The sequence below is a fragment of the Akkermansia muciniphila genome (genome assembly GCF_900184965.1).
GTDB lineage: Bacteria > Verrucomicrobiota > Verrucomicrobiia > Verrucomicrobiales > Akkermansiaceae > Akkermansia > Akkermansia muciniphila_A.
Window position 1 is genome coordinate 54,158 of sequence record NZ_FXYA01000003.1, and the last position, 109,805, is coordinate 163,962.

The following is a 109,805-nucleotide window of genomic DNA, read 5'->3' on the forward strand; positions in this document are numbered from 1 at the left end:
AGGACCAGAACAAGGACCAGAACAAGGACCAGAACAAGGACCAGAACAAGGACCAGAACAAGGACCAGAACAAGGACCAGAACAAGGACCAAGACAAGGACCAAGACAAGGACCAAGACAAGGACCAAGACAAGGACCAAGACAAGGACCAAGACAAGGACCAAGACAAGGACCAAGACAAGGACCAAGACAAGGACCAAGACAAGGACCAAGACAAGGACCAAGACAAGGATAACGCCGAAACCAAGGAAAGCAAGAAGGACGAAAATGAAATGAAAAACGCCCGTCTTCCCTCCTCCCCGGAAAAAGACAGGCTTCCTGAAACGCCCGGCATGGAAAAACCGCAGCCCCAGCCGGAAGGGGACAAGCCCGTTCCGGTAGCCGCGCAACAGGAAAGCAGGGAGGAAAAGGAACGCCGGGAGGCAAGAGCCATCCTGATGGAACGCAGGGACATTGAACCCGGTTGCCCCGTTCCCCAGCGTTCGCCGGAAATTCCTCCGGATAAGGATTATTAACACGTTCCTCCCGCATCCGCGATGCCACCCCTTTAACCATATCCCGCAATACAATGAAAAAACTGCTCGCCATTCTTTCGCTTTTCTTCTGCATGACTGTCACGCTGATGGCTCAGCAGGTGGTTACCACCTGGCTGTCCGACGCCGTTGTGCCGGGAGAACAAACCCGTCTCTTCATCATCCTGACGGACGGCAGCATCGCCCGTCAGGATCCGCTTCCCCGTGTAAAGGGCGCCAGCCTGCGCTGGGTCAGCCAGGGCAACTACATCCGCTGGCCGGGGGCCCCCAACCAATCCGCCTTCCTGATGGCCATTGAAGTGACGCCGGACGAAGTGGGCACCGTGGAAATCCCTTCCCTGACCCTGCAGGCCAACAATGGCCGCACCTATACCACGCTTCCCCAGACGCTGACTGTCTACCCGTACAGCGCCATCAAATGGAATACGCTGAACCTGAACGGTACAGCAGTTCCGTACGGCATGCTTTGGCATGTGGATAACCAGAAGCCCTATGTCCACCAGCCGGACCGCTGCGAACTGAAAATTTATGCTCCGGAATACATTCTGGAATACACGGCGCCCGCCATTACCACCTCCAACCTGGCTACCTGGCGCTTTGAACCCACGCTGGTGGAACTGCTCCGCGGCCAGCCTCGCGGCTCCGTACTTTATAAAGGCGTCAACTGGAATGTCATGACCTTCCAGAGCACCCTGTTCCCGCTGCGCGCCGGGGAAGTAACGGCATCCGGCGCTGTCACGGCACGCGCCGCCCTGCCGGAGGCGGATCCTCTCATCGCCAACTTCATCCGTTCGGAAGTGCTGGTGGAAATGGCTATTCCGGAAGTAAAAATCACGGCCCAGGAACTTCCACAGGGAGCTCCCGCTTCCTTCACCAATGCCGTAGGAAATTTCCGCATCTCCTCCACCACGGATGCGCGGGATCTCAGCGCCAATGAACCCATTACCGTGAAAATCAGGGTAACAGGAACAGGCAACATCCACAGCATCGCCTGCCCGGCCCTCACGGACGCCTCCAACTGGAAGCTCTACCCTCCCAACAAGCTGGACCCGGGCCAGAATACGCGCTCCATCCAGGGAACCGTGGAATTTCAGCAAATGATGCGCCCGGTCGCCCAGACGGATGCCATCCCACCCTTTGAACTCACTTTTTTTGACCCCAGCACGCAGCAGTACAAAACCGTAACGACTGCCCCCATTCCCCTGGAATGGAAGGCCTCGGTCATCACAGGAACGGCGGCCGGAGGCGCCGCTCCCGCCACGCCCCCCCCGGCTGGCGCCATTCCGGTAGCGGAAATGACGGATATTTACGGAATCATGCCCGCCGCCGTTATGAACGCCCTTACCGCTCCGGCTCACTGGGGATGGTATTTCCTGGCCTACATCCCCGCCGTCGTCCTGCTGGGAATGGCTCTGATCCGCTACATCCGGAAAATCCGGAAGGAAAGCTTCACGGCCAGGGAACGCATGAGAGCCTTCCGCAGGCTCGCCTCCGCTCCGCGCCAGGCAAGCTCCACGGAATTCCTGCGCTCCGCCGGCAACTTTATTGAATCCTATATTCCCCCTTCCAAGCAGAATGAACAAATGAAAAATATCCTTCAACTCCGGGACGACAGGGCATTCAAGCCTTCGGAATCCTCGGACGAACTGCCGCACGCGGAACGCCAGCGCATGCTCCAGGCTATTAAAAAAGCCATCGCCAAGCTTCCCGTTCTCATGGTGGCCGCCGTACTGGCCCTGTCTCTGGCCGGAACAGCCGGAAACGCGTCGGAAACGGAAAACCTGGGCGTAAAAGCCTATGAACAGGGAGAATACGCCAAAGCCATCGACTACTTCAGCAAGGAAAGCGGCAATACGGAGCTTTCCAGGTCAGAACGAGCCTACGCCTGCTTCGGCATCGGCAATTCCTATTACCGCATGAACAAGCCCGGGCTGGCAGCCCTCAATTACCGCCGCGCCCTGGAACTCTCCCCATACTTCACGGAAGCTGAATACAACCTGCAATTCATCGAACGCAAGGAGGGAGCCATCCTGCCCGCCAATACCACGGAAAACCAGTGGCTCACTTACATCAGCCATGATACGCTCGGCCCCATCGCCATCCTGTCCGGGGCCGTCATGCTCACCTTCCTGGCCCTGCTGACCGTTACCCGCAAACACGGGGCGCTGCTGACCATTCTGGCCACCCTGAGCGGACTGGTCACCGTAGCGGCTGTCATGAACTACATCATGTACCCGGAAACCCCGGAATCCATTCCGGCGGACCGGTTGCTGGTCGTTACCCAAAAAACGCCCGGCAGACACGCGGCGGACATGAACAGCCCGGCGCTCATCACCCTGCCGGAATCCACCCCGCTCATCCTGCGCGCGGAACGCGGCTCCTGGTACTACGCCAGCACCTTCCAGAATACGCCTGTCTGGATACCCAGGACGGATGCGCAGCCGCTGTAACGCTTTTGATCTTCCCGCCCCTTTTCTGGAGCCGCCTCTCCGGGAATGCCGTATTCCCCCGGAAGGGCGGCTTTCTCACAGCCGCATTCAGCCTTCTTTCCTGCTGAAGAATCTGGAACGGGAAAACAGCACATTCTTCTTTTCAAATAAAAAGATCCGGTCCCCCTTCCGGATATGCGTCAGCGGATTCCCCGGGCTTACGAACGGCAAAGCCAATGCCTCCCTCATATCGTACCCACAAGGATCATCAAGGCATGCGTATATGGAAATTATCCGCAGACGCCCTTTCATCCCGGTACAGATGAAGGGCTTAAAACCATTCTGATGCGTCAGGAAAATCCGCGCGACCCGTTTCACTCCAACTGTCGGCCGGCGTCACGGTTTACCAGGAATCCAGATGCACCTTGCTGACCGGGGGCGGAAAAGCCTCATCCAGCAAATCCCCATCAGCACCGGATTGCGGGAAAGCCGCCCTTCATCCGCAGGCGAATAGGCCATCACGGGAAGGTGACGCTCCCGGCACCACGGCAGCAAATCGTACTCCACGCCGCGATGGGCCAGATTATAAAGAATCTGGTTGGCGGCGCAGGAGGCTCCCCCCGGGACGGCATAAAACCGCTCCATTTCCGGAACGTCCATATTGCTCACGCCCCAGGCCTTTATCTTACCCTCCTGCTGCAGCTCAACCATGGAGGCAACCGTATCTTCAATGGGATGGGGACCGCCCCAGTGAAGCAGAAACAAATCCACATAGTCCGTCTTCAGCCTGTTCAGGCTCCGTTCGCAGGCCTCTTTGGTTCCAGTCCTGCTGGCGTTGCCGGGCAGCACCTTGGTAACCAGGAACACACGGTCGCGCAATCCGCGGATTGCCGCTCCCACCATTTCCTCGTTGCCATACATCTCCGCCGTATCCACTACGCTCATGCCCAGCTCAATGCCGGCGCGCAAAGCATCTATCTCATCGGCTTCCCTCAACGCTGATTTTCCCATTTTCCAGGTTCCCTGTCCCAGGGCGCAAACCTTCCGATGGTCCGGAAAAATTACTGAATGTTCCATCATTAATATCTTCTTTCTACCTGATCGCATCATTCCATGCCGTATAAACCTTTGACAGCAGATGAGAAAAAAAGCTCAAAAATCAGGACGTTTTTTCCGAACCGCCTCGTCCGTCATCTTCCTTTTCTGCTGGCAGGCCGTCAATAACTCTCATTAAAATTTCATTCAATATGCTTTTCGCGAACGTGTAAAAAACACTCATTTCCCGCCGGGCATACCCGCATCAAAAAACGACCAGCCTCCTGTCATACTGATTCCGAAACAATGGGCCTTCTTCCGGAAAAATCACTTTCGATATTGGCCATCCAAGCCCCCTTTCTCCGCTGCTATTTGGGAAATAAAAAGCCGTCCCGCTGTAAACGGGACGGCTCTGAAGATATTTTCCGGACTCAAACCGCTGAAAAAACATTAACGTATGCGGGCAATCAGCCAATGCAGCAGGTCGTTAATTGCAACACGTTCCTGTTTCATGGAGTCGCGGTGACGAATGGTCACCGTCCCCTTGAGAGAAGCATCGTTTTCTCCGAGCGTTTCAAAATCCACCGTAATGCAGAAAGGAGTACCCACTTCATCCTGGCGGCGGTAACGGCGGCCGACAGCTCCCGTTTCATCATAAAAGACGGACATCCACGGCTGAAGCGTCTTTTCAATTTCCCGGGCAATACGCACCTGTTCCCCGTTTTTCTTAAGCAGAGGGAAGATGGCCGCCTTGATCGGGGCCATGCGGGGCACGAAGCGGAGTACCGTGCGGACGTCTTTTTTACCTTTGTCGTCCACCAGCTCCTCTTCATCGTAAGCTTCGCAGATGATGGCCAGAATGGTGCGGTCACAACCGGCCGAAGGCTCCACCACATGGGGAATGAATTTCTCCCGCGTCTCTTCATCAAAGTATTCCAGCGGACGGCCAGAACCTTTCTGATGGCAGCTCAGGTCATAATCCGTCCGGTAGGCGATGCCTTCCAGTTCCTGGATGCCGAAGGGGAATTCATACTCCAGGTCATAGGTTTTCTTGGAGTAGAACGCGCGTTCGCCGTCCGGCACATCCAAAATATGAATGTGTTCGCGCGGAACCCCCACCTCGTCATAGAAGCAGAGGCGGTGTTCCAGCCATTCATCCACCAGGCGCAGCCCGTCTTCCGGCCGGCAGAAATATTCAATTTCCATTTGTTCGAATTCGCGGGAACGGAAAGTGAAGTTTCTCGGGTTGATTTCGTTGCGGAAAGATTTGCCGATCTGGGCGATCCCGAAAGGCAGTTTGACGCGGGAGCTGTCCAGAATGTTTTTATACTGGCAGAAAATGGACTGGGCCGTTTCCGGGCGCAGCCAGCCCGTAGCGTTGGGATCGTTTTCATCAGAGGTAGCTCCAATGGTTGTCTTGAACATGAGATTGAACTCACGGGCTTCCGTCAGCAGGGAACCGTTGGCAGGGTTGTACATGGTGGAATCCGTTACGATTTCCATGCACTCGCCCTTCAGTTCCATGTCCTTGTAAGAGACATCCTTGCCGGCCAGCTGGGCATAGTATTGAGCCGCGGTCTTACGGGCCTTGTCCGCCTGTTTTTCAGATTCCACCAGAACGGAGTACTTCTTTTCAATATTCCAGGAACCGTCTTTTTTGGCGGCTCCGGTATAGAAAAACCCCATGCCGCTCTGGGCCGGAACCTGGTCCGCACGCAGACGCTCCTTGGTCAACAGGCAATCGCACATCGGGTCGGAAAATCCGCCCACATGGCCGGAAGCCACCAGTACGGAGTTATGCGTCAGGATGGAGCCGTCCATGCCGACCACATCCTCGCGTTCCTGCACATTTTTACGCCACCAGTATTCCTTCAGATTGCGCTTGAGTTCCACCCCCATGGGACCATAGTCCCAGCAACCGTTCAGACCGCCGTAAATTTCAGCTGACTGGAAGATGAATCCCCTCCTTTTACAGAGGCTCACGATTTTTTCCATTCGGGCGGGGTCTGTGTTGGTTCTGTCTGCCATGATGAGTTATATAATTGGGTTGGCTATGCGGGTTGTATTGATGCCCGCAATCAGCGTTCAGTGAAAGCAAAAAGCGTGTCTTCTCAAGAATTCCAGGGGAGGGGAACCCCCTTGAGCAGCTGGGAGCCATAACCCGCTTCCACCAGCGTGCGGAATGCCGCCATCGCCTCCGGAGTCACAGGCTGTTCCGTGGAAAATCCCTGTTTAGGATATTCCAGTATCCTTTGAAAGTCCCCCACCATGGCGGAAACTACCAGTTCCTGCGGCAGTTCCCCGGTCAGGTATTCCCTGAACGTGAAGGGAGGGGAGCTGACCGCCACCCGCGCTTCCGGCCACTGGGCCTGGAGCGTAGCCAGCGTTCGCCGTTCCATATAGGGCTTTTGCAGGGCAATGAGGCTGGATGGTTCCGGAATGCCGGCTTTTTCCAGGACAGCGCGGGAAAAGCGGACATTTTCTCCCGTGTTGGTGGATTTGTTTTCAATGAGGATGCAATCCCCCGGCACGCCCTTCTTCATGGCCGCCTCTGCGAAAAGTTCCGCTTCCGGTACAGCCCATTCCCCCGTAAAACGCCCCATCCCGCCGGAAAAGAGCAACAGGGGAGCCAGCTTCCGGGCATAAAGTTCCGCCGCATATTCCGCCACCCTTATGTCATTGCTGCCAAGAATGAAAATGAGTTCCGCCGGATGCAGCACCTGCTTCACGTGATGGTAGTCCCACAAAATTTCTATGGCTTCCTCTGGAGTCATCGGCTTTTATGTACTCAAGAAATTCCTCCCTGTAAACGCCGGATTCACCATAATCCGTATTTGCCCCATGCCAGAGCAGCCCAGCCCAGCAGCGCATTCGCCGCCGCATGCATCACGATCACGGCGCACAGATTTTTCCGCCAGACGGCAAGCAGATACGCCAGGGAACCGTAAACGAACGCGCCGCAGTAGTCCACGGGCTGGTGCACCGCCATGAAACAGAGGGTAGTCACCCAGTATGCCTTCCAGCTATGAGCGCCGAATGGCACCTTCCAGGGATGGTCCGGATTCACCATCAAACGCATCAGATAGCCGCGCCAGAAAAGTTCCTCCACCAGAGCCACCACAACCACGGCACGGAAGAAACGCAGCACCAGGGCCGCCAGCCAGCTCCAGGAATCCATAAGGAAGACGATGCCCGGATCAAACCCCTCCGGACGCGCGTCAATTCCCAGCAGATACCGGTACCAGGGCCAGGAGGGATGGCCAAACCAGGCGTCCGCGCCTCCGGGCAGGCGGTCCGCTATCATGGTCGGGGCCAGCCAGCACAGGATACCCAGCACGCCGAACAGAATTCCCCAGGCGGCGGGCTTCCACCGCCAATCCCAATCAATGGCTTTTCTCCACCGGAAAACCAGGGCAAAACAAACGATCGCCTGAACGGGGTACAGCCATTGTTCCGGCGCCCTTCTCCACCAGGGCGCGGCCGGGTGGTCCCATTCCAGAAACGGGGCGCCAAACTGCCATACCAGGGTAAAGCCCATGAATACTGCAAACGGCGCCACATACGCCTTTGTTTTCAGCGCCTCCGTCACGGAGTTCATGAATACTGCCGGGTCAGGAAAGAGTTTTCACAAAATGCTCCATGCGGTTGCAGGCCTCCTTGATCTGGTCAAAGGCGGTCGCATAACAACAGCGCAGGAAACCTTCTCCGCTCGCGCCGAAGGCGGTCCCCGGCACGGCGGCCACCTGCTTCTCCATCAGCAGCCGGGTGGCAAACTCCTTGCTGGTCAGGCCAAATCTGGAAATGTCCGGGAAGACATAGAACGCGCCGCCGGGCAGGTGGCAGTCCATGCCGATTTCATTAAGGCACTTCACCAGGTAATCCCGGCGCTGGCGGTAGCTTTCCCGCATTTTCAACATGGCGGATGTCCCGTTTTCCAATGCTTCAATGGCCGCCTCCTGGGAAGTAATGGGGGCGCAGAGCATGGAATACTGATGAATTTTCATCATGGCGGAAATAAGCGGCTCCGGACCGCAGGCATAACCCAGGCGGAACCCCGTCATGGCGAATGCCTTGGAGAAGCCGTGCAGCAGAAGCGTGCGTTCCTTCATCCCCGGCAGAGAAGCTATGGAAACATGCGGCTTGCCGTCATAACGCAGTTCACTGTAAATTTCATCCGTCAGCACAATGAGGTCGTGCTTGATGCAGATGCGGGCGATTTCCTGAAGGGTTTCCACAGGGGCCACCGCTCCGGTCGGGTTCGTCGGGAAGTTGAGCATCAGCACCTTGGTTCGCGGTGTAATGGACGCTTCCAGCACCTCCGGGTTAAGGGCAAAAAGATCCCTCTTGCTCGTAGGAACGGCGGTAGCCACGCCATAGGCCATGTTGACGCTGGGGGCATAGGAAACATAACAGGGTTCGTGGTAAAGAACCTCGTCCCCCGGATTCAGAATGGCACGGAGAGCGAGATCTATGGCCTCGCTTACGCCTACGGTCACCAGCACTTCACGCAGGGGATCGTAGTTGACATGGAAAAATCCGTCCACGTATTTGACGATGGAACGGCGCAGGGATTCCAACCCGTAATTGGATGTATAGGAGGTATGACCCTTTTCCAGGGAGTAAATGGCCGCTTCCCGTATATTCCACGGCGTCACGAAGTCCGGCTCCCCTACGCCCAGGGAGATGATATCCGTGCGTCCCGTGACCAGGTCAAAAAATTCCCGGATGCCGGAACGGGGTATGGAGCTTACCTGCTCCGCTATTTTGTTCTGCCAATTCATGATCATTCCTTTCTTAACGGCAGAGAATTACGGAGCGACAGCCAGGCGTTCTGTCTGCACGGGAGCTTCAAACACACAACCGTTTTTCTTGTATGTTTTCAGATGGAAGTGTGTGGAAGTGGACAACACCCCTTCCAGCGTAGAAAGTTTTTCCGCCACAAACCGGGCAATCTCCCGCATGCTTTTTCCTTCCACAAGCACCAGCAGGTCAAACCCGCCGCTTGCCAGATAGCAGGAGGAGACTTCGTCGAACCGTGAGATGCGCATGGCCAGACGGTCAAAACCGCCGTCGCGTTCAGGCGTCATTTTCACTTCAATGAAGGCCGCCACCTTGCTGTCGTGCTCATATTCCTCATTCACCACGGCCTGGTATCCGAGGATGACGCCTTCCTTCTCCCACTGTTCCCGCTGGGCCCGCACGGCTTCTTCAGTCATGTCAAGACGTTCGGCCAATTCGCCATCGCTCAAGCGGGCTTGAGTCGCCAGTAACTGTAGAAGTGATGCAGAGGACATAAAATTTCAGGCATAAAAGACGCTTTTACGACGAACCTGTCAAGAATCATGTTACGCAAGACTGACATCTTTTCTTTCCAAGATGATAAAATATGTTCGTTTTCTTCAAAAATCGACCTTCTTCACATAAACATAACAATTTGTCATTCAACAATAAATACTTCACCACAAACAACCTCCGGAATTATTTTCAGAGAATAGTTGCTCTAATCCGCTTTTTGTGCCATAGTAAAGTGCATAGACCTGTGGCGTCCCCTGACTGGGAACGCTTGTTTCCAATTTTTATATGACAGTTTGATATTATGAGCATGGCACTTAACCCGGACAGGGCTACTCTGAACTTCCTCAATGCCTTTCCGGAAGAAATCCGGCTGCGCGGAGAGAAACTCCAGAAAGATGGCGCAGTCACGCAAATTTTCGGCAATCATTTATATATTCAGGGCCGCGTGGAAGACGCATACGGCGTGCACCGCGTAAATCTGCGCCTTCAGGGCAACAGGTGGTTCGGAGCATGCTCCACGGAAGACGAGGACCTCGCCGGAGCGGCCATGTATGCCGCCATGCTGGAGCGCATGTACCGCGGCCAGGATCTTCCGGAGTCCCCGAACGAACTGAATGATGTTCCCCTTCTGGATATTCTGGAAGAGAAACTGGGCCGCGAACTGGACGACAAGGAAGCGGACTACGTCAGCAAACTGGAGAAGCGCTACCGCCGTTTCGCCATTGAACAGGAGATTCACGACCATGATATGGTGCGCCTGAATCCCCGATGGGAAATCGTCAGCTATGACCCGCTGGAGTTGTGGCCCGTGCCTCCCACGAACATCCTCGAATTCTGGAATTACATTGCTTACGCTTTCAACAAGAAACGCCTGCCCTATCCGGAATTCATGGACTCCATTACGGATCTGGAAAAGGTACAGCGCAAGATTCATGAGTGGGAGCGCTCCCGTGAAGTCGGCACCTGGTACGACCGCATCCAATCCGTGAATGAACGCCCCCCGCAGCCGCCCCGCGGAGAACTGTTCATGAGGCTTGTTTCCACTATTAACGAGGGGCATTTCGAATACCGTCATTCCCTGAAGCAGGACTGGATTCCCGTCCGGGAAAAACAGGATCTGGAACATCTGGAAAATCTGCATGAACGGGCCGCCGTACGCATGGACGCCCAGACGGAAATCCTGCTCGTCTCCCTGTCCGACTACGCCCGTGCGGAAGACGCCCTGACGCTGGACCTGGACCAGGAAGCCGCATGCGCCCTGATGAACAAACTTTTCCACCAGCCCGCCCTGAAAGGCTACCTGGTGAACCTTGATGAAAACTATTTCAAAGTGGTGGACGAACCGCTCAAATGGATTTGCCAGGACGATCCCATTGAACCGGACTGCTACGCTCTTCAGCTCGCTACTTCCACCGGCATCAACGTCTCTCACTCCGTCCGGCAGCTTCCGGGCCAGCAGGAACTGTACCAGTCTGACGAAACTGTTTTCCCCGGACCTCCCCGCTGGCTGGAAAGCACGGAAGTGGAACCCCGCTACTCCATTCCCAAGCAGGTCATCGACAGCCTTGAAGGGGTGGAATTCCTCCGCAAAATAGGCGCTTCCCTGCCCCCCAGCATGGAAGACCGCGTGGTGGACATTGACCTGCGCGGCACCTTTGACATGAAAATCGTCCGCGGCCTCACCTCTGCGGAAACGGAACACGTGCTCTGCGAAGTAAGCGCCCGGGACGCTTCCGGCTACCGCACGGAAAAACTCGGCAAGGACGGCTGGGACGTATCCCATCAGGAGCCCATGAAGAACAAAGTTCTGCTGCGCTTCATCCGGGAGCACCTTTATCCCATTCCCGGCCTGCTGGAAGAAATGGGCTTTTCCTACGACCCCCAGGTGGGCGCGTTCAAGGCCCGAGTCACCCGCCAGTTCCCCGAAAAATTCGCGGAATGGGCCAAGCAGCTTCCGGAAGAGCTGACCGTCAATATGGATGACAAGCTCAAGACGCTGCTGGCGGATCCGGTGGCCGCCGCCGTGCGGTTTGAAGTAGTCAACCAGGAAATTGACTGGTTTGACCTTCGCATCGTCATTGATGTGGAAGGCGTCCAGCTCTCCAAAGAACAAATCCGCGCCCTGGTCGCCGCCAGAGGCGGTTACGTCCGCATGGACGACGGAGGATGGATGCGCCTGGAAATTAAGCTGGACAACGACCAGCGCGACGCCGTTACCCGCCTGGGCCTGGACCCCTTCGATCTTTCCGGAGAAACCCACCGCATGCACGCCATGCAGCTGGCGGACCCGAAAGCCGCGGAAGTGTTCGACCCGAAGGCATGGAAACGCATCAAGGACCGTACCGCGGAAATCCAGATCGACGTCAAGCCGGATGTTCCCTCCCAGCTCCAGGCAACCCTGCGCCCATATCAGGTGGAAGGGTTCCATTTCCTGGCTTACCTTGCCACGAACGGGTTCGGCGGCATTCTGGCGGACGACATGGGCCTGGGTAAAACAATCCAGTCCATCACTTATGTCCTCTGGCTGCGTGAAGAATTCGCCCGCAAAAACAAATCCAAGAAAAAAGCCGTCATTCCCCCGGTTCTTATTGTTTGCCCCAAATCCGTGCTGGACGTCTGGGCGGGAGAAACGGAAAAATTTGCGCCAGGCGTGCGCGTCCTCGTCATCCGCAGCAAGGACCAGGCCAATCTGGAAGACATCAAGAAGAACTACGACATGGTCGTGGTCAACTACGCCCAGCTCCGCGTCTGCGGGGAAACCCTGAACCAAATCAAATGGCTCACGGTCATTCTGGATGAAGGCCAGCAAATCAAAAACCCGGATTCCAAGGCAGCCAAGGCGGCGCGGGAAATCGTTTCCTACAACCGCCTCGTTCTTTCCGGCACACCCATTGAAAACCGCCTGCTGGACATGTGGTCTCTCATGGCTTTCTCCATGCCCGGCGTCCTCGGTTCCCGCTCCTACTTCAAGAAGCGCTTTGACAAGCGCAAGGACCCGCAAAGCCAGAACCGCCTGGCCGCGCGCCTGAAACCCTTCCTGCTGCGCCGCACCAAATCCCAGGTGGCAAAAGACCTGCCTCCCAGGACGGAAGAAGAAGTGTACGCCAAAATGGAAGGCATCCAGAGCCAATTGTACAAGGCGGAACTCCGCCGCATTCAGCAGGCCCTGCTCGGCCTGGATTCGGACGAATCCGTCAAAAAGAACAGTTTCGCCATTTTGCAGGGCCTGATGCGCCTGCGTCAGATCTGCTGCCACCCCGGTCTGGTAGATCCCAAATACGCCAAGGAAGACAGCGCCAAAATGACGGCCCTCTTCTATCTGCTGGACCAGCTCCGGGAAGAAGGGCACAAAGTGCTCGTCTTCTCCCAGTTCGTTTCCATGCTGGAAATCATCAAGAACAGGCTGGAAGCGGAAAACAGGCCGCTTAACTATCTTACCGGCCAGACCAAGGACCGCCGTGGAGAAATTGAAAAATTCCAGACGACCAAGGACCCTTCCGTCTTCCTGCTTTCCCTGAAAGCCGGCGGCGCCGGCCTCAACCTTACTTCCGCCTCCTATGTCGTTCTGTATGACCCGTGGTGGAACCCGGCCGTAGAAAGCCAGGCCATCGACCGTACGCACCGCATCGGCCAGAAAAACAAGGTGATCGCCTACCGCCTTCTGACGAAGGATTCCGTGGAAGAAAAAATCCGCATTCTCCAGCATCAGAAAAACCAGCTCGTCGCCAACGTGCTGGGTGACGAAGGATTTACCTCCAGCCTGGGCATTGACGACCTGAACTTCATCCTCAACCACGGAGATGATGAAGAAGGTTAGCCCGGAAGCAACAATTAGAGGGAGTAGGAATTAAGGAACAGTTTTATTAACTTATAGACTTTTATCCTCAGATTCTTCCTCTATCCCTTATCCAGAAAAAAGCCCTGCATGAATATTGCAGGGCTTTTTATTTCACCATTTAAGGCTGACGGGATCCGTATGATAAAGGATTCCCGCCTCGTCCCGGACAAGGAGAGTCAACTGGATGCGCGCCGGCAGCCGAAGCATCTGAAGGCCGTTGAACGCAAAAATCTGTCCCTGGCACAACAGGGGGCGTGAACCGAACAGTTCATCCCCTTCAATCACCTGCGTGCCGTCTTCATGGGAACGGACGGTCCACTTTTTGCCGATGATGCGCACGGCGCCGTCTCCCGCATTGTGGATGCTTACGTTGTAAGGAACGGGGATGCGGCCATCATCCCGAACCATCCGCTCCAGTTTTTCATTCCGCAAGTACAGGCTGCGGGGAGTAAGACGCACTTCCAGACTGGTCAAAAGGGGAAGAACCATAGATGTATGCCTGCCGGAGAGAGGAATTATGATTCCACAGGAGCCAGAGCCGCCTTGAGCAACTCCAGCGTCGTTTTGCGGATGGCTTCCACGCCCTCCTTGGCGGGCCTGGCGTCCGGAGCCAGCGTCATCTGCTCCTGCAAGATCGTCAGAAGGTTCATGATTTTGGCAATGTCGCGGCGTTCTTTCATTTCCGGCTCTACCCCGTCCAGAATATAGTGAAAATATTCCGGGACATCCGGCTGGAAGATGACCTTCGCCTTGTCCTCCGCAAATTTGTTATCCAGAGCCGCGGTAGCGGCATCCAAGGCGCGTATCCACCCCCCCAGGCCGATCAGGTTCGCCATATCGGAATCCCGCAGGGAGGCAAGCTCCTGCTCCACATCGGATTGAATAAGGGCCAAATTGTTTTTGAAACTGCTCAAATCCCCGTCTTCCGCATTTTTCAGCAGGCTGGCGGCGTGGCGGTTCACCCTTTCTCCAGCTCCAATGGCCTTTGCATAGCTGGAAAGATCCAGGGCAATGGGTTTCACCTCGTTCATCTTGCCGCACTGCACGATTACGAAGCCGTCCGCCATCATGCCGCCCAGCTGAAGAGCCAGGGAACAGCGGTCCATGGGAGGCCGCTCCGGACGTGCGCGCAGGGCCACCTTTTCCGGTATTTCAGGGAGCCCCTCCAAATCTTCAAAAATCTTGCGGATGGACGGCGCGGTAAATTCGTTAATGCCCAGCTCCTCATTCATGTGGGAGTCGTCCAGCAGGCGTTCCGGAACGGTCGGCTGGTCCTGCTTGCCGGGCGGCGGCGTTTGCGCATCCAGTACTGCCGCCTCCTTCTCCGGGGCCTCTTCTTTTGGAGCGGAAAACGCCATTCCCCCCGCGACGGATACAGCTGCGGCCAGCAGATACAATCTCTTCATAACAACACTCGAAAAGGTTAAGCAAAACGGAATATGTCTTGACTCTCGCCCTATGGTGTCCTATACGGGCGTCACGTCAAGGAAATCCCCCTGCCCTGACGCAAAAAGATACCAACCCCCTTTGTGCCCCCTGCATGTCTTTAAATTACAATTTTATCTGGCTTTTGTGCTATCTTCTGGTCCTCGTCGGCCTGGCGGGGTATGGCTTCCACCGCCTGAGCATCGTTTACCTGTACTGGAAAAACCGCAATAATAAGCCCCAGCCCAAAGCGCGCTTCCAGGAACTGCCCGTCGTGACGGTCCAGCTCCCCATGTTCAATGAGAAGTTCGTCGTGGACCGCCTCCTGGAATCCGTAGCCGCTCTGGATTATCCGCAGGACAGGCTGGAAATCCAGATTCTGGACGATTCCACAGACGACACCACGGAACAATGCTGCCGCAAGGTGGAGGAATTAAAGTCCCGCGGCTTTGACGCCGTCTGCATCCACCGCACGGACCGCACCGGCTTCAAGGCAGGCGCGCTGGAAGCGGCCACCAAAACAGCGAAGGGGGAATTCCTGCTGATTCTGGACGCAGACTTCGTTCCGGAACCGGATCTCCTGCAAAAAACCATCCATTTCTTCACGGATGAAAACGTGGGCCTCGTTCAAACCCGCTGGGGCCACATCAACCGTGAATACAATCTCCTCACCCGCATCCAGGGGATGTACCTGGACGGCCATTTTGCCATGGAACAGACGGCCCGCAACCGTTCCGGCCGCTTCTTCACCTTCAACGGCACTGCGGGCATATGGCGCAAATGCGTAATCGGCGACGCGGGCGGCTGGTCCCATGACACCCTGACGGAAGACATGGACCTTTCCTACCGTGTCCAGCTCAAGGGCTGGCGCTTCATCTACCTGAACGACGTCGTTACCCCGGCGGAACTTCCCGTGGACATGGACGGGTTCAAGTCCCAGCAGCACCGGTGGACCAAAGGTTCCATCCAGGTCTGCCAGAAAATCCTGCTGGACATCTGGCGCTCCAATGCCCCCCTTAAAGCCAAGGTAGAAGCCACCACCCACCTCACCTGCAATTATTCCTACCTGCTCCTGGCACTGCTCTGCTTCCTGGTGTACCCCATCTGCACGCAGCGCATTCCGGAAAATGAAACGGTCTTCATGTGGTTTGTGAATGTGGCCCTGTTCTTCATGACCAGCGTGGCCGTCTGCATCTTTTACATGAGCGCCCAAATCGTGGTGCGTCCCAAATCCTGGTGGAAGGAACTGCCGTACCTCCCCCTCCTTCTCACGCTGAGCGTGGGCATGGCGGTCAACAACGCCAAGGCTGTTCTGGAAGCCATCTTCGGCCATCAGTCCGCTTTCGTCCGCACGCCCAAATACGGCGTGGACCGGAAGGAAGACCGCCGGCACGTCTCCCAGCTCAAACGCAACGGATACCGGGCTATTAAATCCGTCGTCATCCCCGTTCTGGAAATCGCCTGCGGAACTTTCTTCCTGAACCTGATCATCATCATGATCCGCCAGGGCCATTACCTTTCCCCCATCCTGATGATTCCTTTCCTGGGTTTCTATTACACAGGATTCTGTTCCCTGGGCCGCATGATTTCCAACCTGCTGCCCGCCAAGCAAACTGCCAAAGCCAAGAACTGACGCCTTTCCCATGCCTGCGCCTCTCTCGCAAGCAGCACGCCTGATTCAACTCGCCGGCGCAGCTTTCGCTGTGTTCGGAGTGCTGGCATCCTGTTCCCGTCCGGATTATGAGCCCACCGCCATCGTGAAAGACGGCGCGGTCGTCAGCGTCAGGGACCAGAAAATGGCCGTCATGCGTCATGGCCGGGTAGTGAAAACCTACCCTGTCAGCACTTCCAAATTCGGTCTGGGAGACAAAAAGGGAAGTTGCCGCACTCCGCTGGGCGCCCATCGCATCGCTTCCAAAATCGGCAGCGGGCAGCCCAAGGGCATGGTGTTTAAAAGCCGCAAGCCCACCGGGGAATGCGTCGCGCCCAATTCTCCGGGCCGGGACCCCATCGTCACGCGCATCATGTGGCTGGAAGGTCTGGAACCCCGTAACCGGAACGCTCACTCGCGCCTGATTTATATTCACGGTACGGCGGAGGAACGCACCATCGGCACTCCCGCCTCCTACGGTTGCGTCCGGATGAAGAGCAATGACGTGTATGAAGCCTTCAACCTGCTCCGGACCGGAGACCCGGTCGTGATTGAACGCTGTTCCATTGACGCCTCCCTGAAAGCTCTGGCCCAGGCGGAAAAAATGCAGGATTCTTCCCTGCTGGTCATGGCTTCCGCTCCAGACCGCATGGAGAACGCCAATACGGCCTCCGTCATTTCCCACCGCCGCAGGGCTTCCCGTCCCCCCGCCGTCGCCCTTTCCCGCAGGCAGACGGCATCAGCCGGTAGGAAATCCGTTTCCTCCAGGAGGGCGGCCTCCCGCAAGACGGCCGGAAATTCCAGGGTTGCCGTCCGTTCCGCCAGGGGGACCCGCTATACACTCGGGTAAAAACTCATCTTCCCGCCTGTTTTTCCGGTATTCCGTTTTCGCCGCCTCCTGACATGGCCGTTTGAACGCATGGTTGCCTGCCTCCGTCACATTTGGTAACGTAGATTTATGGCCATGATGGAACATGAAGATATCAGCAATGAAAACCTGGCGGGACACCTTCTGATTTCCGCACCCTACCTGGATGGCGCCGGATTCCATCATTCCGTCATCTTCCTGAGCAGGGCGGAGAAGGAATTTGTCATCGGCCATATTTTGAATCATCCGGCCGGCATGAATGTGGGGGACGTAGCCCGCCATACGGAAATCCCGGAATCCCTTTACACTGTGCCTATCTTCAAGGGAGGGCCCGTAGAACGCAACCAGCTCATCTTCGCCGCTTTCATCCGCACGGAGGATAAACTGCGCGTCCAGTTTCATCTGCAAGAGGAACAGGCCCTGGAATACCTGGAAGATCCCCGCGCCATCCTGCGCGCCTACGTAGGCCATAGCGGGTGGACGCCGCCCCAGCTGCGCCGGGAACTGAATGACCGCGCCTGGTATGTTTCCCCCATGGTGCCGGACATCTGTCTGGAAACGGATTCTTCCAAGGTCTGGGCCATGGCCATGCGGAGGCTTTCGCCCCTGCACCATATCATGAGCCACGCGCCCGCGCAGCCATCTCTGAACTGAACCACCCATCATGAGCATTCAACAGAATCTGGAACATATTCTCTCCCGCATACGCGCAGCGGAACTCCGCGCCGGACGCCCGGCGGGTTCCGTCCGCCTCGTCGCCGTCAGTAAAACTTTTCCCGCAGAGGATGTGAAAGCGTGCCATGATGCGGGCCAGCGCGTTTTCGGCGAAAATAAGGTCCAGGAGGGACTGGGAAAAATCCCCTCCCTTCCTACGGATACGGAATGGCATCTCATTGGCCCCCTCCAGCGCAACAAGGTGCGCAAGGCCCTGGAATATTTCACGCTGATCCATGCCGTGGACTCCCTGCGCCTGGCCCGGTTCATAGATACCGTGGCCCAGGAAACGGGAAAACGGCCCCGCATTTTACTGGAAGTGAACGTCGGGGATGAAGACAGCAAATTCGGATTCTCCCCGGAACCCCTGGAAAGGGAATGGCCGGAGCTGTCCGCGCTGAATCACCTTGAAATCGCCGGTCTTATGTGCATTCCTCCCCCGGTGGAAAATCCGGAGGAGGCGCGGCCCTATTTCCGCCGTCTCCGGGAGCTGAAGGAAGCGCTGTCCGGCAGAGGGGGAGCCGCGCTGACGGAACTGTCCATGGGCATGAGCCATGACTTTGAAACGGCAATCGAGGAAGGAGCCACGCTCGTCCGCGTAGGGACGGCCATTTTCGGCGGCCGCTCATACGCTCCCGCTTCGTGATTTTAGTTGGACAGAAGGAAAAGCGGCGTGTAGGTTTGTTCCGCAAAACCGGAACAGCCCGGACGGAGACCTGATTTCATCACCCCATGCTGACAGGAGGAAAAAACGTGATTCCGCATGCGGTGCGGGACGTAGCGGATGCCGCCGCGGCGTTCTCCGCCCGCATTGGCCCCGACCGTCATTTCGGTTCCCAGGAAAAGGTGGAAGAAGCCCTGGCCGAATGCTGCTCTCCGCAGAATGTCACCGTCATCGGCATGACAGGGTCCGGCAAATCCTCTACGCTGGACGCCCTGGCCGGGGAACGGTTCTGTTCCCGCGTGTCCAGTGAAGCCACGCTGGTCCGCTGGCAGTACAGGCCTCATCCTGCTCCCCATACCCATGAATGGGTTCTGGACCTTTTTTACCCGTCGGACGCCCTGCTCAACCTGGAGTTCTGGGACACCATCGGCCTGGAGCAGGAGGATGCCCCCAGAAAGCTGAAGCACATCGTTCCCAAATCGGATGCCATCCTCGTGGTTATTTCCGCCAGCGGCGGCAGCCATTCCGCCCTGTGGGACTATCTCCGGACGCTGGAGGAACGGCTTCATTCCCGCATGGTTCTCGTCATCACTCATGCGGAGCTGCTCTCCTTTGAGCAGCTCCAATCCTTGAAAGAGGAACTTCGCGCCACCTCCCGGGAACGCCTGGGAGTGCAGCTGCCCCTGTACCCCGTCACGACCGCCGGAGAGCATGCAGGGGAAGGAGTGGAAGCCCTGACGGCATGCGTTCAGGAAGTGCTGAAACGCAGCCCGCTGACGGACAAGCGCGTGGAACGCCTCCTGCTGGCTACGGACAGCCTTCTGGCGGAACAGGGGAAGGTGCTCGATGAACTGAGCCGCCTTTCCAAGATGGATTCCGGCTTCCTGACGTCCATTGACCGGGAAATCGACCGCATCCAGCTCCAGATGGAGGATGAAATGCCGGCCCGCCTCAAGGCATACGCGCAATACGTGCAGGACTGCGTGCCGCGCCTGGGGAAAAAGTCGGCACGCCAGATGGGGCGTTTCCTCTCCATCCGGCGCACGATGATCCTGCACAAGCTTCCTCCCGTCATTGACGAATGGTTTTATGAGCTGGTCAAATCCGGCATTGAGGAACGGCACGCGTATTACAACAAGGAATTCCTGAACATCTGCCAGACGCACTGGAACCATGTGCGCCCACGCGTGAAAGAACAATGGGACTGCGACATAGGAGATTTTCCGGCCGCAAAGCTCCAGACGGATCTGGAAGTGTACAAGGAAAGGCTGGGGCGTTCCATTTACATGCCCCTGAAGGACTTCGGCATCAAGCCGTGCCTCAGCAAGCTGTTTCTGGACCAGGAGGACGTGATGAGAACGGAAATCAAGCTGATGCTCCTTCTGGTAATTCTGGGAGCCCTGCTGGGCTGTTTCGGAGAGCATGCAGCAGGGTTCGCCTGCGTGGGCGCGGCCCTGGTCATCTGGGTGGGCGGCAACCTGGGGCTGGCCTGGATGCAATTCCGCCTGTCCCGCCAGATTGTGGCCGCAGCGGCTGAAATGCACATTGCCGTGGAATGCGGATTGCGCACTCCCCTGTATGAAGCCATGATCAGCGGACTTTCCGACTACCGGAAACTGTATGCGGACATCCGCGGCCAGGTAGCCGGAGGGGTGGAATATCTCCAGCCCCTGCTTAACGCCCGCTACGACCTGTTCTATAAACTGACTGTGCAGAAACACCGTTTCCGCATCTAGCCTCTTTTCCTTTCTCCGGAGAGTCACTCCCCTTCTGGCGTAATCACCATATCCACACGCCTGTCATGGGCTTCCATGGGCAGGTCGTCCAGAAGCTGGCAGGGGAAACAGACTCCCGCCAGCGGCACCCCAGCAGCCGGACCGGCCAGCAGCGTATCATAAAATCCGCCGCCATACCCCAGCCGCTTGCCGTCTCCGGTAAACGCGGCCCCCGGCAGCACGATCAAATCCATTTCCCCCGCATGCAGTTCCGGGCAGTCCGGACCGGGTTCGCGTATGCCCCAGCTGCCCGCCACCAATTCCCCGTGATGGCATACACGGTGAAAACTCAGCTTTCTCCCTTCATGCACCAGCGGGAAGTACCATTCCCGGTCCGGAAGCAAATCCAGCAGGGAAAGCAAATCCACCTCCCCCGGCCTGGCGGCAAAAACAGCCACGCGCCGGAAATTCCTTTCCCGCACCAGCGCCGCCACGCGGCGGCAGATGGAACGGGACATGGCCTCCCGGGCGGCGGCATCCAATCCGCCCACCCTTTCACGTATCATGCGGCGCACTTCCCGTTTAGCGGCCGCCGAACCGCTTACGGTTCCGGATTGGGATGCTTTTCCTTCCATTCCAACAAACTTTTTAGAAATACGCTTTCCAGGGAGTTGCGCGGATGCCCGTCCTCCAGCCAGGAGGCACGGCCGTCTTCCTTCACCATATCCTTCAGCCGTTTCATCAGTTCCGGGGAAGCATGCTCCAGAAGTATTTCCTGCTTGTCGGAATCCCGCGTCAGCTCATTCACAGTCCCTTCCGCAATGAGCAGCCCTTTAAAGATGACGCCCACCCGGTCGCAGACCTCCTGCACCTGTTCCAGCAGGTGGGAGCACAGGAATACGGTCATTCCCTGCTCTTTCAGGTTGTCGATAATATTCCGGATATCCCGCGACCCCAGGGGATCCACGCCGGCGGTCGGTTCGTCCAGAACCAGCAGGCGGGGGGACTGGACCAGCGCCTGCGCCATGCCGATGCGCTGGAGCATCCCTTTGGAATAGCCGCCCAGCCGCCTGTCCGCCGCATCGGCCAATCCCACCAGCTCCAGCAGTTCCCGGACTTTCTCTTTCAGAGGTTTTCCGCTCAGGCCGCACAGTTTGCCGTAAAAGGAAACAGTTTCCGCTCCCGTCAGGAATTTGTAAAAGTAGGGGTTTTCCGGAAGAAAGCCCACTTCCTCCTTGCTGTCCGGAGCCAGGCTGGACCTGCCGAAAATGGAGCAGGAACCTTCCGTAGGCCTCACCAGCCCCAGCAGGGCCTTCATCAGGGTGGACTTGCCGGAGCCGTTCGGGCCAATGAGGCCATACACCTCCCCCTGCCGGATATTCATGTCTATCCCCCGCACGGCATGCACTACGGGCTTGCCAAGACCTGTTTTAAAGGTCTTGTGCAAATTGACTATTTCAGCGGCGGCAGGCTGGTCCATAAGAAAGGTCAATGCTTGATCTGCCCCAGGCGGCGCAGAAGAATCTGGCTCATGTCAATGCCCCTGGAGAACAAATCCACGGGAAAGTTTTCATTGGGGGAGTGGATATGGGCATCAGGAAGGCACATGCCCAGCATCAGGGCATCCGCTCCCAGCACACGCTTCATCTCCTCAATAATCGGAATGCTGCCTCCTTCCCTTACCAGCACGGGTTTGCGGCCAAAAGCCTCTTCCAGAGCCTGCTGGGCGGCAAGACCGAACTCGGAATTCGGATCGCACACGTAAGCATTCCCGCCGTGGCCACGCCTGAACTCCACCGTGACGCCCTTGGGGGAATGTCTCTTCACATGTTCTTCCAACAGGGTTTCAATCCTTTCAGGCTGTTGCCCCGGCACCAGCCGGCATGAAATTTTGGCAAAGGCATGGCTGGGGATAATCGTCTTGCTTCCCTCGCCCTGGTAACCTCCCCCAATACCGTTGATTTCCAGCGTCGGACGGGCAAAGATACATTCCGCTCCGGTAAACCCGACCTCCGTCACCACGGTTTCCACGCCCGTCAGCTGAGCCAGTTCCTCATTGCTCATGCCGGGCACCGTGGCCCACATGCTGCGTTCCCATGTGGCGATAGGTTCCACGCCGTCGTAAAACCCTCTCACGGCCACACGCCCCTCCTCATCATGGAAGGAAGCGATTATTTCCGCAAGAGCGGTGATGGGATTGGCCACCGCTCCTCCAAACACGCCGGAATGAAGATCCGCGGAAGGGCCTCTGACAATTATTTCCGCGCCGGCCAGGCCGCGCAGACCGTAGGAAAACGTAGGGGTGTCCGGAGCGGCCATTCCGGTATCGGAAACCACAATCACGTCGCAGGCCAGTTCTTCCCTGTGCTCCTTGATGAACTGGGAAAGACTGCCGCTGCCCACTTCCTCCTCCCCTTCCAGAAGGAAAATCACATTCACGGGAAGGTGGCCGCCGTTCTGGCGGAGCAATTCCTCCACGCCCAGGATATGGGCGAACAGCTGCCCCTTGTTGTCCGTAGCGCCGCGGGCGTAAATTCTCCCGTCCCTCACTTCCGGCTCAAACGGGTCGGATTCCCACAATTCCACAGGATCTACGGGCTGCACGTCGTAATGGCCGTAAATCAGCACGGTGGGCTTTCCTTCCTCCCGCGGGCTGCGGGCCAGCACGATGGGGTGGAGGGGCGTTTTGCAGGCCTTTGCTTCCAATCCCATGCCGGACAATTTGTCTACCAGCCAGTCCGCGCAATCACTCACGTCCCGGGCGTGCTCCTTCTGTGCGGAAATGCTGGGAAATCTCAACAAGGTGGCTAATTGATCCAGTCTGTTCATGCCTTCATCAGACCATGCCTGCGGCTTCAAATCAACCGGTAAAGTGTGGCATTCCATGCCGGAACGGGCCTTTTTTCAAAAAAGGCCCCCGCACACGGCCCCGGCAACAATATTTGATTGCTCTCACGTGTGTTTTGTTTCTTTATATAGGATTATGTTCAGCAAATCCAAAGTGAAGAAAGTGGATTTCGTCACCCTGTCCAAATTTTACGGCAAGTACAAGGAAGCCCTCCAACTGGAACTCATCAACAGCCCCGCCGGCCTCAGCCGCCACATCTGCGAACCCGCCCTCAACCGCCCCGGCCTGGCGATCGCCGGCTTCTACTCCTACTTTGCCAACAAACGCATCCAGGTTTTCGGCTCCGCGGAGCTGGCCTATCTTCAAAAGCTGCCGGAAGGCATGCGCAAATCGCGCATTCAGCGCATGTTCCGGTGCGAGGTACCGGGCATCGTCTTCTCCCGTGACAAGATCCCTCCACGGGAAATCGTGGAACTGGCGGATGAGGCCGGCGTCTGCGTCTTCCGCACAAGCCTGGTAACCATGAAATTCGTCAACTCCGCCACCATCATTCTGGAAAACGAATTCGCGGAAAGCGTCACCCTGCACGGCTGCATGGTGGACGTGCGCGGAGTGGGCGTCCTCATCCGCGGCAAGAGCGGCGTGGGGAAGAGTGAAACGGCCCTGGGCCTGATTGAACGCGGGGCGGCCCTCGTGGCGGATGACATGGTGTACGTGCGCAACGTGGGCGGAGAACTGGTGGCCAGCGCCCCGGAAATGAGCCGCGGCTTCATGGAGGTGCGCGGCCTGGGCATCGTCAACATCACCACCCTTTTCGGCCTGAAGTCCATCCGCCACAACAAGCGCCTGGACCTCATCGTCACCCTCATTCCCGCCAAGGACCAGGAAGAGCTGGACAGGCTGGGCCTGGAGCGGGAGGGGCTGGACGTCCTGGGGGAAAAAGTGCTCCATGTCCAGCTTTCCGTGGCTCCCGGCAGGGATATTGCCAGGCTGGTGGAAGTAGCCGCCATGGACTACCATCTCAAGGACATGGGCATCGACATGGCCGGGGAGTTCAACCGCCGCCTCATGTCAAACTTCCAATCCTCTGAAAAGTAGGACTGACAAAAAACTCTTGGAAAAAAACTTTAATTAGTGTACTTACCGTTGTAGCAACCGTTATCACCCCTTACTTCAAATTCCATGGTCACCAAGGAGCTCACCATCATCAACAAACTCGGCATTCACGCGCGTCCGGCTGCTCAATTCGTCAAACTGGCCAGCAAATTTGATGCAGACATTGTCGTGGAGAAGGATGGCGAGGAAGTTGACGGCAAGAGTATTCTGGGTTTGATGATGCTGGCGGTAGGCCACGGCTCCAAGATCACCATCATGGCGGAAGGGAAGGACGAACAGGAAGCGTTGAACGCGCTGGAAGACCTGATTTCCCGCAAGTTTGAAGAAGATTAAAACACTCCGGCTCACAGCCATATGAGACCGGGCCATCAAGCCCGCAGATGATTCAGGAACCCATTTCAACGGAAGAAACCTGGCTTCAGGGCATTCCCGTTTCCCCCGGTATTGCCCTGGGCAAGATTAAAATTCAGATCAGCGGTTCCAGGGAACCTGTAGCGTACGATATTTCCCCGGAAGAGGTGGATGCCGAGCTGGTGCGCTTCCACCGGGCGTTGCAAACAACCGCGGACCAGATCAGGACGCTGCGGGAACGCATGATCCAGATATCCGGAGAGAAGGATGCCTCCATCTTCGACGCCCACATCCTTCTCCTTCAGGACAAGGTTATCCTCCAGCAGGTTCAGACGGAACTGGTCAAGCGCCTCCAGAACGTGGAGCACATCTTTTATGTGGTCATGCAGAACTACATGGAAGTTCTGCGCCGCGTGGACGATCCCTACCTGCGCGCCAAAACCGCGGACATGGAGGATGTCATGCAGCGGGTCATTAACAACCTACGCAGCACGGAACCTCCTGAAGACGAGGAAGAAGCGGAAAAAGACCAGGTGCTGGTGGCTTATGACCTGACCCCTTCCGACACGGCCGCCATGGACGCCAGCCTGATTCACGGCTTTGCCACGGAAATGGGCTCCTCCGTCTCCCACACAGCCATTCTCGCCCGCTCCATGGGCATCCCCGCCGTCGTGGGGCTTGAGCAGGCCCTTCTGAGAGTGGAAAGCCACTCCCCCGCCATTCTGGACGGCTACAAGGGCGTGCTCATCCTGAAACCCACGAAGGAAACGGAGGAATACTACCACCGCCTCCAGGTGGAAAAGGAAAAGGCCTACAAGGCGCTGGAAGCGCTGCGCGGCCTGCCCACCATCACCCGGGACGGTCGCAACATCCGCCTGTCCGTCAACGTGGAGTTCCCCCATGAATACTCCGGCATCAAGGAGGTGGGAGCGGAAGGCGTAGGCCTGTTCCGCACGGAATTCTTTCTTCTGGGCAATCCATCCGGCATGCCGGATGAAGAAGAACAAACGCGCTACTACAGAAAACTGGCGGAAGGCTGTTCCCCCCACGGCGTCATCTTCCGCACCCTGGACTCCGGCGGCGACAAGCTGCCGTGCGAACAGCTCCGCGCCCCGGAACCGAATCCCTTCCTTGGCTGGCGAGGCATCCGCGTCTCCCTCAGCCGACCGGAACTGTTCAAGCAGCAGCTCCGGGCCATCCTCCGCGCCTGCGCGGACACGCCCGGTTGCGGCGTTATGTTCCCCATGATCTCCGGCTACACGGAAGTGGTCACGGCCAAGCACATCCTCCAGGAATGCCGGGAGGAACTGGAAAGGAAGAACATCCCCTATGCGCGGGATTTGAAAGTGGGCATCATGATTGAAGTGCCCAGCGCCGCCATTATGACGGACGTGCTGGCCCGCGAGGTGGACTTCTTTTCCATAGGCACGAATGACCTCACCCAGTACACTATTGCCGTGGACCGGGTCAACAACCGCGTCGCCAATATGTTCCGCCCCACGCATCCTGCCGTGATACGCATCATGGGCATGACGATCACCGCCGGAGAACGGGAAAACATTCCCACGGCCATCTGTGGGGAAATGGCGGGGGACATCACCCTGCTTCCCCTGCTGATCGGCTTGGGGGCCACCTCCATGTCCGTGGGCGTCCACCTTGTCCCCATCATCCGGTACGCCATCCGCAATCTGGACTACGGCCAGTGCCGGGACATGGCGCAGAAGGCGCTCCAGGCCCCCAACAGCAGGGCTATCGTGGACTTGAGCACGACTCTGGCCCGGAAATCCTATCCGGCCCTGTTTGAATAAGCCCTATCCGGCCCGGAACACGCCGTACCGGAAAAACGGAACTTTCCCGGGCAAACTGCCGCAGGAACACGAATCCTTGACAGAAATGTCCGGCCCATGCGTTATTACAGGTACCGGCTTTTTTGATAATGAACATTTCCCGCATTGCAGCCTTTTTCATCCCGTTCCTGCTGGGAAGCGCCTGTTCCGCTTCCGCAGCTTCCGCAAAAGAAGCCCGCGCGGCAGAATTAAAACGCCCCAACATCATCCTTTTCCTGGTGGACGACATGGGCTGGCAGGACACTTCCCTGCCCTTTTGGAGGGAAGAGGACGGCTCTCCCAAGCCAACTTTCCTGAACAAGCGCTACCGCACGCCCAACATGGAGGCTCTGGGCAAGCAGGGCATGGTCTTCACGAACGCCTATGCGCAGCCTATCTGTTCCCCCAGCCGGTGCAGCCTCATGTCCGGCATGAACTCCGCCCGCCACCGCGTCACGAACTGGACGCTCCTGCGTGACCAGACCACGGACGCAGGCCATCAAGCACTCAAGGCTCCCGCAGACTGGAGCGTCAACGGCATCCAGCCGGCAGGAACCAGGGCATCCGGAACCACCCGGCTCCCCCTGACGGAAGAAACAATCCAGTACAGGATGGAAAAACCCTTCACCCAGGTGCTTGGGCTGCCCGCCCTGCTCAAAAAACAGGGTTATACAACCATCCACTGCGGAAAAGCCCATTTCGGCTCCAAAAATACGCCCGGGGCCAATCCCAGGCTCTTCGGCTTTGACTACAATATCGCCGGCACGGAAATAGGCGGCCCGGCGGACTACCGGGGTTCCCGGAAATACGGCACGGGAAATTTCCATGTGCGCGGACTGGATGAAAATAATTATTATGAAAACGACACATTCCTGACGGAAGCCCTGACGCAGGAGGCGCTGAAACGCCTGGACGCCATCCGGAAAAACCCCAGGGAGGCGGACAAGCCTTTCTATCTGTACATGTCCCATTACGCCATCCATGCCCCTTTCGACATGCGCGGCTATGACAAAAGGTTTGCGGAAGAGTATTCCAACCCCAATGACGGCCACAAATGGTCCGACAACGAAAAACGCTACTCCGCCCTGATCCAGGGGATGGACAAGAGCCTGGGCGACATCCGGGAATATCTGAAAAAAAACAATCTGGATAAAAATACCGTCATCATCTTCATGGCGGACAACGGGGGCCTCGCCATCAGTGGGCGCATGGGCAACAAGGAATCCAATTACCCGCTGAGCTTCGGCAAGGGTTCCAACCGGGAAGGCGGCATCCGGGAACCGATGATCGTTTGCTGGCCCGGAGTCACGAAGGCGGAAAGCGTCTGCGCCACTCCCGTCATCATTGAAGACTTTTTCCCCACCATCCTGGAAATAGCGGGAGCGGAAAAAATCCAGGCGCCCCAGGTTGTGGACGGCAAAAGTTTTGTTGCCCTGCTGAAAGGCGGCAGCATGGACCCCAACCGCCCCCTGCTCTTCCACACGCCCAACGTATGGGGGGAAGGAAACGGAAACAACTCCCTTTATTCCCCCAGCACGGCCATGCGCCAGGGGGACTGGAAGCTTATCTACTGGCACCCTGACCAGAAGTTCGAACTCTTCAACCTCAAGGAGGACATCAGCGAGGAGCATAACCTGGCGGAACGGCATCCGGAACGCGTTAAGGCCATGGCCAGGACCATGACCGCCCTGCTCAAGGAGCGCAAGGCCCAAATGCCCACCTACAGGAAGAATAATCCCGCCGGAGCCCGTGAAGGCGCTCCCGTACCGTGGCCGGACCAGGCGGCGGCCCGGCTGTAAAGGCATCTCCACCCCTGCCTGGAAAGCCGCATTATTCCCTTTTCTTTTAAGAAAACAGGGAGTATGGTGCGGCTTTCCCGTTTTTAATTCCCTTTCAAAAACCATGAACAACCTCCTTTCCATCGAACAGCTTACCGGAGACGAAATCCGGGGCCTGCTCGCCCTGGGCCACCGGCTTAAGGCGGAACGCGGCCATCACGAACGCCTCCCCCTGAAGGGGCAGACCTGGGCGCTCATCTTTTCCAAATCCTCCACCCGCACCCGCGTTTCCTTTGAAGTGGGCATCAGCGAACTGGGGGGCCGCCCCATGTTCCTTTCCGTCCATGACATCCAGCTTGGGCGCGGAGAGCCCATCAAGGATACGGCCCGCGTGCTGGGACGTATGATTCACGGCGCCGCCATCCGTACGTACGGGCAGCAGGAGGTGGAGGAATTCGCCAGTTTTTCCGGCATTCCCACCATCAATGCCCTGACGGACGAGGAGCACCCCTGCCAGATCCTGGCGGACCTGCTTACCATTGAGGAAATCTACGGCCCCGGCTCCTGGAAGGATATGAAAATCGCCTTCGTGGGGGATGGGGACAACAACATGTCCCGCTCCTGGATGTGGGCGGCCAAGAGGCTGGGCTTTACGCTCGCCATCGGCGCCCCCACCAATTACCTTCCCCTGGAAGACTTCCGCAGGCATCTGGACTGCGAAAACGTCATCTTTACCACGGACCCCGTGGAAGCCGTCAAGGGCGCTTCCGTCATCAACACGGACGTCTGGCTTTCCATGGGCCAGGAATCGGAAGGGCTGTCCAAGGAAAAACACTTCTATCCCTACCAGGTGAACAGGGAGCTGCTGGAACATGCCGCCTCCGGCCACTCCGTTTTCCACTGCCTGCCCGCCTACCGCGGCAAGGAAATCACGGAAGACGTGCTGGAACATTTTGCTCCCGTTATCTTCCGGGAAGCGGAAAACAGGGTGCATGCCCAGAAAGCCGTGCTCGCCACGCTTGCAGACGCCCGCCGGGGATAACCCGCCCGGCTCATCCTACCCAATCTCCGAGCCATGAACTACGAAGAACGTCTGCAAGACCTGCTGGATGAACTGGACTTGTTCCAGGACTGGACGGAACGCTACGAATACATCATCAGCCTGGGGAAAAAACTGCCCAGGCTGGGGGAAGCCTACAAAACGGAGGACTCCCTCATCAAGGGATGCCAATCCCGCGTGTGGCTGCACACGGAACCGGACAACGGCGTGCTGAAACTGTACGCAGACAGCGATTCCCTCATCACCAAGGGCCTCATTGCCGTCTTCATCCGGCTGCTTTCCGGTCTGCCTCCGGAAGAAATCCTGAAGGCGGACATGTCCAAGCTGGACAAAACCGGCCTGAAAGACCACCTGGCGCCCACCAGGGCTAACGCCCTCAACTCCATGGCGGTCCAGATTAAGCAGGCCGCCATGAAAATGGCGGAACACCATTGATTTTTTCCAGAGCAATGACTCACGGCCTTTTCCCGCATCTTCTCCTGCTCTCCGCATTCTGCGGCGCAAGCCTCTCATGCAGCAGCTCTTCCCGGGACATCACCATCCGCAGCATTCCTTCCGGAGCCAGCCTACGCGTGAACGGAGACTACGCCGGCCAGGCCCCCGTCACGCTCTCCCTGAACAGGCACAAGCCCGTGCACGTTGCGGCGGATAAACCCGGCTTCCTTTCCACGGAAAAAACGTTTTATCCGGAAATGACCACGCAAGGGGCCATTTTGTGGGGCCGCAATAACGAGAAGTCCAAGGACTTCAAAACGGACATCCTGACCATCCGCCTGAAAAAGGCGGATTCAGGAGCGCCTCCTCTTCGGGAGCTTCCCGCAAATTGGTAACAGCCTACCGGACACGTTCCGGCAGGGAAAGCGCCTATTCATCCCGCGCCCGGTACGCAGACCCGTCCCGCACGCCTCTTTCATGGACGGATCAGCAACCCGCCAGTTTTTTGAGGCCGCACGCTAATCCTCCCGCCCCGGGCGGCGGGCCATGACGGCGGAACCTGCCCTTTTCAGGACCAGGGCCGTACGCGGCAGCAGGTACAGGGAAAGGTTCCCGTCCTCATCCGTAAAATGCGGCATGGAAACATCCTGCCTCCCGAAACCGCCGAAACGGGCGCTGTCCGTATCCAGCACGACCCGCCATTCCCCCTTCTGGGGAACAGGCAGCATGTAATCCATGATAGCCTTGTCCCCGGACCAGTTGAACACAAATACCAGACCGCCGCGGTGGAATGCCATGATATGGTTGGTCTCGTCAATATTAAGCGGGAAAGGCGGCGGATTATTCAGCAGCCGGGCTTCCTGCGCCAGGCGGACCATCGCCTGGTCAAAGGCATTCAGAAACTTGAACCTGAGGGAAGGATTGTCCACCAGGGACCACTGGCGGCGGCAGTATTCGTAAGACCAGCCGTTGCCTTCGCGCGGAAAATCAATCCATTCCGGATGCCCGAATTCGTTGCCCATGAAATTCAGCCAGCCTTCCCCCCCGGTAGCCAGCGTCACCAGGCGGATCATCTTGTGCAGAGCCATGCCGCGGTCAATAATGAGGCTCTGCTGGTCCACGGCCATTTTCCAGTACATTTCCGCATCCATCAGGCGGAACGCCAGAGTTTTGTCTCCCACCAGGGCCTGGTCATGGCTCTCGCAATAGGCCACATGCGGCTCTCCGTAGCGCCTGTTGGTCAGCGTGTACCACATGTCTCCCATGCTCCATTCCTCATCCTTTTTCTCCTTGAGCAGCTTAATCCAGTAATCGGGAATGCCCATGGCCAGACGGTGGGAAAAGCCAATCCCCCCTTCGTCCACCGGGCGGCACAACCCCGGCATGCCGGACATGTCCTCCGCAATCGCTATGGCGCCCGGCTTCACCCGCTGAATCAGCGTAGTGGCCAGCTGCAGATAAGCCACGGCATCCAGATCCACGGAAGAGCCGAAGTAGGCGCCCAAATCCCCGAACGGCTCATGCCCGCGGTGGAAATACAGCATGGACGTCACGCCGTCAAAACGGAAGCCGTCAAAACGGAACTCTTCCAGCCACCAGCGGACATTGGACAGGAGGAACTCAATCACCTCGTCCCGGCCATAATCAAAACAACAGGAATCCCAGTCCGGATGACGGCCGCGCTCCCCGGGCAGGAAATACATGCCTCCGGAACCGTCAAAATTGTTCAGCCCTTCCGCCTCATTCTTCACGGCGTGGGAATGCACCACGTCCAGCAGCACGGCGATGCCCAGGCCGTGAGCCTGGTCTATCAGGTATTTCAGGTCCTCCGGCTCGCCGAAACGGGAGGAAGGGGCGAAAAAGGAGGAAACATGGTAGCCGAAGGAACCGTAATAGGGGTGCTCCTGGACCGCCATCAGCTGGACGGTATTGTAACCCAGACTGGAGATCCGGGGAAGAACCTCGTCCGCAAACTCGCGGTACGTATGCACGCGCCCTTCTTCCCCGCCCATGCCTACATGCGCTTCATACACGAACGGAACTTCCACCCGGGAAGGATCAAAACCGTTATTCCGCCATTCATAGGGGCGCTCCGGCATCCAGATCTCCCCGGCAAAATCATAGGTGGTCGGATCCTGGACGGTCCTGGTAATCCACGCGGGAATGCGATCTCTGCCCGTGCCGTCCGCACCGACCACGTGCACCTTCACCTTCTGCCCGTGAGCCAGCGCATCAGGCGGCAGCGTAATCTCCCACACGCCGCGCTCATTCCGCTCCAGCGGGTGGCTCTCCCGGTTCCAGCCGTTAAAATCTCCAATCAGGAACACCCTGCGGGCGGCGGGAGCCCATTCCCGGTACGTCCACGCCCCCGTCTCCGCGTCCCTGTTGAAACCGTAATAGCGGTAGCCACGCGCGTATTCCTCCAGAGAACCGGCGCGCTGGTTGATCCTCTTCATTTTCAGGTCAAACAGACGCTGGCGGTCGCTTATCTGGCGGGAATACGGCTGGAGCCATCCGTCCGCCATCACCAAGCCGGGTATCGGGGGTCTTCTCATTATCCGATGATACCCCGCCTCAATCAGAAGGGTCAAGGAAGAAAGAAGGGCTGCTCCCGGAGGGGAAGGAAAACAGGCGCGCCCCTTTACCCTCGTTCGGGAAGGCGCCCCGTATCACGCATGTACATCATCCTGGCCAGAACCTCCTTGGAAATATGGTTCAAATCAAAATGCACAGGGGGAGAATCCGGCAGAGCTCCCCAGTCCCCGTACTGGCCGTACAACACCATTTCAGGCAACCGCGGGGCAGGGAACTCCCTTCCCTCAAACCGGACGCGGGAAAGCGGAAACAGCCATTCATGGCGGAAGGAATGGCGGCACGGGCCGGCAAAAGGAATCTCAAAACCCAGGAAAATGTTTCCTCCATCCGCCGGCCGCCGTCCTCCCATCACCACACGGTCCCGGATCGCCATCTTTTCCTCATAAGAACACCGCGTCCGGTAGCGGCAGGAGGAATCCACCTCATAATCAAGCATTCCGGATGCCTTGTAACCGCGCAGCAGCCACTCCCCTTCCTCAGGGGCATCCGGAGACCACGCGGCAGGGGCCGTGTCATACGGGAAAATGTCCACATTGCACAACGTGCCCGGCAACCCGATCTGGATGAACGGATCCATACTGACGGAGAAACCGCGCGAACCGAAAAGCCCGGCGGCGTTCTCCCTCAACCTCTCATAATCTTCACGCAGCATGGAAATATCCAGGTCGTCATCCCAAGGGATAAAGCCCCGGTGCCGCACCGCGCCCAGCAGGGTCCCGAAATCCAGCCAGTACTGATAACCGCCCTCTTCAAGAATGCCGGCCACCTCATTCAAAAAACAGGTCATGGCCTGCTGCACAATCCTCAGCACTCCGGATGCCTGGGGCATTTCCTCGGCCCGGACGGTAGCTTTAACCAGTTTGCCCAACTGGGAAAATTCACTTTCCCGGCCCACCTTGAACCGCCCGCACGGAATGCCGAAAAGACGGACGAAACGCTTCTTCCTGTCCGTGCAGGAAGAAAGCACGTTCAGGCCGCAGCACCGGACTTCCGTCACCCACCAATGCTTTCCCCTTACTAATTTCCCGGTTCTTCCGGCGGTAATGAATGATGGCAGCTTCATCATAGGTAAATTTGGTCAAAAAACACGCGGGCTATGCTTCATTTTTCCAGAAAAGCACATCCGGCAGATTCAGAATCTTTATCTCCCACTTCTTACAAGTCAATGAAAAACAAGCCGTTCTTTTCGGAGAAAAACACCCGTTCCATCATCATAAAACTGCTTTTTCCAAAATGGCGGACAAACCTTATCCGACCCTTTCCACTATATTGGCGACAAGCGGATTGAGCATCCGCCGTCAAAGTAAAAATTTCTGTAAGAATATGTTAATGGAATATTACACGGGTAAAAAGAAAAGACCTGATTTTTGAAGACTCCGTTATTGACGCCCTGCTCCGCCACCCCTATCCCAGCCTTGCCCTCGTCGCCAAATTTGAAAGCTGGATGGACGGCACGGTCGTCACGCTGGATGAAGACGACAACATCAGGCAATTCATTCCCGGAAGCAAATTCTCCTACAAGAAAAAGACGGAATATTTTAAAACCGTCAATATTTACAAATTCAGCAGGGAATTCTCCCGGACCCATTACGTCCCCTTTCTTACAGCCTACAGCAAAGCCCTGGGCAATAATGAATATTACGAACAGGTGCTGCGGGTCATCGCCCTGCTGGACAAGCCGGAAATCAAGGCGCTGCGCCTCGGCGGCGAAGCATGGTATGAAATAGACGACATCCAGGACCTGGACATCGCAGCTTCCATATTCACCCCGGACAGGGAAGAACACCTGCGCCTGATGGAATCCCGGTACGGAGGCTACTGGCGCTATCCCCGCATCAGGGATTTCTGCTACCTGGTCAACCCCTATTTCCCCAACAAACGCCTCATGTCCGAACTCAAGGCAAATTTTGAACGCCTGGTGAGGGAATACCCGTCCGGAATGAGGGTCAATAGCCTGCTGGCGGCAAAATACTTCGGCATCAGCCAGGAATACATCTGCATCGGCAACGGCGCGGCGGAACTCATTAAGGCGCTCATGTCCCGCCTGGAGGGGAAAATGGGGGTCATCTACCCTACCTTTGAGGAATATCCCAACCGGCTGAATCCAGATATGGTGGTGCCCTTCCATACTGCTTCCCGGAATTTCACTTACACGGCGGACGACCTGATGGAATTTTTTTCCGGGAAAGACATTGGTACCCTGCTCCTCGTCAATCCGGGAAACCCTTCCGGCTTCTTCCTGCCGAAAGGCGATGTGCTGCGCCTCTGCCAGTGGACAAAAACCCGCGGCGTACGCCTGATCGTGGATGAATCCTTTGTAGACTTCTCCTGCGGAATGCCGGACAATACGCTGCTGAAAGACGACATCCTGGAAGAATATCCCCACCTGACCGTGGTAAAAAGCATTTCCAAATCCTACGGCGTTCCGGGTCTCCGCCTGGGTGTTCTGGCCTCCGCGGACAGGGAACTGGCGGCATGGCTCAAAAAAGACGTTTCCATCTGGAACATCAATTCCATTGCGGAATTCTACATGCAAATCTTCGGGAAATATGAGCAATCCTACGTGCGTGCAACCGTTTCATGAAAGAACGGGACCGCTTCATGCAGGAACTCTCCCGCGTGCCTTTCCTGAACGTGTTCCCTTCCCAGGCAAACTACTTCATGTGCGAGGTCAAGCCCCCCATGAAAGCTCGCACCCTGACCGGCCTTCTGCTGAAAAACCACTCCATCCTTGTTAAGGATTGCAGCCGGAAAAAAGGATTTGAAGGCAGGGAATTCATCCGTGTCGCCGTCAGGGACGCAACCGACAATGATGCCCTGGTCCGGGCCATGCACGAGATGTGTTCCATGCATTCAAACTAGTCATTAGCTCTCTATTTCCAAACGCCGTTTTTACTCTAATCCCCCTACCATGCTGACAATTCCTCACGAAATTATTTCCTCCCTCAATATTTCTCCCCGGCAGGCAGTCCAATGGGTAAAAGAGTCCTTCCATATCAAGGAGGAAGAACCTGTATTCCTTCCCCATAAAACAAGCATCGCCTTTGAAGAAGGAAAATTCATGAATACGATGCCCTGCATCGTCCCCGGCCTGAACGCCATGGGGGTAAAAATTGTAACGCGTTACCCGGAACGGGCCAAAACCATTAATGGGGAAATACTGCTTTACGATTATCATACTGGAGAGCTTCTGGCTCTTATGGACGCTTTTTGGGTCACGAACGCCCGTACCGGAGCAGTAGCCGCCCTCGCCCTTCAAACATTCGCCAGACAGGATTTCCAGACAATTTCCCTGATGGGGCTGGGAAATACAGCCCGCGCCACTATGGCATGCATTCTGGCGTTATATCCTGAAAAAAACTTCACGGTGCGTCTTCTTTCCTACAAAACGCATGTTCCCCAATTCATTGAAGAATTCCAATGCTACAGCAACATCCGTTTTGAAGAAGTGAAAAACATCAATAACCTCATTGATGGAACAGATGCCGTCATTTCCTGCATTACTAATGCGGAGGGCATCCTTGCCGAAGACAGCTGTTTCAAACCAGGCATTACTGTTATCCCCGTACATACAAAGGGATTCCAAAATTGTGATTTGTTTTTCGACAAGGTATTTGCCGATGATCGTGACCATGTTAAGAATTTCCGGCATTTTGAGCGCTTCCGTCAATTTGGGGAAATAGCTCCGGTTCTGGCCGGAAAAACAGTGGGAAGAACGTCTCCGGAAGAACGCATCCTCAGCTACAATATCGGGCTGGGCCTCCACGATATCGTCTTCGCCAAGCACATTTACGACCGCCTGATTCATGTTGAGGAGCAGAAGGAAAAATCTCCCTCCTTTCATTTCCGGCAAACGGCATGCCTGTCCTGATCAGCTGATTTCATCAACACATTCCCCACGCCTGAAGCGGGAGGCAACATCAGCCATGAACATGGAATCCTCACGGGTCAAAAGACGGTTGCCATGATGACAGCCGTGAATCAGGCGCAAAAACACGCCGAGCTCATAACGCAGCCCGTCCCCTTCAAAATTGGCAAAATACTTCCTGTTGAGCCGGGAATCCTCAAACCGCACTTCAAACATCTCCGTCTTCCACCACGGCGCCGGCACATAAATATACCCCTCCGTTCCGGTAATGCACAAGTCCCCCTCCTGCTTGGCGCCTATGGCTGCCGTGGCGGTGGCTACTGCATTGGAATAAAGAAATTCCGCGCGCGTGAACACGTCCACGCCCGTATGAGAATTTCTGCAAGTCACAAAACGGACCCTGCGGGGATCGGTCCCCAGAAGCTTCCCGACGGCAAAAGCGGGATAGGAACCCAGCTCCGTCCACGCGCCTCCGGCCTGCATGGGATCATATTCCCTGGCGGTCTCATCCTCTATCAGCTTGGTAAACGTGGCGTCCACCGCCTTAATGGAACCAATGACGCCGCTGCCCGCCAAACTGGTCAACTGCTGGAAAGCCGGGCAAAACGCAGTTTTAAGCGCTTCCAGTAAAACGACTCCTTTCTCCGCTGCAATCCGGAACAGCTCTTCCGCCTCCTCCCGGGCAAGGGCAAGGGGCTTCTCGCACAACACGTGTTTCCCCCGCAACAGGGCCCTCCTGGCCATTTCATAATGGAGATGATGGGGAACGGCAATGTAAACGGCATGCACCCGGTCCAAGAACTGCTCATATTCCGTATCATATTCCAGCAGAGCGTGAGACTCGGCAAAACGGCGGACTCTCTCCTTATTCCTTCCGAAAACGGCTGTTATTTCAATATTGCTGACATATTTGGACTCCCGGAGAAAACGGCCCGCTATGCGCCCGTGCCCTGCAATTCCCATATAAACAATGGGATTCCTGGCGGAACGGAGGTCTGTTGAAGAAACGCCCTTGGTGCGTTCCAGGTAAACCACCTCGCAATACTCGCGAAGATAGTCAAATTTCCCCGACCAGTCGGAGCCAATCACAAAAACATCCGCCCCGTACTTCCGTATGTCATGGATCTTCTGCCCTTCCAGCTCTTCTTTAATAATGAGATCCGCCAGACCGGTCTTCCGCACGTTTTCCATGCGCTCCTCCAGGCTCTCCATGACATTCAGCTTGCCCCGGCTCTGGTCGTAGCTGTCCGTAGTTACGCCGACGATGAGCCGGTCCCCCAGTTTCCGGGCTCTCCTCAGAAGATTCATGTGCCCCGTATGGAGCAAATCAAAGGTTCCGTAGGTAATAACCGTTTTCATGGCCTGGGCGCATCAATCCTCTTTCCGTAAACGTCAATGAAACGGTTGACCGCCGCCTCAAAGGGAACCTTCTCCACCATGGCCTTCACGGAAGGATGCTTGAACTGGATGCGTTCCGGATAGGACAGGTAATCGCCGTAAAAAAATTGCAGGTACTGGCGGGCATGGTTGGGCACGGAAAACATCACCCCCTCAAATTCCGCGGAGCCAAGGGGAAAGAACGTTTCATAGGAAAGGTGCGTGTTTTTTGTAAACGTAATGGCAGGAGAAAGAAAAATCCCGGGGGCTTCTTCTTCCCCGGCGGCATCCCTTCCTTCCAGAATATCCCGGCGGATTTTCTCCTGCACCTGTTCATCGGTCAGGTTCATCCTGGCACCTACCAGCACCACGTCTTTCTTAAATCCGCTCATAAGCCTGTCCAGCTTCTCATGCCGTTCCGGTGATGAAAGGCTCTCTGAATAAAAATGATAAGGATACACATCAAGGTTGAGGGGGGTGCCCTCATACCCTATTTGCAGAAAGGCGTGCCTGTTCCAGGTGAATCCTTCCTCACGGGGAAAAAGAACGGGAAGCAGCTCCAGCAGGCGGTCAAACTCCGGCCTCATCATGCTCACATCCAGATCATCATCCCACGGAATAAAGCCCCTGTGCCTTACCGCCCCCAGCAGCGTCCCGTAATCCAGCCAGTACCGCAGCCCGTTTTCCCGGCATTTGCGCGCAAAAAGAGCCAGCAAAACCGTATTGCCGTCCTGAAGAAGCCTTAACTTTCCCGTAGCCGGAGGAACTGAGGAAATAGGGTGGTTATAAATAAGCAGATTGCGGATATCCTCCAGCTTCGCATCAAGGGACCGGTCCCTCCTTCTCCTGCATTTCTTCGCGACCCGTCCGGCGATTTTCCGCAAACGGTAGGGAAGATTGCAAAGCACCATGTATTTCATACGCCCCAGTCCTGCCATATTCAGTCTGTAAAAAACTCCGCTTTTGAAACTCTACTACCCTCTGTTTCTTTGCCTTGCCGCTGGATAGCGGATTGCCTATCAGAAGTCAACAGAAAAATCTGAATGAAAACATGATAGGAGAATTTTGATTGTGGAAAAAACGGAAAAATAAAAAGGTGTAGGATATAGTAACCATTTGACAATCTTGGAATTCAACTATTCGGAGCATGACAGCGGATAGGCAATCCGCAGAGTGAAAGGAAAATAAGTTTCTCAATCACGTGATCAGAAAGCTCCATTATTGCTGGTTTGGCGGCCCTGTTCCCAACGCCGTTTTGGACAATGTGCAAAGATGGAAAGACCTCAACCCGGAGTTTGAACTGATTGAATGGAACGAAAACAATATTGATGTATCCGCTTTTGAGTTTGGCAGAAGATGTCTGGAACAAAAAAAATGGGGGTTTTTAGGAGACGTCGTACGCCTTCAGGCTTTAACGGAGCACGGAGGCTTTTATTTGGACTGCGATATAGAACTAGTTAAGCCTTTATCCCTTCTTCCTGTAAATCATCGTTTTTCATTGGGATACATTTATAATTGCGCTCTCGGCACCGCTTTTCTCTATGCCCCGCCTCATCACCCGGTCTGCATGAATCTGCTTGATTTATATGATCAAATTAAACCGGATTGCTGGCCTGTCTCCAACACCGTCTATACAGATTATTTCATTAACGAAATTCCCGGTTTTTTATTAAACGGAAAAACCTGGAGCAATGACCTGGTGACCATTTATCCCAAGGAATTTTTTGAACAGCCGGCCTTGATACGCTCCCGCGGCTTTTCCATTCACCACTGCTGCGGTTCCTGGAAACCGGACAACGGCTCTTATTTTGCTCTGAACATGAGGAGCAGCCACCAAATTAAGTGGCTTAAGAGGAAAATCAACACAGCCATTGCATTACGCAAAAATGAATTTTATGCCTGCTATCAAGCGGCCCTCAAAGGCATATCCCTGAAAAAGGAATACGAGTGGCGCCGGGAAAAGGCGCCCAGTCCACTATCGGAGTAAGCACTCTTGCTCAAACCAACCCTGCTATGGATCAAAACAAATCATTATGAAAAAAGTGATTACCTACGGCACATTCGACATGTTGCATTACGGCCATATCAACTTGCTTCGGCGGGCCAGAGCCTTGGGGGATTATCTGATTGTCGCCCTCTCTTCGGATTCATTCAATGCCATCAAAAACAAGCAATCTTTTTTCCATTACGAACACCGCAGGCAAATGCTGGAAGCCATCCGGTACGTGGACCTGATCATTCCGGAAAATGATTGGGAACAGAAGCGGGAAGACATCATCAAGCACAACGTCAACATCTTTGTCATGGGAAATGACTGGGAAGGAAAATTCGATTTTCTAAAAGACATATGTGAAGTCGTCTACCTGGAACGGACTCCGGAAATTTCCACGACCCGGATAAAAAATCATCTGAAAATCCGATGAAAGAAATCTCCGCACCCCAGGCGAAACGGATTCTGGTTGAGATCTTACAGGAATTTCATCAATTCTGCCACAGAGAAAATTTACGTTATTCCCTATACGCGGGAAGCCTGATCGGGGCATTGCGCCATCAGGGTTTCATTCCGTGGGATGATGACATTGACGTACTTATGCCCCGGGAAGATTATGAACGGCTGTTTCATCTTTACCACACTTCTCCGCATCCGGCACATCTGGAATTAAATGATTCCCGCACCAGGCCGGATTACTTCTACCCGTTCATGAAACTGGAAGACACCCGCACCATCATGGTTGGAAAGGGAAAAGAGAGAGTCCGCATAGGACTGCACATTGACATTTTCCCTCTTGACGGCATGCCGAAATCCCTCATTGCCGCCAACGCCTATCTATACCTTCACAGACTGTTCCGCCATGCCACCACGCTGGCCAGCCTTCATCTGCGGGTAAAAGGCAGGAGCCTTCCGAAACAGTTGTTTCTGTTCATGTTTAAAACGCTCACCTTGGGAGCGGCGTCCGCCCGCTGGAACAAAATAAGTCATTGGATCGCCAGACGCTATTCATGGGAAAAATCCCGTTGGGCCGGCAATGTCATCTGGGGATATGGCACAAAAGAAAAAGTTCCCGGCGCGTATTATCAAGGAAATCAAGCCGTGCCTTTTGAAGGATTCCAATTTGACGCCATGGGAAACGCCGATGGCTACCTGCGTTGCGTGTACGGAAATTACATGACTCCGCCGCCTCCGGAAAAAAGAATCCCCACGCACATAACGCCGGGCGAAATTTACATCAAAAACCTTTGCTCCGTTCCCGATTCCGGTCAGAGTTTGTCCAGGGCGGAGCGGCCATAGGCCGTATCGGGATATTTATCCGCAGCTTCCTCCCAATATTTCCGGGCCCTGTCCGGGGCATTGAGCTGGGACTCGTAAATGGCTCCTATCTTGTACAGGAACAGAGCCCGGTCCTCCTTGCGCCATCTTCCGTATTCCAGACCTTTCTGAAGGACGTTGACGGAATCCGCGTACCGGCGCATATCGTTCAGCAGGCTGGATTCCATGAGCCAGGAACGCACCAGCCCCGGATTCTCCTTCCGGTAGCGTTCCAGCAATTCCAGAGCGCCCTGGGGATCCCCGGAATTCAGCATGCGCCTGGAAGCCTCCACCAGCACTTCCTCATCCGTAGTAATATTGGAGGAATACAGCGTCTTGGTCACCAGCTCCCCCATGACGGGCAGCAGATGCCTGATGACGAGCCACACTTCAAAGGCAATCACCGGAACCAGTGCCAGCAGGGATTGCAGTGGGGAAAGGGGAATGGCCTGCGCCAGGAACATAAACAGGCCCAGCGGAAGCAGCGCCAGCAGCAGCCGTATAAATATACGCCGGGCCAGCAGAAAAATCATTTTCAACATGGCAGGGGATTTAAGGAAAGCCGGGGAGTGGGGGCATGCGCCACCCCGGAAGGGGAGGAAACGGCCTCCGCGGCCCTTCCCGGTGAAAGGGGCCGCGGAGCATTCGCTTAAAAACGGTAAACGGCTTCCACGCCCACACGGATGCGGAAATCCTCAATCGCGTTCATGCCGGCGTAGCGGCGGAGTTCGGAACGGGTGTTCCCCGCCCAGTCAAGCTGGATGAAGGGAATAACCCGGAACCCGCGGCTGGAGTCCACGCCCGTTACGCGCACGGGAGCCGCCAGCTTGATGTTAACCTGGTCAAACCCGGCTACGCCGGGCCCCCAGTAACTGGAGGAATAACCTGTTCCGGCGCTCAGCTCCAGATCCACCTTTTCATGAATCAGGCCGCTCCAGCGCTTGCCCGCGTTCAGGTCAACGCGCCAGCCGATCATGCCGTAAAAGCCGTACTGCACATCCAGGGAACCAAAATAGCCGTGGCCCGGATCGTCATACGCCAACCCCGCCGTGACGGACTGGGCAAGGGAATGGGGCGCCTTCCCCATATGCTTGCTCAAATACCCCGGTAGGCCGCCGTAATTCAACTCATACCCGCCCCGGAAGGAAAGATTGGGGAACAGCTCCTTGACAGCCTTCCAGCTGGCGTCAAAAGCGTCCTTGTCGCTCAGCAGCCCGTCGCAGAAAGCCATGTATTCCGCGCCGATTTCCTGCTTCCAGTCCCTGGCCAGGTTGAGGTTCAGCTCGCCGCCGATATTGAACACGCCGCTGCGGTTCAACACGGAAGAAGCCACCACGTCCTTATAGGCATACCGGGAATCATAGCCGATGTGGGCCGCTCCGCTGATGGTATTGTTATAGGAACTCGCGGGCCGGGGGTCATAACCGTATCCGTCATAGGCGCCGGCGGAAACCGCGGCCAGGGCGGAAGCCGCCAGGAACAGGGCTGTTGCTTTCATAGTAAGCTTATCTTAATCATTTCCCGCCCGCCAACGCAAGGAAGAATCCCGGCACGGCGCGGAGAAATGGACAAAGCGCCTCCGGGAGAAATGCCATGAAAACAAGACAGAGTCTTTCTTGAAAAAAAATCCCTTTTTCCCTACGATGGAGAGGTCATGGACTGGAACGCTGAATGGTATGAAAACAAACACGGTTTTGTCGCGGAATACGGCAGAGTGCTGCTCTCCTGCGTACCGGAAAATCCAGAACAGTCCATTCTGGACCTGGGCTGCGGAACCGGTACGCTGACGCACGCCCTGCTGGAAAAATCGGCGTCCGTCATCGGCCTGGACTCCTCTCCAGAAATGATAGCAACAGCCCGCCGGCTCTATCCCGGCATGGACTTCCGCGTGCTGGACGCCTGCCTCATGCCCTGGCGCAACAGGTTCGACATCGTTTTCTCCAATGCGGCCTTCCACTGGATACCGGATCAGGAAACTCTCTTAAATGCCGTTTACCGCGTCCTGAAACCACAGGGGAAACTGGTTTGCGAATTCGGAGCCCGCTTCAATATTCTCCGCATCAGGGAAGCATTCCGGACAGCCCTGGAACGCAGGAGCCTCCCGTACACAACGCGTTTTTACTTTCCCGCCGCGGAGGAATACGGCAGCGTGCTGGAACAAGCCGGGCTCCGCCCGGAAACAATGAAGGAATTTGACCGCCCCACGCCGCTGAAAGACGGTCCTGACGGCCTGCGCAACTGGGCCAACCAATTCTTCCGGGAAGACTTGAAAAACCTCCACGAAGAACAGCGCATCCAGATTTTCAAGGAAATGGAAAATTCCCTGAAAGATGAGTTATGGGACGGTTCCCAATGGGTGGCGGACTACCGGCGCATCCGGGTGACGGCAGCCAGATAATCCGGAGCAGCCCCCACAGGAAAAAGAAAACGCGCGGGCATTCCGGATACGCTGATAATGCTTGAGCCGCCTCCGGGCATTTTGTACAAAAGCCATTAATGAGTACGTTCACTCCTTTTGCGGAAAAGATGGAGTCTGCCGGCGTTTCAGCCGCGGCCGTCAACGCTTTCTCCCGTTGTTACGAAGCCCTTGTTTCCAACCACTCCGGCATGATTCCGGAAACGGACATCCTGCCCGCCGACCAGGTGGAAGACTGGCAGAACATCACAGCCTCCACCCCCGCGGCGGACAAGGACCTGATTGCCCGGTGCGTCTGCATCAAGCTCAACGGCGGCCTCGGCACGAGCATGGGCCTCCAGAAAGCGAAAAGCCTGCTGAAAATAAAAGGAGAGGATACGTTCCTGGATTTGATCGTCAGGCAGGTGAAGCATCTGCGCTCCATCTCCGGCACGCCGGTGCGCCTTCTGCTGATGAATTCTTTCTCCACCAGCGCGGACACGCTGGCCTACCTGGAAAAATACGCGGCGGACGGCTTTGCGGACCCTGCCCAGGTGGAACTGATGCAGAACCGCGTTCCTAAAATTCTGGCGGACGGCCTCTCCCCGGCCAGCTGCCCGGAGCAGCCGGAGTTGGAATGGTGCCCGCCCGGCCATGGGGACCTGTATCCGGCCCTGCTGGGGTCCGGCTGGCTGGACCGCCTGCTGGCGGATGGCGTTAAATACGCCTTTGTCTCCAATTCCGACAATCTGGGCGCCCAGCTTGACATGAACTTCCTCCGCTGGTTTGCGGAAAGCGGCGCCCCCTTCGTCATGGAAGTCACCCGCCGCACGGAGGCGGACAGGAAAGGCGGCCACCTGGCGGTCAGGAAGTCGGACGGCCAGCTGATTCTGCGGGAAGTGGCCCAATGCCCGGATGAGGACATTCCCGAATTCCAGAATATCTCCAGGCACCGCTACTTCAACACCAATACGCTCTGGATACGCCTGGACGCCCTCAAGGAAATTCTGGACGCCAACGGCGGCGTGCTCCCGCTGCCCATGATCCGCAATAAAAAAACGCTCAACCCCCGCGATCCGAAATCCGCCCCGGTGTACCAGCTGGAAACGGCCATGGGCGCGGGCATCGAATGCTTCCCGGGAGCCAGGGCCGTCAATGTCCCGCGTTCCCGTTTCTTCCCCGTCAAGACCACTTCCGACCTGTTCCTGCTCCGTTCGGACGCCATCGTTGTGGATGAACACGGCAACGTTGCTCTGGCTCCGGAACGGCAGGGCAACACCCCGGTAGTGGACCTGGATGCCAAACTGTACAAGCTGGTGGATTCCCTGGACGGGCTGGGCCTGCCCTCCCTGGCAGGCATGGACAAGCTGACCTTGCGCGGCCGCTTCCACTTCCATGACGGAGCCGTTCTCCGGGGCACCCTGCTGATGGAAAACGATTCCGACGAAACGAAGGAAATCCTCCCGGGCGTCTATGCCGGAGCCTGAACGCCATACTCCCGCTTCCGCGCCCCGTCCGGTCCAGGCCGGGCTGGGCGTGGAAGACATCCGCCACATTCCCGTCCAAAAGAGGGAACTGCGCTTCACCCGGAACCGGGTAGGCGCCATCCTGACGGCGGCGGGGTTCCTTCTGGCAGCCACCGCCGCTTTCCTCCAGCTCACGGGATATGATACAATCACCCCGTACCTGCCCGCCCCCCTGTGGGCCATGCAGGCCGCGGCGCTTGTTCCCGCCGTCCTCTGCCTGGCCGCGGGGCGCCGCTGCCTGAAACACGCGGCCGTCATCGTCACCCCGGTGGGCGTGGAAATCCTGCCCTTTCTGCGGGCGCGGCGCGCCATGCAATGGTTCTTCTGGCAGCAGATTCGCTCTGCGGACCGGGAAGGCGGCCGGCTGAACCTCCGCCTGGCTGACGGTTCAACCGTTGCCGTCAGCCTCCGCCCCATGACGTCTGCCAGCCGGGACATGCTGGTCCATGCGGTCCGGCAGCGCGTCAACACCCTGCAATATTCCGGCTATGGTCAGGCCTGAAAAACTGGCGGCTCTCAAGGAACGGATGGAAGCCCTGGGCATCCGTGAGCAGGACCTGGAGGAAAGCTTTGTCCGCGGAAGCGGGCGCGGCGGCCAGAAAGTGAACAAAACCAACAACTGCGTTTATCTCAGGCACACGCCCACGGGCATCGCCGTCAAATGCCATGCGGACAGATCCAGGGAACTCAACCGCTTTCTGGCGCGCAGGGAACTGTGCGATGCTGTGGAACAAATGCAAACGGGCCGATGCGCCGCCAGGGCCCGCGTCATCCAGCGCATGAGAAAGCAGAAAGACAGAAGGAGGCGCAGGCGTTCCGCACCAGCCCCCTCTCCACCGGACAGCGAATAACGGAACGGAAATCCGGAATCACCGCTAGGAACGCGGAAAAACCTCCCGGTACTTCTCCTTCAACATGGCGAATACATTATGGGGAACATAGCGGCTCACCTGGCTTTCCCAGCCTTCCGGACCAATCAACCCTTTCACCATGCTGGAAGACAATTCCGCCGTATCCCGGGGAGGCATCAGGAACACCGTGCACACCTTGGGGGCCATATCCGCATTGATATGGCGCATCACGCGTTCATACTCGTAATCCTGCGTGGAACGGATGCCGCGCAGCATGAACGTAGCCCCGTGTTCATTGGCGAAATCCACCAGAAAGCGGTTGTGGAACTCGGCAATGCGCACATCCGGCATGTCGGAAAGCGCCACCCGCAGCATATCCATGCGTTCCTCATGGGAAAACGTATAACGCTTGTCCGGATTGTCGCCTATGGCCACAATCAGCTCATCAAACATCCTCGCGCCCTGCCTGATCATCCATAAATGACCATTGGTCAGAGGGTCGAAACTACCGGCATACACGGCGATGCGCTTCATTCGGCCATCCTATACGCCCTCCGGAGGAAAATACAACCCTTTTCCATGCGGAGGAATGTTCCTTCACGTCCAGTCCCGCTCTTTTCCGGCCCTCCCTGCTTGACGCGCCAGCAAGAACGGATAGATTAAACAGGTAGAGTATGCCTTTGCAACGTGCGTCCGGCTGTTCTGCAACCAACCATCCAACCACCAGCCCATGGCAGAACCTTCCCCCTTCCCAGAACGTCCGTCCCTTTTTCCTTCCTTCCGCAGCGATCCGCGCCCCTTGCTTTCCCCTTCATGGTGGAGACACGGGCATATTCCCCTCCTTGTTCTGATCGCCGCCGGCTTCGCCGCTGACTTCATGTTCGGCACATTGGAGGGCTTGGGCATCGGTACTGCGTTAGGTCTCCTGCTGTATACGGCGGCCTTTCTGGCCCTGCGAACGGATCTCAGCCGGAAGGAGCAGGCGTTTCTCGTTTTCATGGCCGTGCTGAATGCCGCCGCCACAGGAATCAACCTGTCTTCCTTCACCCATTATAACATGCTCATCGGGCTGGGGCTCCCCGTCGTGATGACCTTCCTGCCGCGGAAGGAAGGCAACAGCTTCGATCCCGCCAAACGGTACGTCTCCTGGTGGGGCTACAAATTTTTCCGAATGACCCAGGCAAAAGAGGCAATCGGAAAAGTCCTGGGGAAAATTCCGCTTGCAGGCAGCGTCGCCATCGGAGTGATTCTGTTTCTGATCTTCCTATCCATCTTTGCGGGAGGAAACCCCGTAGTCGCCGCCTTCAAATCAGCCATGAACCAATGGTTCTGCAATTATTTCTCCTGGCTGATTCCGGATATGGGAACCATTGCGGATATCCTCCTGTGGTGCCTGGGAGCCCTGGCCTTCGGCATCGTAACCGCGCCGCGCCCCTGCTCATCCTTTCCGGAACAGCATCCCGTGCGCCCAGGACGCCCGTGGCTTCCCTGCCTTCCCGCCGTGTCCCTGCTGTTCATCAACCTGGCCTTTCTGGTCAACAACGGTACGGATGTGGCGTTTTTATGGAGGGGGAGCGTGCCTGACGGCATCTCCCAGACCGTCTATTTACACGACGGAGCGGACTCCATCATGCTGGCGGCCTTTCTTTCCGCCGTCACGCTGCTGGTTCTGTTCCGTCCGGAAGGTTCCGTGCGGGCATCAAAAACGGGAACTGTCTTGGGCTTCATCCTGGCGGCGCAAACAGGTCTGCTCGCCGCCAGCGTTGGCATGAGGCTGTATTTCCAGATAAAAGATTTCGGCTTTTCCCCCAACCGCGTTACGGCCGGCATCTATCTGCTGATGGGAACCTTCTTCCTGTATCTTCTCTTCCGCTACATGGCCGGCAATGGAAACTGGTTGCGTTATGGGAAGCTCTGCGGAGCCATCGCCCTCGTTTTTCTGGCTCTGACCGGACTCCGCAGTCCGTTCCAACTGAGCGGCGACCTGAATTTGATGACGATGGACGAGCATCCGGACTGGTACTTCAGCGATGGAGACCTGCCGCGCTTTGAACTCCGGGACAACATCCCTTTTGCCATAGCCGTCTATCGCCGGCTGGGAGGGGAGACGGAAGCCGGAGCCAATGTTTACGCCATGACCCGGGAAGCCCTCAATGCCAAAAGCCGCATTTGGAACTGGCGTTCCCTCAATCTGCGGAAATGGAAAAGAGACCGGCAGAGAATGCAGTTCCAGCAGCTCCCCGAACCCACGGCGCAAGCCACCTACGGCACGAATGCGTGGAGGCCTTCCTCCCGGCCCACCGGAATGAAGCCGAACTGACGGAAAAACGGCCCATGCGGCGCGGGGAAAATTTTCATCCCCCCGGCTTGTCAAGGGACCGTATTTTTTGCATGATGCTTCTCCGTTATGCAGAAACGACGCGTCGTCATCCTGGGCTCCACCGGCTCCATCGGAACCAGCGCCCTGAAAGTCGCCCGGGATATTCCGGACAGAATGGAAATCGTGGGGCTGGCCGCAGGAACCAGCGTGGAGGCGCTGGCCCGCCAGGCGCGCGAATTCAACGTGCGCAGCGTATGCATCTTTGACCCGTCCGGAGCGGACGAGCTGGCGCGCGCTCTCCCCGGCGCGCAGGTGGAAACGGGAGAAGAAGGGCTGTGCCGCCTGGCGCAGCTCCCAGAAGCGGACATGGTGTTAATCTCCATCGTGGGAACCGCCGGTCTCAAGCCCGCGCTGGCCGCTATTGAAGCAGGCAAGGACCTGGCCATCGCCAGCAAGGAAATTCTGGTCATGGCCGGGCAAATCGTCATGGAAAAAGCCCGCCGGGCCGGTGTGCAGGTGCTTCCGGTGGACAGCGAACACAACGCCATTTTCCAGTGCCTGAACGGCAACCACGGCGGCCCGGAAGCCGTCTCCCGCCTGATTCTGACGGCCTCCGGCGGTCCCTTCCGCACCTGGAACAGGGAAGATCTGGAGCATGTCACGCTGGAACAGGCCCTCAAGCACCCCACCTGGAGCATGGGCCGCAAAATCACCATAGACTCCGCCACCCTGTTCAATAAAGGGCTGGAAATGATTGAAGCCCGCTGGCTTTTTGACGTTCCCATGGAAAAAGTGGACGTCATCGTCCACCCGCAGAGCATTGTGCACTCCATGGTGGAATACCGGGACGGCACGGTGCTGGCCCAGATGAGCAGCTCGGACATGTGCTTCCCCATCCAGTACGCCGTCACATGGCCGGACCGCGTTCCCAACTCCCTGAAGCAGCTCAATTTTGCGGAAATCGGCCGACTGGTGTTCGAGGCACCCCGCACGGACGTCTTCCCCGCCCTGAACCTGGCGCGCAGGGCCGGAGCCGGCAACAGCACCCTGGCCGCCGTTTACAACGCCGCCAACGAAGCGGCGGTGAATGCCTTCATCCACGGCCAGATCTCCTTCCCCGGCATCTGGAAACTGGTGGAGGCCGTCATGGACGACCACACCCCGGCGGATCCCCGCGGGGAACTGGCCCCCATCCTGGAAGCGGACCAATGGGCCAGGAGGCGCGCGGCGGAACTGCTCCCATCCTTTTCCCGCCCCTGCTGACGCCATGACCGCCCGGACTCCCGCCGGAACGCCGCTCCCGGCCGCGCGCATCACCATTCTGGATATCCTCCGGGCTCTGGCCCTGCTGGGCATCGTCATCGTCCACACGCACGACCACTTCAACCTGTACCTTCCCATGCCCCCGGCGGAGGGATGGCAGGCCGCGGCCAACAGCGCGGCGGACTGGGCCTATGAACATCTCTTTGTCAGCAAATCTTTCCTGCTCTTCTCCTTCCTGTTCGGCCTCAGCTTCTTCATCCAGCTGGACAGGCGGGAGCAACAAGGAATCGACTTCCGGAAACGCTTCATGTGGCGCCTGACGCTCCTGTTCCTGCTGGGTCTGGCGCATACCCTGTTCTATGACGGAGACATCCTCACCCTCTTCGGCACCCTGGGCTTTGCCCTGGTCATGCTCTACAAATGCGGTACTCCCCTGCTCATCACCCTCTGTGCCCTGTGCCTGATTCAGCCGGTCATGCTTATGGACCTGCTGAACCATGCCGGGCTGGCGGCCTGGTGGCCCCACTCCTCCGGCTGGTTCCATACGGGCTCCCCGGCTGCGGGCCCCACGCGGGAATTCCTGTACGCCCACGGCAGCTGGAGCCAGGCGGCCCTGTGGAACCTGACGCAGGGCCAGGCGGGCAAATGGCAGTTCTTCCTGCTCAGCGGCCGCCTCTGGCAGACGATGGGCCTCTTCATCCTGGGCATGCTGGCGGGCAGATGGCGCGCCTTTGAAGACGCGCCCAATAAACGCCGCCTGTTCCTGCGGACGCTGGGCGTGGCCGGGCTCCTGTTCCTGGCTTTGCTGGCAATGCGTCTGTACCTCATCCCGCAGCTGGGCGCCCCTCTGGAAGCGGATGCAGCCCGCCTCCTGCATCCATGGGAAAACCTCTCCTATACCGTGGCTTTCGTCTCCGCCGCCGTCCTGCTGTTCACCCATCCCGGCCTTCCCCTGCCCACCCGGCTGCTCAGCAGCGCCGGCAAATGCACGCTGACCTGCTACGTCACCCAGACTCTGGTCTTCACCTTCCTCTTCTTCGGGTGGGGGCTGGGCCTGGCCCAGGACATGGGGCCGTGGCCATGCCTGTGCGCGGCCGTTGCCGTCTTCCTCCTCCAGGCCTGGGCCTGCCGCCTCTGGCTCACCCGCTTCCTGTACGGCCCCCTGGAATGGCTCTGGCGCACCGCCACCATGTGCCGCATGCAGCCTTTCTGCAAACGAATGTCCAAAGAAAATTGAGATATTATTCACCTTCTTCCCGTTCCATCCCGGTTTCTCCGAACGTAGGAGGAATAGAACGCATAGCCTCCTGCATCCGGCCCGGAATAAAACCATTCCTGCTCTTCAGGAAGTGAGAACGATGCTTAAATACCCGGCATAGCGTCTTTTGCACATACCCGGCAGCCACGAATCGGCTCCATATCCTCGTAATGGAGCAATATCTTCTCCAGGCGTTCCGGACGGTTTCCAGATTCCTATTGAACGGAAAGAAACAATTCCTCCAGCGACTCCGGGAGAATTCCCCGGGTCTCTATAGAAAAGCATTCGCCCGTAAAAAAGGCTTTCCGCCTTATAAGGGCGGAAAGCCTGAAAAAGAAAAAATGCCGTTTTACTCGTCATCTTCCGCGTCAAAGGCGGAATCTTCGGAATCGAAGTCCTTATCCAGGTGGGCGGTGAATTTTTTCACGCGCTGCTGGGCGGGGAGCGGGGAGAGCACCATGTGCATGGTGTTGCCGGCCAGGCGCGGGGCCTGGTCCACCTGCGCCATGGTCTTCATGTCCGCGATGACTTTGTTGAAGACGTCGTAGCCAAGTTCCTGGTGGGCGTTTTCACGACCACGGAAACGGAGCTGGAAGCGAACCTTGTGGCCATGGTCCAGGAAGCTTTCCGTACGGGCCATTTTCACGTTATAGTCATTGGTATCCGTACCGATGCGGAGCTTGATTTCCTTGAGCTTGACGGTTCGGCTCTTGTTGTTTTTCTGCAGTTTGGCCTGCTGGTATTTGTATTTGCCGTAATCAACCACCCGGCATACGGGCGGATCGGCATTGCCGGCCACTTCCACCAGGTCCAGACCCAGAGCCTTGGCTTTTTCCAGCGCATCGCGCGTGTTCATGACGCCCAGCTGGTCGCCGTTGGCAGTCACTACCCGCACGCGGGGCGCGCGAATCCGTTCATTGATCCGAGTCTGATCGCCGCGCTCACGGCGGCGATTTCCGTCATTATTCTTCGTTGGCTTGGTTGGCACGTCCGGATACTACTAAACTAAAAGGAATAACTTGGCAACTCAAATCACGGGAGAAATATGACGCTCCGCGATTTCCCGGGCCACGAGGTCCGCGAATTGCTCAAAAGGCATCGCGCCCAGGTCCCCCTTGTCCCGGTGGCGGACGGAGACGGTGCCGTCTTCCGCCTCCCGCTGGCCGAGCACCAGCATGTAGGGAACGCGGTCCAGGCGGGCGTTGCGGATTTTGGCTCCGATTTTGTCCGGCGTTTCGTCCACTGTGACGCGCACGCCCCTGGAGGCCAGGGCGGCGCGATGCGCGGCGGCCACGTCCGTCACTTTGTCGGAGATGGGCAGCACGCGCACCTGTTCCGGAGAAAGCCAGGTGGGGAATTTCCCTTCAAAGTGTTCAATCAGAAGCCCCGTGAAGCGTTCCATGGAGCCGAAGGGAGCGCGGTGCACCATCACGGGCCGGTGCGGCTTGTTGTCCGCTCCGGTGTAATGGAGGTCAAAGCGTTCCGGCAGGTTGTAGTCCACCTGCACGGTGCCCAGCTGCCATTCGCGGCCAATGGCGTCGCGCACGATGAAGTCGATCTTGGGGCCGTAGAAGGCGGCTTCCCCAGCTTCCTCGCTGTAGTCCGCCCCCAGCCATTCCGCGGCTTCCCGCAGGGCCTGTTCCGCTTTGTCCCAGTTTTCCGGGGAACCCACGTATTTGTCGCTTTCCGGGTCGCGCATGGAAAGGCGCACGCGGTAGTCCGTCATGCCCAGCGTGCCGAAAATGGTTTTCACGATGCCCAGGCACTGGCGGATTTCCCCGGCCAGCTGATCAGGCGTGCAGAAGATGTGGGCGTCATCCTGCGTGAAACCGCGCACGCGCGTCATGCCGCCCAGTTCTCCGCTCTGTTCCCAGCGGTACACCGTGCCGAACTCCGCCAGCCGCACGGGAAGATCCCGGTAGGAATGGGCGTCATTCGCGTAAATCTTGATGTGGTGGGGGCAGTTCATCGGCTTGAGCATGTAGCCCTCAATAGTGCCGGTGGCCAGTCCATTGAACAATTCCGCGCAGGACGCCCCTTCCTGGCTGAGCTTCTCCATGGCGTCCCGTTCCGGGATGGGCGCGTACTGGCTTTCCTGGTAATACGGGAAGTGGCCGGACGTGCGGTACAGGTCCAGCTTGCCGATGTTGGGCGTGTACACCTGGGAGTAGCCCAGCTTGTCCAGTTCCTCGGTGATGAAGTCCTGCAGGGAACGGCGGATGAGAGCCCCCTTGGGTTTCCAGAGGATGAGCCCCTGGCCCACGGACTCGTCAATGCAGAACAGGCCCAGTTCGCGGCCAAGTTTGCGGTGGTCCCGGCGGCGCGCTTCCTCCAGCCGTTCCAGATGCTCGTCAAGCTGGGTGCGGTTCGGGAAGCAGGTGCCGTAAATGCGCTGGAGCATGGGACGGTTTTTGTCCCCCTTGTAGAAGGCGCTCGCAACGCTCATGATCTTGAACGCCTTGCAGTTGCCCGTGCGGCCTACATGGGGGCCGGCGCACAGGTCCGTAAAATCTCCGTTGCGGTAGAGGGAAATTTCCTCGTCCTCCGGGATGTCGTTCAACAGGTCGATCTTGAAACGGGAAGGCTCGTTGCGGGGCCCCAGGGCGCCTAATTCCCCGGATTCCGCCATCTTCATGGCATCCGCGCGGGAAATAATTTCCTTCTGGAAAACCTGGTTTTCCTTCACCACCTTTTTCATTTCCTCTTCTATGCGCTCAAAATCCTCTGTGCTGATGCGATGCTCCAGCTCCACGTCATAATAAAAACCGTTGTCCACGGCGGGGCCTCTGGCCAGCTGGGCATCCGGCCAGAGGCGGCAGACAGCCGTAGCCAGAACGTGCGCGCAGGAGTGGCGCAGCCGTTCCAGATCAGACATCTGTTGGCGTTCTTCAAGAGTCTTTCTTTCCTTGTGTTCGGACATACGCGCATTAGTAAACCCCTCTTAAACGCTGTTGGCAAATGCAAAAAGACTTTCTTCCCGAAAATTCAAGGCATGAACGCTGCGGAAAAGCCCTTCCGTCCGGATGGCGGATTCTTCTTGAACGCATCCTTTTCCTTTACCCTCTCTCGTTCCTTTTCCCGTGGCGTCACGGCTGGCCGCCCCGCTTCAAAGACCGCGTCAACGCTTCCAACGAATGATTTACACCCGCAGCCGTTTATGCCATAGTGGCGACCGGCTCTCATGAACATCCTCCCCCTCTCCCTCCCTCTTTTCTGCCTCTGCCTTTCCTTCGGGTTCTCCCGGGGCGACCAGCCGCCTGACGGCTCTCCTGTCCGTTTCCAAATTAATATGGACCAGGCGCCGGAAAACAAGGCCCCGGCCCCCGGCCCCGTTCCGGATCAGAGCACGCCGTTGAACGCGGCCAAACTGCTGCTCCGCGCCCTTCAGGAAAAAACGGACTGGGAACACGAGCCATACCAGTCATTGCCCGCCACTTCCCCCTTTGTAAGCCAGCTCAGGCTAAAGAGCATCCTTTCCCGTCTGGAGGCGGTCCAGGGGTATGTCACCGGAGCGGCCCCGGAACGCCCCCCCTTTGTGGATGAAAACTCCATCATTGCCGAAGGCGACCTGGCGATGGCCTACATCCTGCTGCCGGACAAGACCAACCCGTACGTCTATGCGGCCACCGCCGTGGCTCTGGTGAAAAAAGGGGGCCAGTGGAAGGCCTCCCTGACTCCCGGAAGCTTTGACAACACATTCCTTCCTTTTGACGACCGCATCCGGGAAGAAGCGGAAAAACTGTCCTCGGAAGCCAGAAAGAAAATTTTCGGCCTTGCCCGCCAGTACTCCGTAGCCGCCGTCAAAACTGCCCTGGGACACATCAAGCGCTTCCGCCGGGAAGCCGTCAAGGGAACAACGGACGACGAACTTAAGAACCTGATTATCCGGACGGTGAAGGGGAACGACCCGGCCCTCATCGCCGCCTTGCTCGTTCCCCCGTACTACGAAGAATCCTCCATTACCCAGAGCGCGCGCCTCACTCCCGTAGTCAAAGCCATGCGCCTCCAGGACAGAAGGGAGGAAAACCGCTATATCCAGCCTACCCACCTCAGCTTCATGACCTTTCCGAACACCATCCTGGTTCCCCTGAGCCCCCACCCGGACGACCAGCTGGAGCCGAACAGCCGTGAAGAAGGCCAGCAGAAGGATGCCAATAAAAACCACGCGAAGAAGAACGGCAGGGACATCCACAGCATTGGAGCCTTGACCATCCTGCCGCCTCGCATGAGCATGCCGAACATCGACAAACCCGCTCTCATTTACCGTTACGCGCTGGAAAAAACCACGGATCCCACAGACGGCCAGCCCGTCTTCAAGATGAACCTGACGGACGCTTTCACTTCCTGGAACCTGAAACCGGACGAATCCACCACCTCCCGCATCATGGCGGATTTCCACCGGACGTATCCTCCACTGGCCTTTCCCTCTCCGGAAGAGGCCGTAACCGCCGCCGGACGCGCCCTGGCGAACAGGGACAGCCTGACCATGATGCGCATGCTGGCCCCGGCCCACTTCGCCTCCGTGGAGAAATTTGAAGACGCGCTTTCCCAGTTGAAAACAGCCATGAGCAGGATTCCCGCCCCGCACATCGGGGTAAAGGAAAAAGACGTTCCCAAAGTCAACGCGGCGTATGTTTCCGCCGCCAGAGACGGCAGTCCCGGGATCAAGGCCACCATCGGCGTGCAGCCGGCCTCCGGGAACGGTTTCTTCGCCAATAGTATCTTCGTCAACAATCTGTATTTTATCAAAACGGACGGCGGCTGGATGATCGCCGGGGCTGATGCGGAACATCCGCTGGAACTGGAGGAACCAAAAGCTTCCTGACGACATCCGCTCCGGAACGCCAGACCTTCCTGGAAAATTCCTTTTCATTACCACACCATGATGAATCTACCGATACGGCCTCGCCGCAACAGAAAATCCGCCAACATCCGGGGCCTCATCCGGGAAACCTCCCTCGCCCCGGAACACCTCATTTATCCGGTCTTCGTTCATGAAGGAACCGGAAACCAGCCTATCCCCTCCCTGCCGGGGTGCACGCGCTGGAGCGTCAAGGGACTGGTGGAGGAAGCCAAGCGTCTGATGGACCTGGGCATCCGGACGCTGGATCTTTTCCCGGCCATTCCGGATGAGAAAAAAACGCCGGACGCCTGCGAAGCCTGCAACCCTGACGGCCTTATCCCGCGCACCATTTACGCGCTTAAAAGCGAAGTGCCAGGCATCACCGTCATGACGGACGTAGCCCTGGACCCCTACAATTCCAACGGCCATGACGGCTTGGTGGAATTCCGTTCCGACGGAACGATGGAAATCCTCAACGACGACTCCGTGGAGGTTCTCTGCCGCCAGGCATTGTGCCACGCGGATGCCGGGGCGGACATCGTCTCCCCCAGCGACATGATGGACGGCCGCGTGGCCGCCATCCGAGCCACTCTGGATTCCGAGGCCCTGGACGACGTTTCCATCATGGCTTATACCGCCAAGTACGCCAGCGCGCTGTACGGGCCGTTCCGCGGAGCTCTGGAAAGCGCGCCCAAGGAAGGGGATAAAAAAACCTACCAGATGGATCCCGGCAACATCCGGGAAGCCCTGCGGGAAGCGCAGCTGGATGAAGCGGAGGGGGCGGACATCCTGATGGTGAAACCCGCCACATTGTATCTGGACGTCATGGCCGCCATGCGGAAGCATGTAACCCTCCCCATAGCCGCCTATCATGTCAGCGGGGAGTACCTGATGATCAAGTCCGCCGCAGCCTCCGGCTGGCTGGATGAACGGGAAACCGTTCTGGAGACTCTAATCTCCATCCGGCGCGCCGGGGCTGATATGATCCTTACGTATTACGCCCCCCAGGCCGCCGAATGGCTTCAACAACGCTGACGCCGCGCGGCCACCGAACAGGAGGTGGACGTACGGCCCAGAATACCTCCCTCCGCATGTCTACCTCCACAAAAATCATTGTCGGCGTCGTGATCGTCGTCGTTATGGCGCTTACTTCCTTCTGGGGAGTTTACGCGCCTTCCTTTTCGGAAGCCTATATACTGCCCGTCCAGATGACGGCGGCTGACGGAACACCGCTTGGCGACTTCCAGTGCCGTCCTGTAGCCGGGGAAAACGGAAAAACGCTCCTGGTCTTCCGGGACGCGGATTTCCTGCGCCAGACTACGGGCGGCATGGTGCATTCCAAAATCATCCTTTCCTACAAAGGCACGCCGTTCTTTGAAGGAATCGTCCCCGGCCCCATGGAGGCCATTGAAATTCCCTCCGGCAGCCTTCCTCTCCCCTTCCGGGAACTCCGGAATAACTGAAGACGCTCCCGGCGGCCGTCCTGTTATGGCATTGTTACTGAAAGGGCGCAGGTTTCTCTATACAACGGGGGAAACATTGTGGTTTTATAAAATCAAACGATGAGTGATTCAGCCTATACCATTCTGATTGCGGAGGACGACGACAGCATCAGGCATGCCCTGACGGATGTTCTGACCGCATCCGGCTACGAGGTGCTGGCGCAGGAAGAAGGACTGGCCGCCATCCATGCCGTGCGGGAACGCAATTTCGACCTCGCCCTGCTGGACGTGGCCATGCCGGGCGCGGACGGCTTCCACGTGCTGCAGGTCATGTCCAAGGAACGCCCCGGAACGCCTGTCATCATGCTTACGGCCCGCGGAGAGGAGGAAGACCGCGTGCAGGGGCTCAAGCTGGGAGCGGATGACTACATTGTCAAGCCGTTCAGCATCCGGGAATTGCTCGCCCGCATTGAGGCCGTGCTGCGCAGGTCTCCGGAACGGCCGCGCCAGCTCCGGGAAATCAGTATCCCCGGCGCCACCCTGGACAGCGCCAACCGCCTGATCACCTTTAAGGACGGGAGGGAAACCTCCCTGACCGCGCGGGAATTCGAATTCCTCACCTACATGGCCACCCACCCCAACCGCGTTATCACAAGGGACGAACTGCTCCGGCGCGTATGGGACGTGGATCCGCGCCTGACGGATACGCGCTCCGTGGAAATGACCGTCATGCGCCTCCGGGACAAGCTCGGGGCCATTTCCGCCTCCCCCCTGGAGACGCTCAGAAGCCAGGGCTACCGCTGGAATTCATCCTTCGTTTCCTGACCCGTGAACCGGCGCATACGCATCATTCTTCTGGCAATCAGCCTGCTTCTGGTCATCGGCATGCTCGGCTGGCTCACCCATGTTTTGCTGGTGCAGGCGGAAGAAACGGGCCATTCGGAACAGCGTATCAGGGTGGAAGCCCTGGCTCATGAAGCCAGACTGGAAATGGACCGCCTGCTGACCTCCTTCATCACGTTCGAACAGGCCCGCGGCTATTTTGAATACCAGCCCGTTTACGCCTACAAGCGTCCCTATGACCTGAGGATGGACTCCCCGGTTCCCGGAGAAGCAACCCGCAGCTCCAACCTTGCCGCCTATTTGCCGGACTACGTTACAGCCTACATTCAGATTTCCCCTGCCGGGCGCGTAACTGGCCCCGCTCTGCCTCCGGAGCTTGCCGATAGGCTGAATGAACAGAAGGATCTTTACCAACGGCTGAACGGCAAGGTCTCCTCCCTTACTTCCGTGCCGTCCAGCGGTAACCTCTGGGCGGATATCCGGAATGAAATTCTGCATGAATCTCCGGAACCGGAACCAACGGCATCCGGAGCCCCGGCGCAAGTGGAAACCGTCACATCCTTCGTTCCCGTGGAAGACGGAGGGAATCTTTACATCCTGCGCCAGGTGCGCACCAGCCGCGGCATTTATTTACAGGGGGCCCTGATGAACATGGACAGCCTGAACAGGAGCCTGCCCGGCCGTGTAAAGACGCTGCTCCCCTACAGCCGCCTGGCAACTTTCGACCCTTCCTCCCCGCCCCCGGAGGAAGACCGGCAGGCGGGCGCACTCCCCTTTGCCAACGCCCCCCTGGTTTTTCTTCCGGGAGACACCGGAGCCGTCCCCCTTCAGGACCACAAAAAAATGCTGGCCTGGACGCTCACCCTCATCTGGAGCATGGTGCTCCTGGGTGCGGCCGGGGTCATCTGGCTCATGCTGGGCACCTTCCGCCTGGAACAGCGCCGCGGGGACTTCGTCTCCGCCGTCACCCATGAACTCCGGACGCCTCTCACCTCCTTCTCCCTGTACACGGAAATGCTGGAAGACGGCATGGTGCCGGAACAGAAAAAGCCGGAATACTACGCCAACATGCAGCGGGAATGCCGCCGTCTGGAACATCTGATTGAAAACGTGCTCTCCTACTCCCGGCTTCAGCGGAACGCCATCCGCCGAGCGCGGGACACGCTCACCTGCCAGGAGCTTTTTGAACCCATTGCGGAAAAAATAGAACGCCGCCTCCGGGAGGCGGGCATCAGTTTCTCTTTTGCCTTGGCCCAGCCCATCCGCATTCTTCCCATCCATACGGACGCCGTTTCCGTAGAGCAGATTATGGACAACCTGACTTCCAACGCCATTAAATACGCCAAGGGAGAAAACGCCAAGGTCCAGCTCACCGTCCAGGCGGACCGCCACAACATCGTCATCCGCTTCCGCGACAACGGCCCCGGCATTTCCCCGAAAAACCGCAAGCTTGTCTTCAAGCCTTTCCGGCGCACACAAGACGCCACCAACAGCAGGAAACCCGGCGTAGGCCTGGGTCTGGCGCTGGCAAGGGACACGGCCCGTTCCCTGGGGGGAGACCTGAAACTGGAATTCGGCACCCTGGGCGGAGCCAGCTTTCTGCTGACGATTCCCAAATCCTGAACCTGCCGGCAAAAACCGGAATTTGCCTCCCGGCCCGCACGAAAGAACCCTTCCCGGACATTCCATAAAATATTCCGTCCAACATGTATGCGCTTGCCTTCCCTTGACGGATATGTGACATTGACCAGCAACGCACGGCAGGGTGAAAACTTTCCGCTTGCCTCCCTTCCGGCGCGGCGGAACGCACAAACACAGGACATGCCATCATGAGCAAAAGGATTTTGATTACCGGAGGCGCCGGCTTCATCGGCTCCCACCTCAGCGAACGGCTCCTCAAGGAAGGCCATGAAGTCATCTGCATGGATAACTTCTTTACGGGCAGCAAACAAAACGTCCTCCACCTGAAGGATTATCCAGGATTTGAATTAATACGCCATGACGTTACCGTTCCCTATGTCATGGAGGTTGATCAAATCTACAATCTGGCCTGTCCCGCCTCTCCCCCCCATTATCAGTTTGACCCCATCCACACAATGAAAACCTCCGTGCTGGGCGCGCTGAATATGCTGGGCCTCGCCAAACGGTGCAAAGCCAGAATCCTCCAGGCCTCCACCAGCGAAGTATACGGAGATCCCATGGTCCATCCCCAGCCGGAAACCTACTGGGGAAACGTCAACCCCGTAGGTGTCCGCTCCTGCTACGATGAAGGTAAAAGATGCGCGGAGACCCTGTTCATGGATTACCGCCGCATGAACGGAGTGGACGTTCGCATCATCCGCATCTTCAACACCTACGGACCGCGAATGAACCCGAACGACGGTAGAGTAGTCTCTAACTTCATCGTTCAGGCGCTGAAGGGGGAAGACATCACCATTTACGGAACGGGCAAACAGACCCGGAGTTTCCAGTACGTGGACGACCTGGTGGAGGGAATGGTGCGCATGATGGATACGGAAGGTTTTTCCGGCCCTGTCAACCTGGGTAATCCAGGGGAATTCACCATGCTGGAACTGGCGGAAAAAGTCATTGAAATGACAGGTTCTTCTTCCAAAACAGTCTTCCGTCCTCTGCCCCTGGACGACCCGACCCAGCGCAAACCGGATATTCGGCTTGCGGAAGAAAAACTGGGGTGGAAGCCTCATATTTCACTGGAAAAAGGGTTGGAAAAAACTATCGCCTATTTCCGGAGCATCCTCTAAAAATTTGGGAATGCCGTCAACCTCAGCGGATGCTGGAAGAATTTCCATTGCATGCCGCTCCCCTGGCGGGCTGCCCGGAAATTACGGGAAGCCATACACATACCGGAGGTGCGGCATGCCCAACAGCCGGATATTACCCGTTTTTGACTGGCTCTGAAAAAATGGTTTTACTATCATAAGATGTTATGGAACATGCCAGCGCCAAGGAAATCTATTCCGTTCAGGCAACCGTCCGCACTTACGAAAGCGGAGCGGATGGCCTGATGAAACCGGAAACGGTTCTGCTTTGGTTTCAGGAAATAGCGGAAACCCATGCCTCCTGCCTGGGGTTCGGCTATGATTTTGTAACGTCCCGCAGCCTGGCTTGGGTGGAAGTGCGCCTGGATGCGGCCGTCAGCCGCCTTCCCCGGTGGAAGGAAACGGTGGAACTCCGCACCTGGACAGCCCAGGAAACGCCTCTGCTGGCGCGCCGCAACATGGAAATCAGGGATGCCCAGGGCAACTGCATTGTTGCAGCAAGCTGCCTGTGGGCTGTCATTGATATACGCCGCAGGCGTCCGGTGCCATTAAACAGGCACATCAGCTCTTTCCCGGATACCCCATGCGACGAAACGGTAACTCCGGTATCCATGGATATTTCGGGACTTCTGCCAGTTATCAGGGAATGGACGGCGGAACGCCGCGATACGGATTTCAACCGCCACATCAACAATGCCGCCTACCTGTCCTGGGCCCTGGACTCCCTGCCGGACTCCTGGCTAGAGAACCATCAGCTGACGGGAATTCACCTGCATTTCAGAAAAGAAACCCATGCGGGAGATTCCATGAAATCCCTGCTGTTCTTCCGTGACTCCCTCACTTCCCACCAGCTCATGCACGGAGATGAATTGCGGGTGGAAGTGGTATTGGAATGGAAAACCGCTGAAATCGCATAAAAAAGGCCCTGTTACTCGCGTTCCGGTTTTTTCCGGCTCCGGATAGCGGAAGAGGGGGCCGGGAACATTTGGCGCGTTTTTACCTCATTTTTGCCCCTCTTGGGGCACTGGCGGGTTTTCCCTGGGCAACAGAGCCGTTCCGGAGTTGTTCCGGAACGGCTCTGGAGGGCCCGGAGGAAGGAGGCTGCGGGGAGCTTCCTTTCCCGTTTCTTCCTGTTAGAAGTCGTAGCGGTAGCCGACGCTTCCGTTCACCGAGCTGGACCCGTCACGGATGTCCGCGTTGCCGTTCACGAAGATGGTTCCTTTCGTCCCCACCGGCACGCTCAGCCCCGCTCCGAGCTGCAACGCCGTCGTTCCCGCTTTCGCCCCTCTCACGCTTTGCGTGAAGCCGGGGTTGCCCAGCAGGGAGACGTTTGTTTCTCCCCTCCGGTCTCCCAGGTCCTGCGCCGCGTTGATCCGGATTTCCCCCAGCGCTTCTCGTCCGAAGATGTTGCTGCCTATCAGACCCATCCAACGGCCGCCCAGCGCCAGCGTCCCCGTCGTCCAGTCCTGCCGGCCGACGTTCAGGCCCGCGTTGCCCGCTCCCGTTTCCTCATAGCCGTCCATCCGCGTCGTCACCACCGAGGCGTTGAACAGCGGCTGCAGCACGCTGCTGCGGTTTTCGTCAAGGTAGATGTCGCAGGTGAGTTCGTACATGGCTCCAAGGCCCCACCCGCTGGTGCTGCCCTGCGTGCTGTAGCTTCCTTCCCCGTAGTTGACCGTGCGGTTGAGTTTCGCGTCGTTCCATCCTCCCGTCAGGATGAGCGTGTGCGCCCAGCGTTTGCTCTGATAGCGCCCGAAGAGGCTGGCGTAGTAGCTGTCCAGGTGGCCGTCGGCGCTGTCCGCCGCGCTGGCCGTCAGGTCGCCGTAGCTGGCCGTGAAGGCCGCTCCCACGGTGACGCGGTCGCTGAGGTCCGCGTCCATGCCCACAGTACCTCCCCAGGTGGTGAGCCGGTAGCCGCTTTCATCTCCCCGGGTGTCGAGCTGGGCGTAGGAGCCCGTGCCTTCCATCCACATGTGGAAGCGGGGGAGGTCGTCGTTGACGTAGGCGGGGTTGACGCCCATGAGGGTGGTCCGGTTGCGGATCCAGCCCATCTGGTCGCGCAGGGCGTCCCGCTGCGCCGTACCCAGCGCGTTGACTGTGCTTCCCGACACCGCTGCCATAGCCCTGGATGCTCCCGCCAGGTCGGAATGATCTCCCGTAACCATGGTGCTGATGGAATGCATCACCTGCCCAAGCTGGGAAGTGGCATCCAGATTATTCTTGGCCTCCCACAGAAGGTCGGAACCTGCTCCGGAATTATGGGAGTTCACCGCAGGCGTAAAAATATTGTCCTGCTGCACCGTGGCATTCAGCACAATATGATTGCCCTCCCGGCTCATGGTCGCATCCTTGTAATAAACGGCAAACAGGCCGGAAGTTCCCACGGATATGGATTCTCCCTCCGCCAGGCCGTCAATCGTGTCCGCTGTCATCAGAACCACGCCGTCCAGACTGTCATACGTTCCCAGCCCCGTGTTGCCTTCCATATTGGCAAGCGAGAACCCCGCCCCATTCCCGATGGTGATGGAATCCGCCATCAGCATAGCGGAGCCGAAAGGATCCGCCGCGCTTAGATTATAAACGAATTCCGTCGTAGAACCGCTTTGGAAATCAATGCTGCCGACGTTTAAGGAGGTATTGGAGTCTCCGGCTTCATGTCCAATGGCTTCAATACGCAGGGCGCCGGCAGAACCTACTGCAACATTCCGGTAATCAAGCGAGGGAGCGGCAGAGGTGCCTTTCAATACCAGCGTCCCCCCTCCATGAACGCCCAGGTCATACGTAGAGCTTCCCGTCTGCATTACCTGGGTCACGCTGCCGGATACGTCAATGCGCCCCTCACCATCCAACGTACCGGAGAAAGAACCGTTTCTGGCGGAAGCGGAAGAGACAGACAGGGCGCCGCCGTTCAACGCCAGCATTCCGGAACCGGAGAGGGACTGGATAGATTTTTCCCCAGTCCCGGACAGGCTCAGCGTTCCGTTCAGCGTCACGGAAGTTCCGGACAGGCCGGCTTCCCCCGTCAGGGAGAGGGAGGAACCTTCCTGAATATTCAAACTCCCCGCTCCGGAAATGGAAGTCTCCTGATCCAGGACGGAATCCCCAGCGGTTCTGAATATTCCCCCCGCAGCAATTTCCAGGGAACCGCCTTCATCTTCATCCGACAGAGTGGCTGTGACAGTCCCTCCAATCACGGTGCGCGCCATTGCATCTGCAGAAGCGGAGGCCAGAGTCAGCGTGCCGACATTGTTGGCGCTTCCGTTCAGTTCCAGCGTGCCTTCTTTAACAACAACCGCATTGGGGGTATTGACATTGCCATTCAGCGCCAAGGTCTTTTCTCCCGTCTTGATCAGGTCCGTGCCGTCACCGTTCACGGTAAGATTGCCGTTGAACACGGAGTCGTTCAGATCGTTCGCAAGTTCGATTTCCAGGGAACCGTCTCCGGCGGCATTCACCGCCAGGTTACCCGTGCTGCTGGTGCCGGAGGAAAGATGCCGGATAACAGTCTTGTCCGTATTGGCTGCGGGTACGTCAAAATTCAGGGTGAGATTCGTGTCCACAATCACCTGCGCATAGGAATTCAGGGCCGGAATTTCCGTTACTGAGGAACCGTCTGCGGAAGCGATATAAATCTGGTCCGTTCTTCCGGAAATGATAATGCTGCCGCCATCCACTCCCTGGATGCCAAAGCCCAGGCTTTCCAGCGTAGCATTAAACGTAAGATGCCGGTTGAGCCATGCCACCAGGCCGCTGTCCGGCAATCCGGTAATCGTCCCGTCTGTCAGCAGAATACCGACAGATTCCTGTTCGCGCATGGCAATCAGGATATCCGTATCAATATCCATGTGCAGCGTGAGATCGGAAGAATCTCCGCCGAAAGAAACAGTCCCCGTAGCCGTATCATTAAACTGAATCAGACTACTCTGGTCCCCGGCAGCGGCATACGTGGTATTTTCCACTCCCACATGCAGGGAATTGCTTCCCGTCAGCGTCAGATTCCCTGTCAGCCCGGTAATGGACGTTCCCGCCGTAGCGGTGTTGATGCTGCCCACTTTGTCGCCGGACAGCCCGCCCAAATCAATATCCCCGGAATCGGCCTCCGCGTTTACGGTTACGCCGCCCGCCGTAACATAAGAGACGGCATGTTGCAGCCCTCCTTTGGTAATATTGACATTGTTGGCAATCTCCTGGCCGTTCATATCCAGAATGGCGCCGCCGTTGACGAAAACATCTCCGGCGCCCAGAGACCCGGCGCCCAGAGCTTTCACTGTACCGCCATTCAGCGTAGTTCCTCCCTGATAATTGTTGGTGGAGTTCAGTTCCAGGGCCGCGGAACCGGCAGCCCTGTCCACTACCAGCGCCCCTGCTCCGGTAATCTGCCCAGCCCAGGAACCGGAAGCCTCTCCATTGCCCAGCTGAACCGTGCCGCCGGTAATGGCGAGCGTTCCCGTCGCGCTATTATCCTGCGTCAGCACCAGCGTTCCGGCTCCGGCCTGTTCCACCCTGGCGTTCAAGGCCCCTGCCGCTCCTACAGTGGCGTTCATCAGGATAATATCATTGGTGTAGGAAAATTTAAACAGGCTTGTCCCTCCGTCAGCCTTCAACACCACGCCATCCCCGAAAAGCTTTCCATCATTCAGAACTGCATCCGTATTGTTGCCGAACACCCATGTAAACAGGGAATCGCCTGTGTGGGAAAATGCTCCCTGGAACCCGGTCATATCTCCCGTCAAATAAGCGAACGCATTGCCCAGAGCTGTGGTCATGGAGCCAGACCCGGTAAACGCCCCGCCGAAGTAATAGGAATTTCCGCTTCCCCCGTTCAGATAGGAACCTTTTTCCAGAACATTGATTGTCGCCATAACAGCGGTATCCGCCGTGTTGACGGTTCCCAGCCAGAAACCGCGTCCATTCAAGGTGACCGTTCCCCGCCCCATACTGGCGGCGGTGGCAAACTGAAGGTCGCGGGCATCATTCGAATTTCCCGGATTATTGTTCAGCCCGGCTGCCACCAATTCCCCGGTAAAGGAAGAATTATCTCCGGAAATATAGAAACGGGACCTGGCAGCCTGGTTGTCCAGCTCAATCCGCCCCGCTCCGCTCATGCCGTTGATGACGATATTGGCATTGTCTCCGGCAGATATTCCGTTAATGGTGCTGGAAATGGCAAGCGTCCCGCCTGCATTCACCGTAACTCCCGCGGAAAACTTCGTTTGAACACTGCCGGAAGCAATGGACACGCCCCCTTCATCCACCGTCAGGGCCCCCGTATACACGGCGCCGCCGAGAGCCAACACGCCGTCGCCGGACTTTTCCAGGTTCAGCGTCTTGTAACGATCTGCGGAAGCCCAGCTTACGTTATTGCCGTTGGTATCCACTTTCACGGAACTCTTGCTCATGGAGGAAATCTGACCGGAAATATCCGCCGTTACTCCTGTTCCATACCGGAGGGTACCGCCGTCAAACGCCAAATCCCCTGTGCCTAAAGCAGCGTCATTCCCCATTTCAAGCGTTCCACCCTCCAGAATAACCTTTCCGGCATAATCAGCATTATCCATATTAATGGTTAGCTTGGCATTGCCGGTCTTCTCCAGATTTCCGCTGCCTTCCAGAGCTCCTCCTCCCTCTGCGGCCTTCCATACATAATCCGTCGTATCCGCCTGAACCATCATGATTGTGGGAGAGACAACGCCATCAATGGTTACTGTTTGCAGGGAATTCCCGTCAATATCTCCCATGACCACTCCGGAACCATTATGATACACGCCGTCATTTTTCCACGGTGAAGAAGCCGGAGCAGTTACAGACCATATCCCGTCGCCGCCTTTCCATTCAAGCAAAGCAACCTGCTCCACCACCAGGGTAAGATTATTGTTCTCCGTGCTCCAGGAACCCAGAAGATTGTCGCCCAGAACAAAGGAACTGGCAGGGACTCCTGTCACGGAACCCGCATGAATCAGGCTGTACGAACCCTCCGCCCAGGCCACGCCTTCCATCGTTCCCTGCCCCAGAAGCAGTTCGCTGTTCACGGTCAGCGTTCCTGTTACATTAAGCAAGTATGCTCCGGACGCCGGAAGAGCGGAAAAATTCAGAAGAGACGCGTTTCCCAGCGTCAAATTCCCTGTAATGGTTCCTGAAGAGCCCAACGTCAAAACACCGGCGTTCGCAATGCCGAGCGTTCCTCCGTTCATATTCAGGGCCGAGGCATTGGAAAGGCTGACATTGGCGAACTGAGTGGCAGCATTCACGGTCATGCCGGAGGAACCGCTCACGGTCAGGGCATTATTATAGACGGCATTATGCTGGGCCGTCACATTGCCGCCGTTTAAGCTGACTGAGCCGGAACCCAGAGCCGCGGCATTGTTCAATTGAATGGTCGCCCCATGGGAAATGACCCAGTCAGCCGTCATGGAGGACTGGGCCGCCGTATTCAGAACAAGGATACCTGAAAAACCGTCAGCCCCCACCGTCATTGTCTTGGCTCCCGTCCCGGCCGTTCCAAGACCACCGTAAATATTCATGGTCTTGCCGGCCGCAATTTTAAACAGGGCGCCGGAATTGAAAACAACTCCATTCCATACCTGGTTGGCAACACCCAGAGAAAAATCCCCGCCTATGTCAAACAGCGCATATCCTTCTCCTCCATCACGCAAATTAATGGTGCGGTTGGAGCCATTGCTCTTGGAAACGCTGAATCCGTCAGAATTATCCGTAACAGTTATGCCCCCAAGCGAAAGCGTATTGAAAGAAGCTTGAAGAGCCTTGAGCTGCCCCGTCATGCTTCCCGCATCAAAACGCATGCTGTTCGTCGCCGTACCGGCCCATGTTGCCGACCAGTTGCCGCTGCCGTAATCCGGAGTCCAGTTAGTATTCAAATGAACATCCACCGTCCCTCCTAGCCATGTATAGGTTTCCGCAGCGGCACGTGGTGAGGAAACAGCGGCTATGCAGGCAAGCAGGGAGGACAAAAGACTTAAAGGAAGGTGCAGCTTCATGATTTTTAAAAGATGTACGGAAACTTCCTCCCGAACCTGACAGGAGGCTTTTTATCATCATTAGCGGATTAAAAATCCACCTACAAGCTTAAACGTTGATTCCGTAGGTGTTGCGCATCTTTCAGAAGAGACCTTTCATCCTTTATCTGGTCTGGAGCCAAGGATATCCATCACTCTATCCTTATCAGTATAAACAAACAATCGGGCCAACTCTGGTATATTGGCCCGGTTCCCATCGCACGGCGAATTTTTAATCCGCTTTATGAATCCAAGCGATTTTGACGAAAAAACAATTTTAATATAAATTATTCCAATATATTATGAAAACTACTACTCCGAACAGTAGAGCCGGCTCCGTCACGGATATCCGCGTTGCCGTTGACGAAGACGGTTCCTTTCGTCTCCACGGACACGCCCAGCCCCGCTCCGAGCTGTAGCGCCGTCGTTCCCGCTTTCGCCCCTCTCACGCTTTGCGCGAAGCCGGGGTTGCCCAGCAGAGAGACGTTTGTTTCTCCCCTCCGGTCTCCCAGGTCCTGCGCCGCGTTGACCCGGATTTCCCCCAGCGCTTCTCGTCCGAAGATGTTGCTGCCTGCCAGCTCCATCAATCAGCAAGTGAAATATCGGAACAAACTGATTCACGGAAACGCCTCCGCAGGAGAAAAACGCAGAATCCAGACCATTCCACGAAAAAGACAACATTTTTTCATAAAAGCGCACCAAGCCGGGAAAGGTTTTCAATAACAGGCATGACTAAAGGAAAAGCAACTGGGGTCATATCTTTCCTCCTTGCTCCCGGCCCTGCAACTTGCTAAAATGCTTCAAGCAAGTTTTTATCTTTTTCCCATGGCCATTTTTGGTTCCTCCAATTTATCCGAATCAGGTGATTTGTTGATTTTCAACAAAGTATCTTACAAAACCCTTCTGATGTTCGAAAAAGAACTGGGCAGGGACCGCATGACCTACCTGGTGGAAGAAGGCCTCCCTCCGGATACAGCCACCGCCTCCCATCTGGAATCCACTAAAGCGGACGGCATCCTGTTCCAGGCCGGGGGCAGCGACCCTATTGCGCTGCGTTCCGCCATCATGGAACGCCTTAACGCAGGCAAAAGAGTAGTATTCCTGCCCGGCCCCGTCTCCCATGTGAAAGGCTCCATCAGCCAAATTCCGGCGCGGGTCATCAAGGCTCTGGAAGCCCTGCACATTTCCCCCGTACCGGTCTATACCGGCTTTTATACGAACTCCGTGCTGGACGCGGAGGCCGATACGGACGCCCAGGCGGATATCCAGATACATATTCTCCCCAAACTGGCCCCTGGGGCCGAGATGGCGGCGCGCCTTACTTCCGCGTGGCTGGAATGCTCCGCCCAGGCATACGCCACGCTGCCTCAGCTCCACGGTTCCCTGTCCGCCCTCCTTTTCCGCAGCCTTAAACTTCATTCCGACTGCCGGGTCATCGACGGCATTGACGACACGACGCTGACCTACGGCCAGCTGCTGGCCATTTCCGTAGCCTTTGCCAAGAGGTTGAAAAAAATTACCGCAAACCGCCGGGTCGGCATCATTCTTCCGCCGGGCAAGGGGGCGGCCATTGCTAATCTGGGCTGCCTGTTCGCCGGGAAAACGCCGGTGAATTTCAATTATTCCGCCTCGGAAGGAGCCTTCGCCAGCTCTGTAAAGCAGTCCGGCGTGGACTGGTTCATCACTGCGGATACCTTCATGCGAAAGCTCCAGAATTTCCCGTGGCCCCCCCAGCGGGATCTGATCCTCATGGAGCGGGAACTTCCCCTGCTTAAAGGTTCCGCCAAACGCTGGGGCCTCGCCATTAAATTCCTGACAGCGGGTTTCATTATTAAGAAGCTGGGGCTGGATGTTCCTACAGGAGCAGACGAAGCCGTGCTGATGTTCACTTCCGGCTCTTCTGGAGAGCCTAAAGGCGTGCCTCTGACCCATCACAATCTTCTTTCCAACATCTCTCAATGTTCTTCCCGCATTACGCTGGAACCGCAAAGCAGGTTTCTGGGAAGCCTGCCTGTATTCCACTGCTTCGGCATCACCATCGGACTCTGGTATCCGATGATCGGCGGATATGACATGGTCACCTACCCGTCCCCTCTTGAGGCTAAACGGCTGGGAGCCCTTATCAAGCAGTACGGAATCAGTCTGGTAGTCACTACGCCCACTTTCCTGCGCGGTTTTATGAAACGCTGCGAAACGGACACCTTTCAAACCGTCCGCTATCTGATCGTTGGCGCGGAAAAATTGCCGGAAGACCTTGCTACTGCTTTCCGGGAAAAATTCGGCGTCATTCCCTGCGAGGGCTACGGCCTGACGGAAGCATCTCCCGTCTGTTCCGTCAACTTCATTGATCCGGCGCCATCCAATGCCGCCGGAGACTTCATTCCCGGCATGAAGAAGAGTTCTGTAGGAGCCCTCCTTCCCGGGCTCGCCATACGCATCACCAGCCCCCACACGGGACACGTGGTTCCCATCACTACTCCCGGCATGATCTGGCTGAAAGGGCCGAATATCTTTCCCGGCTATCTGGGCGGCTCGGAAATCGACCGGGACATTTTCGTGGACGGCTGGCTAAAAACCGGAGACATAGGTTCCGCAGACGAATTCGGCTTCCTGAAGATTGAAGGACGCATTTCCCGCTTCTCCAAAATAGGCGGGGAAATGGTGCCTCATGAAGCCCTGGAAGCCGCCATTATGAACATTTGGAATCTGGATCCGGCGGACGAAGAACGACGGATAGCCGTCGTCACCATTCCGGATCCCGTAAAAGGGGAAGCCGTAGCCCTGCTCACCACCCTGGTGACGGATTACGTACACCAGGCTCGGACCCTCATCAGGCATGGCCTGATTGACCAGGGACTGCCGGCCCTCTGGTGCCCCAAGGAAATTATTCCCGTAGAACGCATTCCGGTGCTCCCATCCGGCAAACTGGATATCAAGCAATGCAGGATGCTGGCGTATGAAGCTCTGAACATTCCCTTTGAACCATAATTTATGGAATTCCTGGAGGAAACGCCCGCCGCGCCCAACCCCATCACGGTCAAACAGCTCGTTTACCGCCTGAGGGACACAGTCAGCATCGCCGTGGGTACCCAGTGGGTAGTGGGAGAACTGAGCAACGTCAGGCATCACACCAGCGGCCACGTTTATTTCACCCTGAAGGAGCAGGGAGCGGAAATTTTCTGCGCCTTTTTCAAGGCAGCGGCATCCAAATGTCCCATACGGCTCCAGGAAGGGATGAAAGTCCATGTCCTGGGCAGCGCCACCGTGTACCCGGACCGGGGACAGCTCCAGCTGGTCATCAGGCAGGTAAAAGCCGCGGGACAGGGAGATTTGCAGGCTCGCTTTCTGGAGTTGAAAGCAAAGCTCCAGCACGAGGGGCTGTTTGACGCGGAACATAAAAAGAAGATTCCCACGTTCCCCCGCGCCATCGGCATCGTCACCTCCCCCACTGGCGCCGTCATCCAGGACATACGGCACGTATTGGAACGCCGTGCTCCGTGGGTGAAGGCTTATCTGCTGCCCGTACGCGTGCAGGGGACGGGAGCGGAGCACGAAATAGCGGCTGCCGTGCGCGCCTGGTCCGGAGCTCCCTCCAACGGCCTTCCCCCCGTGGACGTGCTCATTGTAGGCCGCGGCGGCGGCTCCATTGAGGATTTGTGGAATTTCAATGAAGAAACGGTGGCGCGCGCTATTTACGAATGCACCGTTCCCGTGATTTCCGCAGTGGGTCATGACACGGACTTCACCATTGCGGATTTCGCAGCGGACCTGCGCGCGCCCACCCCCACCGCAGCTGCGGAGCTGGCCACGCCGGACGGACCTGAATGGCTCCGCAAACTGTCCAGAATGGAACAGGCTCTTCAGGCCTCCGCACGGCATTCCCTATTGCGTTCCAAGCTGAAACTGGATGTTTACCTGCGGGGGAAACTGTTGGATGCGTATTCCCTGCTCTCCCCTTATTCCCAGCGCCTGGACGATATGCAAGAAACCCTGCAAAATGCCGCAGCCACGCGATTTTTTCAGAGTACACTGAATATCAATAAATTGGAACACCATCTACAAATGCGCCACCCGGCCCACAGGAATCGGGAGCGCACGCAGCTTCTGGCTTCCCTTCAGGCCGGCTTATCTCATGCAGTCGCCGCCCGCATGGCGGATTTATCTTCACAACTTACTCTGATTCAGACGCATCTTGAAGCTCACAGCCCGGAACAGACCCTTCGCCGCGGATATGCCCTGGTGGAAAACCAGGATAAGCAGCTTATCCGGCAAACAAACCAGGTGAAGGCAGGAGAAAAATTGAAAATCCGCGTTTCCGACGGTTGTTTTTATGTCAGGGATGACACACCGCAATAAACTGTCTACAAACATCTAGCGGTGCATTTTTTGCACTCAATCTAACAAATTGTTTTTTTTCTGGATTTTGCAGGAAATGGAACCTATCCTAATAGAAGCTTACCACTGCTTCTATCACCCGGTCCCACAACTCCTGTTCATATGCCTTGTAAAAACATCACCCGTTACACTTACGAAACAACGGCCTTTCAGGGCTACCGGTTGGCGATCTGTAAGAACAAGCGTTTATTCACCCGTTATTTCTCCGATTCTCAATACGGGGGCGCTGATGCGGCGCTTCAGGAAGCCATGAGGGTGAGAGATAATATTTTCAAACTTTTCGAACAGGGCAACCTTACGGTTAGCCAAATTTTCGCAAAATATACTGTGCGCTCTCGCCGTCAGTCTGCAGCTGACCGCCGTGAAAAAATGGTTCATGGGAAAAGAGCTCTCAGCCATGTGAGGCAGAAAGACAAAGTCCGCAGCTAAAGATTCTGCGGAAGCTGTTTTTCAGTTCTGCCTGAAGGTATGAATCATACCGGAAACGTTACATTTGCAAAAAGAGGCATATAATTTGTTGACAGGTCTGGAATCCGTATTCCCCTTCAGAATGCGGAATACCCGTCAATACAGGGAAACGGAACCTGCCCAAAGTTCTTTGATGATGCCATGGGAGGATTAAAGCGGCATTTCGCGTAAAAAGCCCCTTCAGCAATCACGCAGCCGCCCGCAGGCATCCTGTCTCGGTTCAAGCCCCAACCGGAGCCTCCAGGAAACTTTGCGTCCCTCCGGTATGCCAATTGAGAACTTTGCCTTTTCCAAAAAAGGAAAGCCTGACTGAGAGCAGGGGCGACTATCTGCGGCGGCGGCGCGAGGCGCGCCTCTCCGGCTCTTCCGCCGGAACTTCCCCTATTTTTCCCAGCACCCTGCGGGCCTCCGTGGTTCGCTTTTGCTTGAGACACACGCCAGCCCAGTTGCGGTGAATTTCATGGTAAAGCTCTCCCAACTGAATAGAGGCCAGATTGTTCCGGAGTTTCTCCTTATCTTCCGAAGTCAACGCATCCCACTCCTCAATCAACTTTCCATATTGGGCCTCCGACAAAGCCCACTGTTCCCTGCCGGCGCTTATCTCCGCCTGAAGATTCAGAATGACCGGCTGAAGCGCCTGAACAAACGTGGTATTTTCACGGGCCACTTTCATTGCCTGCTCCAGATACTTCACAGCCTGATCGTAATCCCGCGCCTTCAGGAAAGCCGCGGCGATATTCACATCTTCATAAGCCCGTTTCACCAAAGCCTCTGCCTGGCTGTATTTTTCAAGCTGGGAGCGCATGGACGCAATATCCTGGCTCAGGCTGGAGCCGCTCAAAATACGGGGAGCATCCACGCCAAGCGTCATGGCGGCTCCTTCCGCACGGGACAACAGGCGGGAAGCCTCCCTCAAATCCCCCATTTGCATCCTTACCTGCGCCAGGGCAAGCATTGTCTCCGGCGTGCAGTCCATCTCCGTTTCAGCCGCACGGAAGCAGATCAGGGCTGCTTCCAGCTGGTCGGCCATGGCCTTCAATTCTTCCTGGGAATACTTCCGGCGCGCATTAAGCGGCATCTTCAGTTCATTCAGGATAATGCGGCCCATATCAGGGTTGGCGGTCAGGCGGAATTTAGTAAGAAGCTCCCGGGCAATCGCGCTTCCTGTGCCGCTGGGCAACCCGGTAGCCTTGTCAGGCAGGGTATCCTGAAGCAACAGGATTTTAACCATGCTCTTCACATCCTCCGGCTTGTTAAGCATGCTCCTCATGACAGGAGAAACAGCCTGTTTGCACAACGCGGAAAAACGCTCAAACCTGGCCTGGTCATACGCATAACGGATTAATGGCTCCAGGCAAGCTAAATGGAGGGAAACCTGGTCCTCCGGCGTATTTTTCAAAATCACTTCATAAAGCTTTTCCGCCACGGCATCATGCTTGCGGCGGGCGAATTCCTGAGCCCAGTTCAGGCTGACGCCCAGGAGGCGGATTTTGTCCTCCGCCGCCATAGAGGAAGAAGCGGCGAGCTTTTTTTCCAGGAGCGCAGCCAGCATAGGTTCGGATTCTTTCAACATGCCGCGCCGGTCCATTTCCACCGCCAAAAGCCATGCAAAGGAATCTCTGGCTTCGGGAGAATTCATCCATTCCACCTGCTTGTCCACGGAGGATGCCATCTGCGCCAGCTCTGCATCGGAGCCGTTCCAGGAAGCCAGCATATCCTGCAAATGCCCCATGGCCTGCGTCTGGCTGTGCACCTCATGGATGGTTGGCTTGAACCACCCTTCTATCGTAGGCCAGCACTGGATGTAGCCAAACCAGAGCCCTCCCAGGAGGACCAGAAAGAGGACCGGTTTCCAATAAGACTTTTTCTTGCGTGCGGGACGGTAGGGCTTACTGGAAAAATGGCGCTCGGAACTCATGCAGGCATTGAGCCAAAAAGACGGCACAAATCAAGCAAAATAAACGCCTCGCAACGTCTTACGAAACTCCTGCATCCTATCTCCGTGAAGATTTGGAGTTCACGGAGGTTCTGCGTCCGGGGGACGCCATGCGCACCCGGGGAAAACCGGATTCCTTCCAGCAGTCATCCGCTTTCTCCTTCATGCCCAGTTCGTCGTAACAGCGTCCAAGCTGTTTGTAATTTTCCGACCGCTGCTCCCCTTCCAGCATGGGAAGAACCGCCTCAAAAGCCTCTGCGGCCTCCTTCCATTGTTCTCCGTCGCACAGGGCGTACGCTTTGCACAGATAAGACTGAACCAGCAAATCTCTGCGTTCCGCCCCCTCCACGCATTTCAACAGGGAATCCACCGCTCCGGCATAAGCAATCAGGGCGCCATCCCTGTCCCCTGCCATATCGCAGGCAAGCCCCAGGGAATAATATACGCGGCCCAGGGACAGAAGATCCGAGCCGAAATGGGACTTCCGCAACTGAAGAGCCTTTTCCAGATTCTCCCTGGCCTTGCCCCCCTCCCCGGCATCCAGCCATGCCTTGCCCAGTCCTTCGCGTGACTGTGCGGAAATGATGGGAGAAGCCGAGCTGTTGGAAATGGCCTTTAAAAAATCCGCCCGGGCTTCCGGAGCGGCCTTGCGCAAGATGTTGACCCATCCCCTTTGATCATATAACCCGGTCCAAAAAGCATGGTCTGCCGGCAATACGCCGCGGGCAGCTCCTTCCGCCTGGTAAAGATAAGCTAGGGCTTCCTCATAATTCCCCTGCTCCGTAGAAATGCGGGCCAGACCGCGCAGGGCATTGAGGCAGTCATTCAACAGGTAAGAGGCATTTTCCGAGCCGGAAAGTCCCTTTAAAAACAATTCCCGGGCCTCCTCCTTCCTGCCGGCTTCCAACATGGCCTCCCCCATGCTGATGCTGGCTAGGGCCAGGTCTCCGGTGGTCTTGTCCGGCTGGGAACACAGGGCCAGAGCTTTCTTGAAATACTCGCGCGATTCCGGAATGCGTCCCGTAGTGCGCGCCAGCCTTCCCTGGGCGGCCAAAAGCCTGGACCTGACAGGGAGGGCATCCGGCCCCAGATGCGAGGCGGCATCCACCGCACGCTGGAGCAACATATTTGCCTGCTCATTCCTGTTCAGCATCTGGTCAATGGAACTCATAGTCTGAAGGGTCCGCACCAGCGGTTCGGTCATTCCTTCCTTCTCATATCCCTCCTCTGCGGTTTTCAAATAATCGTAGGCGGAAGTGTACTGGTGCTCCGCCAACAGGGCCTTTGCCACGGCATCCGCGCGGGGGGCCCATACCTGACAGCGTCCGGCGGCGTATCCCGCGTCAATTAATTCCCTGGCCGCAGGCAGAGCAAGAATGGCGCCGCCCCGGCTAATCAACTCGCGGGTAAGGCCCCAGGCCGTTTCTGTCCGCAGTTCCGGATCCCTGATCCATGCCAGGCGTTCCTCCCGGTTGTCCAGAATGCCGGCCAGGCTCTCGCGCGAGGCAAAGACATCCGCCATGAAGCGGGACAAATTCTGCATGGCCTTTTCATCGCTTTTCTGCACCACCACCGGCGGAGTGGTCAGCATCCCTTCATCATAGCCGATGCGGTACGCCATATGGTACGTCAGAAACTCCAGCAGCATCACGAGAACGCACAGGCACAGGGCAATCAGCCACTTGGTACGCGGAGACAGAGGGGGCAAAGGAGAAGATGCCTGCATAACAGGTGCATAACGTTACCGGGCGTTCCCTGAATTTCAAGCTTTTTGCACGGGGAGCAATCCTCTGCCGTTTCTGACCGTGGATAAAAAAGAACCATCAACAGTCTGCCGGCCGTCATTGGGAACCGTATCAAAAGCCCCTCCCACCCGTTCTTTCCGGCTATGGACACCCCTATAACTCTGCCGGACGCCTCCGCCGGACCGGTTGGCTCATCCCTTATCCATCCCTGCGCTTTCGTTCGGACGCCCGGTACAACTGCCAGGCATTCCATAAATTATGCCACAGTACATAAAATGTAGGGCCAAGAGCGGCAATGGGGCTGGCATACGTCAAAGCCAGATAAATGGACAGGGTGGTATTCTTCTGGCCCAGCGCCTGGCTGCACTCCGCAGCGCGCGTGCGCCCCCCCAGCAAATGCCCCAGCCCGAAATTGAGCCCGCAAACCAGCAGGGCAATCACGCCAATCTGTTCCAAAACACGTTCCGAAATGCCCTCACGGGAGGAAATATCATAAGAAGCGTTTGCGGCTATCAAAACCAGAATCACCACCCAAATGCCAAAGGTGACGTCTTTCAACTTCCTGGGCCAGGCAATCGCGCGCGGATAAAAACGCCGCGCCGCCAGCGCCAGGGCCAGGGGAAGCAACATGACCAGGGAAATATTCTGGGCCACGTTCAGGTAAATCTCAAAACCGCCCCGCCCCACAACCGCCGGCAGGATGAAAGGCAGCAGGGCGCAGATAATACCGTTAATCAGCAAAAGGGCGGTCAGCATAAACTCCACGCTGCCGCCCAGCAGCCCCATCACCACGGGAGCCGCCGTGGCTGTAGGCATGATGCCTACGAAAAAAGCGGCCTGAGCCAGATACCCATCCCCAAAAACAAGGCGGCACACACCCCATGCCGCCAGGGCGACCATGAGATTAGCCCCCGTCAGGAGCCAGTGAGCCCGTTCCGGCTTCATGCGTTTGAAGCGGATGCCCAGAAAGGTTACGAACAGCATCACAATCAGCATCCACTTGAACGTCCAGCTGTACACATGCAGACCGGGCATCATGTACCCCGCGATGAAGGCCGCCACAATGGCAAATGTGCGGATGAGGGACTTGAACATGCGGAATGCGGTGAAACGATTACGCGGGATTTCCGAGCAAATGGATGAATCCGCCCCTCCCGCGGACGCTCCATCCCAACGAATCTCGCCAACAAATCGGCAAGCCGGCTATCATGCTCTCAACAGCCGGCGCCACTCCACCCCCATGATGCCGGGAAACGCCCCTACCGCCATATCCGGCAACAAGGAGACCTGCTGCAATTGGCAACCGTTCCCTGATTCCCCGCTGTTGCATCATGGAGAGAATTGAAAAAAATCCGGGATTACCGGTCCACACGGGCGGCGCGCACCTGAATGGAGTGGTTATGGGCGTCCAGCCCCTCCACCCGGGCGAACTCTGCCACATACGGGGCGGAGTTCAGCACGGCATTCCGGTCCATGCGCACCACGCTGGTGCGGCGCTGGAACTGATCCGCCCGCAAGCCGGAAAAAGACTTGCCGGCGCCGCCGGTAGGCAGCGTATGGCTGGGGCCCGCCAAAAAATCCCCGCAGGCTACAGTAGAAAGGGAGCCAGCGTAAATGGCTCCCGCCGTCCTGATGCCATCCAGCACGGCTTCTTCATCCCGCGTGACGAGCACCAAATGCTCCGGCGCAAAGGCATTAACCAGTTCCACCCCTTCCTGAATGGAAGAAACCAGAAAACCGTAGGCATGCTTGTCCAGCACCTCCCGGATGATGGACCCGCGGCTCAGCAGGGCAGCCTGGCGTTCCACTTCCGCCTCCACCTGCTCCAATAACGCTTCCGATGTGGTGACAAAAACAACTACGCTGTCCGGGCCATGCTCGCCCTGCGCCAGCAGGTCGGCAGCAAGGAACTCCGCATCCGCAGTATCATCCGCCAGCACCATTACTTCACTGGGGCCGGGCAGCAAATCAATGGCAACAGCCCCCACCAACTGACGCTTGGCCTCCACTACAAAACGGTTGCCGGGGCCAAAAATCTTCTCCACCGGTTGCACGCTCTCCGTCCCCAGCGCAAGGGCGGCTATCGCCTGGGCGCCCCCTATCTTGACAATCTCCGTTGCGCCGGAGGCTTTCAGCGCATACAAAAGCGCGGGATTCACCCGGCCGTCCGGCCCGCAGGGCGTGGCGGCCACAATCTCCCGCACGCCGGCGGCCTGAGCAAAACCGCCCGTCATGATGGAAGTGGACACCAGAGGTGCTTTACCTCCGGGGATATAAATGCCCACTCGGTCGTACGGAAGGAACCGCTCCGCTACCTCCACGCCCTGCGCATTCACGCCGGACCAGTCCCGCCTGCGGCTGCGGTCTGAAAAATAATGGATGTTTGCCAGAGAAACGGCAATGGCCTCCTTCACAGACTTCTCCACCATGGCCTCCGCTTCCGCCAGTTCTGCCTCCGTTACGAACAGGGAGGAAGAATCCAGATGCGCTTTGTCAAATCTGGCGGCATAATCAAACAGGGCTTCATCTCCGCGCGCGGAAACATCCCGGATAATAGCGTTCACGGTATCCCTTACGGAATCCTCCGGGAGTGCGCGGCGGTTCATCCGGCGCTTCATCTCGTCAAAGCAGGTATCGGAAGGACGGTAAATTTTCATAAAAGGTCTCTACAGAAAAACGGGAAGGGAGTTTCACAATCTTTAAGCACGCAGTCAAGCCTTCTGTCCTCTTTGATTTCCGACGGAACTTCACGGCGCCTCCGGACAAAAAATCAAAAGACCAAACCATTCTCCCTTGACCGACACCAAAAATAGGCCTAGCCTTTCTTCCGCAAACATTTGGCCAAACGGCCCACTGTCATGAACATTCACGAATATCAAGCAAAACAACTCTTTGAGCGTTTTGGCGTGGCAACCCCCAAGGGCATTGCCGCCTCCACAGCTCAGGAAGCAGCACAAACGGCCCGGAACATGGGCCTCTCCCAATACGTAGTTAAGGCACAGGTACACGCTGGCGGCCGTGGTAAAGGCACCTTCAAGAACGGCTTTAAGGGAGGCGTCCACGTCGTCAAGTCCGTGGAGGAAGTGGAAGAAGTTGCCGGCAAAATGCTCAACCAGGTTCTGGTCACCAAGCAAACCGGGGAAGCCGGCAAGCTGGTCAGCAAAATCATGGTGGCGGAAGCCGTGGATCTCAAAAAGGAATGCTACTTCGCCATTCTTCAGGACCGCGCCCGGGAATGCCCCGTTATCGTGGCCAGTACGGAAGGCGGCATGGACATTGAAGAAGTGGCCGCCACCCGCCCGGAAGCCATTATCCGCGAACACATTAACCCGGCGATGGGCATCCTGCCTTTCCAGGCTCTCAAAATCGCCGTGGCGTTGGGACTGACCGGCCCCCTGCTCCGCCAGGCCACCAAGCTTATCACCAACGTTTACAAGCTTTTCACCGCTCTGGACTGCTCCCTGGTGGAAATCAACCCCCTGGTAGTCACCACGGATGACCGCGTGTGCGCCCTGGACGCCAAATTCAATTTTGACGACAACGCCCTGTACCGCCACCCGGAAATCATGGAAATGCGGGATGAAACGGAAGAAGACCCCCGTGAAGTGGAAGCCGGCAAGTACGATCTGAACTACATCGGCCTGGACGGCAACATCGGCTGCATGGTGAACGGCGCCGGCCTGGCCATGGCCACGATGGACATCATCAAATACTACGGCGGAGAACCCGCCAACTTCCTGGACGTGGGCGGTTCCGCCACGGAGGAAATGGTAACCAACGCGTTCCGCATCCTCACCAGCGACAAGAATGTGAAGGCCCTTCTGGTCAATATCTTCGGCGGCATCATGCGCTGTGACGTCATCGCCCAGGGCATTGTGGCCGCGGCGAAAAACATCGACATGAAAATCCCGCTCGTCGTCCGCCTGGAAGGCACCAACGTGGAAATCGGCAAGAAAATCCTCGCAGACAGCGGCATCGCCATCATCCCTGCCGACAACCTGGACGAAGCCGCCCAGAAAGCGGTGGCAGCAGTCAAATAACCCTCACTATTTATTACGACAATGACATCTCTCATTGACAAGAACACCCGTCTGGTCGTGCAAGGCATCACCGGCAGCGCCGGCGCATTCCACGCCAAAAACTGCATGGACTTCGGCACCAACGTCGTCGCCGGCGTGACCCCCGGCAAGGGCGGCCAGCTCTTTGAAGGCAAGGTCCCCGTCTTCGATACTGTAGCGGAAGCCAAAAGGGCCACGGACTGCAACGCCTCCATGATCTTCGTTCCCCCGCCCTTCGCTGCGGACGCCATCATGGAAGCCGCGGACGCGGGCGTGAAGCTCATCGTCTGCATCACGGAAGGCATCCCGGTACAGGACATGCAGAAGGTGAAAACTTTCCTGAAGGACAAGGACGTAACTCTCATCGGCCCGAACTGCCCCGGAATTGTCAATCCCTCCGCTAACGCTAACTGCAAGATCGGTATCATGCCGGCCTACATCTTCAAACCCGGCAGAATCGGCATTGTCTCCCGTTCCGGCACGCTTACTTATGAAGCCGTCTGGCAGGTCACCAACATGGGCTTGGGCCAGAGCATGTGCATTGGCATCGGCGGCGACCCCGTCCACGGCATGACCCAACAGCAGGCCGTGCAATTCTTCACGGAAGACCCGAACACGGACGCCTTCATCATGATTGGTGAAATCGGCGGTTCCGAAGAAGAAGAAGCCGCTGAATGGATCAAGAACAACTGCAAAAAACCTGTTGCCGCGTTCATCGCAGGAGCCACGGCTCCCAAGGGCCGCCGCATGGGACATGCAGGAGCCATTGTTGCCGGAGGCAAAGGTACTGCCGCCGCCAAGCAGGAAGCCCTGAAGAACGCCGGTATTGTGGTTGCCAAAACCCCGGCTCAAATGGGCGCCGCCCTGGCGGAAGCCATGAAAAACAAGGGGATGTAATCCCCTCTCTTTTTCACCTTTTCATATCCAGCGCCTTCCCTTGCCGGAAGGCGCTTTTTTCATGGTAAAACGGAGTTGATTACATAAGCGGATTTTGTCTGAATGGCAACAGAGGCAATTCCCTCCGCCCAGCAGGACGAAATCTCTGTAACCGAAATATTCTTTTATTTGATCTTTCCGTTGATAATTAATACATTGAACTGAATAACCCACATCCGCGGATTCAGTTCGGCGGAACCGCTCCTCTTCATTTTTCCCCATAAGGGAAAGAAAGATAACCGGGCAAAAGCCAACCCCGCGGATTTCTCCGTGTCACCCCTTCATAAACCAGGCATTGGTTTCTTCATCGTGCCAGACAGCATTCCATGCCTTCCATCCGTGCCTCCGTTCGGCGTAATATCCAAAAGCCGCTCAACTCTGATTTCCGCAACTTCCAATAAAATCCGGGAAGCCCAACGCGGCATGTGAATAATAGCCTCCTGCCCCCACAAACGGTCGCCAACTTTCCCGTAGGGACATTCAATCCACGGGATAAAAATATCTGAAAACTTTCCGCTTCCGTCCTCGGAAACAGCCAGCCTCAAGCCGAACTCTTCCATGAATGCCGGAATCTCCCACCCTCTTTCTTTCAAAGCTTCAGGGAGATCATTAAACTGGTTCAGGCCACACGTGCGGCGGGTTTGATTTTTGTACTCTCCAAATGCTGGCTAGGCATTCTAACCGGCGTTTTGGGCCCAAGTTATTCAAATTTGATAAATATCAAATAAGACAGTCAGACCAGCAAATAATTCCCCACCATTTAATCCCCCTGATTTGCAAAGAAAAAGAGCCTACACCGTTAAAGTGCAGGCTCTTCAAAAAAGAAAGGTTTTGGCGGAGCGGGAACTATTTTAATTATTTACAATTAGAATATTACATAAAAATGACATTATAAATGGCATTACCTGCCATATCACTTCCACTTCACTCCCTTCTCCTTCAGCTCAGTCACAAACTCCTCATACTCCACCTCACTCATCGTCCCCTTCAACTTCTCTACCAGCTCTTTCCTCTTATCTTTCTTTACCCGGCTCACAGCCTTCACAACCTCGGAAGCTCCATCCATCTTCACCCGGTTTTCCATCAACTTCCTCTCTTCTTTATCCAGTCCGACATCCTGATACACTTTCATCCGGCTTGAATAATCCAAACCTTTCACTCGCGCCATCAACTCCTTCCTCTCTTCCATTTTTGCTTTCCGTTCTTCCTTCTCTTCTTTTTTGGTCGCTTGGATCAATCTCTGCTGCTCTCTGGCTTTAGCCATCTCATTATCCCACAGATGCCCCCATGTTCCGGCCATACTCTTCGTCTCTTTCACAATACGCCCCATCACCTGCACCGCAGCTCCAATCTCCGGCCTTCCTGCCGCCGCAAACAATCCCATACCATTCAACCCTCTTCCCAACTGATTCATTACCTTCCCATACTCCTCTTCCTCACCGTTATACATCCTCACTACACCTTCTCCTCCTCTCCATAACGCCTCAGCATGATCGACCATCGTATTACTAAACTTCATGTACTTTTCGCCAGCCAGTTTTGAATAGATGAACTCTATTACCTCAGCCAATCCAAAAATACCGGAAAACGCCCCCATCGCTCCACTCACCGCAAACCCTTTCCACCTATCCCACAAATCCAACTCTTCCTCATCGTCACCTTGCCCCATCACCCACTTGAGAAACTCCACAATCACCTGATTCATGATTCCGTACACCACCCACGCCTGACCAAACCGCCACGCAGCCTCTCCCATACCAATCTCTCCTCTCTTCCACTTCGCAATCGCCATATAACTCAACGCTATCTGCTTGCGCGGATCAGAGCGGAACATCATAAACATACGCCCCAGCGCGTTCGCATGAATCTCCCAAGGGCTCTTCTGCTCTGTCTCAATAGGTTGAGCTGTCCTCCGCACCGCCTTGTCCAGCGCGGCCAACGCCCTCTGCTCCACAACCTCATCACTCAATCCCTCTTTCATGGCTTTCTTCTTGGCCGCCATATACGCAATACCCCCGGAAAACGTTGTAAATGCCGCATCAGTCAATCCAATCGGCAACATCCCGGCTTCCACGGCATCCCCCAGCATGCTCACCTTCATCCTGTTCGCCGTCAAAGCCCGCCTCATTTCGGGACTCATGCCCTGCATCAGCCTTTGTTGGATCGTCGGACTCTGCCAAACCTCCGCCAACTGTCCCGGATTCGCCAATGCCCCAATAAACCCTTTCATGGCATCTGAGGGGGACATATCCGCCATGCTGGAAAACATGGCCGGGAGCTGCTTCAGACACGTCTTCAGGTTATATGAAAGCGCACCCTGAGCCATCGCCCCCAACACCCGGCTCACTACTTGCTGAGCTTGTCCGGCTCCGCCCGAATCCTGCGAACCGTCAAATTCTAAATCCTTCACCCACTTGGTCAAATGTGTCCTTGCCTGCGCCCCATGCACCGCATCAATCTTGTTCCCCAGCTCTCCATTCAACAACACCGCCTTCATATCCCTCATAATCTCCGCAAAACTCGCCCAGTGATCCATCTGCATACTGTGCGCCCAATACGCATTCACACAACTCACCACACGCGGCAGCGCATAATGCTTCCGACGCATCTTGATGCTCCCCACACTCAGCCATCCGCTCCCTCTGGACTCCATCGGATCAACGGCTTCAGCGGCATTATCCGTCACGAAAAACCCCGGAGCATAATTCTGCACTTTAGGCATATCACACCCAAACAACCTCCTGTACACCTCATTATACTCCTTATATCCCCGCTCATACTCCTCCCCTAAATACTCCGCCACCCGCAACGCCCGCACATCAATATGATCCCTCACCTTCCCAATCGCAGCCTCGTCAAAACCCAACGCCTCCAGATTATCCTCATACTCCGGCATCGCGGACATCTGGAGCAAATACGCCGCCTCCAAATCGCTCATCTCCATCTCCACCAGCTCCGCGCCCTGCTCCAGCCATGAAAACTTCACAAACTCCTTCCTGCTCTTCGCCGGAATCTCGCTCAACGCCATCTTCAGGGCATCCATCGCCTTCTGATTCTTCGCCCACTTCGGCATCTGCTCTGCTTCCATCTTACCCTCCGCAACCGCCCGCGCCTCTTCAATCCGCACCCGCTCACTCCTGAACTCGCCTGGCATCTTCACCTCAATCCCCCAAGTCCGATTCTCGCTTAAATCCTTCAACATACCATCCACCACACGCCTCACGCCCAGCTTCACCTGACCATCCACCTTTCTGTCAGCCCTCTTCAAAAACTCCTCCGGCCTCGCAATCCGGTACAAGGCACCGTAATACCGCAACACTCGCCTCTGTCGCACATCATTAAACTCCAGCCGCGCCTTCCTGATGCCCTCTGCAAAATACTCCGTCACCTTCCCCTCTCCAAACAAATCCTCCATCAAATTCTCAAAACTCACAAACCCCCGCACCAAATTCCGCATCCCCTTACCCACACCCACATCATGCTTCGCCGCTCCGGTGCGCTCATTCACGCTCACCGGCTGCTCACGCCCCAGCCCCTTCCCGGCCTCATCCAGCAAATCCGCAATACGCTCACGCCGATCCTCCCAAAACGCCTCATTCGCCAGCCTCCCGGCAGCATACATCTCCTTCAGGGCATCCAGCGCGGCCTGCACTCTTTCCAAATCAGCCGTCAGCCTCCCGTGCATATTCCTCTCATACAACCCGCCAAACGCATCCAGCGCACGTACCCACTCCACCGCCTCATCATACTCAGCCCCGCCAATCAATGCCTTCTCCTCCACCACCTTCTCAGCCGTATTCTTCGCCGTTTCCAGCTCATCCGCATCCAACTCCAACGCCCTCTCCACCATATCCAGCCGCTTCTGAATCTCCGCATTCATCTTCCCACGCCGTACCCGGTTCTCGCCCACACTTGCCGCCGCCCATTTTCTAAACCGTTCAAACTCCTTAAATCGGCTCTTCTTCCCTTCATTCACAATATGCCAATCCACATACTTCACCATACGCCTCAGCGCATTCATCCTCCCCCTCCACGTCTTCTTCTCCATCACCTCCTCCCGGTAGGAAGCAACAACCTCCGGCCTGATCCCCCCGCGCACATCCCTCGGCAGCTCCGTCACCACGGCATCACATACGGCCATCACGGCCAGCATCCGCTCCCTCACAGCCTCATCATCTCTTCCCTGCTCATCCTTATACACTCCATCCCTTGTAAACCCGTTCGCCTGCAACGCGCTCTCCAGCCGTTTCTGCATTGCTTCATACAACCTTGCTTCCTGCTCGTAAGCCTGCCCCTGCACAGCCGTCAAATAATCCCACACACTCTGCCCGCCACGCATCATCCGCATGGAAAAAGATACATCAGAATTCCTTGAATTAAATCTCTTGGAAAGAGGTATAACCCTCTCTTCATAATTAAACCGGTAGGGAATCAGGGAGAACTTCTTCTTTTCGCTATCCCATTCTCCGGGATCGTACCCTTCATACTCTCCATTCTCGTCTCTTACCTCTACAAGATCATAAGTGACAGGGTCCAGCAGCTTACGGTTATTCTTCGTATTGCGATAGGCATAATTCACCCCGTCATCGTACCCCCACTCGCAAATATCATCCCCGTTCCAATACACATCCTTGATGGACACCCTGTGTGAAATAATCCTGAATTTTCCATCCAGGCTGGACTCTCCGTGTTCGCGGGCATACTCCATGGAGGGAGTTACCCAATCGCCGCCCCGGAAATCACCTTCCTTAATCTCACGGGGGACAGCCCTGTACATGGCAATCGCCGGTATCTTGTTGTTCTTCCCCTTTTCCAGAAGAGACCTCCTTTGCTCCATAGCACGCCTCACGGCGGACAAAGCATTCATGTGAGCATTATCCCAGCCCAGTTCAAGATTCCGGGAGGAATCAAGAATCATTTCTTCCGGGATGATTCCGAACCCATCCGCCATATCCAGTAGGCTGACTTCCCCATTCTTCTGCCGTTCCTGCGGGGTATCGCCGGACTTGCTCGGAGCCCTGTGGTCCATTTTCCAGCTATCATCTACGACATACCCTTTTGCCTTGGCAAACTCATTCACCATGCGCTGGGCTTTCTCCATATCGCCTTTCTCCACGGCATCCAAATACTCCCGGTCAAGTGCTCTAAGTCCCCTGACAGAAAACGTAATATCCGGGTTCTCGCTGTCAAACGTACCCCGGTTATCCGTGGCAGACTTGATCTGTGTAGAATCGAAAGCGACGAAAATGACACTACCCGGCACACTGCCTCTGATGCCGTCATTTTCCGCATCCAACATCAAATCATTAGGAGCGGGATTCCTGATATTAAGAAAACATTCGAGGATATTTCTTCCATAACTCTGTGCCGTATAGTAATCCGAGGCAAAATAAAACCCGTCTCCGTAAAGATTCTTTCCCTTATTTTTCTTGGCGCCGCCTGAACGCATCATGCTTTTCTCAAACACCGTAAAGCCTCGATTCTGCGTCCCATGATACACCACCAATGGCTCTCCGTTCTCGTCAACTACCTTGGAGGCCTGCTCCGGGTCATGCTCCCAATCCCCAAACCAATTCTTAAACGCCTCCGTGCGCACAGCAAGCCATTGGTCTTCCGTCAACTTCGTTTCTTTCCCATTCGGGGCCTTCATGAACGTGCCCTCAGTTTCCGCTTTCTTCTTAATATCCGCCTTTTCCCTTATAGAAAACGTTGCCGACCCATCCACATAATCCGCCCACTCTCCCCCGGTGCTCTCATCCGCAAACGCCGTAATCTTAATATCGTTGCCATCAAAAATCACGTAATTATACGTCTGCTCTTCCTCCGCTTTCCCGCGGGTATAGCCGTCTGCGTACCTGATGCCTTTAATATCGCTGGACAGCAAAGACACGCTGGCGGCCTTCTGTGCCTCCTGTTTCGTGCCATCTTCTCCATCCCAAAAAGCATCAAACAACTCCTGATAAACATCTTTGCCGCTCACGTTTTCGCCGCGGTAATCCGCCCGGCTTTCGGCACGTTCCAAAGCATACCGCACCTCTTCCACCGGGGAATCCTTCAACAAAGAAAGAACCGTCTCGTCCACGTAATCCCAGCCCAGCAGCTCAGAATCCTCTACATTCAACTCTACCTTGTAATTGGAAGGCATGCCCGGCCTGACCTCTATCTCGTCCAGAAGATCAATCAGGGAACGGTAAACGCCGTGCAGCTGGAGCATCTTCTCCAGCGTCTGGTGGTACGTACTCCCGTATTCCATGGAATGTTGAATGTCCTCGCGCAACTCTTTCTTAATCGCTTCTATCTTTCCCTCATCCCCTCTGGCGTCAGACAAATCGCCGAGAACAGTCCAGATCATATCACTCGCATCTTCCTTCACCTCCGGCAGGGCATCCTTCGGCAACAACCTGTCATACAGGGCTTGATGCATCACCTCCATATTGGAAGTCTCCACATCGCCGAACTTCCATGTCGCATTATCCTGCGCGAACCAGTTCATATAATCCCGGTTCACCTTCTCTGACTCCGCAAAATACAGCCCCCAGCCATACGCCTGCGCTCCCTCGCCCTTGCCCATGAACGCCGTATCAAACTTCCGGAAACTGTGAGGACTTGCATGCAGAGCGCGGACAGACATCGTTACATCGCCATCCGGCTTCACCACCACCGCATTCTCCGCAGCCAGAACCCCATGCTCATCAAAACCACCTTGCGCCTCCACATCCTGCACACTCACCTCACGCCCTTCTCTTCCTTGTCCAGCTAAATCTCTGTCAACATAATTGACAAACTCCTTCAACAACGCTACCCTTCCCTTGTGGGGTACTCCATCCCCTGCCTCGCCCGTGTTTGGGACGCGGGGTCGTTGCAGGGTGGCGGAAGTACCCTTCATGCTATCTACGTCCTCCACCGTGGAAGCATCCAGATCATAAAACAACTCCCCATTCTTCCCCTCTGCCACGGCAATATTCACATAGGCCAAATCAGCACTCCCATCATCGGAAGCCCCCTTGAAATCCGCTTTCGTCAAATAATAATGAAATCTGGCTATATTAGGCTTACGTTTCAAATCTGAATTCTCGCCGGAATAAATAAACTCAGCCCGCCCGGCCAACTCCGGCAGCACGGCTAACGCAGCTAAAACCCGTCTATCGGCTGCATGCTGTTTCACTTCCCTCCACCCCTTGCCTCCCACCTGCACCCGCTTCCCGTCCCCCATCACCAGCGCATACCCCTGTTCCTGAGTCTCCTTCTGCAACACTCTATACCGTTCCCGAATATCCCCCAGCGCATCCTTCAAATCAGAAGCATACGCTGCCGGCACATCCGCAGCAACAGGCTCCATCCCCTCCACCCGGTGGAACGCATCAGCCACACGCCGGGCCTCCGCCATCGGTACGCGCCTTACCCTGTCCCCCATGCTGAAACTCACCTCCTGCCCTTCCCCTCGCGCCGCATACCGCTTATACCCATACACCACGCTATCATACACCGCGCTCAACAACTCCCCGGAATCGGCAAAATCAAACCCGGCCTCATTCGCCGCCTCCAGCACATCGGACACACGCCCTTCCCGGCTGAAAAACTGCTCTGCACGCGCCACCACCCGTTGCTCAAAACTCTTCCCCAGCGTACCATCCTTCCTGCGTCTGCCCTTGGCCGTCCGCGTCGTCGTCAGGGCATCATAAATCCGTTGCAGCTCTCCGGTTAAATCGGAACCGGCCTCAGCCGCCGTCTTCGGGTGCGGCAGCCTCCCGGCCACCCACTCTCCAATCTCCGGCACATCCCCCATCGCCTCCGCCTCAATCTGCGCCTGTTCCTCCCTCCTCGCGCGCTCCGCAATCGCCGCCTCGTCAAACCCGGCAAAATCATTCAACAGGCGGCGAAACTTCTCGCTCATCTTCCCCTGTACGTCCGCGCCCAGCATCTTCTTCGCCAGCATCACATCCTGTGCAAACTCAAAATACTTGGCAAACAACAAAGCGAACATCTTGAACCACCGCCGCAACTTATCCGGCAGCCTCTCATCGGAAATGTGCCCCATCAAATGTGCTCGCGCCGCCTTGCTCACCCCTTCGCAAACCGCCTGTAACCTGTCCACCCCTTCCCCGGTCGCCAAAAACGTCTCACCCGTTGCACCCTCCAGCCGCTTCAGTTCATCCTCAAACTCCGCCACCGTCCACTCATTATCCTTAATCAACACCTTCGTCATCCCCTCCGTCCACTCCTCATAAACGTCAAACGGATTAGCCCCCCGGTACAATCTGCTCACCACCTCATACCGTCCGTTCGCAAACTCCTGCGCCACATTGGCTCCGTACACCCGCAACCGGGCAGCATCCACCCCGGCCTCCACTCCCATCTGCGCCGCATAAATCCTCTCCCGGCCTTCGGCAGACTTACGCATAAAATCACCCTGTGTCTTCAACTGCGCCAACGTCATCGGCACACTCAACTTGCTCCGGTCAAAACTCATCCGCCCATCCTGCCCCACATCGCTCAAATGCTGCATCATCTCCTCATTCGCTTCATCCTGCACCCTCCCAACATACCCCTCATCCTTATCCCGGTACTGCCGCAAGCTGCTCTTCAGCCCGGCCACCACCTCATCCTCCCGTTCCTCCAAATGCCGCAGCACGGCCTCATACGCATCATCATACGTATCATAAAACTCCGGCCTGTCCCCCAGCTCCACCACATACTGCATCTCCTCCGTAAACTCATTCATCTCCTCGCGGATCGGACTCGCCCCGAACTCCCGCAACTGCTCATTCACAGCCTCCACATACTGCTTCATCGCCTCCTTCTCATCCACTTGCCTTCCACCCTTGCGCTCCGGCACAGGCCCATGCTCAAAACTCAGCACAGGCCCACTCCCCACCTCGCTCACGCCGCCGCTCTCCGGCCCCTTCACACCCACCACAGCACCCTTCCCCTCCTGCACCTCCGCTCCATCCACACGCACCTCATCCACCCCTCGCGCCGTCTCCGCCGCATGCGCTTCAGCGGCGGCCACCACATCCATCGTCCTCACCCCGCCGCGGGCAGCCAGCTTCCTCATCCCGTCCGCGTCACCCAGCCCCACCTTCACGCCGTCCACCTCCTTCCCATAATTTTGGCGCATAAAATCCTGAATCCCATCCTGCATCATCGCATACCGCGCCACGTCACTCTCCTCCGCCCGCATCCGGGCAAGCAGGGAATCGCTAAAACCAAACGTCCGCTTCAGCTTCCCATACTCCCGGCTCAACTGCCGCTGCATCCCGGCCTCAGCCGTAAACCGCGCCCCGGCCCCCACCAGCGCAAACGCCAGCACGGAACCAAACAACTCCATATTCTGGTCACGGTTCGTAAAATCCTTCCAAAACCGCTCCCAATCAATCCCCGGAGCCTCCCCGGCCATCACGGAAGCCAAACTCTGCATCACAGGATCGGCCAAATCCTGCAACTTCTCCGTCGTCATCTCCTCGCCCAGCACCATTCCCCCAGCCACGCCGGAACGCGCCCCTGCCCGCAGGGCGGAACTCTTCAGCCGCATCGCCTGACGGCTCAGACTCAACTTGCTCATCCACTTATCCACAAACGCGCTCCCGGATCTCAACCCCATCACTCCCTTTGCCACGATCGCCCCGGCCCGATCCAACGCCCCTTGAACCGCGCCGCTCGCCGCCGCGCCTCCCAGCCTCGCCAGCCTGCCGCCATCTGGACGCTCCTGCACGGCCTTACTGTAACTATCCCCGGCATAAGACATCGCCGCCACTCCGGCCCCCACGCCGGAAAAACTCAACGCCGTAATCGGCACAGACCGCACCGCGCTCAGCACCCCATTCCCAAACCACCCATACTCCGGCTTGTTAATCGGCCTGTACGTCCCCTGCGCCATCGCCAGAAAAGCATCCAGCCTCCGGCCATACTCATCCGCCGCCTTCGCGTCAGCCTTCAGGGCAGACCCGTCCCCGCCAAACAACTCCTTCACTCCCCCCGCCACATCCAACTGTGCGGCAATCCCGCCGCGCAACAAAGACCTGATTCCATTACCTAAATCCTCCCAGCCACGGTTCCCGGCCTTCCATACATTCGCCATATAACTCCTCTCATTCCCGCCCTTGCGCTGCACAATCTCCGCCAGCGCATCCATCTGGGCATCCGTAAGGCCATCCATCGCCTTCAGGGCTTGGTGGATTGAAGCCATCCCCTCCGGCTGAAAAATCCGGTTCGCCGTCCCGTCAGCATACTTCACGGCCCACTCCAGCCCCTCCATCACGCGCGGCAATACCGGCTCCAGCCCTCGCCTTGTCCTCTCCGCATCCGCCTTCACCCATCGCAATGTATTCCCCACCTTCTTATACATATCCTCTCCCATTTGTCCCCTCTGCTCCCACAACGCCTGTCTTCCGTCCCCGCCCGTCAGCACAGCCTGCCTCACGCTCTCGGCAGCCCCCTTCAGCAACTCGTCAGCATGAGCATCCTCCTGCGCCCGCCTGCTGAGAAACCTGTACACCGTCAGCCCCGGCTTATTAAAATCAATCTGCTCCCCCTGCTCCTTCAGCCGTATAGCCATCTGTTCCAGTAGCGGAACCCCGTTTCGCGCCGAAACCTGATTCTCGGTATATCCTCCCTCATCCAACGCCCATCCCAGCACCAGCGACCGCGCTCGCAACTCATCCCCCAGCTCATTATCCGGGAAAAACTGCGCCTCAAACTCCTTCTTCACACTCTCCGGCACCTTCTTCAAATCCCCGTTAAACACGCTCCGGTGCCAATCCACCTTATCCTTTCTCCTCGCATACTCCGCCTCATCCTCCTGAGCACTCTTAAACGCCAATGCATCAGGAAACAAAGGCATGCCGCGCCTTGTCCTCTCATTAACATACTCCTGCACCTTGGCTCTCTCTTCGCCCAGCACGCGCTCCTTCTCCGCTTTCATCGGATCATCCCCGCCCTTCCTCAAATCGGCGGCCAACATCTTCCCGCGTTGCCAGCTCCGATAAGCGTCAGCCTGCCAACCCTCCCCCTTCTGCCGCAAATACCGATCCATTGCCGGATCAATCTCCACAGGGAACAACTGCCTGCCCTCTCCGTCATCATAAACAGCATTCGCGCTCTCTTCCAAAAATTTATCCCTCTTCCCGCTACGTTCAAATTCCCTCGCCTGAGCCGCTACCTGTGAAATATCATTACCAAACATAAAAACTTTTAACTATTAAACATTAACCAGAAACATCACTTCTCCCCATTCTCCCACGCCCACTTCTCCTCCACCACCCGCTTCAATGCCGCTACATCCTTGGCGGACTTCACATCTAAAACCTTGAATACGGCAGCATGGCACTGCCTCAAATCCTTCCCTTTCATACTCACACCCTCCAGAACCTTTCTCCATCCCTCCCTGTTCTGAGCCGGAGCACCCCAATCCCCATTCAGCGGAGGCAGCAGAGCAGCATTACCTTGCTCATTCATATCCACCCCCAACTCATCCAGCACCTCACTCGCGCCAACACTCTTCAGCTTCACTTCAGGCTCAGGAGCCGCCACACCCGGAACATTCTGACGGCCTGACAACTTCACCCCTGTACCATCCGCCGCCAGCCTCTCAGCCTGTGCCCTAATCTCCTCTCGGCTTGCCCCCGGATTCTCTCGTACCCACCGCTCCAGCCCCTGTCTCACCTGATAAGCCGCCGCCATAGACCTCTCATACCCGGCAAAATCTCCCTCTTTCTGCGTCTCTTTCCACTTCCCGAACACCTCTCCATCCACCATCCCCTCAACCACACTCGCCGCTTCCCTGGCCGCCCCCCGGAACCGTGCGGGCACATTCCCCACGGCCAGATCCTTCAGCTCCGCCATCATCCTCTCCTTCGTCGTCTTGGAAAGCATGGACGTGGCAATCTCCCTCTCCACCTCCGCATACATCGTCCCGTCAACATCCAAATCAGGCTCATACCCCCGCAACAAACCATCCACCCGCATAAAATCCTCCGGACTCGTGTACAACTCCGCCTCCTCCTTCCCCATCTTCTCCACAGCCTTCCTCCGCCGCTCTTCCGCCGCCCGCAAACTCATCGCGTCATCCACGGCCACGCGCCCCTCCTTCACATCCTTCTCCAAATCATTTCCCCGGAACTCCCGGCCCTCAAACGCATCCATCACATACCCCTGAGCCACTCCGGCCTGAGCCTTGCGCCTTGCCGCCTCCGCCTGTTTCCGGAACCCCTCAATCACATCCGGCCTACCCTTCACCGCATCCAGCCCTCCCGACTTCTCCAGCGCATCCAACCCATGAAAAGGATCTCTCTGAATCGCCGTCTGCACCCTGCTCTCCGTCTCCTTGAAACTCACATCCTGAAACATCAACTGCTGCTCATCCGGCTCCATCACCCCCTCCGCGCCAGCCGTCTGCACCGCTTCCCTCGCGCCATAATAATCCCCACCCCTCAGGCAAAAATCATACCTCGCCTTGAAAGACTTGGCAGCCCTCTCCTTACTCGCCAGCAACTCCCTGCGCCCGGCATCAATACGGCCCGTTGACGTAAACGCATCATACCACAGCCGCGCCCGCTCCTTCACCTCCGGCGTCTTAAACTTAACCTTGCGGAACATAGGCCCCAGCCTCTTGCTCACCAGCGCATTCCAGCGGGCCTCCCTCCCCGGCTTATTCCCCGCCGCCAGCTCGGCATTATCCCATACCCCCCTCTCCTCCTCCATCAACCTCTTCACATCCTCAAAACTCCCCGCATCGGCCATCCTGTCCGCCTTCTCCTGCAACCGCGCCCTCTCCTCATCCTCCCGCGCCAGCAACCTCGTCCCGGCCCCCATCTCCCCGGCCATCTCCGCCGCCGCGCGCGCCGGAGCCGTTGCGGCCCCCGTATCAGCCAGCACAGGCTCATGATACCCGCTCAACAAAGAAAACTTATCCATATCTACTTGAAAGCATTAAAAGCCGTTGCGCCGCCCTGCACCACGCCGCTCAGCAAACTCCCGAATCCGGACACCTTGCCGGCCCGCTCCGCCTGCCTCCCCTTCCACCTCTCCATCTGGGCCTGCTCCCTCATGGCGGAAGACCGCTGCAAACTGCGCGCCGCCAAATCATTCACCTCCTGCTCAAACCGCGTCGCAACCTTCATCTCCCTCCCCAGCGCGCTCCCGCTCCGTTCCACGCCGCTCGCCGCTGTCTGCGCGGCGGCCTGCCCTGTGGCCACCCCCTGCATTGCCCGCATCCTCATCTGATTCTCCGCGCTCTCCGCATCCAGCGCATCCGCCTCCCTGTCCAGCGCGGACGCATTATAATAAGCCGTCTGCCGCGCCTGCCGCCCGGCTTCCCTCTCGGCGCGTCCCCGGAACGCGCCGGCCAGCCCCTGAAGACCGGCCATACCTAACTGAAACCATTCCATAATATAATATCTATCAATAAACTACTTTGAAAACTGCACATCAAACCCCAGCAAACGCACATCGCCATCCCCGGCGCACCGCAACTCAAACACCAGCTCATCACTCCACACCCCCGGCACCGTCAAATCCTGCCAGCCGTCCAGCACATCGCCCCGGCTCCTGCTCAACTCCGTCAACCGCCCGCAAAACCCTGCACGCACCCCATCCGCCGCGCTCGCGACAAACCGCGCACGCACGCTCACACTCCCTGACTTTACCCCCGCACCCTGCTCAAACGCAAGCCCATTTGTAACCAGTACGGACTCATACGGCGCCCCGGCATCTCCCCCACGGCTCCATCCGTCCCGGAACACGCCGCACCCCTCCACCAGCCGCTCCAGACTAACCCGGCCATCACGCTCCACAGCCAGCCACACCTCATCGGCATCCTGCCCATCCATCACGGCCACGCTCAACGCCCTGCCGCCCCCTCCCAGCACATGCCTCGTCCACGCGCACACCCGCTGCTCGGCATTATACGTCAGAACAGCCAGCCCGCCATCAGCCCTCACCCCCCAAATCCTCACCTCCGGCACGCGCTGCACGGCCAGCCCCACAAACCCTCCCGGCCCGCCTGCATGCTCGGCAAACGTCGTCGTATCGGCGGCCCTGTACCCGTCCGCCTCAAAACTGTACCCCAGCTCCTTCACCCTCATCCCCCCTCTCTGGACAAACACGCATCCTCCATCCGTCGCCTCCGCATCCACCCGGCTGCACCCCACCCTCAACTGCACGGCAGCGCGGCAAAAATCAGGAGTCACCACGCCGCCCTCGCCTCCGCTCAGCCGCCAAACCTGGGCCGTGGAACCAATCAACAAATCATTCACGCTCTCCATCCACACAATCCGGTGGCAATCCTTGGCCGCCAGCGTCACCTGAATCGCATCTTCATCGCTGTCCCCAATCTGGAAATTGGCAAAATCATCCACCACGCTCCCCCACACCGTCTGTGGATTCGCCGCCGTCCCGGCCAGCCACAACCTCCCTTGGTGCATCGCCACAGCACTCGGCCACCCGCACCCTCCCCCAAACATCCCCCTGCTCCACACATCCGTCACCGCCCTCTCATACGGCAATCCGGCCCCCCCATACGTCTTATAACTCAACCTCAGCACCCTCCACTTCATCCCACCCATCTCTGCCGCCGTCCAAACCTGATCAACGCCTCTCCCCACGGCACCGGACAAAAAATTCACCATATCCATCCCCCCGCTGCGCCACCCGCACCACTTCCACTTCCTCGGCCAAAACCCATTCACCGTCACCTTGCTCTCGATCGTCTTGCCATCCTCCAAATCCCATACAAACTCGCCCCAACCGCCAAAACCAAAATACAACAACACCACACGCCCATCCTCCCTCTCCACACACCCGGCCAGCCACAAAAAGGAACCCATCTTCTCAACCACCTTCCCATCCTCATACAAACACACACTCCCCATGGCAGCCTCCCCATCCGCCACATCCCCAGCACTCTCTCCGCACAACAACACAGCCCGGCCATCCCGCAACGGCATCACATGCCAGACAGCCTTCTTGCTCCCGGTCACCGTGCAGGCAGTCAAACTCTGCGCCACAGGATCATACACCGCGCATGCAACGCCATTCTTGCAGGGGCAAAGCAACACCCTCCCGCCATCCACCACAGCGGCCCTCCGGTAACTCCCGCTTGTAACTGCCAGCCCGGAATGCGCCACCTTCTCCAAACTTCCATCCGCAGGATCATACACATAAAAAGCCGTCGCCATATACGGAGTCAGCAGCACCCGCCCATCATCCAGCAACACCGCCTCGCCAAAAAAACCATCCCCAACCCCTTCCAAAAGCACCTCACTCTCCTCCCCGCTCTCCACATCCAGCACACAACACCTTGCCCCTCCGCTGGTCAAAAACGCCCGGCCATCCTTCAACACACATCCCCCCACCCATCCGCAGCCATCATCCCGTTCCGCGCCCACCTTGCGGCCCCCGCCGTCCACCCGGTCAAACACATAACAACAGGCATGGGCCTTCCCTGCCAGCAGCAGCCTCCCCCCATCCAGCTCCAGCACCGTCCCCCACACCTCCTCCCAATAATCGCCAACCCCGGCAACCAGCCCCTCCGCATCATAATCCCACGCATTCAGCCTCAACTCATGCCTGCCCCAGTTAGTCGCCGCGGGCTTATACTTCATCACCCGCAACTGCAAACGTGTAGGACGTTCACACGTGCCGCTGAACTCAAAATTCCGCCAATCCCCGTCCCATGACCAAAACCTGTGCAGCACCTCAAACTTATGAGGGCTCAAACTCTCATCCTCCGCATCCGCACCCATCAACTGAAACTCGCCCTGCCACCGCTGATCCTCATTCCCGTAAGTCTTCAGCGTCCACGCCCCCTCATGGCACACGAACGCCCTCTGCGGCCCATCGCTGGAAGCCCACCACTCCCGCATGCTGTTAAACCCGCTCCCAAATCGGCTCACCACCCATCCGGGAAAGAAAAACTCCGGATAATCAGCCAAACTCTTGCTCCCCTTATAATCCGTCCTCCCGTAATACTGCTTATAACATGTCCATGTAACACGCACATCGCCGCTCACCGTCCACAACTCCTGCCCCGCCAAAACAATCGTACCCGCAGCGGACAAATCAGGAACGGCCTCGGGCGGATTACCCGTCCCGGTCAACTCCGCGTGAGTCTGCGCCACCACCACCCGCTCCGCCATATGCTGAGTATAAAGAACACTCGTGCCAAACTCCTCTGAGCGGAACACATGGCGGTCAGCACCAAACATCAACCCACCCGCATCACGCTCAACCCATGCCTCCCCATCCTTGGAAATCGCAAACTCCCTCGGACTCCGGTCAAACTCCATCACCGCCAGCCTCCAATCATCATCGCCATGCCTCTCCAGCCTCTGCGGAGCCACCCTCCCGCACACCACCCACACCACGTCATTGCACTGCACCCACCGCAGCTCCGGCAAATCCTGCTCCGTCCACGGACTCTCCAGCCGGGCGGCCAAACTCCCATCCAGCCGGAACACCTCCACAAACCCCGCTCCAAACACCACCATATACCGCCGCTCATCACTCACATCCATCCCCATCAGCCGCACCCGCCCGCAAGCGGCCCCTCCATCCACCGCACACATCCTCTCCGCGCCGGGCCGCCGCATCAGCCCGCCGAACGTATGCACCAGAAAATTCACAATCGTCTGCGCGCTCCGGCCATACCCATCCACATCATACCTTATCGCCCCCATGCGGTTCCACTCACCTCCGGTAAACGCCACCCTCATCCCGCTCATACAATCCCCTCCCTGTTCCATTCACTTTCCACCCGGTCCCTGCCGCCTCTCCCCATATCCTGCAACCGCGCCCTGTGCTGTGCCCGCAGCAACCGCAATTTCACCACCCCTTCCAGCGCAGACATCAAACTCACCGCACCTGTAATCTGGAACGCGCACAAACACGCCAGCTTCGCGGCCAGCAGCTCCCCATCCGCACACCGCCAATCATGAACCTCATCATCCGGCTTCACGCAAAACACCACATCCACCTCCTGAACATCGCCCCGCCAAAACAAACGGCCATCAAACACGCACCATCCATCGCCATCCACCTTCACCACCTCCACACAGCCATCCGGCAGCACGGCACTCATCCGGAACCCCGGCATCCTTAAATCCTCCTCCCCGTGCAGCCGCTCTACGCGCTTGCTCCATACGGGCTTCACCTCCTGCACCACAAACTCCACGGCAATCGGCCACATCGCGCTCACCACGTCCCCCACCTCCTCGTCGTCCATCCCCTTCACAGCACGATGCCCCAGCATACCCAAAGCAAAATTAACTACATCCAGCTTCTTCATAATACAAACTCTCTTAAATTTGAAAAAGGGCGGGAAACAGCCCGCAGACCGCCTCCCGCCCCGTAACAGGCAACTCAGCACCTTGCCTGCCGTAACACCGTTACTGCTTGCACAGCACCTTCACAAACCCCTTTTCCTCAAGTCTCGTCGCTCCGCAACCGAACTTCGCGCGGATTTGCAAAGTTTCCTCCATGTCATCGCGTATGGACACCTTCACCTTGAAATCATTCCACAGCCCGAACAAGGCGCGGCTCTTCACCCACGCAAGACAAGTCCGCGTGCCGCTGGTAAGCGGTAAATACTCAGACCGTAAAAACTTGAACCCCATGAAAGAATCCACCTTCCCCTCCACCAGAGCCTTCACATCCGCAAAATCACGGCTGGTTACTTCCGTTGTCTGAAGCAAATTCATCATCTGTGCGGAAGAACAAGCCATCACCAACTGATCCCCCATCCCCGCACTATCATCATTCCAGGCCTCATTCTCCTGGAACATCTGCAATGCTCGGCGCAGCTTCGCCAATGTCAGCCCCGTATCCTCCGCAGTTCCGGACTCCACAAAATTCTTCGCTACCGTCTGCGCCGTGGGGAAAGTCACAGCCGTCGTCCCGTTCTCTCCTGTATAGCAGGTTCCCAGGAACGCATCCAGCATCACCTTGTCCATCTGGCGTCCGGCAGCAAACCGCAGGCCCTCAATCGTCTGAGACACCGGAACATCCAGATCACCCAGCTTCGTACCGTCAAACTCGTCATACCCGATCGTCTTGTGGAAAAACTTGGGATGCAAAGCACGGCGGTCCGTGGGAGCGTCATCCACCTTCGTCGTCCCCTTGCGGGTCGTCTTCTCCTCAAACTCCAACGTACCGAACTGGTCATGAAACACCACCTTCCCGCTGCAATCAGTCTTCACCGTCACAAACTCCTTGATACGGCTAACCTTTTGTTGCAGCAACACTCCCCACTTATTGGAATACTTATTTTGAAAATTACTTGTAATATCCATAAACTAACTTTTAACTGTTAATATTTAATAACTAACACTCCTCCATCTCTCACCTCAGCCCCATCAGCCGATCATACTCGCTATTAGCGAACCTGTGATTCGGATGATCCAGACTCATGAACGCTTCATGCAGGGGATGGGACGGATCATTCATAATCCTTGCCGCCTCTGCCGCTCCGCTACCTGAGCCGGACGCTGATGCGCGCAGCCCTTTCGCCCCTTCATCCCCCAGCATCGCCCCCATCTGCGCCAACAAACGCAACACCCGCAGATTCGTCCCCACCGCAGGATCATTCCTAATCACCTCGGCATCCTCCTCCCCCATCCCCGCCATCTTGCACAAAGCATTAATTGCCTTCACAGCCCCCTGCATATGACCGTCATACCCCTCTCCCCACAACGCCTCCAGCTCACTCTTCACCCCCTCCACACGCTCTACTTCGGCAGCCTCCGCCGCCTTCTGCGCCTCCGCACTCCGGGCTGCAAACTCACTCACGATCCCCGCAAACGCCTCCTTCGGCACCCCCAGCTCCCATGCCTTGCGCCCCAGCACCTCCACCGCCTCCGCATCCCACACCCCCTCCGGCAACCCTTCCGGAGCCGCAGGAAGAAACTCATCGCCCGCAAACTCCTTATTCATCCCAAGAGCCTCCCTCCATGCCGTCATCGCCGCCTCATCCCCCAAATCATACCGCAGCACGGCACCCGCTCCGGGCGCACCGCTTCCGCCATCTCCACCACTGTTGCCGCCGTCTCCTTCTCCTCCATCCCCGTCACCGTTTCCGGCCCCATCTCCACCAGCATTATTTCCGGCACCAGCCATCAGGCTCACCGGGCCGCCGCCGCCATTTGCGCCCCCGTCACCAGCCTCCTCGCGCAAAAAACCATTCGCAATTAATTTAATAAACATAATATTTAATCTCTAGTCTTTAATACTTAATAAATCCACCAACGCCACCTCACGCATCCCCCTGTCCCGCTCCCGCCCGCCACGCTCAAACCTCACCCGTTCCACCCCCTGCGCCTGATCGCCCAGACAACCCCGTGCCAGCTCCACCAACTCCTGCACACTCCCCCACGCCAAATGCACATAAAACACGCGCCCCCCATCCACCAGCCACCCCAGCAACACAACCTCCCCGCTCATCGCCGCCACACCTCCCGCATCCAGTACCCGTCTGCACTCCTCCCACAAACGCTCATGGCTGCCCGCATACCTCACCGCCCACTCATACCCGCTCATCCTTGGTAAAAAACTTGAAAAACTCCACGGCGGAGGGGGAATCAACCGTAAATTCGGGGTAGTCACGGGCTGTGAAAAACCTGCGGCCCCCTTGAGAGTTGACGGCCTCAACGGTCAAATCCACGGTTTCCACCGTCCGCACAGGATCATCCTCTTCCGGCGCGTAAAACTCTTTCAGTCTCGCCCACACCTGAACGGCCTTCCACGGCTCCGACAATCCAACCAACGCGGCCACTACCGCCTGCATGGCCGGGGCCTGTTCCACAGGTATATCGTCCTGGTTAAAGCGGGCCGGAAGTCTATAACCGCCCTTGTCCTGATAAATGGGCATCAGAGTGAATTCCTGCCATTCGCCGGGCCGGGGAAAATGTATCTGTATTTCTGAATTGTTCATGATTCTAAAGGCACGTTAATATCTTCGAAAGCCTCGGTTTCTTCGGATTCAATGGCGTTAATCCCCACAGCTTCCAGACCGTAGAAAACCGGGTTCATGCCTCCGGGCTGGTAATAGGTGTACTCTCCGGTTCCCGCATAAACGGAAACATCGCCAGCCGTATTATTCACCACATCAGCCACCCATTGAGAAACGCCAACCCCGGTCTCAAAATTGGAGACGCCCCGGCATGTGGCAATTTGATACAGATTATACCTCTGACCTCCGGTGAGCATGAGCCAGAGCGCGCCCGTATCCTCATACTTGGCAATATTGGCTGCAGATTTCTGCTGGTAAATAACCTTGGCAATCGTCCACGGAACAGGCTCGTTCTGACTGGCTGGGATGAAGCTGGTGGTGGTTTTCACCTGCCAGCCATCCGCGGCTGTCAGCGCGTAAATCTCACGCACCTTTATTGTATAACCGTTGCGCTGTGAGTCCCTGACATTATCAAAAGTAATATCCAGAATTTCGCCGTGATTATAAGCCAAACCGTTTGCCGGGATAATACTGTAAGAATCTATGGAAAGGTCGGGACGAATCGTCTTCCCGCCGCGGCCGATACCAAAGGACAACTTTGCGGCATTGGTAGCGCGCCAAAGGAAAGAGAACCCGGCGAAACTGGAATAATTCCATTGAGGCTTGCTCACCTCAAATCTCGCCTGAATGGTTGAATGAGTACCCTTGGGAACCTTAATACCAGCCAAATGGTAGGGAACTGTTTTGGTGACTGTCGAAGATCCTGACGCGGTAATGGCATCCGTATTGAGGAAAGCATTAGAGGTTAGGATGCCCGTCACACCGGCCATGCCCGCGGCATACAGACGGTTGACCGCCCCCGTATCGGTCGCCGCTCCCACGGCCAGCGGAATGTTCACCCCTCCGTTGGCGTTGACGGTCCCTGTAAAAGTCCCGGACTCCGCCAGCAAACTCTTCAACGTGGCATCATCCCCCGGCTGAATGCCGTCCCGGGCAGACAATCCCGGGACGGCTCCCTTAAAAGTCTGAGTAACCAGTGCATACTCATCGGACACCTCCACAGCATCCGTAGGAGCTACAAAACCGTATTGCCCCTCTTTGCTCGCCTCCAAAACAAGCAGGGGAGAAGCCCCATCAAGAACAGCCTGAACAGTGCAAGCCCCCGTGCAAGTAACCACGTAGGAGCACCCTTTAACGGTATCAACCCTCATTTCCTTAACCCTCCTTGAAATACTTGTCTATCGCCCTCGCAACCGCCACGCACAACTCAGCCACCCGTTCCTTCAACCTATCGTAATCCGTCACATTACTTCCAGCAAAAGCAGGTTCTACCATTACCGCAGGCATAACTGTCTTTTTAAAATACATATACCCACGGCCCGTATCCGCCACCCCCTTCACACCGCGGTCAGGCAAGCGCAATACATCGCACATGGCGGCCTGAATCAGCCCCGCAGCACGCGCTCCATTCTTGGACCCCGGAAAACACAGCGTCTCGGTGCCCGTCGCTCCTGAGCCAGCAGAATTGAAATGGAACTCCACAGCCAAATCCGCGCCAGTCGCATTGCATGCCTTAGCCGCAAAACTCGGAGTGGTTCCCCCCGCGTCCGTCCGGTTGCAGACTACGGCCACATGCCCCAGCCTCTCCAGCTCCTCCTTGACACGCACCACATGCTCTCTCCAAAATCCATACTCGCTCCACTTTCCATCCGTACTCACTGCTCCTCCATCCTGCGGGCTATGCCCGATACTCAATGCTATCTTCATATAATTCGTCTTCTTTACTCCGGAGCAAGCCGTTTAGATAACGGCCTGCTCCGAAAAACTCTATTGTGCCTTATGCTCCAAATTGGAAAGACGTGCATCCATCGTCCGCAAAATCTCAGCCGTCTTTGCCGCAGTCTCCGCCTGTTCTTTCACAACAGTACGGAAATCCGCGTAAACGAACACGCATGCAGCAATCCCAAGAAACATCACAATCGTATCCTTATACTCCCGTACCACGCCCAAATACTCTTTCAGCGGCTTGCACATAACTTGTCCAATCTGTCAATTAAGCCCCTCCTGCCCTTACTTCCCTTCACCCTGAACGACGGGAGGAACATCAGTCACGGGTTGAACCTGTGAAAAACTCACATGCCCCGGCTCCAGCACCAAACAAGTCCCATCCTTGCACACCTCAGTCCGTTCCGGGGTTACATCTACGTTATGTCCGCAACCGCCCAGCGTCAGACACGCACCTCCGCCAAGAATACCCGCAATGATAACGCCTCCGCCCCAGTAAAGCCACTTCTTCCAGCCCTTGGACGCGGTTGCTTGCCCGGTCAAGTAATCCCGTACATCCTCCAGTGCGTGCTTTCCAATAATTGGTAGTGCTTGTTCGGCCAACCGGACGAAAGCTGCACGTTGCTGATCGGTCAATTCATTCCAAAGCTTCCACCCCTCACCATTGCCTTCGGAAACAACCGCGTAAAAATCCTTGCCGATAGCCTCGGAATGATTGCATTTATTACTAATAGTCATATCAATTCTTCTTTCTTCGTTTTGTTCTCCTCCATTCATCACCTCTTCGGAAATACCGTTTCCGATACCAGAGCATACCACCTTCGCTACGGAAGACCGCCCCAGCCCCTTCCCCGCACTCTTGCCAATTCCCTTCCTGTACCGTTTCTTCACAGTTCCTCGCCCTCCTCTCTGTCCTCATCCTCCTGCGCACGGCTAAGAAACAAATACATTTCTCGGTGAGCATCTCTCCTCATCGCATCCAAAGGATCATACCCGCGCTTCTCCTCCATATTCTGAAACTGGAAACAACACAAATCCACCCCAAACCTCTCCCGCAACCACTCCAAAATCACACCTCCCTCATCGCTCCTCTGGAACCTCTTTAAAGCCTGCCTGCGCCGCTTCGCCAGCTTTGCAGCCTCCTCCATTGCCCGCATCTGTACATCTAAACTATCTTTCATAACATAAAAACACTCTATCTTTTACTTACCTCCCGCACGCTCTGCCTCCGCTTGCAACTTCCGCGCTGCCGCCAAATCCTTCTCCGTTGCAGCTCCCTGCTGCTCTTCCATCATGCTCTGTTGTTCTTCAAGCGCAGCCATCTCCGCTCTCCTCGCATCCTCCACATCGGCCTCAGACAGCAATCCCCTCTCCGGCACTCCCAGCGCACGCGCCCTGGAACGCACGACAAAATCCTTGTCAAAATGATCCATTGCTCCCGGCAGCACCTCTTGTAGTTCCGAAAACTCTCGGAGTGCAGACATCATGGCATCACTCCCCACCCGTTGCAGCACCAGCGCAACCCTATTATGGAACGTCACACCCGGATTATTCAAGGCTACCCCCACCTTAACATTCCCATTCATCACGGGCTTCAGGACGCAATCCGGCGCCGGAGGAAATGCTTCGGCACGGTAAAGCACCATGAAAATCCTGTCCAGCATCGGCTGAATATCATCCGCAAACAACACAAAAGACGGGAAAAACTGCATCAAATACTGATTCTGTCTCGCCATCACCTCCGTCGCAGTCGGGTATCCGTTCTTGCCGTCATAGGAATCAAACAAATCAAGCAGAGAAGAAAAAAACGCATCCTTCACACGCCGCTCCTTATCTCCAAGCTGCTTGTAGGACAAACCCACATCTCCCACTCCCGCCCATTCCCTCGGAAACATATTTCCTCCCGTTGCATCAAGCACAGTCGGATCAATCACCGTCCTCCCTCCGGCCCGCAAATCAACCTCTCCCACTTGGGAGGCAATCTCCAAAATACGCGGATCCACCGCCACGCGCCGCGCCTTCGCCAAATCCTTCTCAATCTGCTCCAGCTCCTCAATCTCCCCATCTACGCTCAACCAGGCAGGAAAACCGAAAAAACTCTCCCCATTCTTCAAAAACCGAGTCGCCATAAAAGGCATCTCCCACTCCATCACCCTCTTCAACACCCCCTTCTCGGTCACGTCCACATACACGCTCTCCCAGCCTCTTCCCATCTCCGGCTTCTTCGCACGCCTCACCACATGCAGCACCACCCACTTCTTCTCGTACATCTTCGCTCCTCCCTCCTCATACGCACCCTTAACCTTCCCTTTCAAAGAACCTGCACCAAACAAATCAGCCACATCGTAAGCAGACAGCAACATTTCCCTGATAAACACCACCACCCGGCCATCTTCATCCCGCACCCCGCAGCAATGCTCAGGCTGAATGGACTTAAACAACAACCGCCTGTCCTTCCCCGGACCGCCGTATAACGCCCCCGTCCCCAATCCGGCCCTATCGCTGCAACACTCGTAAACCTCCGTATAAAAATTACTGCGCGTCAACTCTGCCAAAGCAATATCTGTACACGCCGCATACCAAGCATCAGCCTCGTCACGGTCCTCATCCTCCACATCCCCGGGACGGCACCCCCACCGGAACCACTGTTCATGGCTCGGCATCACATAACTCAAATTAGAGCCGGCCAGCCGTTCGCATGCCAGCTTCGCAGTACCATTCCGCACCCTCCCCACAAAATCGCTCGGACGGGCGGAAAAATCGTCCACTTTGTGTGGAATCAAAAACCACCGCGCAAACCGCCACGTCCCACCAAAACCATCCCTCTCCGTCTTCAGCCCGTTATACAGCTTCAGTAAATCATCAGCAACCTCATCCATGCCTGTCACCCCAGCGTCAGCCTCTTCCCGCCGCCGTTGCCGCCATTCAATCTCTCCGCCTCACTCGCAAGCAACGTGGAAGCCCTTCCGCGACGTCTGCGTTCCTCTTCCAGCAAACTTCGTCTTGCGGAATGTTCGCTCTCTCCGGCACTCACCGTCTCCACCTTCGGAGCCTGCACAGGAGGAGGTTCAATGCTTTTCTTCTTAAAACCCATGCCTCAAAAATACCATACAGCCACATCATCGCGCATCCATTCCAATACGTTCATGTCAATCCATCCTTGCCAGCCCTCCGCGTCTCCGTCGTACACTTTCCCCTTCATCATCCCCCATCCACTCCTCCACCACGCACTCTCCCTGTTCCACAAACCCCTTAGCCAGCGGCACCAATCCGCGGGAAAGTCCCTCTCCCAGCGTCCTTGCGGCATCCGCCCCGTGGCTTGCCTCATTATGCTCCGGCACATCCCGGCTTACCCCGTTTTCCAGTACAGTCTTCTTACGGTATGTACATACACAATCCACCCCGCTCAACAACTTCACATCGCCTTCTCCCACACATTCAATAAGACAATCCTCATGGAACACGGAACTCTTCAGCACCTTGCGCACGCTGTCAATACCCATCCATACATTCGGAATCCTTGGCACTCTGATAAACTTCCCCCCAATCCCCGTCTTCCGCAAAATCGTTAAAGGATCACCTCCCCAGCTCCTCCTCGTGCCGTCATGCGGCAGCAAATGATAGGAAAAACTCACTCCCAATTCCCGCTCCCAGGCGCGGATCACCTCGGCATACTCTGCCAACTCCTTACCGCTGCTCTGATAAAACTTCCGCCATCTCAGCTCATAGCCTACTACCTGAGCCGCCCAAATAGCCGTCGCATCGTTAATCCCCAAATCCCACGCCGACACAAGAGGATAACCCGGCTCCACCGGAAACTTCACTCCCACACGCCCCTGTGCCCTCAACTTGTGCATCGCCGTCCCGTAAATGGCACCCGTCACATGCGGCCACAACGCCTCCTCCGGCGTACTCGGATACTCCTGCTTCATCAGATCGCCCTGAGTCTGCTTCATATGGGAGTACCACACCTTTTGCCCTTGCGTCAGCCTGATACCTTTCTCTTCCAGCTCGGCAAAATAGGCTTTATCCTCATCCAATACATCATACCCCTCTCCAGTAAGAACATACCCTGAATCTTCAAACCACGGAAAAAAGAAAAACTTCCACTGCACCTCTGACAACCTCTTACCCATCAAATCCAACGCTCCCTTCATAATATCGTAATTCAATCCAGTCCGGCCCCCTTCATGCGTAGATTCATTGAATAAAAAACCATCACTCGGAACCGTGTTAAACGCCCCGGACAAAATCTCTGCCGCCTTGGAAGGATGGTGACAAGCCGTAGACCCAAACTCTGTCAGCCACAGCATATCCAGTGTGCCTCCTCGCAAACTCGCTCCTGAATAAATATCGCTTCCATTGGCAAACTTCAGCTCCCGCTCATTAGCATACACTGGTATCAGCCCCTTGTTCCGCAACCTTTTGCCAGTCCGCTCCTTAATCATCCGGCCCAGCCTTGCCAGCCACAAATCCTCCTCGGTTGCATGCGGAGGCACATAATCCAGCTTGTCCCATGCAAACCTGATTTTGCCTAGCTTCTGTTCCGCATCCGGAAGTGATTTATCTACAATCCCGGCATGGAACCCTCCAACGAACAACATGCAATCCAGAGCCAGCATGGCAAGATAAGTGCTGATCCCCATCTGGCGGCTCTTCAAAATTGCATTGCGATGATGTAACCCACGGTGCAACTTGTTCTGAACTCTGTTCAGCCGAAACCGCACCACCTTATCCCCTCCCTTCACCATCTTGCTCTCCACCCAATACAAATGATTCAGCCTCCACTCCCTGTCCCCCAGCACTCCCGCAAACTTACTCAGCACAGCATCATTCATGCCGCTGAGGAAAAACGGAGGCTCTTTACTCATCATCGGTCACCTTCTCACTGCTCCCGCCCACCTTCAGACCCTGATCCCCCAATAACCCGAAAATAGCATCAACCAAAGACGGACCGCCCACATTAAGCTCAGACGGTGCATTATGCCCGGCCATCTCATTATCAATCTTAATCGCAGTCATCACTTCCTGCACGGTAGGAGCAGACTCAAACAGCCCCAAATCCACTCCAATCTCCCCTCGCACCAGCTTCGCCAGATACCTCCTCTTCTCCTTTGCGCTCATCGCATCAGCCTCATCCAATTCCGCTCTCAACCTCCTTAACTCCTCCTGTATGTGTGGCTCTCTCATCTTCCGGCTCGCTCCCGCGCTTGCACTCGCATCATCACCGGGATTCCATACGACAGCATAGGCCGCCTTCGGAGAAAAATTCTCCCACACGATCATCTTGCAAAACTCATCGTCCTTTTCACTTAACTTCTTCATAAAACCTCCTATCCATAAATTTCAATCCCCGCTCCTTGAAGATTCGCCCCCAAACAACGGAACGGGCGGCCCTCCTCCATAGCCGCGTACTCCTCCGTTCCTCTCGCATCAACAAACCGCCTCCGCTCAGGCCACGTTCACCTCATCGCCAAACACGCCCGCCACAATCGTCTTATACCTTTCCACCCCTTCCTCCGTAGGCCGAACCTGCATATACCCGTTATCAGACTTTACATACTCCAGCAAGCCCAAATCAATCAGAGCATGTGCATCGCGGGCAAACTTCGTCTTCCACGCATCGCCAAACAGGCACCACTTCTCGCATACCTCCACCAACAGCTTCAGGCGGTCAGCGTGGAACTTCTTCCCCTTCGTTATCGCAAACGTCCGGGAATGCGCTCTCTGTGCCATGCCAACTTCACACGCACCACCCTCCTCGGCAGCAGTAGCACCAACAGCATCCGCGCACTCAGGCGCACAGCACTTGCCATCGCCCTCCGCGCACACGGCAGCTTCCTGTGCTTCATTCGTTGCTTCACTCTTCTCCACCTTGCTCTTTTTTACTGTTTTCTTAATCATAATGTCTTATGTTATTATGTTTCTGTTTTTTTCCGGAACACCCGTTCCGGGAAATCTGTCACGCACGCCGGAAACTCCGCCAATCGCACCACCTGACCCCTCCGCGATTCTCGCTCCTCCGCTGGATCACACGATCCTTCACGCTATCCGGCATAAACTGATTAAAATCCTCCTGCGTCCAATTAGCCACAATCACAGTATCTAACTCCGCGTTATACCGGGCATTCACCACCTCCTCAAAAAAATCCAAACTCAAATCCCTGCCTTCCCCCTTGTACCCAATACCGCGCTGAAACTCATCCAGCACCAGCAAACTCTTGCGCCGATGCCCTATCTGCACGGCAAAATCACGCTCAAAACTGCCTCCCAGCCCAATCTTCGCCAGCCTCTCCCGGTACAGGCCATCCCCGCTGAAATACCATGCCCTCTCATACCCGCAATCCCGCGCCAGCTTGCAGGCGGACAACGTCTTGCCCGTACCTCTCAGGCCAAGCACCACGGCCAGCATCCCCTTCCCGGCCATTCCCAGCAGCCAAGCCCTCAACATCCCGGCCTTGCGTTCCGCATCCACGTCCTCCACGGATGCAAACGGAAGCTTCAGCTTGCAATACTGTTCCGGCCAGCCCCACATCTTCAGCCGCTTCAGCTTGCGGGAAAACACCACATCGGCATCATCAAACATCGTCGGCTCTGCCTCTGCCACATCGTTCTCCACATGCAGCGCAATCCGGGACAGCACATCATCTAAATCATCATTCATCATTAAAACCCTTCTGCATCAATCACAATATCCTCTCTCACTCCCTGACCTGCGGCCCGGCCACGGCCCTTCTGTTCCTCCCGCATCCGCTCCTTCTGCCACTTCCGCGCATTCTCCTGCAACCACACCTGAGCCTTATACCGCCAGTTCTTCAACAGACCGCCTCCAGCCGTCCGCCCGTCCTCATAATGCCGGAAAAACTTCTCTGCCAAATCCTTCACACGTTCATCCTCCCGTTCTGAGTAATGCAAGCCATTCCTCATCTCGGCCAGCACCTCCTCCACACTCCCCGGCACGTCGAAAGCATACACGCCCGCACACCGCTTCGGTCTTTTTGGCACTACCCCGGCCACCTCCTCCTTAAACGGCAACTCACTACCTCTGAAAACATTAACACTATTTAACAAACCGGCTATCACACCGCCGCGATCATCTAAAATACCTCCTGATTCGTCAGAATCAGGCACTTGCGGAGGCGCAGCCTCCCCATGATTCACCCCGGAATCCTCCAAATCACCGTCCAAACGTCCCTCCCCCGCACGCGCGCGACCACGCGCGGATAGGTGCGGGGGTGTGGGGGAAGAATGGGGGCTGTCTCTTATACACATCTGACGCTG

General features: G+C 56.7%; 89 protein-coding genes. 41 read left to right on the plus strand and 48 right to left on the minus strand.

The genetic code is table 11. From position 1 onward, the window contains the following. Together CI070_RS13270 and CI070_RS00955 are read left to right on the plus strand one after the other, a co-directional pair. A partial coding sequence (locus CI070_RS13270; RefSeq protein WP_179218374.1) for a hypothetical protein occupies nucleotides 1–515 on the plus strand: 515 nt, incomplete at its 5' end. 53 nt (nucleotides 516–568) lie between these two features. Continuing rightward, the gene (locus tag CI070_RS00955) at nucleotides 569–2,983 is read left to right on the plus strand and encodes a tetratricopeptide repeat protein (protein WP_094136265.1); all 2,415 of its coding nucleotides are present in this window, start codon (nucleotides 569–571) and stop codon (nucleotides 2,981–2,983) included. Nucleotides 2,984–3,358: 375 nt separating this feature from the next. Here the strand turns inward: CI070_RS00955 and CI070_RS00965 are convergent, their stop codons facing one another. The 6 genes from CI070_RS00965 to CI070_RS00990 all read right to left on the minus strand — a co-directional run bounded on the left by CI070_RS00965 (nucleotide 3,359) and on the right by CI070_RS00990 (nucleotide 9,291). Beyond that, the gene (locus CI070_RS00965) at nucleotides 3,359–4,042 is read right to left on the minus strand and encodes an aldo/keto reductase (protein WP_094136267.1); all 684 of its coding nucleotides are present in this window, start codon (nucleotides 4,040–4,042) and stop codon (nucleotides 3,359–3,361) included. 405 nt (nucleotides 4,043–4,447) lie between these two features. Further along, on the minus strand, nucleotides 4,448–6,025 hold the full coding sequence (locus tag CI070_RS00970) for a glycine--tRNA ligase (protein ID WP_094136268.1): 1,578 nt from the start codon (nucleotides 6,023–6,025) through the stop codon (nucleotides 4,448–4,450). 83 nt (nucleotides 6,026–6,108) lie between these two features. Then, complete coding sequence (locus CI070_RS00975) at nucleotides 6,109–6,771, minus strand: YdcF family protein (protein ID WP_094136269.1); 663 nt, start codon at nucleotides 6,769–6,771, stop codon at nucleotides 6,109–6,111. 44 nt (nucleotides 6,772–6,815) lie between these two features. Continuing rightward, on the minus strand, nucleotides 6,816–7,595 hold the full coding sequence (locus tag CI070_RS00980; RefSeq protein WP_094136270.1) for a CPBP family glutamic-type intramembrane protease: 780 nt from the start codon (nucleotides 7,593–7,595) through the stop codon (nucleotides 6,816–6,818). Nucleotides 7,596–7,608: 13 nt separating this feature from the next. Beyond that, complete coding sequence (locus CI070_RS00985; RefSeq protein ID WP_179218375.1) at nucleotides 7,609–8,778, minus strand: aminotransferase class I/II-fold pyridoxal phosphate-dependent enzyme; 1,170 nt, start codon at nucleotides 8,776–8,778, stop codon at nucleotides 7,609–7,611. 27 nt (nucleotides 8,779–8,805) lie between these two features. Then, a complete protein-coding gene (locus tag CI070_RS00990) occupies nucleotides 8,806–9,291 on the minus strand; it encodes an Lrp/AsnC family transcriptional regulator (RefSeq protein ID WP_012420802.1) in 486 nt (161 codons plus the stop codon). A gap of 302 nt (nucleotides 9,292–9,593) precedes the next feature. On the opposite strand from CI070_RS00990, the gene CI070_RS00995 reads away from it, so the two are divergent. Further along, nucleotides 9,594–13,109: a DEAD/DEAH box helicase gene (locus CI070_RS00995; protein ID WP_094136272.1), complete on the plus strand. Its 3,516-nt coding sequence runs from the start codon at nucleotides 9,594–9,596 to the stop codon at nucleotides 13,107–13,109. A 132-nt stretch (nucleotides 13,110–13,241) separates the two neighbouring features. On the opposite strand, the gene CI070_RS01000 is transcribed toward CI070_RS00995, so the two are convergent. Both CI070_RS01000 and CI070_RS01005 read right to left on the minus strand, forming a co-directional pair. Beyond that, on the minus strand, nucleotides 13,242–13,619 hold the full coding sequence (locus tag CI070_RS01000; protein ID WP_094136273.1) for an ApaG domain-containing protein: 378 nt from the start codon (nucleotides 13,617–13,619) through the stop codon (nucleotides 13,242–13,244). 26 nt (nucleotides 13,620–13,645) lie between these two features. Continuing rightward, complete coding sequence (locus CI070_RS01005; RefSeq protein WP_143245590.1) at nucleotides 13,646–14,536, minus strand: hypothetical protein; 891 nt, start codon at nucleotides 14,534–14,536, stop codon at nucleotides 13,646–13,648. Between the two features lie 134 nt (nucleotides 14,537–14,670). Between CI070_RS01005 and CI070_RS01010 the strand changes: the two genes are divergently transcribed. From CI070_RS01010 to CI070_RS01030, 5 genes are all read left to right on the plus strand, one after another. Further along, entirely contained in the window at nucleotides 14,671–16,188 is a 1,518-nt protein-coding gene (locus tag CI070_RS01010) for a cellulose synthase family protein (RefSeq protein WP_094136275.1), read from the plus strand. Nucleotides 16,189–16,198: 10 nt separating this feature from the next. Continuing rightward, a complete protein-coding gene (locus CI070_RS01015) occupies nucleotides 16,199–17,056 on the plus strand; it encodes a L,D-transpeptidase (protein ID WP_094136276.1) in 858 nt (285 codons plus the stop codon). A 114-nt stretch (nucleotides 17,057–17,170) separates the two neighbouring features. Further along, nucleotides 17,171–17,728: a YqgE/AlgH family protein gene (locus CI070_RS01020; RefSeq protein ID WP_179218376.1), complete on the plus strand. Its 558-nt coding sequence runs from the start codon at nucleotides 17,171–17,173 to the stop codon at nucleotides 17,726–17,728. Between the two features lie 10 nt (nucleotides 17,729–17,738). Further along, nucleotides 17,739–18,434, plus strand: a complete 696-nt coding sequence (locus CI070_RS01025) for a YggS family pyridoxal phosphate-dependent enzyme (protein WP_094136278.1) — start codon at nucleotides 17,739–17,741, stop codon at nucleotides 18,432–18,434. An 86-nt stretch (nucleotides 18,435–18,520) separates the two neighbouring features. Then, complete coding sequence (locus CI070_RS01030; protein ID WP_094136279.1) at nucleotides 18,521–20,188, plus strand: GTPase family protein; 1,668 nt, start codon at nucleotides 18,521–18,523, stop codon at nucleotides 20,186–20,188. A 23-nt stretch (nucleotides 20,189–20,211) separates the two neighbouring features. On the opposite strand, the gene CI070_RS01035 is transcribed toward CI070_RS01030, so the two are convergent. From CI070_RS01035 to CI070_RS01045, 3 genes are read right to left on the minus strand one after another with little or no spacing between them, the layout of a single operon-like run. Next, entirely contained in the window at nucleotides 20,212–20,802 is a 591-nt protein-coding gene (locus CI070_RS01035; protein ID WP_094136280.1) for a 5-formyltetrahydrofolate cyclo-ligase, read from the minus strand. Continuing rightward, a complete protein-coding gene (locus CI070_RS01040) occupies nucleotides 20,769–21,647 on the minus strand; it encodes an ABC transporter ATP-binding protein (RefSeq protein ID WP_094136281.1) in 879 nt (292 codons plus the stop codon). Before CI070_RS01040 ends, CI070_RS01035 begins: the two co-directional genes overlap by 34 nt. An 8-nt stretch (nucleotides 21,648–21,655) precedes the next feature. After that, entirely contained in the window at nucleotides 21,656–23,053 is a 1,398-nt protein-coding gene (locus CI070_RS01045) for a dipeptidase (protein WP_094136282.1), read from the minus strand. 97 nt (nucleotides 23,054–23,150) lie between these two features. Between CI070_RS01045 and hprK the strand changes: the two genes are divergently transcribed. From hprK to CI070_RS01080, 7 genes are all read left to right on the plus strand, one after another. After that, entirely contained in the window at nucleotides 23,151–24,113 is a 963-nt protein-coding gene (gene hprK / locus CI070_RS01050) for an HPr(Ser) kinase/phosphatase (RefSeq protein WP_094136283.1), read from the plus strand. 84 nt (nucleotides 24,114–24,197) lie between these two features. Continuing rightward, nucleotides 24,198–24,464 carry an HPr family phosphocarrier protein gene (locus tag CI070_RS01055; RefSeq protein ID WP_094136284.1) on the plus strand — a complete coding sequence of 89 codons (267 nt, stop codon included), beginning with the start codon at nucleotides 24,198–24,200 and terminating at the stop codon, nucleotides 24,462–24,464. A 47-nt stretch (nucleotides 24,465–24,511) separates the two neighbouring features. Then, on the plus strand, nucleotides 24,512–26,290 hold the full coding sequence (gene ptsP, locus CI070_RS01060) for a phosphoenolpyruvate--protein phosphotransferase (RefSeq protein WP_094136285.1): 1,779 nt from the start codon (nucleotides 24,512–24,514) through the stop codon (nucleotides 26,288–26,290). A gap of 128 nt (nucleotides 26,291–26,418) precedes the next feature. Beyond that, nucleotides 26,419–28,107 (plus strand): sulfatase, encoded by a 1,689-nt coding sequence (locus CI070_RS01065; RefSeq protein WP_094136286.1) that lies wholly within the window; start codon nucleotides 26,419–26,421, stop codon nucleotides 28,105–28,107. Nucleotides 28,108–28,210: 103 nt separating this feature from the next. Beyond that, nucleotides 28,211–29,128: an ornithine carbamoyltransferase gene (argF, locus tag CI070_RS01070; protein WP_094136337.1), complete on the plus strand. Its 918-nt coding sequence runs from the start codon at nucleotides 28,211–28,213 to the stop codon at nucleotides 29,126–29,128. Nucleotides 29,129–29,161: 33 nt separating this feature from the next. Next, nucleotides 29,162–29,581: a SufE family protein gene (locus CI070_RS01075; RefSeq protein ID WP_094136287.1), complete on the plus strand. Its 420-nt coding sequence runs from the start codon at nucleotides 29,162–29,164 to the stop codon at nucleotides 29,579–29,581. Between the two features lie 14 nt (nucleotides 29,582–29,595). Next, on the plus strand, nucleotides 29,596–29,976 hold the full coding sequence (locus CI070_RS01080; RefSeq protein WP_094153250.1) for a PEGA domain-containing protein: 381 nt from the start codon (nucleotides 29,596–29,598) through the stop codon (nucleotides 29,974–29,976). A 123-nt stretch (nucleotides 29,977–30,099) separates the two neighbouring features. Here the strand turns inward: CI070_RS01080 and CI070_RS01085 are convergent, their stop codons facing one another. Both CI070_RS01085 and CI070_RS01090 read right to left on the minus strand, forming a co-directional pair. Beyond that, nucleotides 30,100–32,136, minus strand: coding sequence for an alpha amylase C-terminal domain-containing protein (locus CI070_RS01085; protein WP_094136289.1), 2,037 nt, complete (start codon nucleotides 32,134–32,136; stop codon nucleotides 30,100–30,102). Nucleotides 32,137–32,222: 86 nt separating this feature from the next. Further along, on the minus strand, nucleotides 32,223–33,242 hold the full coding sequence (locus CI070_RS01090) for a LicD family protein (protein WP_046435584.1): 1,020 nt from the start codon (nucleotides 33,240–33,242) through the stop codon (nucleotides 32,223–32,225). An 8-nt stretch (nucleotides 33,243–33,250) separates the two neighbouring features. Between CI070_RS01090 and CI070_RS01095 the strand changes: the two genes are divergently transcribed. The 4 genes from CI070_RS01095 (at nucleotide 33,251) to CI070_RS01105 (ending at nucleotide 36,047) form a co-directional block, all read left to right on the plus strand. Next, nucleotides 33,251–33,547, plus strand: a complete 297-nt coding sequence (locus CI070_RS01095; RefSeq protein WP_094136290.1) for a hypothetical protein — start codon at nucleotides 33,251–33,253, stop codon at nucleotides 33,545–33,547. A 73-nt stretch (nucleotides 33,548–33,620) separates the two neighbouring features. Next, a complete protein-coding gene (locus CI070_RS01100; RefSeq protein WP_218823890.1) occupies nucleotides 33,621–34,760 on the plus strand; it encodes an aminotransferase class I/II-fold pyridoxal phosphate-dependent enzyme in 1,140 nt (379 codons plus the stop codon). Then, nucleotides 34,757–35,038 (plus strand): hypothetical protein, encoded by a 282-nt coding sequence (locus CI070_RS13730; RefSeq protein WP_215833446.1) that lies wholly within the window; start codon nucleotides 34,757–34,759, stop codon nucleotides 35,036–35,038. Before CI070_RS01100 ends, CI070_RS13730 begins: the two co-directional genes overlap by 4 nt. A 49-nt stretch (nucleotides 35,039–35,087) precedes the next feature. After that, a complete protein-coding gene (locus CI070_RS01105) occupies nucleotides 35,088–36,047 on the plus strand; it encodes a hypothetical protein (protein WP_094136291.1) in 960 nt (319 codons plus the stop codon). Here the strand turns inward: CI070_RS01105 and CI070_RS01110 are convergent, their stop codons facing one another. Further along, nucleotides 36,048–37,403, minus strand: a complete 1,356-nt coding sequence (locus CI070_RS01110) for a Gfo/Idh/MocA family oxidoreductase (protein WP_094136292.1) — start codon at nucleotides 37,401–37,403, stop codon at nucleotides 36,048–36,050. Further along, complete coding sequence (locus CI070_RS01115; RefSeq protein WP_179218378.1) at nucleotides 37,400–38,341, minus strand: LicD family protein; 942 nt, start codon at nucleotides 38,339–38,341, stop codon at nucleotides 37,400–37,402. Before CI070_RS01115 ends, CI070_RS01110 begins: the two co-directional genes overlap by 4 nt. Before the next feature lie 281 nt (nucleotides 38,342–38,622). On the opposite strand from CI070_RS01115, the gene CI070_RS01120 reads away from it, so the two are divergent. From CI070_RS01120 to CI070_RS01130, 3 genes are read left to right on the plus strand one after another with little or no spacing between them, the layout of a single operon-like run. Next, the gene (locus CI070_RS01120; RefSeq protein ID WP_094136294.1) at nucleotides 38,623–39,408 is read left to right on the plus strand and encodes a glycosyltransferase family 32 protein; all 786 of its coding nucleotides are present in this window, start codon (nucleotides 38,623–38,625) and stop codon (nucleotides 39,406–39,408) included. A 46-nt stretch (nucleotides 39,409–39,454) separates the two neighbouring features. Then, nucleotides 39,455–39,844: a glycerol-3-phosphate cytidylyltransferase gene (gene tagD, locus CI070_RS01125; RefSeq protein ID WP_046435594.1), complete on the plus strand. Its 390-nt coding sequence runs from the start codon at nucleotides 39,455–39,457 to the stop codon at nucleotides 39,842–39,844. Further along, nucleotides 39,841–40,710 (plus strand): LicD family protein, encoded by an 870-nt coding sequence (locus CI070_RS01130; RefSeq protein ID WP_094136295.1) that lies wholly within the window; start codon nucleotides 39,841–39,843, stop codon nucleotides 40,708–40,710. Before tagD ends, CI070_RS01130 begins: the two co-directional genes overlap by 4 nt. Here the strand turns inward: CI070_RS01130 and CI070_RS01135 are convergent. Together CI070_RS01135 and CI070_RS01140 are read right to left on the minus strand one after the other, a co-directional pair. Further along, nucleotides 40,680–41,270 carry a tetratricopeptide repeat protein gene (locus tag CI070_RS01135; protein ID WP_046435598.1) on the minus strand — a complete coding sequence of 197 codons (591 nt, stop codon included), beginning with the start codon at nucleotides 41,268–41,270 and terminating at the stop codon, nucleotides 40,680–40,682. The two genes, CI070_RS01130 and CI070_RS01135, sit on opposite strands and share 31 nt — an antisense overlap. A 107-nt stretch (nucleotides 41,271–41,377) precedes the next feature. Continuing rightward, nucleotides 41,378–42,226, minus strand: a complete 849-nt coding sequence (locus CI070_RS01140; RefSeq protein WP_094136296.1) for a hypothetical protein — start codon at nucleotides 42,224–42,226, stop codon at nucleotides 41,378–41,380. A 156-nt stretch (nucleotides 42,227–42,382) separates the two neighbouring features. Between CI070_RS01140 and CI070_RS01145 the strand changes: the two genes are divergently transcribed. The 4 genes from CI070_RS01145 (at nucleotide 42,383) to CI070_RS01160 (ending at nucleotide 45,500) form a co-directional block, all read left to right on the plus strand. Next, nucleotides 42,383–43,126 (plus strand): class I SAM-dependent methyltransferase, encoded by a 744-nt coding sequence (locus tag CI070_RS01145; protein WP_094136297.1) that lies wholly within the window; start codon nucleotides 42,383–42,385, stop codon nucleotides 43,124–43,126. A gap of 98 nt (nucleotides 43,127–43,224) precedes the next feature. Next, entirely contained in the window at nucleotides 43,225–44,610 is a 1,386-nt protein-coding gene (locus CI070_RS01150) for a UTP--glucose-1-phosphate uridylyltransferase (protein ID WP_094136298.1), read from the plus strand. Further along, nucleotides 44,597–45,151: a hypothetical protein gene (locus CI070_RS01155; protein ID WP_094136299.1), complete on the plus strand. Its 555-nt coding sequence runs from the start codon at nucleotides 44,597–44,599 to the stop codon at nucleotides 45,149–45,151. The genes CI070_RS01150 and CI070_RS01155 overlap by 14 nt, the downstream gene beginning before the upstream one ends. Continuing rightward, entirely contained in the window at nucleotides 45,138–45,500 is a 363-nt protein-coding gene (locus tag CI070_RS01160; protein ID WP_094136300.1) for a peptide chain release factor family protein, read from the plus strand. The genes CI070_RS01155 and CI070_RS01160 overlap by 14 nt, the downstream gene beginning before the upstream one ends. 24 nt (nucleotides 45,501–45,524) lie before the next feature. Here the strand turns inward: CI070_RS01160 and coaD are convergent, their stop codons facing one another. Further along, complete coding sequence (gene coaD, locus CI070_RS01165) at nucleotides 45,525–46,034, minus strand: pantetheine-phosphate adenylyltransferase (protein WP_094136301.1); 510 nt, start codon at nucleotides 46,032–46,034, stop codon at nucleotides 45,525–45,527. A gap of 196 nt (nucleotides 46,035–46,230) precedes the next feature. Between coaD and CI070_RS01170 the strand changes: the two genes are divergently transcribed. The 3 genes from CI070_RS01170 to CI070_RS01180 all read left to right on the plus strand — a co-directional run bounded on the left by CI070_RS01170 (nucleotide 46,231) and on the right by CI070_RS01180 (nucleotide 50,320). Then, entirely contained in the window at nucleotides 46,231–47,820 is a 1,590-nt protein-coding gene (locus CI070_RS01170; RefSeq protein WP_094136302.1) for a DUF4153 domain-containing protein, read from the plus strand. 87 nt (nucleotides 47,821–47,907) lie between these two features. Continuing rightward, the gene (locus CI070_RS01175; RefSeq protein ID WP_094136303.1) at nucleotides 47,908–49,083 is read left to right on the plus strand and encodes a 1-deoxy-D-xylulose-5-phosphate reductoisomerase; all 1,176 of its coding nucleotides are present in this window, start codon (nucleotides 47,908–47,910) and stop codon (nucleotides 49,081–49,083) included. 4 nt (nucleotides 49,084–49,087) lie between these two features. Further along, the gene (locus tag CI070_RS01180) at nucleotides 49,088–50,320 is read left to right on the plus strand and encodes a DUF418 domain-containing protein (RefSeq protein ID WP_094136304.1); all 1,233 of its coding nucleotides are present in this window, start codon (nucleotides 49,088–49,090) and stop codon (nucleotides 50,318–50,320) included. Nucleotides 50,321–50,690: 370 nt separating this feature from the next. Here the strand turns inward: CI070_RS01180 and infC are convergent, their stop codons facing one another. Both infC and thrS read right to left on the minus strand, forming a co-directional pair. Next, nucleotides 50,691–51,329 (minus strand): translation initiation factor IF-3, encoded by a 639-nt coding sequence (gene infC / locus CI070_RS01185; RefSeq protein WP_094136305.1) that lies wholly within the window; start codon nucleotides 51,327–51,329, stop codon nucleotides 50,691–50,693. Nucleotides 51,330–51,368: 39 nt separating this feature from the next. Continuing rightward, entirely contained in the window at nucleotides 51,369–53,261 is a 1,893-nt protein-coding gene (thrS, locus tag CI070_RS01190) for a threonine--tRNA ligase (RefSeq protein WP_094136306.1), read from the minus strand. 261 nt (nucleotides 53,262–53,522) lie between these two features. Here thrS and CI070_RS01200 point away from each other — a divergent pair, with 261 nt between their 5' ends. From CI070_RS01200 to CI070_RS01230, 7 genes are all read left to right on the plus strand, one after another. Further along, a complete protein-coding gene (locus CI070_RS01200; protein WP_094136308.1) occupies nucleotides 53,523–55,166 on the plus strand; it encodes a hypothetical protein in 1,644 nt (547 codons plus the stop codon). A 60-nt stretch (nucleotides 55,167–55,226) separates the two neighbouring features. After that, nucleotides 55,227–56,219, plus strand: coding sequence for a porphobilinogen synthase (gene hemB, locus CI070_RS01205; protein ID WP_094136338.1), 993 nt, complete (start codon nucleotides 55,227–55,229; stop codon nucleotides 56,217–56,219). A gap of 56 nt (nucleotides 56,220–56,275) precedes the next feature. After that, a complete protein-coding gene (locus tag CI070_RS01210; RefSeq protein ID WP_094136309.1) occupies nucleotides 56,276–56,647 on the plus strand; it encodes a hypothetical protein in 372 nt (123 codons plus the stop codon). Between the two features lie 99 nt (nucleotides 56,648–56,746). Next, entirely contained in the window at nucleotides 56,747–57,451 is a 705-nt protein-coding gene (locus tag CI070_RS01215; protein ID WP_094136310.1) for a response regulator transcription factor, read from the plus strand. 3 nt (nucleotides 57,452–57,454) lie between these two features. Next, entirely contained in the window at nucleotides 57,455–59,092 is a 1,638-nt protein-coding gene (locus CI070_RS01220) for a sensor histidine kinase (RefSeq protein WP_094136311.1), read from the plus strand. Nucleotides 59,093–59,298: 206 nt separating this feature from the next. After that, a complete protein-coding gene (locus CI070_RS01225) occupies nucleotides 59,299–60,231 on the plus strand; it encodes a UDP-glucuronic acid decarboxylase family protein (protein WP_094136312.1) in 933 nt (310 codons plus the stop codon). A gap of 185 nt (nucleotides 60,232–60,416) precedes the next feature. Next, nucleotides 60,417–61,166: an acyl-[acyl-carrier-protein] thioesterase gene (locus CI070_RS01230; RefSeq protein WP_094136313.1), complete on the plus strand. Its 750-nt coding sequence runs from the start codon at nucleotides 60,417–60,419 to the stop codon at nucleotides 61,164–61,166. 216 nt (nucleotides 61,167–61,382) lie between these two features. Here CI070_RS01230 and CI070_RS01235 read toward each other — a convergent pair whose 3' ends face one another. Both CI070_RS01235 and CI070_RS01240 read right to left on the minus strand, forming a co-directional pair. After that, complete coding sequence (locus CI070_RS01235) at nucleotides 61,383–67,244, minus strand: autotransporter domain-containing protein (protein WP_094136314.1); 5,862 nt, start codon at nucleotides 67,242–67,244, stop codon at nucleotides 61,383–61,385. 305 nt (nucleotides 67,245–67,549) lie between these two features. Then, complete coding sequence (locus tag CI070_RS01240) at nucleotides 67,550–67,846, minus strand: autotransporter domain-containing protein (RefSeq protein ID WP_094135419.1); 297 nt, start codon at nucleotides 67,844–67,846, stop codon at nucleotides 67,550–67,552. A 241-nt stretch (nucleotides 67,847–68,087) separates the two neighbouring features. On the opposite strand from CI070_RS01240, the gene CI070_RS01245 reads away from it, so the two are divergent. From CI070_RS01245 to CI070_RS01255, 3 genes are all read left to right on the plus strand, one after another. Next, complete coding sequence (locus CI070_RS01245) at nucleotides 68,088–70,250, plus strand: AMP-binding protein (protein ID WP_179218292.1); 2,163 nt, start codon at nucleotides 68,088–68,090, stop codon at nucleotides 70,248–70,250. Between the two features lie 3 nt (nucleotides 70,251–70,253). Further along, the gene (xseA, locus tag CI070_RS01250; protein ID WP_094135417.1) at nucleotides 70,254–71,618 is read left to right on the plus strand and encodes an exodeoxyribonuclease VII large subunit; all 1,365 of its coding nucleotides are present in this window, start codon (nucleotides 70,254–70,256) and stop codon (nucleotides 71,616–71,618) included. A 141-nt stretch (nucleotides 71,619–71,759) separates the two neighbouring features. Continuing rightward, nucleotides 71,760–72,086: a hypothetical protein gene (locus CI070_RS01255; protein WP_094135416.1), complete on the plus strand. Its 327-nt coding sequence runs from the start codon at nucleotides 71,760–71,762 to the stop codon at nucleotides 72,084–72,086. A gap of 364 nt (nucleotides 72,087–72,450) precedes the next feature. On the opposite strand, the gene CI070_RS01260 is transcribed toward CI070_RS01255, so the two are convergent. From CI070_RS01260 to hisD, 4 genes are all read right to left on the minus strand, one after another. Further along, nucleotides 72,451–74,043, minus strand: a complete 1,593-nt coding sequence (locus CI070_RS01260) for a tetratricopeptide repeat protein (protein ID WP_094135415.1) — start codon at nucleotides 74,041–74,043, stop codon at nucleotides 72,451–72,453. 76 nt (nucleotides 74,044–74,119) lie between these two features. Further along, a complete protein-coding gene (locus CI070_RS01265; RefSeq protein WP_094135414.1) occupies nucleotides 74,120–75,787 on the minus strand; it encodes a tetratricopeptide repeat protein in 1,668 nt (555 codons plus the stop codon). 217 nt (nucleotides 75,788–76,004) lie between these two features. Then, entirely contained in the window at nucleotides 76,005–76,901 is an 897-nt protein-coding gene (locus tag CI070_RS01270) for a bile acid:sodium symporter family protein (RefSeq protein WP_094135413.1), read from the minus strand. Between the two features lie 263 nt (nucleotides 76,902–77,164). Continuing rightward, complete coding sequence (gene hisD, locus CI070_RS01275; protein ID WP_094135412.1) at nucleotides 77,165–78,463, minus strand: histidinol dehydrogenase; 1,299 nt, start codon at nucleotides 78,461–78,463, stop codon at nucleotides 77,165–77,167. 201 nt (nucleotides 78,464–78,664) lie between these two features. Here hisD and sucC point away from each other — a divergent pair, with 201 nt between their 5' ends. Together sucC and sucD are read left to right on the plus strand one after the other, a co-directional pair. Continuing rightward, nucleotides 78,665–79,846 (plus strand): ADP-forming succinate--CoA ligase subunit beta, encoded by a 1,182-nt coding sequence (sucC, locus tag CI070_RS01280; RefSeq protein ID WP_094135411.1) that lies wholly within the window; start codon nucleotides 78,665–78,667, stop codon nucleotides 79,844–79,846. Nucleotides 79,847–79,867: 21 nt separating this feature from the next. Beyond that, a complete protein-coding gene (gene sucD / locus CI070_RS01285; protein WP_094135410.1) occupies nucleotides 79,868–80,761 on the plus strand; it encodes a succinate--CoA ligase subunit alpha in 894 nt (297 codons plus the stop codon). 320 nt (nucleotides 80,762–81,081) lie between these two features. Here the strand turns inward: sucD and CI070_RS01290 are convergent, their stop codons facing one another. From CI070_RS01290 to CI070_RS01395, 22 genes are all read right to left on the minus strand, one after another. Then, nucleotides 81,082–81,360 carry a hypothetical protein gene (locus CI070_RS01290; protein WP_094153252.1) on the minus strand — a complete coding sequence of 93 codons (279 nt, stop codon included), beginning with the start codon at nucleotides 81,358–81,360 and terminating at the stop codon, nucleotides 81,082–81,084. 353 nt (nucleotides 81,361–81,713) lie between these two features. Beyond that, nucleotides 81,714–91,982 (minus strand): ADP-ribosyltransferase-containing protein, encoded by a 10,269-nt coding sequence (locus CI070_RS01295; protein WP_094135408.1) that lies wholly within the window; start codon nucleotides 91,980–91,982, stop codon nucleotides 81,714–81,716. A gap of 35 nt (nucleotides 91,983–92,017) precedes the next feature. Then, nucleotides 92,018–93,712 (minus strand): hypothetical protein, encoded by a 1,695-nt coding sequence (locus CI070_RS01300; protein ID WP_094135407.1) that lies wholly within the window; start codon nucleotides 93,710–93,712, stop codon nucleotides 92,018–92,020. 2 nt (nucleotides 93,713–93,714) lie between these two features. After that, nucleotides 93,715–94,185 (minus strand): hypothetical protein, encoded by a 471-nt coding sequence (locus CI070_RS01305; RefSeq protein WP_094153260.1) that lies wholly within the window; start codon nucleotides 94,183–94,185, stop codon nucleotides 93,715–93,717. 21 nt (nucleotides 94,186–94,206) lie between these two features. After that, on the minus strand, nucleotides 94,207–97,518 hold the full coding sequence (locus tag CI070_RS01310) for a hypothetical protein (protein ID WP_094136315.1): 3,312 nt from the start codon (nucleotides 97,516–97,518) through the stop codon (nucleotides 94,207–94,209). Further along, nucleotides 97,515–98,081 (minus strand): hypothetical protein, encoded by a 567-nt coding sequence (locus tag CI070_RS01315; RefSeq protein WP_094136316.1) that lies wholly within the window; start codon nucleotides 98,079–98,081, stop codon nucleotides 97,515–97,517. Before CI070_RS01315 ends, CI070_RS01310 begins: the two co-directional genes overlap by 4 nt. Nucleotides 98,082–98,181: 100 nt before the next feature. Then, the gene (locus CI070_RS01320; protein WP_094136317.1) at nucleotides 98,182–99,084 is read right to left on the minus strand and encodes a phage capsid protein; all 903 of its coding nucleotides are present in this window, start codon (nucleotides 99,082–99,084) and stop codon (nucleotides 98,182–98,184) included. A gap of 49 nt (nucleotides 99,085–99,133) precedes the next feature. Continuing rightward, nucleotides 99,134–99,994: a hypothetical protein gene (locus tag CI070_RS01325; RefSeq protein WP_094136318.1), complete on the minus strand. Its 861-nt coding sequence runs from the start codon at nucleotides 99,992–99,994 to the stop codon at nucleotides 99,134–99,136. A gap of 12 nt (nucleotides 99,995–100,006) precedes the next feature. Beyond that, complete coding sequence (locus CI070_RS01330) at nucleotides 100,007–100,327, minus strand: hypothetical protein (protein ID WP_094136319.1); 321 nt, start codon at nucleotides 100,325–100,327, stop codon at nucleotides 100,007–100,009. After that, nucleotides 100,314–100,721, minus strand: coding sequence for a hypothetical protein (locus CI070_RS01335; protein ID WP_094136320.1), 408 nt, complete (start codon nucleotides 100,719–100,721; stop codon nucleotides 100,314–100,316). Before CI070_RS01335 ends, CI070_RS01330 begins: the two co-directional genes overlap by 14 nt. After that, nucleotides 100,718–101,950 carry a hypothetical protein gene (locus CI070_RS01340; protein ID WP_094136321.1) on the minus strand — a complete coding sequence of 411 codons (1,233 nt, stop codon included), beginning with the start codon at nucleotides 101,948–101,950 and terminating at the stop codon, nucleotides 100,718–100,720. Before CI070_RS01340 ends, CI070_RS01335 begins: the two co-directional genes overlap by 4 nt. Before the next feature lie 4 nt (nucleotides 101,951–101,954). Further along, a complete protein-coding gene (locus tag CI070_RS01345) occupies nucleotides 101,955–102,506 on the minus strand; it encodes an N-acetylmuramoyl-L-alanine amidase (RefSeq protein WP_094136322.1) in 552 nt (183 codons plus the stop codon). Between the two features lie 60 nt (nucleotides 102,507–102,566). Further along, nucleotides 102,567–102,773 (minus strand): hypothetical protein, encoded by a 207-nt coding sequence (locus CI070_RS13275; protein ID WP_094136323.1) that lies wholly within the window; start codon nucleotides 102,771–102,773, stop codon nucleotides 102,567–102,569. Between the two features lie 36 nt (nucleotides 102,774–102,809). Then, nucleotides 102,810–103,415, minus strand: coding sequence for a hypothetical protein (locus tag CI070_RS01355; RefSeq protein WP_094136324.1), 606 nt, complete (start codon nucleotides 103,413–103,415; stop codon nucleotides 102,810–102,812). Then, on the minus strand, nucleotides 103,412–103,705 hold the full coding sequence (locus CI070_RS01360; RefSeq protein WP_094167832.1) for a hypothetical protein: 294 nt from the start codon (nucleotides 103,703–103,705) through the stop codon (nucleotides 103,412–103,414). Before CI070_RS01360 ends, CI070_RS01355 begins: the two co-directional genes overlap by 4 nt. Before the next feature lie 21 nt (nucleotides 103,706–103,726). Continuing rightward, on the minus strand, nucleotides 103,727–105,403 hold the full coding sequence (locus tag CI070_RS01365) for a portal protein (RefSeq protein ID WP_094136326.1): 1,677 nt from the start codon (nucleotides 105,401–105,403) through the stop codon (nucleotides 103,727–103,729). A 5-nt stretch (nucleotides 105,404–105,408) separates the two neighbouring features. Then, complete coding sequence (locus tag CI070_RS01370; protein ID WP_094136327.1) at nucleotides 105,409–105,618, minus strand: hypothetical protein; 210 nt, start codon at nucleotides 105,616–105,618, stop codon at nucleotides 105,409–105,411. Between the two features lie 55 nt (nucleotides 105,619–105,673). Further along, a complete protein-coding gene (locus CI070_RS01375; protein WP_143246889.1) occupies nucleotides 105,674–107,362 on the minus strand; it encodes a hypothetical protein in 1,689 nt (562 codons plus the stop codon). 25 nt (nucleotides 107,363–107,387) lie between these two features. Then, complete coding sequence (locus CI070_RS01380) at nucleotides 107,388–107,849, minus strand: hypothetical protein (RefSeq protein ID WP_094136329.1); 462 nt, start codon at nucleotides 107,847–107,849, stop codon at nucleotides 107,388–107,390. 126 nt (nucleotides 107,850–107,975) lie between these two features. After that, nucleotides 107,976–108,260 carry a hypothetical protein gene (locus tag CI070_RS13280; protein ID WP_143245593.1) on the minus strand — a complete coding sequence of 95 codons (285 nt, stop codon included), beginning with the start codon at nucleotides 108,258–108,260 and terminating at the stop codon, nucleotides 107,976–107,978. A 226-nt stretch (nucleotides 108,261–108,486) separates the two neighbouring features. Further along, nucleotides 108,487–109,188, minus strand: coding sequence for an ATP-binding protein (locus tag CI070_RS01390; RefSeq protein WP_143245594.1), 702 nt, complete (start codon nucleotides 109,186–109,188; stop codon nucleotides 108,487–108,489). A gap of 2 nt (nucleotides 109,189–109,190) precedes the next feature. Continuing rightward, a complete protein-coding gene (locus CI070_RS01395) occupies nucleotides 109,191–109,712 on the minus strand; it encodes a hypothetical protein (RefSeq protein WP_094136332.1) in 522 nt (173 codons plus the stop codon). Between the last annotated feature and the right edge of the window lie 93 nt (nucleotides 109,713–109,805).

Bases quoted from the DNA above. Each gene is read 5' to 3' on its own strand.
- CI070_RS01100 (WP_218823890.1), top strand. From the start codon at position 33,621: ATGGACGGCACGGTCGTCACGCTGGATGAAGACGACAACATCAGGCAA.
- CI070_RS01330 (WP_094136319.1), bottom strand. From the start codon at position 100,327: ATGAGCGGGTATGAGTGGGCGGTGAGGTATGCGGGCAGCCATGAGCGT.
- CI070_RS01160 (WP_094136300.1), top strand. From the start codon at position 45,138: ATGGTCAGGCCTGAAAAACTGGCGGCTCTCAAGGAACGGATGGAAGCC.
- CI070_RS01225 (WP_094136312.1), top strand. From the start codon at position 59,299: ATGAGCAAAAGGATTTTGATTACCGGAGGCGCCGGCTTCATCGGCTCC.
- CI070_RS01325 (WP_094136318.1), bottom strand. From the start codon at position 99,994: ATGTTTATTAAATTAATTGCGAATGGTTTTTTGCGCGAGGAGGCTGGT.
- CI070_RS01175 (WP_094136303.1), top strand. From the start codon at position 47,908: ATGCAGAAACGACGCGTCGTCATCCTGGGCTCCACCGGCTCCATCGGA.
- CI070_RS01290 (WP_094153252.1), bottom strand. From the start codon at position 81,360: ATGGAAGAGTTCGGCTTGAGGCTGGCTGTTTCCGAGGACGGAAGCGGA.
- CI070_RS01015 (WP_094136276.1), top strand. From the start codon at position 16,199: ATGCCTGCGCCTCTCTCGCAAGCAGCACGCCTGATTCAACTCGCCGGC.
- CI070_RS01020 (WP_179218376.1), top strand. From the start codon at position 17,171: ATGATGGAACATGAAGATATCAGCAATGAAAACCTGGCGGGACACCTT.
- CI070_RS00970 (WP_094136268.1), bottom strand. From the start codon at position 6,025: ATGGCAGACAGAACCAACACAGACCCCGCCCGAATGGAAAAAATCGTG.
- CI070_RS00990 (WP_012420802.1), bottom strand. From the start codon at position 9,291: ATGTCCTCTGCATCACTTCTACAGTTACTGGCGACTCAAGCCCGCTTG.
- CI070_RS01135 (WP_046435598.1), bottom strand. From the start codon at position 41,270: ATGTTGAAAATGATTTTTCTGCTGGCCCGGCGTATATTTATACGGCTG.
- CI070_RS01045 (WP_094136282.1), bottom strand. From the start codon at position 23,053: ATGGAATGCCACACTTTACCGGTTGATTTGAAGCCGCAGGCATGGTCT.
- argF (WP_094136337.1), top strand. From the start codon at position 28,211: ATGAACAACCTCCTTTCCATCGAACAGCTTACCGGAGACGAAATCCGG.
- CI070_RS01370 (WP_094136327.1), bottom strand. From the start codon at position 105,618: ATGGGTTTTAAGAAGAAAAGCATTGAACCTCCTCCTGTGCAGGCTCCG.
- CI070_RS01000 (WP_094136273.1), bottom strand. From the start codon at position 13,619: ATGGTTCTTCCCCTTTTGACCAGTCTGGAAGTGCGTCTTACTCCCCGC.
- hisD (WP_094135412.1), bottom strand. From the start codon at position 78,463: ATGAAAATTTACCGTCCTTCCGATACCTGCTTTGACGAGATGAAGCGC.
- ptsP (WP_094136285.1), top strand. From the start codon at position 24,512: ATGATTCAGGAACCCATTTCAACGGAAGAAACCTGGCTTCAGGGCATT.
- sucD (WP_094135410.1), top strand. From the start codon at position 79,868: ATGACATCTCTCATTGACAAGAACACCCGTCTGGTCGTGCAAGGCATC.
- CI070_RS01255 (WP_094135416.1), top strand. From the start codon at position 71,760: ATGCCTTGTAAAAACATCACCCGTTACACTTACGAAACAACGGCCTTT.
- CI070_RS01210 (WP_094136309.1), top strand. From the start codon at position 56,276: ATGTCTACCTCCACAAAAATCATTGTCGGCGTCGTGATCGTCGTCGTT.
- CI070_RS01105 (WP_094136291.1), top strand. From the start codon at position 35,088: ATGCTGACAATTCCTCACGAAATTATTTCCTCCCTCAATATTTCTCCC.
- CI070_RS01310 (WP_094136315.1), bottom strand. From the start codon at position 97,518: ATGAGCGGGATGAGGGTGGCGTTTACCGGAGGTGAGTGGAACCGCATG.
- CI070_RS01200 (WP_094136308.1), top strand. From the start codon at position 53,523: ATGAACATCCTCCCCCTCTCCCTCCCTCTTTTCTGCCTCTGCCTTTCC.
- CI070_RS01090 (WP_046435584.1), bottom strand. From the start codon at position 33,242: ATGATGAAGCTGCCATCATTCATTACCGCCGGAAGAACCGGGAAATTA.
- coaD (WP_094136301.1), bottom strand. From the start codon at position 46,034: ATGAAGCGCATCGCCGTGTATGCCGGTAGTTTCGACCCTCTGACCAAT.
- CI070_RS01340 (WP_094136321.1), bottom strand. From the start codon at position 101,950: ATGAGGGTTGATACCGTTAAAGGGTGCTCCTACGTGGTTACTTGCACG.
- CI070_RS01235 (WP_094136314.1), bottom strand. From the start codon at position 67,244: ATGAAGCTGCACCTTCCTTTAAGTCTTTTGTCCTCCCTGCTTGCCTGC.
- CI070_RS01155 (WP_094136299.1), top strand. From the start codon at position 44,597: ATGCCGGAGCCTGAACGCCATACTCCCGCTTCCGCGCCCCGTCCGGTC.
- CI070_RS13730 (WP_215833446.1), top strand. From the start codon at position 34,757: ATGAAAGAACGGGACCGCTTCATGCAGGAACTCTCCCGCGTGCCTTTC.
- xseA (WP_094135417.1), top strand. From the start codon at position 70,254: ATGGAATTCCTGGAGGAAACGCCCGCCGCGCCCAACCCCATCACGGTC.
- tagD (WP_046435594.1), top strand. From the start codon at position 39,455: ATGAAAAAAGTGATTACCTACGGCACATTCGACATGTTGCATTACGGC.
- hemB (WP_094136338.1), top strand. From the start codon at position 55,227: ATGAATCTACCGATACGGCCTCGCCGCAACAGAAAATCCGCCAACATC.
- CI070_RS01335 (WP_094136320.1), bottom strand. From the start codon at position 100,721: ATGAACAATTCAGAAATACAGATACATTTTCCCCGGCCCGGCGAATGG.
- CI070_RS01150 (WP_094136298.1), top strand. From the start codon at position 43,225: ATGAGTACGTTCACTCCTTTTGCGGAAAAGATGGAGTCTGCCGGCGTT.
- CI070_RS01360 (WP_094167832.1), bottom strand. From the start codon at position 103,705: ATGAAAGATAGTTTAGATGTACAGATGCGGGCAATGGAGGAGGCTGCA.
- CI070_RS01380 (WP_094136329.1), bottom strand. From the start codon at position 107,849: ATGAAGAAGTTAAGTGAAAAGGACGATGAGTTTTGCAAGATGATCGTG.
- CI070_RS01215 (WP_094136310.1), top strand. From the start codon at position 56,747: ATGAGTGATTCAGCCTATACCATTCTGATTGCGGAGGACGACGACAGC.
- CI070_RS01230 (WP_094136313.1), top strand. From the start codon at position 60,417: ATGGAACATGCCAGCGCCAAGGAAATCTATTCCGTTCAGGCAACCGTC.
- CI070_RS01260 (WP_094135415.1), bottom strand. From the start codon at position 74,043: ATGAGTTCCGAGCGCCATTTTTCCAGTAAGCCCTACCGTCCCGCACGC.
- CI070_RS01320 (WP_094136317.1), bottom strand. From the start codon at position 99,084: ATGGATATTACAAGTAATTTTCAAAATAAGTATTCCAATAAGTGGGGA.
- CI070_RS01245 (WP_179218292.1), top strand. From the start codon at position 68,088: ATGGCCATTTTTGGTTCCTCCAATTTATCCGAATCAGGTGATTTGTTG.
- CI070_RS01145 (WP_094136297.1), top strand. From the start codon at position 42,383: ATGGACTGGAACGCTGAATGGTATGAAAACAAACACGGTTTTGTCGCG.
- thrS (WP_094136306.1), bottom strand. From the start codon at position 53,261: ATGTCCGAACACAAGGAAAGAAAGACTCTTGAAGAACGCCAACAGATG.
- CI070_RS01315 (WP_094136316.1), bottom strand. From the start codon at position 98,081: ATGAAGAAGCTGGATGTAGTTAATTTTGCTTTGGGTATGCTGGGGCAT.
- CI070_RS01140 (WP_094136296.1), bottom strand. From the start codon at position 42,226: ATGAAAGCAACAGCCCTGTTCCTGGCGGCTTCCGCCCTGGCCGCGGTT.
- CI070_RS01265 (WP_094135414.1), bottom strand. From the start codon at position 75,787: ATGCAGGCATCTTCTCCTTTGCCCCCTCTGTCTCCGCGTACCAAGTGG.
- CI070_RS01030 (WP_094136279.1), top strand. From the start codon at position 18,521: ATGCTGACAGGAGGAAAAAACGTGATTCCGCATGCGGTGCGGGACGTA.
- CI070_RS01005 (WP_143245590.1), bottom strand. From the start codon at position 14,536: ATGAAGAGATTGTATCTGCTGGCCGCAGCTGTATCCGTCGCGGGGGGA.
- CI070_RS01130 (WP_094136295.1), top strand. From the start codon at position 39,841: ATGAAAGAAATCTCCGCACCCCAGGCGAAACGGATTCTGGTTGAGATC.
- CI070_RS01365 (WP_094136326.1), bottom strand. From the start codon at position 105,403: ATGGATGAGGTTGCTGATGATTTACTGAAGCTGTATAACGGGCTGAAG.
- CI070_RS00985 (WP_179218375.1), bottom strand. From the start codon at position 8,778: ATGAATTGGCAGAACAAAATAGCGGAGCAGGTAAGCTCCATACCCCGT.
- CI070_RS00995 (WP_094136272.1), top strand. From the start codon at position 9,594: ATGAGCATGGCACTTAACCCGGACAGGGCTACTCTGAACTTCCTCAAT.
- CI070_RS00975 (WP_094136269.1), bottom strand. From the start codon at position 6,771: ATGACTCCAGAGGAAGCCATAGAAATTTTGTGGGACTACCATCACGTG.
- CI070_RS01180 (WP_094136304.1), top strand. From the start codon at position 49,088: ATGACCGCCCGGACTCCCGCCGGAACGCCGCTCCCGGCCGCGCGCATC.
- CI070_RS13275 (WP_094136323.1), bottom strand. From the start codon at position 102,773: ATGTGCAAGCCGCTGAAAGAGTATTTGGGCGTGGTACGGGAGTATAAG.
- CI070_RS01025 (WP_094136278.1), top strand. From the start codon at position 17,739: ATGAGCATTCAACAGAATCTGGAACATATTCTCTCCCGCATACGCGCA.
- CI070_RS00965 (WP_094136267.1), bottom strand. From the start codon at position 4,042: ATGATGGAACATTCAGTAATTTTTCCGGACCATCGGAAGGTTTGCGCC.
- CI070_RS01240 (WP_094135419.1), bottom strand. From the start codon at position 67,846: ATGGAGCTGGCAGGCAGCAACATCTTCGGACGAGAAGCGCTGGGGGAA.
- CI070_RS01110 (WP_094136292.1), bottom strand. From the start codon at position 37,403: ATGAAAACGGTTATTACCTACGGAACCTTTGATTTGCTCCATACGGGG.
- CI070_RS01170 (WP_094136302.1), top strand. From the start codon at position 46,231: ATGGCAGAACCTTCCCCCTTCCCAGAACGTCCGTCCCTTTTTCCTTCC.
- CI070_RS01300 (WP_094135407.1), bottom strand. From the start codon at position 93,712: ATGGATAAGTTTTCTTTGTTGAGCGGGTATCATGAGCCTGTGCTGGCT.
- CI070_RS01010 (WP_094136275.1), top strand. From the start codon at position 14,671: ATGTCTTTAAATTACAATTTTATCTGGCTTTTGTGCTATCTTCTGGTC.
- CI070_RS00955 (WP_094136265.1), top strand. From the start codon at position 569: ATGAAAAAACTGCTCGCCATTCTTTCGCTTTTCTTCTGCATGACTGTC.
- CI070_RS01065 (WP_094136286.1), top strand. From the start codon at position 26,419: ATGAACATTTCCCGCATTGCAGCCTTTTTCATCCCGTTCCTGCTGGGA.
- CI070_RS01055 (WP_094136284.1), top strand. From the start codon at position 24,198: ATGGTCACCAAGGAGCTCACCATCATCAACAAACTCGGCATTCACGCG.
- CI070_RS01085 (WP_094136289.1), bottom strand. From the start codon at position 32,136: ATGAGAAGACCCCCGATACCCGGCTTGGTGATGGCGGACGGATGGCTC.
- CI070_RS01080 (WP_094153250.1), top strand. From the start codon at position 29,596: ATGACTCACGGCCTTTTCCCGCATCTTCTCCTGCTCTCCGCATTCTGC.
- CI070_RS01075 (WP_094136287.1), top strand. From the start codon at position 29,162: ATGAACTACGAAGAACGTCTGCAAGACCTGCTGGATGAACTGGACTTG.
- CI070_RS13280 (WP_143245593.1), bottom strand. From the start codon at position 108,260: ATGGCACAGAGAGCGCATTCCCGGACGTTTGCGATAACGAAGGGGAAG.
- CI070_RS01270 (WP_094135413.1), bottom strand. From the start codon at position 76,901: ATGTTCAAGTCCCTCATCCGCACATTTGCCATTGTGGCGGCCTTCATC.
- CI070_RS00980 (WP_094136270.1), bottom strand. From the start codon at position 7,595: ATGAACTCCGTGACGGAGGCGCTGAAAACAAAGGCGTATGTGGCGCCG.
- CI070_RS01345 (WP_094136322.1), bottom strand. From the start codon at position 102,506: ATGAAGATAGCATTGAGTATCGGGCATAGCCCGCAGGATGGAGGAGCA.
- CI070_RS01035 (WP_094136280.1), bottom strand. From the start codon at position 20,802: ATGGAAGGAAAAGCATCCCAATCCGGAACCGTAAGCGGTTCGGCGGCC.
- CI070_RS01390 (WP_143245594.1), bottom strand. From the start codon at position 109,188: ATGAATGATGATTTAGATGATGTGCTGTCCCGGATTGCGCTGCATGTG.
- CI070_RS01305 (WP_094153260.1), bottom strand. From the start codon at position 94,185: ATGGAATGGTTTCAGTTAGGTATGGCCGGTCTTCAGGGGCTGGCCGGC.
- CI070_RS01375 (WP_143246889.1), bottom strand. From the start codon at position 107,362: ATGAATGATGCTGTGCTGAGTAAGTTTGCGGGAGTGCTGGGGGACAGG.
- CI070_RS01040 (WP_094136281.1), bottom strand. From the start codon at position 21,647: ATGGACCAGCCTGCCGCCGCTGAAATAGTCAATTTGCACAAGACCTTT.
- CI070_RS01295 (WP_094135408.1), bottom strand. From the start codon at position 91,982: ATGTTTGGTAATGATATTTCACAGGTAGCGGCTCAGGCGAGGGAATTT.
- CI070_RS01115 (WP_179218378.1), bottom strand. From the start codon at position 38,341: ATGAAATACATGGTGCTTTGCAATCTTCCCTACCGTTTGCGGAAAATC.
- sucC (WP_094135411.1), top strand. From the start codon at position 78,665: ATGAACATTCACGAATATCAAGCAAAACAACTCTTTGAGCGTTTTGGC.
- hprK (WP_094136283.1), top strand. From the start codon at position 23,151: ATGTTCAGCAAATCCAAAGTGAAGAAAGTGGATTTCGTCACCCTGTCC.